Consider the following 83721-nt stretch of genomic DNA (forward strand, 5'->3'; position numbering starts at 1 on the left):
TTCCGGGCGGCGTTTTCTTTTGTGCCGAAAGCTCCCATCCCCGCGCTTATTGCAGCGCGGCAGCGTAGAACTGCTTGGTACGCTCCCAGATACCCCGCGCCCACATGTCATTGTGGCCCGCACCGTCTTCGATCCAGATTTCAAAAGGATTGGGCGCCTCGGCAAACAGGCGCTCGCCATTGCCATGAGTTATGACGACATCGGCCGTGCCATGCGCGATGAAAAGCGGCTCCTCGACATCGCCGATCCATTCGTTCGATGGAAACTGATCCATCATCAGAAAACCGACCGGCGCATAAGGATAGCGCTCTGCTGCCACTGCCACCGCAGAATAGAACGGGGTTTCAAGCACAAGAGCGTCACTATCGCGCTGACTTGCCACCCAGACGGCAGGTGATGACCCCAGCGACCGCCCCCAAATAAGGATCTGGTCTTCACGTTCGGCCAGCCAGTCGAAAGCGGCAAGTGCATCGTCAAGAATGTTCTGTTGCGTGATCTGACCTGGCGATAGAGGGAATCCGCGATAATCGATAGAAAGAAAGCCAAAGCCGTCTTCGGAAAAGGCCTGGAAGCGCGCGTACTCGGAGGTGAAACTGCCGGAATTGCCCTTGAGGTAAAGAATGGTCGGCATACCGGGCGATGGTGCGCCATACCAGCCCGTCACGGTCTCATCATTGGTTGTTGGAATGGATACAAGCTCGGCATCGAGCCCGACATCTGCGATCTCCCACACATCACCATCGGGCACAAAAAAGAAAGCTCGCTGATTGAAATAGAGATAGGCGACAACCCCCATATAGGCCACGGCCAGAACGCCTAGTGTCCCGAAAACAATTCGTCTGATCACGTTCCATGCTCCATTTTGAACACCCCGCCCCTTGATACCAATCCCATAGCAATTGGCAATCGTTCAGGCTGGCAACGCCTCTTCGCCGGTCGCTAACCGGAACGCGCGAGCAAAGACCTCTGGCGGTTGTGCGCCCGAAAGCGCAAACTTGGAATTGAAGATGAAAAACGGCACCCCATTGACGCCTTGCTGGCCAGCAGAATGAGCCATTAATCGTGTAGCGTCATGCTCACGCTCATCGGCCAGCAGCGCCTTTGCATCGTCTTGGGAAAATCCATGCGTCTGCGCAACCTCGAGCAGGATGTCATCGGAAGCAATATTTCTGCCTTCAAGAAAATAGGCCGCAGCAAAGGCCTTGGCCAACGCATACTGTATTTCAGACGGCGCCAGGCGGATGAGTGTATGCGCCTTGATGGTCGGATAACTCATGGGTTGAACGGAAAGGTCGAGATCGACCCCGGCTTGATGTGCTGCCTGTTCGACGCGCGCCTGCATTGCCGCCACATCACCCCCGTATTTGGCTTTGAGCCTTTCCCGCGTATTTTGCCCGTCATCGGGGATGGAAGGATCGAGCAGGAACGGGTGATGGGCGATTGTTACGGTGATGGCTGGGTCAAGTGCCGCCAATGCTGCGTCGAGCCGCGCGGTGCCAATAAGGCACCACGGGCAAATAATGTCGGTAAACAGGTCGATATGAATCGTTTCAGTCATGAACTTTCCTCGTTCTTACCTTCCAAATGGCAAGGCACACCGTCTGCTGCAAGAGCTTACATAGGCGTAATGGTCATACCTGTCGGGTGGACAAACCGAGCCAGATGGCGACACCGACCAGAAGCAGCCCAAATATCGCTCCCAACGTTCGCCGCCGTTCCGGTTGCACAAAAAACGGCTGCAACTGACTGGCCAGCACGACGATCATGGTATGGACAAAGGTGGCGGCAAAAACATAAATCGCCGCCAGAAGAATAAAACTGGCTACTGACGCCTGCGCGGGGAGAAAATTCGGCAAAACGGCCAGATAAAAAACGGCCGCCTTGGGATTGAGCAGATTTGTGATCAATCCCCGTCGGAAATAGATGTGCGAACGGGCAGAGTAATCCTCTTGGCCAACCGGCTTTTGCGCATCGCGCCAGCTATCGTATCCCAGCCAGACGAGATAAAGGATGCCTGCCCATCGGACTGCCTGATAAGCCAATTGGTTCTGCGCGATAATCGCTGCAAGACCCAATGCTGCAAGCAGTCCGATAATTGCAAGACCCAGCGTGACACCCGCCACGGCAAAGAGTCCTGGCCTGCGCCCACGTTCTGCGCTCAACAGCGCCAGATAGGCCATGTTTGGGCCGGGCGTCAGTTCGATGGCCAGCGCAGTTACAAAGAAGGTGGCAAGTGTGGGCAGGGAAAGCATGTCCATCCACCACAATTGCCCAACGGAAATAGAAAGAAAAGCCGGAAAGTTTGTTCCTCGCGCCCTTGCCACAAAGGCAGAGAAGTCGGCAACCGCATGGCCTTAACGGCATACACTTGACCGCACAAAAGATAAAGGATACACTTATATAAGTTTTTTCTTGTATTTATGGAGGAGCTTCATGAGCATCGACTTCCCGTCCCATCTGGGCGCCGTCAGCCGTACAATTATTGCAGACGAACGTGACGGCAAGCCGGTTCGCAACGTCATTCTCGCCAGAAGTTACACGACCGGCATCGACGATCTATGGGATGCCATTACCAATCCCGAGCGATTGCCCCGTTGGTTCCTGCCCGTTAGCGGCGATTTGAAACAGGGCGGGCATTACCAGTTCGAGGGTAATGCCGGGGGTACAATCACCCGTTGCGAACCGCCCCGCCTCGTTGCCGTCACCTGGGAATTTGGCGGCGGGGTTAGCTGGGTCGAGGTGACGCTTGCAGCCGATAGCGAGGAGCAAACCAGATTGTCTCTTACCCATATCTGCCCTCTGGACGAGTTCTGGGAACAATATGGACCGGGGGCGGTTGGTGTGGGCTGGGATCTCGGCTTTCTTGGCCTCGGTCTTTATCTTGCCGGTGCCAGCCGTGACCAGTTCGACGAAAGTGCTTTCGCCGCGTCTCCGGAAGGCGGAAACTTCATAGCCGGTGCAAGCCAGAGCTGGATGCGGGCAGCGATCCAGGCCGGAGAAGATACCGAACAGGCTAAGGCTGCGGCCAAACGCACCACCGACTTTTATACCGGCGCGAACCAATAGGCGTGCCATGGAAGCATTTGACGTTCTCGGCGATCCCGTCCGGCGCCGCATTCTCGAACTGCTCGCCAATGGTGAGCATCGTTCGGGCCAGATTGTCGAAACCATTCAGGCCGAGTTCGGCATCACACAGGCCGCCGTATCCCAGCACTTGAAGGTGCTGCGCGACAGTGGCTTTGCCGATGTCAGGGTCGATGGACAACGCAGGATCTATTCGGTCAATAGCGCTCCATTGCAGCAGGTCGATTCCTGGCTTGAGCGTTTCCGCTTCTTCTGGGAGCCCAAGCTAAGCGCGCTGGATACCGAAATCGCCCGCGGCAAAAAGCAACGGCGCGCGGAGTGACCATCGGCTGGGGCGCAAAAAAGGGAGCCTTCCGGCTCCCTTTTTATTGCAGGTGTTATGACGCTCAGTGATTAAGCGTCTTGACGATGGTTTCGGTCATCTTCTTGGCGTCGCCGAACAGCATCATGGTGTTGTCGCGGAAGAACAACTCGTTCTGCACACCCGCATAGCCTGCCGCCATGCCGCGCTTGATGAACAGAACCGTACCCGCCTTTTCAACATCAAGAATTGGCATGCCGTAGATCGGGGAAGTCTTGTCGGTCTTGGCCGCCGGATTGGTAACGTCATTGGCGCCGATCACAAAGGCCACATCGGCCTGCCCGAATTCGGAGTTAATGTCCTCAAGCTCAAACACTTCATCGTAAGGGACATTGGCTTCAGCCAGCAGCACGTTCATATGCCCCGGCATACGCCCCGCGACCGGATGGATCGCATATTTAACGTCCACCCCGGCTTCCTTGAGCGCATCCGCCATTTCCCGCAGCGCATGCTGGGCCTGTGCAACCGCCATGCCATATCCGGGCACGATGATGACTTTCGAGGCGTTCTGCATGATAAAGGCCGCATCTTCCGCCGACCCCTGCTTGACCGGACGCTCTTCCTCGTCCCCGCTGCCAGCGGCGGCATCGTCGCCACCGAAACCGCCAAGGATCACCGAGATGAAGCTGCGGTTCATTGCCCGGCACATGATGTAGGACAGGATCGCGCCTGACGAACCCACCAGCGCGCCCGTGATGATCAACGCCGTGTTGGAAACGGTAAACCCGATCCCTGCCGCCGCCCAGCCCGAATAGGAGTTGAGCATGGAGACCACAACCGGCATATCCGCCCCCCCGATGGGGATGATCATCAGCACACCGAGCGCAAATGCGATGGCAACAATGATCCAGAACAGGATCGGGTCTGCTGTCACCGAAAATACGGCAACCAGCACCACCATCAGCACGCCTAGGCCGAGATGAATCAAATGGCGCGATGGCAGCAGGATCGGCTTGCCGCTCATGCGGCCATCGAGTTTGGCAAAAGCGATGACCGAACCTGTGAAGGTGAAGGCACCGACCGCCGCGCCGATGCTCATTTCAATAAGCGCCTGCAATTTGATGGCATCGCCATAAAGAATGTCGAAGGAACCCGGCGCGTAAAGCGCGGCAGCGGCAACGAAAACCGCGGCCATGCCCACAAGCGAGTGGAATGCGGCGACAAGCTGGGGCATAGCCGTCATCGGTACGCCGCGTGCGATATAGGCACCGATCGAACCGCCTATGGCGATACCACCAATGATGAGCAGCCACACAAACGGATCGGAGGGCGCAGCAATGGCCAATGTTGTGAGCACCGCGATGCCCATGCCGATCATACCGAACGTGTTGCCCCGGCGCGCCAGCGCCGGATTGGACAACCCACGCAGGGCAAGGATGAATAGCGCGCCCGCTACAAGATAGAGGACGGCGGCAAGATTTGGAGAAATCATCTGCGGTTAGCCCTTTTTCTTGTACATCGACAGCATGCGCTGGGTGACAAGAAAGCCCCCAAAGATATTCACGCTTGCCATGATCAGAGCGAAAAAGCCGAACCAGCGGGCCGGGCCGTTTTCACCAATGCCCACCGCCAGAAGTGCCCCCACAACGATCACCGAAGAAATCGCGTTGGTTACGGCCATTAGCGGGGTGTGAAGGGCCGGGGTAACGCTCCAGACCACATAATAGCCAACGAAAATCGCCAGCACAAAAATCGAAACAAAGAAAAAGAAAGGATCGACTAGGCCACCCATCACTGGTCTCCATCTTTTTTGGCCGCAGGCTTTTTGGCGGCAGGCTTGCGAGCTGCAGGCTTGGCCGTGCCGGATTTTGCTGTACCGGCTTTTGCTGCGCTGGATTTGGCAGCGGCCGGTTTTGCAGCAGACGTTTTGGCAGGCGCGCCGGTTTTTGCAGGCGCTTTCGCCGTTGGTTTTGCAGCCGTCGCCGATTTGGCCGCAGGCGCCTTTGCAGCCGCACCGGTCTTGGCCGGAGCCTTCGGTTCTACCTTGGCCGCAGCAGAGGCGCTTTCAGCCTTGGCCGGAGCTTTTTTTGCAGGCGCCTTCTTGGCTGCAGGCTTTGATGCCGCAGCAGGTTTTGGCACGGCAGCAAGCGCCGGATGAACAATGGCGCCATCGCGGGTCAGAAGCGTTGCGGCAACCAATTCGTCCTCCCAATTGACCGCCAGCGCCTTTTTCTCCTTGTCGATCATGGTCTCAAGGAAGGCCAGAAGGTTCTTGGCATAAAGCTGGGATGCGGTTGCCGCGATCTTGCCCGCCATATTGAGTGTGCCGATCACGGTTACGTCCTTATGCACACTCACAGCGCCCGGCTTTGTCACCTCGACATTGCCGCCACGTTCAGCCGCAAGATCGACAATCACCGAACCGGGCGCCATGGATTCCACCATGGCCTTGGTAACCAGCTTGGGTGCGGGACGTCCCGGAATAAGGGCGGTCGTGATGACGATATCCTGCTTGGCAATATGCCCGGCGACCAGTTCGGCCTGTGCGGCCTGCTCTTTCTTGGTCAGTTCGCGGGCATATCCGCCAGTGCCCGAAGCATCCTTGAGCGCCTCGGTCATGATGAATTTTGCCCCCAGCGACTCCACTTGCTCGCCCGCGGCGGCACGCACATCGGTCGCGGAAACGGCAGCACCAAGACGGCGCGCCGTTGCAATCGCCTGAAGCCCTGCAACCCCGGCGCCCATGACAAAGACCTTCGCTGCGCGAACCGTACCGGCCGCCGTCATCATCATGGGCAGAGCACGGTCAAACGCCGCAGCGGCATCAATGACCGACTGATAACCGGCAAGGTTGGCCTGGCTCGAAAGCACGTCCATAACCTGAGCCCGGGTAATGCGCGGCATGAATTCCATGCCGAAGGCCGAGATTCCCGTCTTGGCCAGCGCAGCAAGATCGGCCTCGTTGCCAAACGGGTCCATCACCGCAAGAACGAGAGCGCCTTTAGCAATGCCGCCAAGCGATTTTGCCTCAGGGCGCCTGACGGCCAGAACGACATTAGCGCCCTTGAGCGTTGCCGCGGCACCGGCTTCGACTTTGGCACCGGCAGCCGCATAAAGCGCATCGGGAATGCGCGAGGCCTCGCCAGCGCCTTTCTCGACGCTCACCTCGGCACCGAGCCCCACGAGCTTGGTTACGCTGTCCGGTGTCGCCGCGACACGGGTTTCGCCGCCTAGGCGCTCACGCAAAATAGCTATTTTCATGAATCCTGCCCTAAATTTGCACCGGCACCACAACAAGCGTGGCCCTGACCGTGCACCCCCGTTTTTCCGCGTTCGACCTCCGACTGTGCGGCCCGCTCACATTACAAATGAAGAGCGGACCAAAAAACGCGAAAAAACTAAAACCAGAATTGCCAAATCCGAACCGCTCGGAAAGGCATCAACTCTAGTGGATAAAGATGAAATATAGCGCGATCAGGATGATACCGATCACGATACAGGACCATTTGGCCATTTCGAGAAAGCCCTTATAGGTGCGGTTATGCTCCTGGAATTCCTCGCTCTTCTGCTTTTCGCTGATGGGCTTGTTGGAGTAGGTTGCAACTTGGTTTTCGGCCATCACTATTCCCTTGGCGTGGTCGTTTCAATCTGTGTGCCCTCCCCCTATTCGGGTTGGGCGGATTCCAGTTCGTCGATAAGCCCTTCGATCATCGAAAGACCCAGCGACCAGAAGCCCGGATCGCGGGCGTCAAGTCCGAAGGGCGCGAGCAGTTCGGAGTGATGCTTCGATCCTCCGGCCCTGAGCAGGCCGAAATACCGCTCGGCAAACCCTTCATTGGCCTTTTCATACTGCGCATAGAGCGAGTTCACAAGGCAATCGCCAAACGCATAGGCATAGACGTAGAACGGCGCGTGTATGAAATGTCCTATATAGGACCATAGCGCCTCATATCCGTCATTGAGTTCAATACCGGAACCCAGACTTTCGGCGGATACCTCCATCCAGAAGGCGTTGATTTCCTCGGTCCGCAACTCGCCTTGCCGCCGCGCGGTATGCACCTTGCGTTCAAACGAATAAAACGAAATCTGCCGCACTACGGTATTGAGCATATCCTCGACTTTCGAGGCGAGCATGGCAAAGCGTTGCTGCTTGTTTTCCGTTGCCGAGAGCATCGCCCGGAAGGTCAGCATTTCACCGAAAACGCTGGCGGTTTCCGCAAGGGTCAGTGGCGTCGGTGCCATCAATTCCCCCTGCTCCGCAGCGAGCCGCTGATGCACGCCGTGCCCGAGTTCGTGCGCCAGCGTCATCACATCGCGTGGCTTGCCCATATAATTAAGCATCAGATAGGGATGCGCTGTCGTGACCGTAGGATGCGCAAAGGCGCCGGGCGCCTTACCTTCGCTTGCCGCTGCATCGATCCAGCCCGAATTGAAGAACGGCTTTGCCAGATCGGCAAGTTCGGGCGAGAAATTGCCATAGGCATCAAGCACAGTACGGGTAGCGGTATCCCAGTCAAACACACGATCATCGCTTGTCGGCAGCGGGGCATTGCGATCCCAGGCATCGAGCTTTGCCTTACCGAACCACTTCGCCTTCATCTTGTAATAGCGATGCGAAAGGCGCGGATAGGCATCGCGCACCGCCGCTTCCAGCGCTTCGACAACTTCACGCTCGACCGAATTGGCAAGATGGCGGCTATCGGCAATATCGCTATAGCCGCGCCAGCGGTCGGCAATCTCCTTGTCCTTGGCCAGAACATTGGTGATGTGGGTAAAGAGCCGCTTGTTTTCCGCCAATGTTCCGGTGAGCCCGCCAAAGGCAGCCTTGCGCTTGGCTTCATTCTTGTCGCTCATCAGCGACAATGTTTGCTCAAGTCCCAGAACAGTGCCGTCGACATCGAATTTGAGCGAGGCCATGGTCTCATCGTAAAGCCGGTTCCATGCAGCATGGCCGGTCACATATTTATCGTGGAACAATTCCTCCACGCGATCTTCAAGCTGATAGGGCCGCGCTTTGCGCAATTCCGCAAACCAAGGCCTGTAGCGCGCCAGTTCGGCGCTCTGTTCAAACGCCTGATCGAGCAGCCCATCCTCGATTCGATTGATCTCGAGGGTGAAAAACAGGGTCCGCGTGGACAGCGTGGTCAGCTTTTCCTGCGTATCGCCGAGAAACTTCACGCGCTCGGCATCCTGCGTGTTTTGCGCGTAATTGAGATAGGCAAACGCCCCCAGGCGCCCGAAAACTTCGCTGAGCTTTTCATAGCGCGTCACCGCGTCCATGAGCCTGCCGTCCAGGGTCAACTGTTCGAGCTTGCCTTTGTAATCGGCTTCAAACGCAACGGTTTCCTTTTCCAGAAACGCCAGATCGGAGGACAGGGCCTCGGACTGGACTCCCGGATAAAGATCGGTGAGATCCCAGACAGGAAGCTGGCCAAATTCATTGCTGGGCGCCGCTGGGCTGGACATGAAAATCGACTCCATAACCGATAGGAAAGCGGCGCACTCTAACGCCGGGCCCTGAAGCTGCCAAGGCCAGCGCAAGCAGCCGCGCCACGGCAACTTGCCGCAGGTTATAACCATTTGGTTACTTATTGTGCAAGGGGGGATTTTTTCGCCCCCTTCTTGAACCGTTTGCAGGCAAAGCGCTCTGGAATATGCGGCAAAACAAGCAAGGCAGAAAAAACAACATGTTATGGCTAATTATTACGTAACGTTAAAACGCTGTTAAGAGCCTGCGCCTAGCCTGACCCAAATCGGCACATATTTGCGATTCGTCAAACCGCCACATTGGCTGCGGCGAACGCGAAACAAGCCGATGCGATCAACAAGCCGCGGGAGAAAGCTGGCGCAATGCACAAGGTTCTTATTGTCGATGATGATCCTATTCAGTGCAGGCTTGCCAGCGAAGTTGTCGCACGGGCCGGACTGACCCCCATCGTCGCGCAATCGGGAGCCGAGGCACTCAGCCTTTTGCAAAAGACCGACGGTATCGGCGCCCTGATTCTCGATCTCGTCATGCCGGAAATGGATGGCATGGCAGTGCTCGAAGCCATGCGCCGCGAAGGCTATTCGGTGCCCGTGATTGTCCAGACAGCGCAATCGTCCCTCGACGCGGTTGTGTCAGCCATGCGCCTTGGCGCGACGGATTTTTTCGTCAAGCCGGTTGCCCCCGAGCGCATGACCATCTCGCTGCGCAACGCGCTCAAGATGGGCACGCTGGAAACCAGCCTGCGGGCCGAACGCGACAAGCGCGCAGGCACCTTGAGTTTCGCCCAGATCATTTCAAAAAGCCCGGCCATGGCCCGCACTTTGTCGCTGGGCAAAAAGGCTGCGGCGAGCACCATTCCGGTTCTGATCGAAGGGGAGTCCGGGGTCGGCAAGGAGCTGCTTGCCCGCGCCATTCAAGGCTCGGGTGAACGGGCGGGCAAACCCTTCATCACCGTCAATTGCGGCGCCATTCCCGCCAATCTTGTGGAATCCACGCTCTTTGGCCATGTCAAAGGTGCCTTTACCGGCGCTATCGCCGACGCGCCGGGCAAGTTCCGGGAAGCCCATAATGGCACCCTATTTCTCGATGAAGTGGGGGAGTTGCCGCTCGATACGCAAGTCAAGCTGTTGCGCGCGATCCAGGAAGGCGAAATCGAACCAGTCGGCGCTTCAAAGCCAGTCAAGGTCAATGTCCGGCTGATCTCTGCCACCAACAGACGGCTGCTCAATCTCGCCAAGGACGGCCATTTCCGCGAAGACCTCTATTACCGGCTCAACGTCTTTCCGATCTATTTGCCGCCCTTGCGCGAGCGTATGGAAGACCTTGCGGCGCTGGTGGACCATTTCATAGCCCGATTTGCCGCCGAGGAAGGCCGCCGGGTCCACTCCATCGCGCCCGAAGCGCTTGAAATGCTCAGGACGCATGACTGGCCGGGCAATATCCGCCAGCTTGAAAACGCGATATTCCGCGCCGTGGTGCTTGCCGAAACCCCGATCCTGCGGCCTGCGGATTTCCCCCAGATCCTGGCGGCGCAAAAAGGGCGCGACGCGCTTTACAGCGAAACGCTGACCGGCTTCGCGCCACATGCGCCCGTCCATATAGACAATGCACCACCGATATTGCCACGCCTGCCTGATTCGGCACCGGCGCAGATTCCTGATCGTTTTATCGACGATCACGGCAATCTCCTGCCACTTGCCGAGATCGAAAAGGAATTGATCGCTTTTGCCATCGATCACCATGCCGGGCGCATGGCGCAGGTCGCAAGACAGTTGGGAATCGGGCGATCCACGCTTTATCGCAAGCTCAAGGAATATGGTCTGGACGACAGCGAAGATGTTGCGTGAAAGCCGCAACATCACCTGAACCTGCATCACATTGCTGACACGTTATTGGCACGTTTGTGCCACCCCGCTTAAACTTTCGATTCACAGCGGGCGTGTAGCATGAGTGCCGCAATGACCCGCGAGGGCTTGGTGCGAAAAGAAAAAACGGTAAGACGGACGATGAAGAAGCTGACTGCGTGTTTGGTCGCGGGGATTTCCCTTTTTGCGCTTGTTGAACGGACTTCGGCCATTGAAACGGTCATTGTCGGCGAGGTCGAAACCCAGCGCATCCTGATCGCGCCGCCGCAAAATCCGCTTGCCAAAACCATCCGTGCCGGTCTGCGCGATTCGATCGCCGCGGCGGGCCAGAACACACGCGCCCAAACCGATGCCCAGCAGCTCTATTACTTCTATGGCAGCCGCAAATTCGAGCCGCTTTGGCTTTCCGAAACCCAGGACGGAACCATTGCCTTCTCGGACAAGGCACAAGGTGTCGTGGCACTTTTCGAGCAAGCCCATTTGCAGGGCCTCAACCCTGACGATTATCTTACCGATGCCCTCGATGTCAGCGCCGCAGCCACAGATCCGCAGGCACTTGCGGCGCTTGAAAGCGCGTTTTCCGCAGCCATGCTGCGCTATGCGCAGGACGCATATTCGGGCCGCCTCGATCCGCGCTCGGTTTCCGGCTATATCGATGTCGACATCAAGCGGGTCAACGAGCGCGAACTTTTAACCGCACTTTCGGCCTCGAACGATCCGGCATCGATCCTGCTCGATTTCCATCCCACGCACCGCGAATTCGTTGCGCTGCGCGAATTGCTGGCAGCCCACTACAATGGCGAAATCAAAGCTCAGGTGACAATCGGCGATGGCGGCTTGTTGCGCGCCGGCATGACCGATCCGCGCGTTCCCGACCTGCGCGAACGTCTGGGCCTCACCGCGCCCGAAGACGAAACGCTTGCCAATCTTTACGATCCCGAACTGGTTGCAGCCATGCGCTCGTTTCAGGGTGACATGAACCTTACAGTCGATGGCGTCGTAGGGCCTGCAACAATTGCCGCGCTCAACGGCGCCAATGGCGCTTCAATTGGCGATATTGTCGCCAATATGGAACGCTGGCGCTGGATGCCCGAGGATTTGGGCGATTTCAACGTGTTTGTAAATGTGCCCGAGTTTGCGCTGGAAGTGAACAAATACGGCAAGACCTTCTGGGATACCAAGGTCATCGTCGGCAGCGAGCGGCGCCAGACCCCGATCTTTTCGGACCGTATCCGCCACGTTGTGACCAATCCCTATTGGAACCTGCCGCCCACCATTTTGCGCGAGGACATCATGCCGCGCGTTGCCGCCAATCCCCATTATCTGGCGAGCCAGAACATGGAACTGCTTTACGGCGGCCGGGTGGTCGACCCCTTGATGGTCGATTGGCAACAGGTCAATCCGGCCCAGTTCCGTGTCCGTCAGCGACCCGGCAGGTCCAACGCGCTTGGGCAGGTCAAGTTCCTGTTCCCCAACAAGCATGACGTCTATCTGCACGACACAAATTCGCCCGGCCTTTTCGCCCGCTCGATGCGCGCACTATCTTCGGGTTGCGTACGTGTCGAGAACCCCTTCGAGTTCGCGGAAGCCTTGCTTGAGTTCGAGCCAAATTTCACCGTTGCCTCGCTCGAAAACTCATTGGGGCCCAATGAGCGCTGGTTCAGCATGGACAATCGCGTGCCGGTCCACCTTGCCTATTTCACGCTCCGCATTTCGGAAGATGGCACCGTACGCTCCTATGGCGACCTTTACGGCCATCATGCAAAAATCGTGTCCATGCTGGGTTTCGAGTAGCATTTTATAGCGCCCGCTCAGCCCCTGTTAAGGATTGGTCAAGAAAGGCGTCACGCTTGTGCCGCCTTTGACCGATACCAACGTCCCAGCAATAAAAATGATGCTTGGGTGGAAATCACCCTTCATTAGCGTTAACAATCTCGCATGGAGTTTATGTTAGCGTTTCGTCAAATTTGACACAAAACCAAGTGGGCGAACCGGGCGTGATTTTTCGGGGATCGACATTATTCAAGCGCGTCGCGCGTACCTTTGTTGCGGCCGCGCTGACGGTAACAAGCATGTTACCGGCAACTGTAACTTCCGCTCAGGCATCCAATGAGCGTTCCTTGTACCTGCACTACACCCATACCAAGGAAACGGCGCGGATCGTTTTCAAGCGCAATGGACGCTATGTGCAGGAAGGCCTGAACCAGCTCAATGTCTTCCTGCGTGACTGGCGACGCAACGAGCCCGCCAAAATGGACCCGGCCCTGTTCGATCTGCTCTGGGAAGTCTATCAGGAAACCGGCTCAAATCAGCCCATCCACGTTGTTTCGGCCTATCGCTCCGCCGCCACCAACGCCATGCTGGCCTCCAATTCATCCGGTGTCGCCAATAATTCCCAGCATATGCAGGGTAAAGCGATCGACTTTTACATCCCCGGCGTTCCCGCTTCCAAATTGCGCGAAATCGGCTTTCGCAAGCATGTCGGCGGCGTCGGTTATTATCCTTCCTCGGGCAGCCCCTTTGTGCATCTCGACACCGGCTCGGTGCGTGCATGGCCGCGCATGACGACAGCCCAACTCCAGCAGATTTTCCCTGACGGCAAAACCATGCACATTCCGTCCAACGGTGTGCCACTGAGCCAGGAAGGCTACAGGCTGGCACAGGCCGAATGGCAGCGTTGCCAGCGCGTTCCCTGCTCGGGCGCAAGCTCGGCTTCGTCAACGCGGGTTGCCGAGAACTCTGCCCCTCGCCGTACGCTGATGGACCTTTTCACCGGCGGAAACAATAACGATTCTTCCGCAAGCCAACCGGCTCCGGCGCAGACGCAGACGCAGACGGCGCAGGCACCAAGCCGCACAGCCGCGAGCCAGCCCACTCCGCAACCGCCGGCACCGGTTGCCGCAACACCGGCAGCGCCGGCGCCAAGCCAACAGGTTGCCGACGTCCCAACGCCGCCCTCGCGGCCGGGCGCACTGATGGGCGAACCGTCCACAAGCGTCGCATCGGCGCCCGAAACGATCCCCTTTGCCATCGTCGATGCTCAAGAAATGGAGCAACAGGTCGCAGCCCTTGCAATCCAGGAATCTAATGCGCCCGTGCCCCCGACAATGTCGCGCTCCCTGTCTGAGCGGCAGGCCAGTACGCCATCTGCCTATGCTCCCAATAATGCAGGCAGCCTTGCCATCGCGGCTCTCGATGACGCACCGGTTCCGCTGCGCCGCCCCGAATTTGAAGCGCCGGTCGTTGCTGCCGCCTATGCCGCCAGCACCGGCAGTTCAGTTCGGATCGAGGAAAACACGATCGCGCCAAGCCCACTACCGCGCCCCCAGGCAATTGCTAGCACGACCGCGGCCGGAGGCACGGCTGCCGCGTTGATCGAAACCGCGGCGCTTTCCGAAAGCGACGATGATCTTGCCGCATTTGCGAGCCTGTTTTCCGGCCCCATAGGACCACGCGACGGCGTGCCCGACGCCGCGACAGCCAATGCTCTGGCCAGCCTCAAGGTCCGCGAAGGCGAACTCCATGCGCCCGATGTCGATCACGTGACAGAAATGTTTTTGACCTCTGAACTGCTCACCAGCGCGCAATTTGGCTATATGATGCAGCCTGACAATGCCGATTTCAGCCCGGCAACCCAGGTCGATTCCGAGACGCATCCCTTTGAATTCAGTCGCACAGCTTCACTCGGGCCTGACACCAACGGGTTTAACAACCAGGGAACGATCCTTGTGACCTTGCGCTGATCGCCAAGGCCAATGGCGGGGCACACAGTCACAGTGTCGCCCCGCAATATTGCCAAACTGGCCTATTCTGACTACACCATCTGCATAAAACTTATGCAGCCAAGCCAGATCGTAAGCCGGGCAGTGTTTCCGGCCATGGTTGCGCGTACAACAGTAAGGTCAGGTTGTGTCCAGCAAACCCCTAACGCCATTACTCGACAAGATGGGCTCCCCGGCCGATCTCAAGGCACTCAAGCGCGATGAACTCGGACAACTGGCCAATGAATTGCGCAACGAAATTATCGACGCTGTATCGGTAACCGGTGGGCATCTGGGCGCCGGACTGGGTGTTGTTGAGTTGACCGTGGCCCTGCACCATGTGTTTGACACGCCTGATGACAAGATTATCTGGGACGTAGGCCATCAGGCTTATCCCCATAAGGTGCTTACCGGTCGGCGCGATCGCATCCGTACGCTACGCAAGAAGGATGGGCTTTCCGGCTTCACCAAACGCGGTGAGAGCGAATATGATCCTTTTGGAGCCGGTCATTCCTCAACCTCGATCTCGGCGGGCCTTGGCATGGCCGTCGCCTCCGAGCTTAAAGGCGAGCAGCGCAATGTGATCGCGGTAATCGGTGACGGCGCCATTTCCGCAGGCATGGCCTATGAGGCCATGAACAATGCCGGCGCCATGGATGCGCGGCTGATCGTTATTCTCAACGACAACGATATGTCCATCGCGCCCCCCACCGGCGCGATGAGCGCCTATCTCGCGCGGCTCGTTTCCGGCCCGACCTATCGCGGATTACGCGATGCTGCCAAACAGGTCAGCCAGATCCTGCCCGACTTTTTCAAGGACAAGGCGCGCAAGACCGAGGAATATGCTCGCGGCTTCTGGACAGGCGGCACGCTGTTTGAAGAACTGGGCTTTTACTATGTCGGCCCCATCGACGGACACAATCTCGATCACCTCCTGCCGGTGCTCAAAAATGTGCGCGATGCCGAAAGCGGCCCCATCCTGATCCATGTGGTGACGCAAAAGGGCAAGGGTTACGCACCCGCCGAGGAGGCCGCAGACAAATATCACGGCGTTTCAAAGTTCAACGTAATCACCGGCGCTCAGGCCAAGGCCCCCTCCAACGCGCCGTCCTATACGTCGGTCTTTGCGCAAAGTCTTATCGACGAGGCCGGACGCGACGAAAAGATCGTGGCGATCACAGCGGCCATGCCCTCGGGCACGGGGCTCGACAAGTTCGCGACGGCCTTTCCCAGCCGCACCTTCGATGTCGGGATTGCCGAACAGCACGCCGTTACCTTTGCAGCCGGCATGGCGACCGAAGGGCTAAAGCCATTCTGCGCGATCTATTCCACCTTCCTGCAGCGCGCTTACGATCAGGTTATCCATGACGTGGCGATCCAGAAATTGCCGGTCCGCTTCCCCATCGATCGCGCAGGTTATGTCGGCGCCGATGGCCCGACCCATGCCGGCGCCTTCGATACCGCCTATCTCGCCACACTTCCCTCAATGGTTGTGATGGCTGCGGGCGATGAGGCGGAATTGCGCCACATGGTTGCAACCGCTGCGGCATACGATGAGGGGCCCATCGCCTTCCGCTATCCGCGCGGAGAAGGTATGGGCGTTGAGATGCCCGAGCACGGCAGTATCCTTGAGATCGGCAAGGGCCGCATTCTCAAGGAAGGATCGACAATAGCGCTGCTGTCGTTCGGCACACGGCTGGCTGAATGTCTTGCCGCCGCCGAAACCCTGCAATCATACGGCTTTTCGACAACGGTTGCAGATGCGCGTTTTGCCAAGCCGCTCGATGAGGATCTGCTGGCCCAACTGGCCCGCAACCATGCGGTGTTGCTCACCGTTGAAGAAGGTGCGATCGGCGGATTCGGCTCCCATGTTGCAACACGGATGGCCCAAAACGGGCTACTCGATGGCAGCCTCAAATTCCGGCCGCTGATGATGCCTGACCGCTATATCGATCATGCGAGCCAGGACGACATGTATGCCCAGGCCGGACTTGATCGCGCCAATATCGTCGCCGCAGCACTTCGCGCGATTGGCGATGAAGCCCATGCCTTGCAGGTTCTCGCTGCAGCAGGCCGCGACGGCATCTGACGAATTTGGCCGGGATGGAACTGCCGCCGGGTATGAGATATGAGCGCTTCGCACCCGCTCACGCGCTTGCTGACTATATCGAGCATCTCTGGATCATCGATGCCGAAGTCGGCCCGATCACCCGGCACGAAATTCTAGTGCCGAACGGCAGGCCGGTCATCCTTGTAAATCTCAAGGACCCCGGCGTGCGCATCGATCCGCAAACCGGAAAAAGTACCATCAATCAAAGCGCGGTTTCCGGAATAGCCACCCGCCCGGTCATAATTGGTCAGGCGAGACACTCCCGCCTTGTCGCGGCCCAGCCAACGCCCTTTGGCTTGCGTGCGCTAGACGCGCCACTCGCAGTGGATAGCACAGTGCCCATTGCCGAATGGCTGGGAGATCACGAAGCCGATACGCTCATCTCGGCGCTTGCCAAAAGCGCCTTCGGAGAGAACGCGGCGCGCCACCTCGAAGCTGCGCTCTTGTCGCGACTTCGCCCATTGCCATCGGTTGCGCTCGCTCGTCTCCAGCACGCCATCGCTCACATCGAAGCCTTAGGGGGCGACATCGAAGTCGCCGCGCTCGCCCGCGAACTCGGTACCGGCTACGATCTGCTCTATCGCGATTTCCGTCGTAATCTTGGCATTTCGCCCAAGACATTTATCGCTATCGTCAGGTATCAGAACCATATCGGCCAACTTCTGTCTGGCGTCGCCGGAGACGGGCTCGCCCAGCTTGCCTTGATGCAGGGCTATTACGACCAGGCCCATGCCAACCGCGATTTCCGCCGCTTCACCGGCGTCTCACCCACCCGCTTCCGCGAGACCTTGAACGGCATCGCAAAAATGATGCATGGATTCTGACCCACCCCAGATTTATCCAATCCCGAACGGCTTCATATTGTTATCCCGCCCTGGTGGCAGCAAAATTGGAGACACCAGATGACAAAGCTCGTTCACTTTGAACTCACCAGCGCCGACGCCGAAATGACGGCCAAATTCTACTCGGACATTCTTGGCTGGACGGCCGAGCCTTCGCCCTTCGTGCCGGACTACCAGCTTCTTACGGGCGAGAACGGTGCAACCGGAGCGGTCATGTCCGACCGCTACCAGTCCCAGCCCGCCATTCTGTGGTTTGAAGTGCCCGATATTGATCTCGCCCTCACAGCTATCGCCGGAAATGGCGGCAAGCAGGCCGGAGACATCAACACCATTCCGGGACAAGGCCGCGTGGTTTACGTAAGCGACCCCAATGGCACCCTTTTCGGACTCAAGCAGCCGCAATAGTCACAAGACGGCCCCTGCCCACCACGGGAAGGGGCCGCATGTTTTTAGCCCGCACAGGAGAATAGGTGGCTTGGCTTATTCTGAAAGCACGCCAGGCTTGCGCCTTATTCTCCGGCTTCCCGATAGTCGTCATTGGCCGGAGCATCGACCATGCCCAGCGCATGAAGGTAGAGATCGAGAATCGCTTCCTGCTCGGCACGCTCATTGCGATCCTGCTTCCGTATCCGGACGATCTGACGCATCACCTTGGCATCAAATCCGGTGCCTTTTGCCTCGGCATAAACTTCCTTGATATCGTCGGAAATGGCCTTTTTCTCTTCTTCAAGCCGCTCGATACGCTCGATGAAGGCGCGAAGCTGGTCGCGTGCAATTCCATGATCGGACATAAAAGGCTCCTTGTTCGATTGCTGCCCTTTCAACCGCAAGCGCTGCCAAGGTGCAAGCCCTTGTGTCGGTTTCGCACAAGAGAGGCAAAAACACTGACCAAATTATGCCAAAACATAAGACTAAAGATTGACATGGCTTGACCCCTTTTGCACAAACACGAGGCCTTCTCTTACTATGCGATTTGTCACCGTGCTGTCATTGCTTCGCAATAGCCTAATAGCCATGCCATTCGCTGTCCTGGGACTGCTCGCAGTCACCGGTACGGCGCAGGCAGATTTGCGCGTGTGCAACCAGACGCAAAACACCGTTTCGGTGGCGTTGGGATATCGCGCCACCTCGGGATGGCAATCTGAAGGCTGGTGGGTCGCAGCGCCAGAGGCTTGCGCTACGATCTATCAGGGTGCATTGAATGCGCGATACTATTATATCTACGCGGTCGATGACATATCGGGGGGTGCATGGGACGGGTCCGTCTTTATGTGTACTCAGGATTCCAGTTTCACCATCTTTGGCGTCGAGGATTGTCTGGCGCGCGGTTACGAGCGCACCGGGTTCTTTGAAATCGACACCGAAGACAGGACCGAGTGGACGGTGGAATTGACACAAGACAATATAACGGGCCTGGAGCAGCAATGAAAAGATCACGTCGCGTCAAAATTCTCGCCACTTTGGGACCAGCTTCCAATGACATCAGCGTCATAGAGGAGCTCGCCCGCGCCGGCGCCGACGTGTTCCGCATCAATATGAGCCACGCCAGCCACGATGTGCTGCGCGAAACAGTCGATAAGATCCGCGCAGTGGAAAAAAAGATCCGCTACCCGATCGGTATTCTGGTGGATCTTCAGGGCCCCAAACTGCGCGTTGGCAAATTTGCCGATGGTTCAGTCATGCTGACCCAAGGCGAGACCTTCACCCTCGACGCCTCCGACACACCGGGTGACAAGAACCGGGTTCATCTGCCACATCCGGAGATCTTCTCGTCTGTAAAGACCGGCGAACGTCTGCTGCTCGATGACGGCAAGCTCGAATTGCGCGTTACTGCCAATTCCGACGAAGCGATCAATTGCGAAGTGGTTTATGGCGGCAAGCTCTCGGATCGCAAGGGCATCTCCCTGCCCGATACGATCCTTACCGTGGGCGTACTCACCGACAAGGATCGCGCCGACCTGCAGGCCGCTCTGGAAGTCGATGCCGATTGGATTGCCCTGTCCTTTGTCCAGCGCCCCGAAGACATCATAGATGTCCGCAAACTGGTGCAGGGTCGCGCAGGCGTCATGGCAAAAATCGAAAAGCCGCAGGCGATCGAAAAGCTCGATGAGATCATCAAGCTTTCAGACGCCATCATGATCGCGCGTGGCGATCTGGGCGTAGAAATGCCGCTCGAAATGGTGCCTGGCCTGCAAAAGCGCATGATTCGCATGTGCCGCCGTCAGGGTAAGCCCGTCATTGTCGCCACCCAGATGCTCGAATCCATGATCACCGCTCCGGTTCCCACCCGCGCGGAAGTCTCGGACGTCTCGATCGCGGTTTTTGAGGGCGCTGACGCGATCATGCTTTCAGCGGAAAGTGCCTCGGGCTCTTATCCCGTGCAGGCCGTCGCAACAATGAACAAGATCGCAGTCGCGGTTGAGCATGACGACAATTTCATGCGCATTATCCGCGCCCAGGCTACCGAGCCCGAAGCGACAGCTTCGGACGCGATTTCAGCAGCGACGCGCCAGGTTGCCGAAACCCTCGATCTGGCTGCCATCGTCACCTACACCTCGTCCGGCTCCACTGGCATTCGCGCCTCCCGCGAGCGGCCGGCAAAGCCGATCATCGCGTTGTCGCCAAAGCTTTCGACGGTGCGGCGTCTCTCTATAGTCTGGGGTCTGCATTGTGTTCAGACCGAGGACGCGATTTCGCTCGATGATATGGTCGACCGCGCCTGCTCGATTGCCTATATCGAAGGATTGGCCCGGCCCGGCGACCGCGTGGCGATCACCGCTGGCGTGCCGCTCGGCACCCCCGGAGCGACCAACATGCTCCGCATCGCCTTTGTAGGGCAGGATGGCGCGGGGGGGTCGTAACCGCCCGCAGCTAATGCGTAGGGCCGTATATCAAAGGTCTTCAGGCGAGATGGCAAAATATGACTCATATGTTATCTGCACGTCTCCTCGGAGCGGCAGCACGCTTTTGTGCGACCTGCTAACGGCGACGGGTATCGCCGGTGTTCCCGATTCTTACTTTCATCGCCCTTCGGTTTCGGACTGGCTGGCCAGTTTTGATCTAACACCGCAGTCAGCAGCTTCCAAACAAGTGATACTGGACGCCATCTTTCAAGCCGCACTCGCACGAGGAAGCGGTGAGACCGGTATCTTTGGCCTAAGACTACAGAGGCATAGTTTCGATTTCTTTGCCCAGGAGTTGGCAATCCTGCACCCAGGGCACACCAGCGATGCTCAGCGCTTCAGAGCCGCCTTCGGACGGACGCTATTTGTGCATCTGACGCGTCGCGACACGGTTGAACAGGCCATCTCATACGTAAAGGCACGGCAAACTGGCCTATGGCACGTAGCGTCGGACGGCACCGAATTGGAACGGCTTAACCCACACGCGGAGCCCATTTACGACGGGGCCGAACTTCGGAACTGCTACGAGACAATGATGGCCTACGGCCGTGACTGGCGGGGCTGGTTCGAGCGAGAAAATATAGACCCGCTTCGCATCTCCTATGATGCGCTATCGGCAGACCCATTGGAGGTATTATGCCAAGTACTGGATCGTTTGGGCGTGGATTGCAATGCCGCAAACGGAATCGAGCCGGGTGTCAAAAAGCTGGCAGATAGCACTAATCAAGATTGGGCGACGCGCTTCCGTTCTGAGTTCGACATCGCCTAGCCATGGCCGTTAAGAGCGAACTTTCTTCCGCCCCTTCCAAAAACAAAAAACCCGCCTCGAAGGCGGGTTTTTCTAAACTTGGGCACAATGCCAACAGCGAAAATCAACCCTGACGGGCCTTGAAGCGCTTGTTGACCTTGTTGATGATATAAACGCGGCCCCGACGACGTACCAGCTTGTTATCCCGGTGACGGGTCATCAGCGCCTTGAGCGAATTGCGGACTTTCATTTCTAACCTCAGACAATAAGAGATCGGGCGGGGCTCAAGGCACCGCTTTAAGTTGGGCGGAACATAGGGGCAAAGCGTGTATCTGTCAACGCGAGTCATGCCCCAGAAAACCGGGGATTTTCAGCTTTTTTACCGCAAAGAGCCCCATCGCGTCAGCCGCCCGTCAACTCGGCTTCGATTTCGCGCCACCGATGACAGGCCACAAGACGTCCCCCCTCAATGTCTTCAAGCGGTGGCACCTGGTCGGCGCAGATCTCCTTTGCATATGGGCAGCGTGTGCGAAACCGGCAACCCGATGGCGGATTGATCGGCGAAGGCACCTCGCCCTTTAGCCCTTCAAGCGTGCGCGCCCGCGCGGTTTTCGGATCGGGGATCGGCGCAGCCAGCAACAAAGCCTGCGAATAGGGATGCTTGGGATCGGTATAAAGTTCATGGCCAGGCGACAACTCGGCGATGCGGCCGAGATAAAGCACCAGAATACGATCAGAAACATGCCGCACCACCGACAGATCGTGGCTGATAAACACAAGCGTCAGGCCGAACTCTTCTTTCAGCTCCGAAAGCAGATTGAGAATTTGAGCCTGAATGGAAACGTCGAGCGCCGAAACCGGCTCATCGCACACGATCAGCTTGGGCTCGGTAATCAGCGCACGCGCGATGCCGATGCGCTGGGCCTGCCCGCCGGAAAACTCGTGCGGATACCGGTTGATCATTTCGGGCAACAGCCCCACCGCTTCCATCATGCGCAGAACGCGCGCGCGCCGCTCGGTCTTGGAAATATCGGGGCGTAGCGTCCGCAAGGGGTCGGCGATGATCTCGCCAACGGTCATACGCGGATTGAGCGAGGCCAGCGGATCCTGGAAAATGATCTGCAGGTCCTGACGCCGCTTGCGCATCTTCTCGGACCCCAGCTTGGTCAGATCTTCACCCAACCACAACACTTTGCCTTCATCGGGCTCGATCAGTTGCAGAATGCAGCGGCCCAGCGTTGATTTTCCACAACCCGATTCCCCGACAATACCAAGCGTTTCCCCCGCCCGTACGGTAAAATTGATGTCCTCGAGCGCGGTCAATGTCAGCGGCTTGCGCAACAGCGATGTGGCAATCGAGAAGGTTTTTTTCAGATTCTCGACTTCAAGCAGCGGAATGCCCGTATCCATCTCGACAGCGCTCATGCCGAACGCTCCTCGGCCAGCAACTGACCTTCATAAAAACATGCTTTTTTCCGCTCCGCTTCCCCGAACGGTTCAAGCGGCGGGCGTTCTTCAAAACATTTCTCGAACCGGAACTTGCACCGCGGATTAAATGCACACCCTTTTGGCAAGTGCTCGAGAGATGGTGGCAGGCCTTCGATCGGCGTTAAGCGCTTGGCCCGTTCCGCCGGGTTGGGCGTCGACGACAAGAGCCCAAGCGTATAGGGATGGCGCGGATCGTAGAAAAGATCGTCCACATGGCCGGTTTCCACAGCCCTGCCCCCATACATCACCATCATCCGATCCGCGACCCCGGCGACAACGCCCAGATTATGCGTAATCATCACGAGCGCCGTACCGAAATCCTTGGTCAGCGAACGAAACAGATCGAGCATCTGAGCCTGAACGGTCACGTCCAGCGCCGTTGTCGGTTCGTCCGCGATCAGAATCTTGGGGCGGCACAGCAGCGCCATTGCAATCATCACGCGCTGTCGCATGCCGCCCGAAAGTTCGTGCGGATAGGCATTCGCGCGACGTTCGGGCGAGGGTATCCCCACCCGCTCAAGCATTTCGATTGCTTCCTTGAGCGCTTTTTTCTCATCGTAGTTCTGGTGTTTGACCAGAACTTCTGACAATTGCCGCTTGATCTTGAGAGACGGATTGAGCGAGGTCATCGGGTCCTGGAAAATCATCGCGATATCCTTGCCGCGATACTTATCCAGTTGCCGCGGCGGCATACCGACAAGTTCGACATCGCCCATTTTCGCCGAGCCGGTGGCCCTGCCGTTGCGCGCCAAAAGCCCCATGATCGAGAGAAAGGACTGACTTTTCCCCGACCCACTTTCCCCAACGACGGCAAGCGTCTCGCCTGCACGAAGGGAGAAATTGAGATCGCGAACGGCGTGGACCTCGCTGTTATGCAAAGCAAAGCTGACATTGAGATCGGAAATTTCGAGAACATTTTCCATGGCTTAGCGATCCTTCGGATCGAGGGCGTCACGCAGGCCGTCGCCGATATAGGAGAGGCACAAAAGCATTGTGACCAGAACGACTGCAGGGAAAACCAGCAACCATGGCATAACCTCCGCCACCGGCGCACCGTTGGAGATCAGCGTGCCGAGTGACGTCATGGGTTCCTGGATGCCCATGCCGATAAAGGAGAGGAAGCTCTCGGTGATGATGATTTCCGGGATCGTCAGGGTCGCATAGATCACAACGGGGCCGGAAAGGTTCGGCACGATATGGCGTATGATGATCGTGAATGGCTTGGCCCCGCTCGCACGCGCTGCTTCCACAAATTCCTTTTCCTTGAGCGCCAGGGTCTGCCCCCGCACGATTCGCGCCATGGTCAACCATTCCACGAGCCCAATGGCGGCAAAAAGCAGCAGGGGATTGCGCCCGAAAATCACCATGAGGATGATGACGAAAAGGATATAGGGCAGCGCATACATCACATCGACGATACGCATCATCACGGCATCCACCTTGCCGCCGAAATATCCGGCGATAGCGCCGTAGATCACCCCGATGAAAACAGAAACCAGCGTTGCAACCAGCGCGACAAGCAGGGACATCTGCGTGCCCTGCAGCAATCGCGCCAGAACATCGCGGCCGTTCTGATCCGTTCCAAGATAATGGCTGGTTTCGAAATTGGGAGGTGAGCGGAAAGCCGTCCAATCGACCTGGGCAAAGCCCCAGGGCACGAAATAGGGGCCGATGAATGCGACAGCCACAATCAGCCCGAACAGGATCAGTGAGACAAGCGCCGCCTTGTTGGCAATCAATCTTCTGAGCGCATCCTGTGTCAGCGAACGCCCCTTGGGCGCATCGAGCGTGGCGAGTTTTTCCGCGTAAGCGGAAAGAACTTCGTCCTTTCGGGTAAGCCCGGCCATCAGCTATACCTCACCTTGGGATCGAGCCAGGCATAGACGAGGTCAACGATCAGATTGAGAACAAGAATGAGCAGCATGTAAAAAAGCGTCGTGCCGAGAACGAGCCCGTAATCGCGATTGAGCGCTGCCGAAATGAAATAGCGTCCGATACCCGGAAGCCCGAAAATCTGCTCGACCACAATCGAGCCGGTGAGAAGATAAGATAGCCCCGGACCCAGATACGATACGACCGGGATCATCGCCGGCTTGATCGCATGCCGAGCGAGTACCAACCGTGACCCAAGCCCCTTTGACTTTGCAGTTCGTACGTAGTTGGTGCCCAAAACTTCGATCATGGAGCCACGCATGAGCCGGGAAATCCGCGCTGCATGGGGCCATGCAAGAACCGTAACCGGCAACACAAGATGGGTGATGGAGCCTGTCACCCACCCACCCGCGGGCAACCATCGCAAATAAACGCCGAACCACAATTGCAGCAGCGCGCCCATAAGGAAGTTGGGAACGACCAGCCCGATCATGACGGCCAGCACGAGTACGTAGTCGGGCCATTTGTTCTGATAGACCGCCGAAACCATGCCCGCCAGAACGCCGACAAACGTCGCAATCACGAAGGCCGAAAAGCCAAGTGTGAGCGTAAAGGGAAGTCCGATCGCCAAAAGCTGACTCACATTGAAGTCATAAAACGCCATCGACGGCCCGAGATTGCCACGCAAAACGCCCCCGATATAGAGCAGGTATTGGGTAAAGAGCGGCTGGTCTAGATTGTAATAGGCCCGGACATTGGCCAGCACATTTGGCGGCAACGGGCGCCCGGTGTCGAATGGGCCGCCTGGCGCGAGGCGCAGGATGAAAAAGCAAACAGTTACGGCGATAAAGGCTATCGGCAATGCCGATAGCACGCGCCTGAAAGCATAGCGCAACATTGGTTACACCCCGATAGCGTGAGGCCAATGCCGCCCTGTTTATAAGGGCGGCATTGGGCCAGGGTAAGCCGGATCAGTCCTCGGACTTGGTCAGCCACCGGGTACGATGGATATCGCTGGCATTGTCCTCAAAACCCGAAATACGAGGCGAGACCACATTGCGCGACACATAGAAGGCCAGCGGCAGAGCCGCATAGTCTTCCATCGCAAGTGCCTCGGCTTCAGCCAGGATCGCCGCACGGGCATCGATATCGGTTTCCGTCGCGGACGCTGCGATCAGCGCGTTATACTCGTCATTGTCATAACGGCCGTAATTGTAGTCGATGCCGGTGCGCAGCAACTCAAGCATGTTGATCGGGTCGTTATAGTCCATTACCCAGCCGGCACGACCGATAGAGTGGAAATCGTTGGCCTGCAACGCATCGTAATGGACGACCACTTCGGAGTTGAACAACTCGGTCTGGACGCCCAGTTGCTCCCACATCGCAGCGATTGCAACCGCAAGGCGCTGGTGGTTATCGGACGTGTTGTAGCGGATTTCAACGCTCAGCGGGTTGTCAGGACCAAAGCCTGCTTCTGCCATCAGAGCCTGCGCTTCGGCAACGCGTTCGCCATAGGGCGTTTCGGCCCAGTCATAGGTGAAGGCACCGTCGATATAGTTGGCCGTTCCCGGTGGAACCCAGGAATAGGCAGCAAGTTCGCCCGTGCCGAAAATATCGGGCCCAATGATCTCGCGATTGATGGCCATCGAGAGCGCCTTGCGGACATTAACGTCGGCCAGATCGGGATTGTTGAGATTGAACACGTAATAGTGCAGCCCAAGGAAGGGCGCCACATGCGCTTCGCCCGGATGCTGGCTGTCGAGCAGCGTAATCTGATCCGCCGGGAAGTCGGTCAGAATGTCGAACTCACCAGCGCGATAGCGGTTGAGCGCAGCGGACAGGTCGTCGAGCGAATAGTAAATCACTTCTTCGATCTGAACGTTGTCAGCATCGTGATAGCTGTCATTCTTGACCGAGCGCAAGTGAGAGCCCGGCAGCCATTCGACCGGCACATACGGGCCGTTGGCAACGATATTGGCCGTGTCGGCCCACGCATCGCCATGTTCTTCGAGAAGATGGCTGGGCACGGGATAGGCGGTATAGTGGGTCAAGGCCTGCAAGAGGAACGGCGCGGGATTTTCCAGCGTGACCTCAAGCGTATAATCGTCAAGCGCAACCGCACCCAGCTCGTTGAGATCTTCGATCTCGCCGCTGTTGATCGCTTCTGCATTCTTGATCGTATATTGCAGATAAGCGTAGCTGGCGGCCGTTTCCGGATTCATCAAACGCTGAAATGCCGTAACGAAATCATGGGCTGTTACTGGCGTACCATCGGACCAGACGGCATCTTGACGCAAGTGAAACGTATAGACCAGGCCATCTTCCGAGATGTCCCAGGACTCGGCTGCGCCCGCGATAGCATCGCCATTTGCCGCCTCAGTCGTCAATCCTTCAAGATAATCGCCAACGATCCGGTTTTCCCAGGTGCCGCTGACCTTGTGCGGGTCGAGGGAGGCAGGTTCGCCCCCATTGTGCATATGCAACGTCACCGCAAATGCGGAACCTGTCATAGCCAAAGCCATAAGGCCGGCCAGAAGGCCGCCTTTTGCTACATGTTTCAACTGCATGATAATCGTCTCCTAAACTATGGACGCGCTTGATGTTTTCCACCTGCCGGCCCACTTGAGCATGGGGCCGTGCATTTTTATTGCCTGGAGAGAATTTCATTCTCCCAAGGCCATGAAAGTGAGATTATGCTTGCTTGGTCAACTTTGACAAGCCTGTTTTTATTCCCTTTCGACAAGCGCCGCCACGCCCATGCCGCCTGCGGTGCAGACAGAGATCAAAGCTCGATTTTTCTCGCGTTGATTCAAGAGCTTGGCAGTAACGCCAAGGATGCGTGCGCCAGTCGCCGCGAAGGGATGCCCATAGGCAAGCGAAGACCCCACGACATTGATTTTGTCGGCAGGGATCGAGCCCAGCGGCGTATCGCGTCCCAAAACGTCGCGATTATAAGCCGGGTCTTCCCAGGCTTTGAGCGTACACAAGACTTGCGCCGCAAACGCCTCATGCAGCTCGAACAGATCGATGTCGTCAAATCCGAGTCCTGCGCGCCGCAGCAGGTCGGATACCGCAATGGTGGGCGCCATAAGCAAACCCTCGCCGCCTGCAAAATCGTTGGCCGAGACGGCCCCCATGGTGAGATAGGCGAGAACCGGCAGGCCACGCTCACGCGCCCAGTCTTCGCTGGCAAGCAGCACCGCGGCGGCACCGTCGGTCAGCGGCGTGGAATTTGCCGCGGTGAGCGTGCCTTTGCCTGACTTGCGGTCGAACGCTGGCTTCATGCTCGCCATCTTGTCGAGCGTTGTATCGGCGCGCACATTGTTGTCTCTGACAATGCCTGCGCAAGGAACAAGAAGATCGTCGTGGAAGCCTTCGTCATAGGCTGCGGCGGCGTTATGATGACTCTTGAGCGCCAAGCCATCCTGCGCCTCGCGGGAGATGTCCCATTCGCGGGCCATCAGCTCGCAATGCTGGCCCATGGAAAGCTCGGTTCGCGACTCCTGGGTTGAAGGCGCAATCGGCGTCAGCTCCCCAAACGAGAAGCCCTTGAACACCCCGAGCTTTTCACCCGTCGTGCGCGCTCTGGAAAGCGCAATCATACGCTTTTGCATCTTGGGACCGAAAACCACCGGACTGTCGCTGACCGTATCCGCACCCGCGGCAATGCCGCTGTCGATTTCCCCGGTCGCGATCTTTGCCCCAAGGGTAAGCGCCGCCTGCAATGAAGTACCACAGGCAATCTGCATGGTCGTGCCCGGCGTTTGCGGGGAAAGCCCTGCATCGAGCAACGCCTCGCGCGCCAGATTGAAATCCTTGGAATGAGAGATAACTGCACCGGCCATCACCTCACCGATCCTCTGACCCTTGAGATCGTATTTTTCGGCCAGCCCGCCAATTGCCGTTGCCAGCATCGAGAGGTTGGATTGATCCACATAGCCCGTATGCGAGCGGCAGAAGGGAATTCGGGCGCTGCCCACAATGGCAACTTTGCGCAAGGTCTGTACCATCTTCAATTAGGCCTTTCCGTCCTGACGGGCTTTAAGCGGGCCACCGAGGAACGGGGCAAAACCGGTGCCGAAAATCATGCCGATATCAGCAAGGTCGGCATTCTCGACAACGCCTTCAGCGACGATCTGTTCTGTTGTATCGACAAGCGGCTGGATAAGGTCGCGCCCCAACCCCGGCAGGTTGGCATGGGCGGGCGGCTTTTGCTTTTGCGCCTTGCCGTCTTCCCAGCGATAAAAGCCCTGCCCGGTTTTCCGGCCCAGCTTGCCTTCGGCAATCAACCGCGAGAACCGGCTGTCCTTGGGGACCTCCTGACCGAGTTCGCGCGCCACAGACGCCCCGACATCGAGCCCCACCGTATCCATGAGTTCAATCGGCCCCATGGGCATACCGAACGCCACCGCCGCTGCGTCGAGTTGCTCGGGGCTTTCGCCCTTTTCGACCCGTTCGATGGCCGCAAGCATGTAGGGCATCAGGGCGCGATTAACGAGGAAACCGGGTGCGGATTTGACCACCACCGGGCTCTTGCCGATTGCCAGAACGAACGAGCAGCCCAGTCGCACGGCGCGCTCATCATTGAGCTTGGACTGGATCACTTCGACCAGCGGCAATTGGGCAACCGGGTTGAAAAAATGCAACCCGATCAGACGCGCAGGATCGGTCAACGCCTCAGCGATGCGTTCAAGCTCAATCGAGGAGGTGTTGGTGGCCATAATGGCGCCAGGCTTGAGCTTTTTCTCCGCGTTGGAAAAAATCTGCTGCTTGACCTCCAGCTTTTCGACAACCGCCTCGATCAGAACGTCGCAACGCGCGATACCCTTGCCATCCACATCCGCTTCAAGCCGCGCCAGTGCTGCGTCCACCGCCTGCTTGGTCTTGAGGCGCTTCTTGAACAGCTTTTTGGCGCGCTCAAGAGCAGGCTTGATGCGCTCCATATCCATGTCCTGAAGCGTAACGGCCATGCCGCGCAAGGCGCAAAAGGCCGCAATGTCGCCCCCCATAACCCCGGCGCCAACAACATGCACGCGCGAAAATGTGGGCTTGGGCTTTTCCTTGACGCCCTGCTTTTTAAGCGCTTCGGAAAGGAAAAATACCCGGCGCAGGTTTTGCGCCGTTGGCGATCCCATCAGCGGCACGAAGGCATCGATCTCGGCATTCATCATGGCCTTGGGATTGTTGCCATGCTTTTCAAACAGGTCGATGAGTTTGAAGGGCGCCGGATAATGCGCTTTGTTGACCTTCTTGCCGGTCTCCTCGCGCATCTTGCCAGCAACGCGACTGCGCAACGGCCCCATCGCCATAAGACGCTTGGAAAACGGAGCGGGCTTGGCCTTGCGGTTCGACAGAATCGCCTTGCGCGCTTCCCAACGCAGCATGTCGCGATGACGTACCAACCTGTCGACAAGGTTGAGCCGCTTGGCCGCGCTGGCCGAAAGCGTACGGCCCGTCAGCATCAACTGCATGGCATCGATCGGTCCGGCCTGCCGGATCGAGCGGCCGGTTCCGGCAAAGCCGGGGAATATCCCGAGTTTGACTTCTGGAAAGCCGAATTTGGTCTTGTCGTCATTGACCGCGATCCGGTAGTGGCACGCCAACGCCAGTTCCAAGCCGCCGCCAACGCAGAAGCCACTGATCCCGGCCACAAAAGGCGCCTTGATTTTTTCGATTCGGGCAAAAAGCGCATGGGTCCGCTTGAGCGCTTCAGGCAAGACCGCCGGATCGCTCATCTCATCGAATTCGGAAATATCGGCACCGGCCACAAAGCCGGACGCCTTGCCCGACAACAGCGCTACCCCGGTCAACTCCCCTGCCCGGTCCATCGCCTCGATTTTGACAACGATCTCTTCGAGTTGGCCGATAACCTCTCGGCTCAAAACGTTGACGCCGCTGCCGACCACATCAAGGGTCAGCCAGCCGATTTTTTCGACATCGATATGAAATGTCCAATGCCGCTTTTTTTCTGTTTCAGCTTGCGCCAAGGCACGCTCCTTCGTTTCCTTAGGTTCTGGCTGTCATGGTGGGACGCGGCTGCCTATTGAGCAGCCACGGTGATATGATCGTCATCCTGTCTTGAAACGCGCACCATATCCTTGGCGTCAAAGTCATCGACCTTGATTACCCTGTCTGTTGCAAGATCGGCCGCGCGCATCAATTCCGCTTCCACCTCCGACAGTACGCCTTCAGCCACGGCGTCGGCGATTGCGTCCCGATCTAGACGCCGGGCAATGATGCCCTTCTTGAGCGCACGGAAGAATTTCTTTTCGATCTCGCTCGCAGCTTCCACCTTGATCAAGGCATCTTCAAGCATGCCGGTCCGGTCCTCGGGATCAAAGCTGACATAGACGCCGCGGGTCAAGCGGTCACGCAACGCAGACTGACCGAGCACCGACCGCGCTAGGCGGAAGTTCTGCCGGTCCGATGACGGACGCGCCCGGCGGCCCAACGGGAAGATCAACAGCCCGAGCATGAACCGCAGGAACGGATTGGGGAAATTGTCGATGACTTCGCCGAGCCCTTTTTCGATACCTGCAATCCTGTCCCGCGCGATAGCGTCGATCAACGCAACGTCTTCGGGCATCCGGCCATCGTCCTCAAAGCGCTTGAGCGCGGTTGACAACAAATAGAGATCGGAAAACACATCCGCCATGCGGCCCGAAAGCATTTGCTTGCGCTTGAGATCACCCCCGAGAAACGCCACGGTCCAGTCGCCGGCAAGAGCAAAGCTCTGGGAGTATCGATGCAATTGCCGGTACCAGCGCTGCATTTCATGGCGCACCGGCGAATTGGCAAAGCGGCCAAACGTCAAGTTATGGAAGAACGAGGCCACGATATTGCGCAGCATGAACCCGATATGACCAGAAAACGCCGCGTCGAACTGATTGAGCCCGGCCTTCTTGTCGGGATTTTGCGCCGCCTGCACTTCCTTGAGCAGGAACGGATGCGCGCGCAGCGCCCCTTGCGCAAAGGTAATCAGCGTGCGGGTCAGAATATTGGCGCCTTCAACCGTGATGGCAACAGGCACATTGGCATAGCCCGAGAACAGATAGTTCGAGGGACCATCCTGAATGGCGCGGCCTCCGTGGATATCCATGGCATCATCGACCCGCTGACGCATTTCTTCGGTCGTGCGATACTTAAGCGCTGCTGAAATGACCGCCGGTTTCTGGCCGTCATCCACGATTGCTGCGGTCATCGCGCGCGAGGCTTCAAACTGATAAGCCGACTTGACCAGTCGCGCCATACCTTCGCCAACGCCCTCCATCATCCCGATCGCAATACCGAACTGACGCCGGATGCGCGCATAGGCCGAAGTTGTGCGTAGCGCCGCCTTGATGGAAACCGTACCGATGGCCGGCAGCGAAATCGCCCGGCCCGTGGCCAGGCATTCCATCAACATGCGCCAGCCTTGCCCGGCGTAATCCGGTCCACCGATAAGGAAGTCGAGCGGCACGAACACATCTTTGCCCGATGTGGGGCCGTTCATGAAGGCCGAACGCGCAGGCATGTGGCGGCGACCGATTTCAACGCCTGGATAATCGGCCGGAACGAGCGCCAGCGTGATGCCGACATCCTCGCCTTTGCCCAAGTGGTTTTCAGGATCGTAAAGGTTGAAAGCCAGCCCCAAAAGCGTGGCAACAGGGGCCAACGTAATGTAGCGCTTGTCCCAGGACAGGTTCACACCAAGCACCTGCCTGCCTTCATATTCGCCATAGGTGACAACACCCACGTCGCGCATGCCAGCCGCATCCGAGCCAGCATGAGGGCCGGTCAATGCAAAGCAGGGGACCTCCTCGCCGCGCGCCAATCGGCCCAGATATTTCTCCTGCTGTTCAGGCGTGCCGTATTTTTCCAGCAATTCACCCGGCCCCAACGAATTGGGCACCATGACGGTGATCCCGGCCGCAACTGAACGCGAGGCAATCTTGGAAACGACCTGGGATTGCGCCTGTGCCGAAAAGCCAAGGCCGCCATGCTCTTTCCCGATCAGCATGCCGAGAAAGCCCTTGTCCTTCAGGAATTGCCAGACCTCGGGCGGCAGGTCCATGCGGTTATGGCGCGTATCCCAATCGTCGATCATCGCGCAGACTTCTTCGCAAGGCCCATCGAGAAATGCCTGCTCTTCGGCGCTCAGATCGGGCTTGCGAATGTCAAGCAACTCGTTCCAGTCGGGACGGCCTGAAAAAATCTGTGCATCCCAGCCCACCGTTCCCGCATCGAGCGCTTCCTGCTCGGTGCGCGAAATGCGCGGAAGAATGGATTTGACCATGCGGTAGGCTGGCCCTGTCAGCGCCGCTTGACGGATCGCTTTGAGTGAAAGCAGACCCAGAATGGCCGCTGGCAGCAGCGCAAAGAACCAGGCTACGGGATTGGTTGAAAGCGCCAGCCCGAAATCGGGACGCACCAGCGCCAGAACGCCGATCGCCAGGGCGGCAAGCGCCCATTGCCAGATCGGCGCCTGCCGCATAGCCAGCACGCAAAAGGCGACCAGAGCCAGAATGAAAACGATCAGACCCATTTCGGCAATCCTCCTCGATTGGCAACGCTCGACCGGACATCTTCCTGCCACGCGATCGTTACCAGATTGAACCTCTTCAAAGGCGTCAAAAGGAAGGACCGCTCCTCATTGACCCCTTTGCCAGCTATCCGCATTCTTGCATATCAGCCGGCGACGCTCCAAGCATACACCTCTATACGTTAACGTCAACCTATTGCCGGGCGCGTCATGTTCGGCCTGCATCATCGGAGCATCAACAATGGCCTTTGCTCGGACAATGCAGCGACAGGGCAGTTCGTTGCATGCAGGTTCGGCTGCTGTGCGGCATGGGCGCGATGGACTACGGGTGCGGCGGATGCAGCCCTCTCATGCGCGTGCAGCATTTGACGCTTACGTAATCCCGTGACATAATTTAAGCAATAATGGGCAAAGCCCGCGAGGAGGAAGACAATGACAGACACCGCCCCTACCCAGGAAACTCGCCCCTGGCTCAAGTCTTACCCTGATGGCATCGACTGGGACGTCAAGATCGATACGACCCCGGTTCACGAACAATTCCTGGCCTCTTGCGCCAAGATGGGTGAAGCCACCGCGTTGGATTTTCTCGGTGCGACAACGAGTTTTCGCGATCTGGGAGAAGCGGTGAACGCCCTCGCCGGGGCCTTGCAAACCGAATTGGGCGTCAAGAAAGGGGATCGGGTTGCGCTTCTGATGCCCAATTGCCCCTTTTATGTGGTTTCCTACTACGCGTTGCTGCGCATCGGCGCGATCGTCGTCAACTGCAACCCGCTCTATTCTTTGTCCGAGCTCAGTCATATCGTCAGCAATTCCGGCGCAACGGTGATGATCACCATCGATTTGAAGGTGACTTTCGACAACGCTGAAAAGCTGGTTGGACAGGGCCATATCAAAAAGCTCATCACTGCCCATTTCCCCGATGCCCTGCCCGGCCTGAAAAAGTTCCTCTTCAAACTGGTCAAGGGCAAGGATCTGGCAAAGCCGGAAAAATCGAACGCGGCCAGAGCGATCATCTCCTATGCGGAACTGATTGCCCATAACCATGCGCCCGAGCCGGTCACGATCGATCCGGAAACGGACGTTGCAGTTCAACAATATACCGGCGGCACGACCGGCACGCCCAAGGGCGCAATGCTCTCCCATGCCAATATCGCTGCCAATCTGAGCCAGATCGATCACTGGGGATGCGGGCTGTTTTACCCACCGACCAAGGTGGCGGCCGTTCTGCCCTTCTTTCATATCTTTGCCATGACGGTCTGCCTCAACGTACCGCTCTGTTCCGGCGCCCAGGTCGTCATGCTGCCGCGCTTTGAGATGAAAGCATTTCTTTCGTTGCTCAAGCGCACAAGGCCCAACGTCCTGCCCGCCGTGCCAACGCTCCTGCATGCCCTGGCCACAAAGCCCGAGGCGACAAGCGAGGCGCTCTCATGCATAGAAGTTGCCATATCGGGTGGCGCGGGACTTCCAGAGGAAACCCGGCAGGCCTTTGCCAAAAAGTCCAAGGCGCTGCTGGCCGAAGGCTACGGGCTTACGGAGGCCTCTCCGGTCGTGGCCTGTGCCGCGTTGCGTGTGCCGTCAAAGCCAGGCTCGATCGGCCTTCCGCTTCCGGCTTCCGACGTCCGCTTCCTCGATCTCGAAGATCCGGAAAAATCCGTCAAGCGAGGGGAAAAGGGCGAGTTGGCCGTCAAGGGCCCACAGGTCATGCTTGGCTACTTCAACAACGAGGAAGCCACCAGAGAAGTCTTTACCTCCGATGGCTATCTGCGGACCGCCGATGTGGGCTATTTCGATGAGGACGGCTACATCTTCCTGGTGGACCGGATCAAGGACCTGATCATCTGCTCGGGTTTCAACATATATCCGCGCGCCATTGAAGACGCGATCTACAAACACCCTGCCGTCGATGAAACCTCGGTTATCGGCGTCAAGGACGAGTATCGCGGCGAGGCGCCAGTCGCCTATATCAAGCTCAAGGAAGGCGAAAGTCTTGACGAAAAGACCATGCTTGGCTTCTTGAAGGATCATCTTTCAAAAATGGAAATGCCGCGCCAGGTCATCTTCCGCGACGAGTTACCGAAAACAATGATCGGCAAGTTGTCGAAAAACGATCTGCGGGATGACTATAAAAAACACCACGGCAAGGGGGAATAAAATCGTGAACAGGCTGGACGCTGAAAAACGCGATCTTTTCGCTATTGCCGATCTGGCCAAGGAATTCGGAATTTCCACCCGCACGATCCGGTTTTACGAATCGAAAGGTTTGCTACAGCCCGATCGCGTGGGCGGCACCCGCGTCTTTCGCCGCCGCGACCGCGCCCGCCTGATTCTGATCCTGCGCGGCAAGCGGCTGGGCTTTTCCCTGCGCGACATTTCAGAATATCTGGCGCTTTATGATGCGGACGAAACCCGCACGGCCCAGGTCGAACTTCTGATCGAGAAGGTCGATGAGCGGCTGGAATTGCTGCGTCAGCAATTGAGCGATCTCGAAATGACGATTGGAGAATTGACCGAAATCCGCCAGCTTGCCGCCGAGCGGATCACAGGCAAATAGCGCCGGTGCGACAACCCTTGCGCCGCAAATACCTAAATACAAGGGGGAAGAAAATGGTGGGCGTAACTGGGATTGAACCAGTGACCCCTACGATGTCAACGTAGTGCTCTCCCGCTGAGCTATACGCCCACTTTCTTTGAGGTGGTGTGGCGCAACCGAAGCTGCAACCAGCACTTGCGCGGATACACCACAAAACCGCTATCGCGGTCAATAGGGTTTAGCCGCTAAATTGTCATATGCTCCCAATCGACCCGATCAGGCGGCCAGAAGGCGCTCGACCTCGCCAACCAGATCCTTGAGATGGAAGGGCTTTGAAAGCACCGACGCCCCTTTTGGCGCCTCGCTGTCCGGGTTCAGCGCCACGGCCGCAAAGCCGGTGATGAACATGACCTTGAGGTCAGGATCGAGTTCTGTTGCCCGGCGGGCCAACTCGATACCATCCATTTCCGGCATCACGATATCGGAAAGCAGGAGCGTGAATGGCTCTTCGCGCAGGCGCTCATAGGCCGAGCGGCCATTATCGAAGGCTACGACGTCATAGCCGGCATTCTTGAGCGCGCGCGTCAGGAAACGGCGCATATCTGCATCATCTTCGGCAAGAAGGATTCGTTCCATTATCGTCTCTTTATTAAGCCATGCGCCCGACCGGACCCGATGATTCGCATTTTTTACATATGCTGGCGTGACGCAACAGCTCAATTGCTCACAATACCGCGCGCAGGGTGCGGCAACTGTGGACAAGCGCCCCGAGCCGAGGCAAACTTCCTATTAAACGATTTAAAAAGTTGAACTTTGAGGACGCAGCTCAGGAAATCTCATCGTGTGAGGTCGAACCCAGGTGCAATCGGACTATTCAGACAGACCCGCTTTTGAAACGATTCGGCCCCGTCGCCAGGTTGCGCCCATTGTTGTCAATTCTCCTCATTCGGGCCGCGACTACCCCAAGCGCTTTCTTGCCCTGTCAAAGCTCGACGAGCGCGCCATAAGGCAGTCCGAAGACGCCTATATCGACGAGATATTCTCCCGCGCGCCCCATCTTGGCGTGCCCATGCTCAGGGCGCATTTCCCGCGCGCCTATCTCGACGTCAATCGCGAGCCTTATGAGCTCGATCCGCGCATGTTCCGCGATCGCCTGCCAGATCACTTCAATACCACCAGCCCGCGCATTGCTGCGGGCCTGGGCACGATAGCCAGAATCGTTTCGGAAAATCGCCCGATTTACCGCAATCTTTTAAGCCTCGATGACGCAGCCATGCGGATTGAAGGTATTTACAAGCCCTATCACAAGACTTTGCAGAGCTTGCTGACCGAAACCCTCAACCGCTTCGGCATGGCCATCCTGATCGATTGCCATTCCATGCCACGGCTATCGCGCGGCAACAACCGATCTGCGCCCGATGTGGTTCTGGGAGATCGCTATGGCGCCGCCTGCTCGCCCGCTCTGGTCGATCTTGTGGAAACCGTTCTTTCGGGCGCCGGATTGAAAGTTGCGCGCAATCGCCCCTATGCGGGCGGGCACACAACCCGCACATATGGGCGCCCGCAATATGGGGTAAACGCGCTCCAGATCGAATTTTCGCGGCATCTTTACATGCACGAAATGACACTGGCAAAGCACGAAGGATTCGCACCCCTGCAATCGCTGGCTACGCAACTGATTTCGGCGCTTATCAACAGCGACAGCATTGCCATCGCACGGACGCAAGCTGCTGCGGAATAAAGACAATTATTGCTAATCGGAAAAGAGTGGGCCGCACCAGGCGGCCCAAGTCAAGGGAGGAAACGTTGGCAGATCACTATTTGGAAGGATCCAGAAAAGAACTGCCAAACCATCATGCAATATTGTGCATGAACCTTTTCTTCTCACCTTGCAAGTATGCACCTTAGAGAGTGCATACAATCGGGGCACGCTGTTGCAAAAAGGAATCACTTTTGTCAACACCTTGTTAATAAGTGTTTACCAAGCCCTAATTTCCGTAATTATTTCCAGTCACTTGAGTTCCAGATCGTGTCCAGCAGCCCCTTGTCCAGCCCTGCCGTCAAACAAACAATGCTCGCAGCCGCTCAGGCCGCGCATAACCATACCTTGTCACGCTTTCGCTCCGGCCTCGCGGTCACAAACAAACTGACGGAGGGCTTCGATCCTGTTACCGAGGCTGACAGGGAAGCCGAAACGGCGGTTCGCGCAGTAATCGAGAGCCATTTTCCCGATCACGCGATCATCGGAGAGGAATGGGACGACAAGCCGTCCCAATCCCCCTATTCTTGGGTCATTGACCCGATCGATGGTACCCGCGCCTTTATTTCCGGCGTGCCGGTCTGGGGCACACTGATCGGCCTGATGAACAACGGCCATGCCTTTGCCGGGCTGATGGCCCAACCCTTCACGGGTGAAATGTGGATCGGCATCGATGGGGCAACAGACTTCATCCACGCCGGGCAAACGGTTCGGGCCCAGACCAGTTCTGTGACAAAACTGAGCCAGGCGCGCGCCAGCACCACCTCCCCCGACCTGTTCGATGGCCTCTATTACGGAAGCTGGAACGCCATACGCGACGCCGTTCTGCAAGTACGCTACGGGCTCGATTGCTATGCCTACTGCCTGCTGGCTTCAGGCCATATCGATCTTGTTGTCGAGGCAGGTCTGAAAAATGTCGATATCGCCCCGCTGGTGCCCATTATTGAAGGCGCGGGCGGGCGCGTTTCGACGTGGGATGGCGGCAGGGCAGAAAAAGGCGGCACCTGCGTCGCTGCCGCAACCCCCCAACTGCATGAAGAAGCGCTCGACCTGTTGCGCCGCGCCATGCTTGACTGACCAAATCAGGATTGATTGGTTACAAAGGCATCAAACGCTGCAAAAACCTGCTCGCGGATCGGGTCTGCTTCCATGAAAAGCTCGTGCTGGGCGCCCCCGATCACTATGTGATGGCCGGTGCGCATCCGCAGCCCTAGCGCCTCGGTTGCGCTTGTATCGACAACCCGGTCACAGGCTGCAGCACAAATGAAGACCGGAATCTTGAGGCTGGCGGGGAAGTGATCCTGACTTACGATTCTGATCGCTTCCAGAGCCGAAGCGATCCACCCAATCGTAGGCGCGCCAACGCCAAGTTCGGGATACTCGTCAAGCACATGCACGGCCCGCATAAACCGCGTTTTATCCGAGGTCAGCGGATTGCCCGCGAATAGCGCCTCGGTCGGGCTGCGGTCGGCTTTACGCCCCAGCGGAACCCGGCCCAACCCTAAAAATCGCGCAAAATTGAGCAGAGCCAACGTAGCCTTTGGCCCGAATGGCAGACCGGGCAGCCCGACAAGGGGAGAAGACAGAAACACCCGGTCAAACATCAGCCTGTCGCGCGAGGCGGCCAAAAGAGCAAGCAATCCCCCCGTCGAGTGACCGACCAGGTGAAAGGGCGGCGGGCAATCGGGCAGCAGGATCTGCGTATGAAAATCACTCAGGTCTGCCCAGTAATCGTCGAATTTTTCCACATGCCCGAGTTTGGGATTTGCAATGATGCGATCCGATCCGCCCTGCCCGCGCAGATCGAATGTCGCAACGGCAAAGCCGCGCTTCTGAAAGTCGGCAATGGTCTCAAAATACTTTTCAATAAACTCGGTCCGCCCCTGCACCAGGCAAATGGTGCCTTTATGCTCGGCCCCGGTGCGCTGAAAAATCGCGTAGCGCAGTTGCACATTGTCGCGGGTCCGGAAGTAGCCCACCCGCGCACCCTCCGGCACCGGATTGGAATGCACCGCGTACAGTTTCGGACCTTCAACGATAACAGGTTGGTTCACATGCTGCTCCGAACGCTCTGCCTGACGCGAGGCTAGAGCATAGTATTGAAAAGGGAAATCCGCTTTTGCAAATCCTGGGGCAAAAGAAAAGGCGCGCTGCCCCGGTTAAGGTGACAGCGCGCCCGGTTCAACAGGTGCCATTGCGGGGGGCGGTGAACGACACCTGCTGTTTTCGTGGCTTTTCGGAAAAAGCACATGGCCCGTTCTAGCTGGCCTCATCTGAACGCAGCCCAATCGGCCCGTTCAGTTTCAATTCATGTGACGACACTTTTTCCGGCCTTGCGCCTCTTGAACGGCGAAAATGCGGCTCCTATCTCATTGTTGTTCGCCGGATGAGCCGGGAACAAATATCTCGAAACGCTTTGCCAAAGATCGGGAAGCCTATCGGGATAGCCCAAAATGTGATTCTTGCTGAACTTAGGAGAAGTCACCATGCAACGTCTTGATTTTACCCCCTTCTACCGTTCAACCGTCGGCTTTGACCGCCTGTTCTCACGGCTGGACAATCTGGTATCGGAAGATGCCAAGAGCTACCCTCCCTATAATATCGAACGCACTGCCGAGGATGCCTATCGCGTGACCATTGCGGTTGCCGGTTTCTCTGCTGGCGATATCGTTATCGAGACCAAGGAAAACAGCCTTCTGGTCAAGGGCGGGCGCAACGGCACAGCCGACGACAAGAACCGGGAATTCCTCCATCGTGGCATTGCCGAGCGCGCTTTTGAGCTGCGCTTCCAGCTTGCCGAATATGTGGAAGTCTCTGGTGCGTCTATGGAAAACGGTTTGCTCCATATCGAACTCAAGCGCGAATTGCCCGAATCCAAGCGGCCTCGCCAGATCGATATTGCGACCTCCGGCACGACCACTATTGAGGACAAAACCGTAAACTAAAACAGGGCCTTATTGCCCTACGAAACTTTGCAGGGGCGCGGCCGGAAACGGTCCGCGCCCAATTTGTATAGGCAAAATCATATAGGCTACTTGCCCCCTGCAGCAAAATCTGCCAATGTCCCACCAAAATTAGGACAGTATTATTGTCCATTCTATGGTTTTATCCTTTGCGCCATGCAGGGAGGAAGGGTAAACCAGATGTAAAACCGCAAGGTAGCCGTCTCCCGGTTATCCATTGCGTTTCTGCCCTTCTAAAAGCCGGCAAAGGCTCGAAAGGCAGATGGGACTTTCAAAGTCCCTTTCGAGCGGCCATTTGGATGCAGTGCCGCTCTTAGTGTAAAGAATTGGGCTGCTCACTCCGAGCCGTACAAAATGTACGACCCGAGACAGTGGCCTGCACGGACAAGTGGCGTACCGGCCGGTTCGGTAACTTTGGCGAGGACTTGAGAATGGGTGAAATGGATAAAAGCTTGATCGACGCATCCCGGCAGATTTCGGATGTGGCGACCACCCTTAAAAATCCGCCCGCACAAGGACTGTACGATCCGCGCAACGAGCACGATGCCTGTGGCATCGGCATGATCGCCAATATCAAGAATAAAAAGAGCCACGAGGTGGTGCAGAAGGGTCTCGAAATCCTTGAGAACCTCGAGCATCGCGGCGCAGTTGGCGCCGACCCTCTCATGGGCGACGGCGCGGGCATTCTGGTTCAAATCCCGCATGCCTTTTTCGATAAGACCACCGATTTCGACCTGCCCGCGGCAGGCCACTACGCCGTAATCATGGTTTTTTATCCCAACCTCACCGCATTGCGCGACAAGTGCGAGACGGTGATGAACGCATGCCTTGAAGGCGAGGGCCTCAAGGTTCTGGGCACGCGGGTTGTCCCGTTCGATAATTCCTGCCTCTCCGAGGGCGTGATCGCCACCCAGCCGATCATCGAACAGGTCTTTGTGGCGCGGCCCGATGGGCTTGCCACGCTCGACGATTTCGAGCGCAAGCTCCTGATCGTGCGCAAGGTTATTTCCAACACCGTCTATGCCGAAATCCCCGAGGCACAGGACGATAATGGTTTTTACATCGTTTCGATGTCGGCCCGCACACTGGTCTATAAGGGCATGTTCCTCGCCGACCAGTTGGGCAAGTTCTATCCAGACTTGCATGACGAGCAGTTCGAGAGCGCCATCGCGCTTGTCCACCAGCGCTTTTCGACCAACACCTTCCCCTCATGGAAGCTGGCCCACCCCTACCGGATGACCATCCATAACGGGGAGATCAACACCATCCGGGGCAACGTCAACTGGATGGCTGCGCGGCAGGCCTCCGTTGCGTCCGACCTGTTCGGCGACGAAATCTCCAAGATCTGGCCCATTTCCTACGAGGGCCAGTCCGATACCGCCTGTTTTGACAACGCGCTCGAATTCCTCGTGCGCGGCGGCTATTCACTGCCCCACGCGGCCATGATGCTAATTCCCGAAGCCTGGGCTGGAAACCCGTTGATGGACGAGGAACGCCGGGCGTTTTACGAGTATCACGCAGCACTGATGGAACCATGGGACGGCCCGGCCGCCATGTCGCTTTCGGATGGACGCTATGTTGTGGCGACGTTGGACCGCAACGGATTGCGCCCGGCGCGTTATCTTGTCACCAAGGAAGGCCATGTGGTTCTGGCGTCAGAATCCGGGGTGCTCGATATTCCCGACGAAGATATTGTGGAGCGCTGGCGCTTGCAGCCCGGCAAGATGCTGCTGCTCGATCTCGAAGAAGGCCGCATCGTCTCGGACGAAGAGATCAAGAAGGCGCTTTCGGGCAAGAACCCTTATGCCAAGTGGCTCGGCAAGACCCAGATCGTTCTGGAAGACCTGCCCAATACCGAACCGAAGGCTCCGCCCACCAGCGAGAGCCTGCTCGACCGCATGCAGGCGTTCGGCTACACGCAGGAAGACGTCAAGCTTTTGATGGCGCCCATGGCCACGACCGGCCAGGAAGCCGTCGGCTCCATGGGCACCGATACCCCGCTCTCGGCGCTCTCGGACAAGCCCAAGCTGCTCTATACCTATTTCAAGCAGAATTTTGCACAGGTCACGAACCCGCCTATCGACCCGATCCGCGAGGAATCGGTGATGAGCCTTGTGTCCTTTATCGGCCCGCGTCCGAACCTTTTCGATCTTGAAGGCCTTTCGACCGTCAAGCGGCTCGAAGTGCGCCAGCCCATTCTCACCAACGAAGATCTCGAAAAGATCCGTGCCATTGGCGAGATGGCTGACAACCAGTTCCAGACCGTTACCCTCGACATCACCTATGGCGTCGAAAAGGGCATAGAAGGCATGGGCGAGGCCATCGAGGCACTGTGCGCCCGCGCCGAAAAGGCTGTTCTTGGCGGCCATAACATCATCATCTTGTCCGACCGTCTCGTGTCGGCCAAGCGCATCGCCATTCCGGCGCTGCTCGCGACCGCGGCTGTCCACCATCACCTGATCCGCAAGGGTCTGCGGACGTCTTCGGGCCTGGTGGTTGAAACCGGCGAAGCGCGCGAAGTTCATCACTATGCCGTTCTGGCCGGCTATGGCGCGGAAGCGATCAACCCCTACCTGGCGTTTGAAACCCTTGCCGCCATGCACGCCGAGGGTGAGTTTCCCCCTGAAGTTTCGGCCGATGAAGTCATCCATCGCTACATCAAGTCGGTAGGCAAGGGGCTTTTGAAGGTGATGTCCAAGATGGGCATCTCCACTTACCAATCCTATTGCGGCGCCCAGATTTTCGATGCCGTCGGTCTTTCGACCGATTTGGTCAGGAAGTTCTTTTTTGGCACCGCAACCTCGATCGAAGGCGTTGGCCTCAATGAAATCGCCGAGGAAACCGTGCGCCGGCACGCGCTCGCCTTTGGTGAGGACGTCGTTTTGCGCAAGGCCCTCGATGTGGGCGGCGAATATGCCTATCGCATCCGCGGCGAAGCCCATGCCTGGGATCCGGGCATCGTTGCCAATCTCCAACATGCGGTACGCTTGAAAGGCAGTTCCAAAGAAACCGCACAGGACCGCTACAACGCGTTCGCATCGGCCGTAAACGGCGAAAATGAGAGCTTTTTGACCATCCGTTCGATGTTCGGGGTCAAGCCGTTTGGCGAGCCTGTCGATATTTCCGAAGTGGAATCTGCTGAATCGATCGTGCGACGCTTTTCAACCGGTGCAATGAGCTTTGGCTCGATCTCGCGCGAGGCCCATACGGCCCTTGCCATCGCCATGAACCAGATCGGCGGCAAGTCCAATACCGGGGAAGGTGGCGAAGAACCCGACCGGTTCAAGCCCATGCCCGATGGGTCGATGAACCCGCAACGCTCGGCCATCAAGCAGATCGCTTCGGGCCGGTTTGGCGTCACGACCGAATATCTGGTCAATGCCGATATGCTCCAGATCAAGGTCGCTCAGGGTGCAAAGCCCGGCGAAGGCGGGCAGTTGCCCGGCCACAAGGTCGATTGGGTGATTGCAAAGACCCGGCATTCGACACCCGGCGTGGGCCTGATTTCGCCCCCGCCGCACCACGATATCTATTCGATCGAGGATCTGGCCCAGCTCATCTACGATCTCAAGAACGTCAATCCCGAAGCTGACATTTCGGTCAAGCTCGTGTCGGAAGTTGGCGTGGGCACGGTCGCGGCTGGCGTTGCAAAGGCGCGCGCCGACCACATCACGATCTCCGGCTATGACGGCGGTACGGGCGCTTCGCCACTGACCTCATTGAAGCACGCTGGCGGTCCTTGGGAGATCGGCCTTGCCGAAACCCACCAGACACTCGTGCTCAACCGGCTGCGCTCGCGCGTCAAATTGCAGGTCGATGGCGGTCTCAAGACTGGTCGCGACGTATTGATCGGTGCGCTCCTGGGTGCGGATGAATTCGGTTTCTCGACGGCGCCGTTGATTGCGGCAGGCTGTATCATGATGCGCAAGTGTCACCTTAACACCTGCCCGGTCGGCATTGCCACACAGGACCCGGTCCTGCGCAAGCGGTTCAAGGGAACGCCCGAACACGTCATCAACTACTTCTTCTTTGTCGCCGAAGAACTGCGCCAGATCATGGCCCAGCTTGGCGTCAAAAAACTTAAGGATCTTGTTGGCCGCTCGGACCTTCTCGATCAGACCCGCTTGGTCAATCACTGGAAGGCCAAGGGGCTCGATTTCTCCAAGCTGTTCTATAAGCCCGAGCCCCTGGGCGGCGATACGATCTATCACTCCGAATTCCAGAACCACCATCTCGAAGCGGTTCTGGATCGCGAATTGATCCAAAAGGCACGCAACGCCATCGACACCAAGGAGCCCGTGCAGATCGACATGCCGATCCGCTCGCTCAACCGTTCCGCAGGCGCCATGCTGTCCGGCGAGGTAGCAAAAGCGCACGGTCATGCCGGGCTGGCCGAGGATACGATCGCGGTCAAGTTTACCGGTACGGCAGGCCAGAGCTTTGGCGCCTTCCTTGCCAAGGGCGTCAGCTTCGATCTTGAAGGCGATGCAAACGACTATGTTGGCAAGGGCCTTTCAGGCGGACGCATTGTCATCCGCCCATCGGCAAAGGCGCAGATCGTGCCCGAGAAGTCGATGATCGTAGGCAATACGGTGCTTTACGGCGCCATCGCCGGGGAATGTTATTTCCGCGGTGTGGCTGGCGAACGGTTCGCCGTGCGCAATTCCGGTGCCATTGCGGTTGTGGAAGGCACAGGCGATCACGGTTGCGAATATATGACGGGTGGGCTTGTCGTTGTGATCGGCCAGACCGGGCGCAACTTTGCTGCTGGCATGTCCGGTGGCGTGGCCTACGTTCTCGATGAGGACGACAGCTTCCGCTCGCGCTGTAACCTGGCCATGGTCGATCTCGAGCCGGTCGAGGAAGAAGAAGAACTCATGCGCAAGCTCCACCACCATGGTGGCGATCTTGAATGGCATGGCCGGGTCGATATTTCGGGCGACATGACCAAGCATGACGACGAACGGCTCTACCAGCTTATCTCGAACCACCTGCATTACACCGGCTCGGATCGCGCCAAGCATATCCTCGACAATTGGGAGGAATACCGGCCCAAATTCGTCAAGGTCATGCCGGTCGAATATCGCCGTGCGATTCAGGAAATGGAAGAAAAGCGCCGGGGCGGCAGAATGCGCCCGACGGCTGCGGAATAAAGGAGGAAAGCATGGGTAAGGTAACAGGCTTTCTCGAAATCGATCGTCAGGAACAGCGCTACGAACCGGCTTCGGATCGTATCCGCCATTTTGGCGAATTCACAATTCCGCTGACCGAGAACGAGGTCAAAAAGCAGGCTGCTCGCTGCATGGATTGTGGCATTCCCTATTGCCACAGCGAGGTAACGGGCTGCCCGGTCAACAACCAGATTCCCGACTGGAACGATCTGGTCTGGAACGATGACTGGCAAGAAGCGGCCCGCAACCTGCACTCCACCAACAACTTCCCCGAATTCACGGGCCGGATTTGCCCTGCCCCGTGTGAGGAAGGCTGCACGCTCAACCTCGAGAACACACCTGTCGCCATCAAGACCGTCGAACAGGCTATTGCCGATCGCGCCATTGGCGACGGCTGGATCAAGCCGCAGATCGCCAAGAAAAAAACGGGCAAGAAAATTGCCATTGTCGGGGCGGGCCCCGCCGGGCTCGCGGCGGCGCAACAATTGGCACGGGTCGGTCACGCCGTTCATGTCTATGAACGCGAACCAAAGCCGGGCGGCCTTCTGCGTTATGGCATTCCCGATTTCAAGATGGAAAAGCACCATATCGACTTCCGGCAGGCACAGCTTGAAGCCGAAGGCGTGATTTTCCACTTTGGCGAAAATATCGGCGTCTCCCGCCCGCTTTCGGACCTGCGCGAGAACCACGACGCCGTATTGCTTTGTGGCGGCTCGGAATTTCCACGTCACCCCGGTTGCGAAGGTACCGAATTTGAAGGTGTGCATTATGCCATGCCCTTCCTCGTCCAGCAGAACCGCCGCAATGGCGGCGAGGATGTCAGCAACGAAGAACAATTGCTCGCATCGGGCAAGCATGTGGTCGTGATCGGTGGCGGCGACACGGCTTCGGACTGCATCGGCACCTCGTTCCGGCAGGGCGCGATTTCAGTCACTCAACTCGATATTCGCCCCCAACCGCCTGAAATCGAAGACAAGCTCACAAACTGGCCGAACTGGGCCATAAAGATGCGCACGTCCTCCTCCCAGGCCGAAGGGGCCGTACGTGAATTCTCCGCAGGAACACTAGCCATTGTCGGCAACGAACAAGGCCATGTAACCGGTGTGAAATGCGCCCGCGTCAGCCAGTCGCGCAAGCCGATCGAAGGCACCGACTTCATTTTGAAGGCCGACCTGGTGCTGATGGCCATCGGCTTCGCCCATCCGATCCATGACGGTATGCTCAACGAGCTTGGCGCCAAGCTCGACAAGCGCGGCAATCTGTTTGCTGATACTTTCAGCTACAAGACGTCTGTTGATGGGGTTTATGCTGCAGGCGACATGCGCCGCGGCCAGTCCCTTGTCGTCTGGGCAATCCGCGAGGGCCGTCAAGCCGCCCGCGCCATAGATTTCGACCTGATGGGCGAAACCAACCTGCCGCGCTGAGCTTGAAAAAAAGAGCGTGTCCAGCAAAAGTGGAAACGGTTTTGCGGTTCGGACACGCGATAAAACAAAGATCTGGAGCCGGGTTTTGATTCAATCAAATCCTGAACGGCTCTAGAACCTGAAAACGGCCGGGCCTTGGTGCCCGGCCTTTTTATCGCCCGTATCGATTTTCGAGGGCCGGTTCGGGTACGGCGCCGAATGCATCCACGCGACCGGCGGGCGCAACCATCATGGTTTCCAGATCGAACCCTGCAAGCGCAGCCGACTGGCCTCCAGCCATGAGCAGATCGTTGGCGCGCCGCGTTTGCCCGCCAATCTGCTGCACCAATCCAGCCATCTCGAAATGCCGTGACTGCCCCAACCCTTGAAAGGGTGGACGCAGCATGTCCGCGGCATCGGTCCCGGCCAGAAGATCGGCCACTTCCGAGCGATTGCCGCCGGGACTGCCCGTATGATGCTGGCGAATGGCCCGATCAATGAAAAAGGCGAGCTTATCCGACCCGGCATTGGACAGGTGAATGCCATCCCCCTTGCGCATGGAAACGATATTGCCACTGAGATCAGGCCCGACAGCGGTGTAATTGCCAGCCTCGCTCATATAGCGTTCAAACGTCTCGACCCATTCGCCACCGGCCGATTGCACAGCCGATCTGTGCAATGCCGAAATCTGGGCCATATCAGAGGAAAACTGCGTACGCTCCATCGGCGGCAATTCGACCCAGACAAAAGGTTTGCCCGCCCGTGCCAGCGTATTGACGAAACGCTCTATACGCGCTGAATAGCTGGCTTTCCATTGCTCGGACAGCGCCGCGGCGCCTCCGAGCACCTGCCGGTCATTGATACCGACCATCACGACAGCAATATCGAAACTGTCATTGGCGATCGCCTGATCGAGCGCGCCTTGCCAATCGAAAAAATCGTTGCGTACAAAGCCCGAAGACCCAACGCCCTGCCCGATGACTCGCGTTGCCCGATCCTCGGCATAAAAACGGTTCATGGCAGCGGCCAGATCTACCGCTAGGGAATCGCCGAAAACCGCGATCCTTGTCGCATCCTCATCCTTGTCCACCGCCGCCGGCGCTGGCGGCAGGCTCGCCTGCGGTGCCGGGCGTGGCGCCTGTTGCTGGGGACGGGGCGACGACTGGGGCTGCGGCATGGTGCGCTGCTGGGTTGTCGCGGGCGGCTGACTGGGCTGATTGTTGGAATTGCCAAACAACACTTCAAACAGCGAACGGCGCGGCGCCTGATCCTGCGCATATGCCGCTGGCGCAGCCAAAGGCAGCGCCAAAAGCGCCAGCATGAATGCCACGATAAGGTGCCGGATCGTCATGGCGGAACTATACCCCAAACACGGTTGCGCGAACATTGCCAAAGCCCTCACTGACCCGCCTGAGCACGCAGAAGTGTAAGACTATTCGCGGTGATGAACCCATCGGCCACATGACCCGCCTGCGCCTGAAAGCGCGCGTAAGCGCTCTGCGTTATCGGCCCCACCATGCCGTCGATGGCGCCGCCATAATGGCCCAGTTGCGTCAGAAGCGTCTGAATTTCAATGCGCTCGGCCCGGTTCGGAAACCGCGTCTGGCGCGGCCAGGACGCGACAATCGGTCCCGACCCTTTGAGCCTGTCGGTCAGATGCCCTACAGAAAGCACGTAAGAATCGGAAAAATTATAGCCCTTTATTGCCAGGAAATTCGCCGTTGCGAGAAATTTCGGCCCATCTTTTCCGGCCGGAACGTAGAGAAATACCTCGGTATCGGGATTGCCGAACTGCCGTCCCGCAACGCGCGTCACACCCCGCTCGGCAAAAAACCGGATCGGGCGCATCTGCTCTCGATCCGCGAGCAGATAATCGAACCCGTCGGGTACCTCCACCTCAAAGCCCCAATCGAGCCCCGGCTGGTAGCCAAGTCCCCGCAGGTAGGCGGCAGAACTTGCCAGCGCATCGGCAAGCGAACCATGCACGTCAATCGTCCCGTTACCATCACCGTCCCGGCCATATTGTAGATAGGCAGTCGGGATGAGCTGCAAATGCCCCAAAGCCCCGGCCCATGAGCCGACAAGTTGGTCCGATGCCATGCCTGACCGCTGCAGGATCGTGAGTGCAGCAAGCAATTCAGCCTCATCTTCTGCCACACGTCCGCGCCGCTGATGGGCCAGACTTGCAAGCGAAGCGATGACCGGCTTTATCATCGCGCTATTGGAAAGCGCTGCGCCATAATCGGTTTCAACGCCCCAGATTGCCGCCAAAAGATAGGGATCGACCCCATAGGCCGCACCGATCTGCTCGAACAGCGCACGGTTCTGGCGATAGACCTGTTGCCCGCGCGAAATGCGCGAGGCGGTCACACGCTGATCGAGATAGTCCCATATCGGGGTGGCAAATTCGGGCTGGCCAGAGATGAGTCGGGCAATCGACTCATCCTGGCGCACCGGCCCCATCACCGCCCGATAAAAATCCAGTCCGATGCCGTGGCTGACAGCCACAGTCTCGAACCGGGTCTTGAAGGCATCGAAACTTTCAATCGGCTGCGCGAACGCTGGCGCCGCGCCCGATAGGACAAGCGCCAGCGCGAAAATGATCGACTTCAGACCGCGGGCCTGTCGTTTCGGGTATTGAGATAACGTTCCCATTTATAGGCCATTTCCACAATTGTTGGCAGGTCGTCAAATTGTGGCTCCCAGTCCATGGAGCGGATCCTGTCGGCCCCCGCAACGATCGATGCGGGGTCCCCGGCCCGGCGCGGACCATGCACGACCGGGAAATCCACCCCGGTTACCTGCTTGACTGTACTGACCACTTCATCAACCGAAAAGCCACGGCCATAGCCGCAATTCATTGTGCGGCTTTCCCCGCCCGCCCGCAAATGATCGAGCAGGATACCGTGCGCAGCGACAAGATCGGAGACATGAATATAATCGCGCACGCAGGTGCCGTCAGGGGTCGGATAATCGTCACCGAAAACGCTCATCGACGCGCGCAGCCCCAACGCAGTCTGCACCGCAACCTTGATGAGATGGGTCGCCCCTGCCGTCGATTGCCCCGAACGCATTTCAGGATCGGCCCCCGCAACGTTGAAATAGCGCAGGACGCCATAGGTCATGGGATGGGCGGCAGCAACGTCGGCCAACATCCATTCGCTCATCAGCTTGGACCGCCCATAGGGCGAAACGGGCGTCAAAACCGCGTCTTCGGCAACCGGTTCAAGCCCGACCATGCCGTAAACCGCGGCAGTGGACGAGAAAATGAAATGCTTGATACCATTTTGCACGCAGGTTTCGATCAGGTCGCGGGTGGCTGCAGTATTATTTCGATAATATTTGAGCGGATTTTCCACAGATTCGGGCACCACGACCGATCCTGCGAAATGGATGACCGCATCGATGCCATGATCCTGGATCAAACGGGAAACCAGCGCGTTATCGGCAATATTGCCCTGAACGAAGTCAACACGATGATCGACCATCCAGTCAAAGCCGGTCACGAGATTGTCCAGCACGACAACCTTTTCGCCCCGGTCGGCAAGATAAAGCACCATATGGCTGCCGATATATCCCGCGCCACCGGTCACAAGTACGCCCATGCTGTCCTCTTTGGTATGGTTCGTATAAAAAAGCGAACCCTCAACGGGTGATTGTGGGTTGCATTAGTGGCAATAAGCCCTTGAAACTCTCTTACGAAATATTCTTGCAAGAAAAAAGGAGGCCCATGTGGCCCAAAGAGTCCGAACTGCAGTCTTCCCCGTCGCCGGTCTTGGCACTCGTTTTCTGCCCGCCACCAAGGCAATGCCCAAGGAGATGCTGACCGTTGTCGATCGCCCCGTCATCCAATACGCATTTGACGAAGCCCGCGAAGCCGGAATCGAACATTTCGTTTTCGTGACCGGGCGCAACAAAGGTGTCATTGAGGATCATTTCGATCGTCAGTTTGAACTCGAGCAGACCCTGGAATCTCGCGGCAAGGCAGCGGCCCTTGAAGAATTGCGTCGCGACCTGCCGCGTGCCGGACAGACAAGTTTCACCCGGCAGCAGGAACCGCTGGGGCTTGGCCATGCGGTCTGGTGCGCACGCGATCTGGTAGGCCGCGAGCCTTTCGCTCTGCTTTTGCCCGATATGATTTTCCGCTCGGAACCCGGTGTGCTCAAGCAGATGATGGAAGCCTATGAGGAGACCGGCGGCAATGTGATCGCGGTCGAAGAAGTCGACCCTGCGGACGTATCGTCTTATGGCGTTGTCGCGCGCGGCGAGGGTCCCGATACCGGCTTTTCCATTACCGGCATGGTCGAAAAGCCAAAAGCCGATGAAGCGCCATCCAATCTCATCATCTCGGGCCGCTACATTCTCCAGCCTGAAATCTTTACGCTGCTGTCCGAACAAACGGTTGGCGCCGGCGGTGAAATTCAGATCACCGACGCCATGCGGCACCTTATGGATATGCAACGTTTCACCGGGGTGAAATATGAAGGCCGTTCATTCGACTGCGGTTCAAAGATCGGCTTTCTGACCGCCAATCTCGTTTTTGCGCTGGATCGGCCCGACATCGCCGATGCCTTTACCGCAGAGCTCAAGGCACTCGCGGACAGCCTGCCCATCAGTATTGAAGAGTAACACCACCGCTGATCCGGTGCTCCTCGCGTGTCGCCGGATCAGCATTTGCTCTCTCGCGCACACCATAGGCATAGTCGAAATTAAGACTACTGTGGCGCCCAAGCATAATATCGGAGCCGATACCGGCGGTCAGTCGGGTCTCACCCCAATTGCCATCCATATCGTACTGCCAGCCCGCGGCCGTGCTTGCCCGCAGAGCGAGCCATGAATTGACCCTATAGCTGCCCTCAAGCGTCAAATCGTAGTCCAATCTGGCCGCATTACCACCTCCGCCTGCCCCGATGGCGCTATCGAAAGCGAGGCGCAATTGCGTCGTGCCATTGGGACGCCAGCCAAGCGCCGCTCCGTAGAGAATGGAATGAGCCGTCTCAAGCGTATCCACGTCAAAAACGCGCCAGCCATAGCCAAGCGAGGCTTCGGTGGTTACGACATCGTTCCAGTTGCCACTTATCCCGCCGCGCAATCGAGGGAGCCAGCTATCCTGTTTTACGCCAAGACCGGGCGCAGCGGTATCGAATGCCTCCCGCGCCACATCGGCTTGCCCAAAGATCGAAATGATTGGAGAAATCTCTTGTGATAGCCGCAAACCGGCCGAAACGCGCGTGCTGCTATCCGCGCTGTTGTCGATGACACTGCCATCATTGAGCAATGTTTCGTCCTTGTATGAACGCGCTAGACCGGTCGAAAAGGTCGCCACCGCGCGGCCAAACTGGTGGGAGGCACGCGTGTTGACCTCACCTGCAAATTCCAGCGGCGCGGTCATCGCACCGCTTGGCGCAAAATCGAGACCGCGCGGATCGTTCTGACGTATTGCAAGAGCACCCTCGGCCGAAAGGCCGGTAAAGGAATCGAGCCTGTGCGCCACATCGAACGACATGCGCGCCTCTTCGATTCGCGCGTCGTTATCCCCCGGCGCCACCACCGACACTTCGCTATTGATCCCCACCTGCGTCCGCGACCCCTCATAGATCCAAGAGGCGCGCGGCGTGGCAATCAGATCGAAGCGCTCATTGTCCTCGCTTATGACGAAACGCCCCCTCAGGCTTACTCCATAGCGAAATTGCCACGGCGAGTGCGAAACGGGCGGAGGCTGATATTCCGGCGCAGGCTGGATCGGCTCATAGGCAACGGGTACTGCCACGTCGGCTCCCGCAGGTTCAGGTGCGGCCACAGGTGCCGGGGCAGCGTGAGTCCTTAGAGGCTGTTCGAGCGCCCGCGCCTGGATTTCAGGATGGCACAACATGGGCCGCTCACAAAACGGTCCGTATGAACCGCGCAGCAGATCGGGGTTGTTCGTGCGCGATCCATCCCCTTGTGCATAAGCGCCAAAGGCAAAACCGATCACCAGCGCAGCGACCACCGCGATCAGCAGCGTCTGTATCTGGTTGGTCTGCGCATTCAAGGTAAGGCACTCCGATAGCGCGGCACGCGCGCGCCCACGATTTCAACTTATGGTTAAAAAAGCCTTATCAAAAAAGGTCCTCAGCACCCTTTGTCGCAAATTGAGATGCTCGCGATTAAGAGGTGATTAGACTCTCTCCCCCTATAGTCCCCCTCAATGAGTATTGCGTACGCGCAGAACGCGCGAGGAGTATCGGCATGGATTTGGCCACAATTATCGGCATCGTCTTCGGGGCAGCGGTTATCGCCTTTGCCATCTTCATGGGGGGCTCATTCGCTGCCTTTGTGGACGCTCCGGCGATCCTCATCGTTCTGGGAGGCGGCTTTGCCGCAACCCTGATCCGCTTTCCGCTCTCAGGTGTCGCAAAAGCGGTCGTAACCGGCGGACGCGAAGCCTTCACGCACAAGAAAGTCGAGCCGCGCGAACTGATCGAAAAGATTGCGCAAATGGGCGACGTCGTACGCAAGCAAGGTCCGCTCGGGCTCGAAGGTGTCGATTTTGACGAGCCGAGCCTGCGCAAGGGCGCTCAATATATCGCCGATGGCTACGATGCTGCCTTCATCCGCGAATCGATGGAACTCGAGCGTGACCGCTATCTGGCGCGTCTTTCCGAGGGCCAGCGTGTTTTCAAATCCCTTGGCGATGCGGCACCGGCATTCGGCATGATCGGAACCATCGTCGGCCTGGTCCAGATGCTGGGCAATATGGATGACCCGTCCGCCATCGGCCCGGCCATGGCGGTTGCGCTTTTGACCACCCTCTACGGCGCTGTGCTGGCCAATCTGGTCTGCTTGCCCATTTCCGACAAGCTGATTGCCAAGCTGGACGTTGAGGAAGTCAACCAGACCCTCATCATCGACGGCGTCATGTCCATTCGCGATGGCAAGAGCCCGACCCTGATCCGCGAAATGCTCGTTGCCTATCTGCCCGAACACCAGCGCGACGGCGAAGTCGGCGCACAAGCTCAGCTCAAGGCAGCCTGATCATGGCAGCGGCAGTCGCAGGAAAGAAAAAAAACCGACGGCAAGCCTTCGTCCCTGAATGGCTTGTGACCTTTGCCGACCTCATGTCGATCCTCGTGGTCTTTTTCGTCCTGATCATTTCCTTTTCGATTCAGGACGAGCGCAAACTGCAGGTGGTTGCGGGCTCCATGCGCGACGCATTCGGCGTCGTGCAGACCTTCTCCAATTCCGCAGTCATGGAACGTGACGGCAATCCCGAGCGCCAGTTCCAGCGCATGCTGACCCATGAAATCAACCCGGCCGAAAGTCAGTTTGCAACCGAAGACCATGATCGTTTTTCCAATCAGGGACCGCGCGCCAACACGTTTGACGATGAGCGCAACGACATTGAAACGCCCAAGCTGTTTTCGCTGGCGGCTGCCAGCGTTCAGCAGGCATGGCGCGAAAATCCCGACATAACGACCATCGCGGACCAGTTGATCGTCGAGGAGACCGAGGAAGGTCTCGATATCCTCATTGTCGATCAGGAGGGCCGCCCGATGTTCCCAGAAGGGTCCAAATATCCTTATGAGGCGACCCGCGCGGCTATCGCGGCCATCGCACCCGTGATCCAGCGCCTACCCAATCAGATTCAGGTTTCCGGCCACACCGCAGCAGGCAATCACTATTCCGACCCGCGCTATGGCGCTTGGGAGCTGTCCTTTGACCGTGCCAATGCTGCCCGGCAGATTCTTGAGGAATTTGGGCTGTCTTCGGGCCGGATCAAGGCGGTTGTCGGCCGGGCCGAAACCGAACCCTATTTCGCCAATGACCCGTATCTGTCGGCAAACCAGCGGGTCAAGATAACGATCCTCAACGAGGAACCGCCGGTCCCCATTACCTGGGAACCATAGGGATCTATCGGGTTGACCGGGGCGCCTACGTACATCGTCCGGGATCCGCGCTTACCCTTGGTTAGCCTTTTGCGATCAGCCTCAGGGCCGAAGACAGATTCGGAGAAACGGGCGTGAACAAGGTCAATCCAGCGCGCAGGAATGGCGGCCAGACATTTGGGCGGCGCAGGGCCAATCCCGCATTGCGCCCGGTTCGGCATCGGCGCCGGTCCGGGTCATTGATCGAAATTGCTCTGGGGCTGCTGATTGTCGTCCTGCTGGCCTATATCGCGCAGGCGCGCGGCCTTGTCGATCTGTCCAGTCTCATCCAGCCGCGTCCGGCAACCACCGCGACAACACCGCTGGCACAAGGCACCACCATCTTCCGGAGCTTTGTCTTGTGCCCCCGTTCCGGCGGCACCTGCGTCATCGATGGCGATACGATCCGCATTGACGGCCAATCGATCCGCATCGCCGATATCGATACGCCCGAAATCCGATCCCATCAGTGCGCGGAAGAACTGGCGCTGGGCCAAAGGGCGACCGACCGGATGCTCGAACTGGTCAATGCAGGCCCATTCACGCTCGAGATGTGGGACCATCGCGATGAGGATCGCTATGGCCGCAAACTGCGCGTTCTCAAGCGTGATGGTCAGTCGCTCGGCATGATTCTGGTTGCCGAAGGTCTCGCCCGTCCCTGGGGCGGCGCCCGCCAACCCTGGTGCTGATACGGCGAGGATCAGGCAGCTTCATGCCCCTCAGTCTTGCCGGACAACCCGTCGATGATTGGGCATTCGGGCCTGGCGTCGCCATGACAGTTCTCGACCAGATGCCCGAGCACGCCGCGCAACTCGGTCAATTCCGCGATCTTTCGGTCGATCTCACCGAGCTTTTCTGTCGCGATTGCCTTTACATCCGCACTGGCGCGACTGCGATCGGCATAAAGCGAGAGCAATTGCCGACACTCTTCGACCGAAAAGCCAAGACTTCTCGCGCGCTGCACAAACCGCAATCGGTGAACATCCTCTTGTGAATAGTCACGATAGCCGTTTGCGGCGCGATCGGCCTTGAGAAGGCCTATATCCTCATAATAGCGAATGGTCTTGGGCGGCAGGCCCGATCGCTCGGCGGCGGCTCCGATATTCATGGCGACATCTCCAAATCTGTTGTTCCCAATATAAGATTCCAGCAACTGGAAGCTCAAGGGGCAACCGATGACGGCCAGACTGGCCGCGCGATGCCCAAAGAACAAGCGTTCGGCTTTCTTAGGAATTTCGTTCAACCCGCTTGACCTTCCATTGACAGGAAGGTCCACAAAGGCACCATTGGGCTTCCAGCAGGATTAGAAAATGACGACCCGCGCAACGATTCATACCGAAATCGAACCGAACACGTCTCACTCACAGCCGAAAATTACACTTCCCGTGCTGGGTATGAGTTGTGCCTCATGCGTTGGCCGCGTCGAAAAGGCGCTGGCGCGGGTGGACGGTGTAAAGAATGCAAATGTCAATCTGGCGACGGAGCGCGCCGAAATCACCCTGGAAAAGCCCATCGACACGGCCTCGCTGGTGCTGGCGATTGAGGATGCAGGCTATGAGGTTCCTGCCCACAAGCTGGAACTGGCCATCGATGGTATGACCTGCGCGTCCTGTGTGGCGCGGGTGGAAAAAGCATTGCTGACAGTGCCGGGCGTAAACGCTGCTTCGGTTAATCTCGCCTCCGAGCGCGCATCGGTGTCGGCGGGCGCCGCGGTCACTGAAGCCGGTCTCGTGGCGGCGATAGCATCCGCGGGCTACCAGGCTCAGGTCGTGCGCGGCACCGGGGATGACGAAGCTCACGCGATCCGCAAACAGGTCGAACAGAACGCGTTGGCCCGTTACGTTGCCATCGCCGCCATCCTGACATTTCCCGTCTTTGTGCTGGAGATGGGTTCGCACCTTGTTCCTGCCATCCACCATTTCGTCATGACCACCATCGGTATGCGCGAGAGCTGGTATCTTCAATTTGCGCTGACGACAGTGGTGCTGTTCTGGCCGGGCCTGCGCTTTTACAGGATAGGTCTGCCGGCCCTTGCCAAAGGCGCGCCAGATATGAATTCGCTGGTCGCGGTCGGCACGCTCGCGGCATGGCTCTATTCGGTGGTTGCGAGCTTTGCCCCGCACTTGCTGCCAGTGGGAACCGTCAATGTCTATTTCGAGGCCGCCGCTGTTATCGTCACCCTGATCCTGCTTGGCCGTTATCTCGAGGCTCGCGCCAAGGGCCGGACCTCGGAAGCCATCAAGCACCTTGTCGGCCTTCAGCCCAAGACCGCGCGCGTGCATCGCGACGGTGAGATAGTTGAACTACCACTCTCCCAGATTGTAACCGGCGATCTCCTCGACCTGCGACCCGGTGAGCGCATCGCGGTCGACGGCGAAGTGGTCGACGGATCGTCCTTTGTCGATGAGTCCATGCTTACGGGCGAGCCGGTGCCGCTGGAAAAAGCGTCCGGCGCCGCCGTGGTGGGCGGTACGATCAACCAGACCGGCGCGCTGACCTTCCGTGCGACCGCCGTTGGCGCTGACACCATGCTGGCGCAGATCGTTCGCATGGTCGAGCAAGCGCAATGGTCCAAGCTTCCCATCCAGGCCCTGGTTGACCGGGTAACGCTGTGGTTCGTGCCCGCCGTCATGCTCGTGGCGGCGCTGACTTTCCTGGTCTGGGCAATCTTTGGACCGGATCCTGCGATCACCTTCGCACTGGTCAATGCCGTGGCGGTGCTGATCATCGCCTGCCCATGTGCCATGGGCCTTGCGACACCGACCTCGATCATGGTCGGCACCGGCAGGGGCGCCGAAATGGGCGTCCTGTTCCGCAAGGGCGAGGCGCTGCAGTCGCTAAAGGACGCCCGCGTCGTAGCGCTCGACAAGACGGGCACGCTGACCGAGGGCAAGCCTGCCCTGACCGACCTCGAAACAGCAGACGGATTTACCCGCGACGCGGTTCTGGCATTGGTCGCAGCGGTTGAAGCCAAGTCCGAACACCCCATCGCGCGCGCCATCGTTGAGGCCGCGCACGCAGAGAACCTGTCACTTCCCGAACTCGCGAACTTCGATAGCGTCACCGGCTATGGTGTACGGGCCGAGGCGGGAGGGCAACGGGTCGAGATCGGAGCGGATCGGTTCATGGCAAAGCTCGGTATCGACATTGCCCCGTTTGCCGCCACCGCTTCGCGTCTGGCAGAAGATGGAAAATCGCCGCTCTATGCCGCAATCGACGGCAAGCTCGCCGCCATTGTCGCGGTTGCCGACCCGATCAAGCCGACCACGCCAGCGGCCATTTCTGCCCTCCATGATCTGGGACTCAAGGTCGCCATGATCACCGGCGACAACCGCCGCACCGCCGAGGCAATCGCACGGCGGCTGGGAATCGATCGGGTGGTGGCCGAAGTCCTGCCTGACGGCAAGGTGGCGGCCATCCGCGATTTGAAGACCGAATATGGCAAGCTCGCCTTTGTTGGCGACGGGATCAACGACGCACCCGCGCTTGCCGAAGCCGATGTGGGCATTGCAATCGGTACGGGCACCGATATTGCCATCGAGGCCGCTGATGTGGTGCTGATGTCGGGCAGCCTCAAGGGCGTGCCCAACGCAATCGCGCTCTCAAAGGCAACAATCCGCAACATTCGGCAGAACCTGTTCTGGGCCTTTGCCTATAACACCGCGCTTATCCCGGTCGCTGCAGGTGTGCTCTATCCTGCCTTTGGGCTGCTGTTATCGCCCGTTCTGGCCGCAGGGGCTATGGCCATGTCGAGCGTCTTTGTGCTCGGCAATGCACTGAGGTTGAAGCGCTTCCGCATACCCATGAGCGATGATCGGCAAGCTCAGATTCAACTTTAGTCGCATATCGATCTTGGCGGCGGCGCTCAACCTGCTATAGAAGCGCCATCACGGCCAGATCACGAGGGGGATGCCATGTTTGTTGTTTCAGGGGAAAGCCTGATCGATCTGGTTTCCAAACCTGATGTCAATGGCGGCGTTCTGGAGATGGGCGCGCATCCGGGCGGTTCGCCGTATAACTGCGCAATTGCGCTATCCAAATTGGGCAACGATACCGGCTTTCTTTGCCCCATCTCCCAAGATACATTCGGCGATCTCCTGCTTGGGCCACTCAATGCGGCAGGGGTTCACCAACTCGTTGCCGGCCGCTCCCCCTGCAACACCACCCTTGCGGTTGTGACCCGCAACGCAAAAGGGCTTCCCGCCTACGCCTTTTATCGGCAGGGCACAGCAGAGCGCGATATTTCCCGCGACAAGCTGGAAAAAGCTCTCCCCCCGGCAATCGATCTGTTCCAGATCGGTGGGTTTCTGCCCATCGAACCCGGCGACGCTGAAATCTGGCTCGATGTGGTCCGCAAAGTCGCTACAAGCGGCGCGGTGCTCTCCATTGATCCCAATGTGCGTCCCAGCCTGATTTCAGACTTTGACGGCTATAAGGACCGCCTCGGCCAGTTTCTCGATCTGGCTCATATCGTCAAGGTCTCCGACGAAGACCTCGCCGCGCTCGATGCCGGCAAGTCCCTTGAGGATCACGCATCGGACCTGCTTGCCCGCCCCAATTGCGAATTGGTCGTTGTAACGAAAGGGGAAGAGGGTTCGCGCGCCTTCACCACCCGCGCCCAGGCCAGCGCGCCGATATACAGCCCGCCGGTCTTTGGCGACACGGTCGGCGCTGGCGATAGTCTGATGGCTGGTCTTTTAACGGCCATTGCCGATCGCAACGCATTGGCGCCGGGCAAGATCGGGGCACTTGACGGCCTCGCGCTCACCGAAATCCTGCGGTTCGGCGCGGTCGTGGCCGGGCTCAATTGCGCCCATATCGGCTGTGTGCCCCCAACCCGCGCCGAAGTCGAATCCATCTTGGCCCAGGGCTAATCGCCAAACCTTTCTCACAAGATGGCGAGCAGGTTGTCTGGCAGCAATGCCTTTGCTCTTATGCTGGCAGTCGGCAATGAGGGGATCGCAGACCATGCCAAGAAAACGATTGATTGCGCTTGGGCTTATCGTTCTGGCGGGCCTTGTAACGACCGCTTTCATGCTGCGCCCGGTAAACGGACCCGTCCGGCAGCTTGATCTTGCAAGCGCCAATCCGGCCCATGGCGACTATCTCATAAGGCTTGGCGGCTGCGTCGCGTGTCATACCGATACGCGCAATGATGGTGCATTTCTCAGCGGCGGCGCACCGCTCGAATCCCCGTTCGGCACTTTCGTCGCCCCCAATATCACCTCCGATCCGGTTCACGGCATCGGCGGCTGGACCCTTGAGCAATTTGCCGCGGCCATGAGCGAAGGGATTGCCCCGGACGGCAGCCATTACTATCCCGCCTTCCCCTATGCCAATTACACACTGATGAGCGATGCCGACATTGCCGATCTCTATGCGGCGCTACAGCTTGTACCTCCGGTTGCCGCATCGGCTGCCGACCATCAGATCGGTTTTCCCTTCAATATGCGCTTTGGTCTTGCTGCCTGGAAAAACCTGTTTTTCGCTCCCGCTCGGTTCGAGCCGGACCCAAACCGTTCCGGCCTTTGGAACCGCGGCGCCTATATCGTCAACGGTCCGGGCCATTGCGGCGCCTGCCACACCCCGCGAAACTTTATCGGGGGCCAGACCGCCGAACCGCTCTCGGGCGGCGACGCGCCAGCGATCACCGCCGAGGCGCTGACCGTCCTGGGCTATGACCGTGAATGGCTCGAGGAGGTTCTTGAAGGCGGCGTCACCCCCTCCTTCGATATTCCCGGTGGCACCATGGCCGAAGTGATCTCGGAAAGCACAACTCACTGGACACAGGATGATATTGCCGCCGTGGCCACTTACATGCTCGACATCGAGGATTGAGATCGATGAATAGCGACACCGAGCGCCCTGCCATTGTTCAGATCGCCTGCAAAGATCAGGCCGAAGCTGACGCCATCGCGCGCCATCTGATCGAGACCCACCTCGCCGCCTGCATTCAGTCCCACGCCATCAAAAGCACCTATGCCTGGCAGGGCAAGATCGAACAGGGCGAAGAGATCATGCTGACGGTCAAGACCCGTACAGCGCTCTTTTCAGCACTCGAAGCAACGGTCGTTGCGCTGCATTCCTATGAGGTACCCGAAATCGTGATGATCGAGATCTCGGCAGGCCACGCGCCCTATCTCGACTGGCTTGCAACCCAAACCGCCAGCCGGACAAAATAATTGCCCGATTTGCGTTTTTTGTCAGGTCCGGGGGTGGACCTGAGCCAAACGCACCCTATTCTTTAATAAGCGCTTTTTATACTCGTCTCTGGCGGCCGGTTCCGGCCGACCGCTTCATTGCCATTTTTACGATCCTATCCTGTGTCAATACAGGGGTAACAATTTCTGGGTGCCGCCAATGGTCGATTGGATTTTCCCGCTGATCCTTATCGGAGCGGGACTAATCGTGATCTCTGTCCTTACAAGCCTTGTGGCTTTTCGTTTTGGCGCCCCGCTGCTTTTGATCTTTCTCGGCATCGGCCTTGTTGCTGGCTCAGACGGTCTTGGCCTGCAATTTGACGATGTGAATACCGCCTATTTCGTCGGCTCTCTCGCGCTTGCCGTTATTCTGTTCGATTCCGGCTTCGGCACCTCGCTCAAGGCCTTCCGGCAAACCGCTGCTCCATCCATCATACTGGCAACGATCGGGGTTGTCCTCACAACGCTTGTCGTTGGCATAGCCGCTCATTTCGTCCTCGGCCTCACGCTGCTTGAGGGCATGTTAATGGGCGCGATTGTCTCTTCGACCGACGCCGCTGCGGTGTTTTTCCTGCTGCGTGTGGGCGGCATCACCATCCGTGAAAAAGTCAGGTCGACCCTTGAGGTGGAGTCGGGATCGAACGACCCGATGGCCATCTTTTTGACCGTCATGTTCGTGGAACTTTTAATATCGGGCACCAGCCTTGGCGAGTTGACCCACGAACTGCTCGCGGGCTTTGCCATTCAGATGGGGCTCGGCGTCGTGGTCGGCATAGGCGGGGGCCTTTTGATCGTTCAGGTCATCAACCGGCTTGAGCTTGAAGGCGCGCTCTATCCCATCATGGTGCTGGGCATGGCCATTTCGATCTTTGCCTTGACCGGCCTGCTCGGTGGCTCGGGAGCCCTTGCTGCCTATATTGCCGGCCTTGTCGCAGGCAATCGCCGCGTGCGCGGGAAATCTTCACTGGTGCGATTTCAAGATGGCATGACCTGGCTTGCCCAGATCGTGATGTTCCTCATCCTCGGACTTCTGGCCAACCCTTCGCAATTCGCATCTGTTGCGCTGCCAGCCATTGCGCTGGCCCTGTTCCTGATGTTTGTTGCCCGTCCCATTGCGGTCTGGCTGTGCCTTCTGCCCTTCCGCTATCAGCGTGACGAAATCGCTTTCGTTTCATGGGTGGGCCTGCGCGGCGCCGTTTCGATCCTTCTGGCCATACTGCCCCTGATTGCCTTCCTGCCCAACGGGACGATGATGTTCAATACGGCCTTCATCATCGTATTGACCTCACTGCTTGTGCAGGGCTGGACCATCAGGCCCATGGCCCAATGGTTGGGACTTATCGTACCGCCGCGCATCGGACCGGTCGAGCGCGTGGGGCTGGAATTGCCCGGCAATGCCCATCACGAACTCATCGTTTATCACGTCGTCCCCGGCAGCCCGGTTGCCGAGGGCGAACGCCTGCCGCGCTGGGCACGGCCCTCGCTTGTCGTCCGCGACGGGCAATCCATGCGCTATCAATATGCGGGCCGGATCAAGCCGGGCGATTACATCTATATGTTCATCGCACCGCGCTATACGCGTCTGCTCGACCGGCTCTTTGCAAGTCCGGCCAAAGTGGAGGCCGACGACAAGGACTTCTTCGGCGCCTTCCCCATCAATCCGGAAAAGCCCATAAGCGCCCTGCGGGAAGCCTATGGCATGAACATTGCACCCAATGTGTCGGCGGACAAGTCCATCTCCGAGTTCATGGTTGAGCGCCTTGGCGGCAGCGCCGAAGAAGGCGATCGGGTCGCGGTTGGCAATCTTGAGTTGATCGTGCGCAGCGTCGATGTAAACGGCAACGTCGCCGATGCCGGCCTGACCATCGATCAGGAACCTCAGCCGGCCCGCGTCAAGTTCTTCCTCAATGGCCGGGAATTGCTCGAATTGGCAACCACGCGAATGCGCCGGCTCAAAAGGCGACGGCAAAAGCCCTTCGCCAAGCCGGTTGCTTCACCGGCCTCGGGTGCAGAACAACCATCGACCGAAACGGACGGACCGACAGAGCCGATCGAAAACGCACGGCAATCCTGACGGCAACCGGGTTAACCGGCCAGATAAGCATACCCACGATTGTGCCAGAGCAGCGGCTTGTGATCGCCAAATTCCGAAGCCATGAAAACGCCTGCGAAAAGGCAATGCGTGTCCAATTCGATCACGCCGGCCAACTGACAATCGATCACCGCCATTGCCCCTGAAAGTTTGGGGCGCCCGGAAGCCCAGGACTGCCATTGCCCCGTATCGAACCGGCCGCCTGAAATCGACTTGCCTGCGAATATGTCGGCAATATCGTTTTGATCGGACGCCAGCATGGCAACAGAAAATCCGCCGGTGCGGACGATCTGCTCGGCCAACGCGCTACCTTTTGTGATTGAGACCACAAGCGAGGGCGGCGTGGCGCTCAAGGACGCCATTGCGGTCACAGTCCGGCCTTCCCACTGGCCCGCTTCCCCGGACGTGACGATACACACACTTGAGGCAAGGTGAGCCATCGTATCGGCAAATTGGCGATGACTTACAGGACCGGCCTCAAGCGGGATTCCATCCAGGGTCAGCGTGCGAACGGAGACTTCCGGAGCACTTTGATCCCCATCTGGTGACAAGGTCGAAGCCAACCCTTTTTGCAACGGCATATTGCCTACTTTCATTCGTATCGTGCGCCTCGCTCCAATTCGGGGAGCCAAAAGCCGCAAACTGCAAATATGGCATTGCCGATTGCCCTTTGTAAGAGCGCCACGTGTTGCCAGATCACGCGGCCCATGACATTTTTGTCATGGCGGCAATGAGGCTACCGCTTGATCTATCGCGGCCAATCCTCTATTTTCCAAGCAAGCACTTTCTAAATAGACTGCAAGAGCCATGTCAAGCACCGTCGCCAATTCGTTACCCGCATGGACCCCGCGCAGCGCAGGCGATCGCATCCTGATGCTGCTCAAGATGCACGGCGATAAATCTGCCGCCGATCTGGGCAAATCCCTGGGCACGTCCGGCGAAGCGGCGCGCCAGCAATTGGCGCGGCTTGCCGAGGAAGGTTACGTCGAAAGCTGGTCTCAGGCCCGCGGTGTCGGTCGTCCGGCCCAGTTCTGGCGCCTGACCGCCAAGGGCCAGAAACGCTTTCCCGATACCCATGCCGCGCTTACCGTGGATCTGCTGGCAACGATCAGTCAAGAGCTGGGTTCGGAAATGCTCGAGCAGATCATCAATGCCCGCGAGGCCAAGACCCGCGCCGCCTATCGCGCCGAACTCGAAACCGCACCCGATCTCGAAACCCGCGTCGCACGGCTTGCCGATATCCGCACACGCGAAGGCTATATGGCCGACTGGGAGCACGACGAAAGCGACGGCTTCCTGCTCTATGAAAACCACTGCCCCATTTGCGCCGCTGCCGCCGCCTGCCAGAATTTCTGCCGCGCCGAACTTGCCGTTTTTCGCGAGGTGCTCGGCCCGGATGCGCAGATCGAGCGCATCGAACATATTATCGTAGGCGCCCGGCGCTGTGCCTATCGCATCACGCCCGCCTGACGCAAAACTGTTCAAGATTATCGAATAATCTATGAACATTTTGACGCCTTCTGATGAAAGATTGCCGGTCTATATTGAGATCACACATTTGGTGCGCGGCCCGATTGGTCGTAAAAGCGCACCCAACCCGGAGTGATCCCATGCTGAATCAGATCAAGGGCCTGCATCACGTTACCGCGATGGCCGGCGATGCCGACGCCAATAACCGCTTTTTCACCGGCACGCTCGGTCTGCGCCGCGTCAAGAAAACCGTCAATTTCGACGAGCCTTCCGTCTATCACCTCTATTATGGCGATGAAGAGGGCACGCCCGGCTCAGTGATGACCTATTTCCCCTTCCCCCACATCATTCGCGGTCGGCCCGGCAGCGGTGAGGTTGGTGAAACCGTCTTTTCCGTGCCCGAGGGCAGCCTTGGTTTCTGGAAGGAACGGCTTGCCAGCAAAAGCGTACAGGCAACGCCTGACGAAAGCTTTGGCCAGAAACGTCTGCGTTTTTCCGGACCCGATGGCGACGCGCTCGTTCTTGTCGAAACCGGCAACGATACCCGCGCACCCTGGACCGGCGGCTCGGTGAAAGACGATGAAGCCATTCGCGGTTTTTTCGGCGCGTCCATGCGCGTCCGCGACAGTGGTGCGACTGAAGAACTGCTCAAGTTCATGGGCTATGAGCCGGTCGACACCTCCAAGGGCATCAAGCGCTTTGCCATTCCCGGTGGCAATGGCGCCGACTATATCGATGTGCAGACTCTGCCCAATATGCCACGCGGCGATCTGGGTGCGGGTTCGGTCCATCATATTGCGTTCGCCGTTGAAAACCGTGCCGCGCAGCTTGAAGTGCGTAACGCCCTCATCGACACCGGTTATCAGGTAACTCCTGTCATCGACCGCGACTACTTCTGGGCGATCTATTTCCGCACCCCTGGCGGCGTCCTGTTCGAGATCGCAACCAACGAACCCGGTTTCGCTCGCGACGAAGACCCCGCTCATCTTGGCGAAGCGCTCAAGCTGCCGACCCAGCATGAGCATCTGCGCAGCTACCTTGAAACCAGCCTGCCTCAAATAAAGGACTGAGCCATGACGCTTTCCGCCTATATCTATCGCGAGCATCAAAACGAGGCACCCGGCGCCCCGCTCCTCGTTCTTCTGCACGGCACTGGTGGGGACGAAAACCAGTTCTTCGAGCTGGGGCGGCAATTGCTGCCCCATGCCCGGCTGGTTGCGCCACGTGGCGATGTGTCGGAAGGTGGCGCCCTGCGCTATTTCCGGCGTACCGGCGAAGGCGTTTACGATATGAAAGACCTCACCATACGCACCGATCAGATGGCTGGTTTTGTAAACGCGCTGGAACACAAGGGACCGATCTATGGCCTTGGTTATTCCAACGGCGCCAATATCCTGGCATCGGTCATGCTCTCCCATCCCGGTATTTTCGATGGCGGGATATTGATGCATCCACTGATCCCCTGGACGCCTGCGGATGCGCCCGGACTTGCCGGCAAACGCATACTGATAACCGCCGGTCGCCGTGACCCGATCGCGCCCGCAGGTCACACCGAACGGCTTGCCGATTATCTGGCCCGCCAGAATGCCGATGTGCAAACCCTTTGGCATGAGGGCGGACACGAAATCCGCCAGGAAGAACTTGTCGGCGCCCGCGATTTTCTCGCCACAGTTTGAAATGCCTTGCCCCTCCGGCGCCCAGCGCCGGAGGGTTAGCAAAACCTAAAGACTTGATGATGTAACTTTCCTGCTCGACAAGGGCTGAGATGTCGCCCTTTGCATTAGGGGGCAGGATGGCGATGATGTCGCTTTCCCGAGGACGACCGCTATTGTCAGGCCTGCGCACGCGGGTCTTTCTTGCTGCGCTCGCCGTTTTCGCCCTACTGGCAGCGCCCGCCTATCTCGTCTATGCACGGATCGCCGAAGATGCCACCCTGCGCATAGCTACTCTGCTGACTGAAAAGCAGGTGCAGTATGACCGCTATCGCGGCCTGGCGACGCTCCAGCGCGAAGTTTCCCTGGCGCAGTCGTTGTCCCGCTCGCCAACAATCATCGCATGGGCACAGGATGAGCATAATCCGGTTCTCAAGCAGCGGGGGCTGGCCGAACTCGAGCACTATCGGGAAGCCTTCGATAACCGCAGCGCCTTCATCGTCATCGATGCCTCGGGCAACTACTATTATAACGACGCTCAGAACGCTTATGCCGACGATCCTTTCCAGTATACGGTGCGCTCAAACAATCCACGCGATGGCTGGTATTTCACCACGCGGCAGCGCCGGGAAGGTTGTTTTCTCAACGTCGATTCCAACGACGTGCTGCGCGTCACCAATGTCTGGATAAACTGCATCGTCTCTCACGAAGGTCAGGTGCAGGCCATCATTGGCACCGGGCTCAATCTTTCCGCCTTTATCCGCGAGGTGATCGATATCCGCCAGCCGGGCATCCAGTCGGTATTCATCGATCAGGCCGGCGCCGTTCAGGCCCATGCCGATGCCTCCCTTATCGATTTTCATTCTCTCACCAAGGATCTGGCGCAGAAAAGCACCGTCTTCTCGCTTTTGGGCGGCCCATCGGATACCGCACGCCTGCGCACCATGATGAATGCCGCAATCAGGGGCGGTGACGACATCCACACCGCCATGATGACCGTTGGGGGCAAGCCCATGCTGGTCGGTGTCGGCTATCTCGATGGCGTCGGCTGGTACAACGTCACGATGACCGATGTCGATGAGATCGTCGACGGCTCGCTTTTTGTCCCGGCGGCAATCCTCTTGGGCATCTTGATGACCCTTCTTGCCCTTGGGCTGACCTTCGCGTTCAAGATCATGGTGCTCGATCGTCTGGCCCGGCTCGAAACTGGTGTTGAAGCTGTCCGCACCGGCAGCAAGCCGACATTAAAAACCGATCCGGGCAAAGATGAAATCGGCAGGCTGTCCCGGACCATGCACGAAATGGTCAATGCGATCACCTATGCGAAGATCGATCTCGAGGGCCAGATCAAGGAACGCACTGAAGAACTGGAATCGCTTGTCAATATCGACGCCCTGACAGGCATTTATAATCGCCGCGGCTTTGCCAATGCCTTTGCCCGCGCTCGTGAATTGGCACTCAAGGGCGATTTTACCAATGGGCTACTGCTGATCGACATCGACCATTTCAAGCACGTCAACGACACCGAGGGTCACGCCGCCGGCGACCGCGTTGCCGCTGAGGTCGCCCGCAGGCTTGCTTCATCCATCGGCACATATGATTTCTGTGGCCGTTGGGGTGGCGATGAATTCATCGTTCTGCTGCGCGAATGCGATAGCGGACGCTTGCATGACACAACCCTCGCAATCGTTGAAATGATACGCAACCAGCCTGTCGTCCTGCCGGACGGACGCACGCTGGCGCTCACCGCTTCAATCGGCGCGACCCTGCTCAAGCCCTCCGATTCGCTTGATATGGGCACGGATATGGCCGACGCCGCGCTCTATAGTGCCAAGGACCAGGGCCGCGACCGCGTTGTATTGTTTGATCCCAAGCTTGGCAAAGCCAGTCTTTCGGGCAGCGAACTCACCTATCTCTGACGGTAACTACGCCGCCAGAACGTCCTTCCACTCCTCGTAGCGCCGGAAAAGCGCCGCCACGAACGGACATTGCGGGACGATCTTGAGCCCCTTCCCGCGCGCGTCGGCCACCCCGCGCCGCACCAGTTCAAGCCCCACCCCTTGCCCCTCATAGGCTGGAGGCACATAGGTATGGTCGATCACGATCACGTCAGGCCCACGATAGTGATAGGTCATCTCCGCCTCGTATCCTGGCGCAATCTGCGCCCAATAGCGGCCTCTATCCCCATGCAAATTGTGAGAGATCTCTATTTCCATTTCGTTTCCCATGACAGCGTTGACCTGGCGCGATGCACAAAGCACAGTGCATAGCACTCCGTGCCAACCGTAAAGTGAGAGCATAGTTCCATGCCCCTGCCCGTCCATCACATGATTACCTCCGGCCCGCGCCCTGTTGCGCCGTTTTCTCACGCGGTCGAGGCCGATGGATGGGTTTTTGTGACGGGCCAGATGCCCACCGATCCCGAAGCGCCCGATGCCCCCTTGCCCGAAGGCATAGAGGCCCAGACGCGCCGGGTGATGGACAATCTCACAATCATTCTGGGCGGCATCGGACTTGCCCTCGAAAATGTCACCATGATCCGCATCTATCTGACCGATTTCGAGCGTGACTATGCGGCAATGAACGAGACTTACGCCTCCTATTTTGAGAAGGGCAAATTGCCGGCCCGCACTACAATCGGAGTTTCCGGGCTGGCTGTCGGGGCACTGGTCGAAATCGACATGATCGCGCGCCGCCCCTGACCGCGATCAGGCCACGATAACCCTGATCGCATTATCCCAGGGATCGGCTGTTTCGATCCCGCCCGCAATGGGATCGACAGGAGCCCCGTCACGGCGCAGGCGATTCACAAGACTGTCGAGCACATCGGCGTTCTCGACCACGATTTCGAGCCAGCGCAGGCCTGCGGCTCCCGCAGGCGGCCGTGGAGCGTCATGTCCTGCCCAGGTATTGAAGGCAAGGATATGCGGCGCATAATCGAGCGTCACATCACCCATGCCATAACGTCGGCTCAGGAGCTGGCCAGCAAACCCCAGCGTATCGCGATAAAAGCCCATCGCCTGGTCGAGATCGCCGACATGGACATGCACGTGCCCGATCCGCGTCCCCTCCGGCATCGGCGCCAAAGGGGTATCGTCGCCATCCAGTTCGGCCATCAGCCCCGGAACGTCTATCGGCTCGCGGCCCGAATGCGGCTCGCCGTCCACGGTTTCCGCGCGTAAATCATCGCCCTCTACAAACCTGCCGCGCCAGGGCGTTTCAAAAGTGATCTCGATGCCATTGCCGTCCAGATCCCACAGATAAAGTGCTTCTGAAACGAGATGGTCGGTAGGCGAAATCCGCACCTGCGCATGCAACGCACGATTGAGCGCACGGGCGAAATCGCGCCGTGTCAGAACGTGTATGGCAACGTGATAAAGACCCGTCGTATGCTGGGCCACCGGCGTTGCGCTATCGAGGTGCAAAACGATAAGCGGCTTGTCGCCAGCGCCAAGCACCAGCTTTTCCGCATCGGCTTCAAAAAGCGTCAACCCAACGACATCGCGCCAGATGGCAAGCGCCTTGGCTGCGTCTGTAATGCCGATATGAACGGCCCCCAGCCTTGTTGAATTTGGCATCAGTGAAGGGGTCGCTACAGTTTGTGTCTGCGTGGACATTGGATAGTCTCCAGAGTGTCTTTGCAATCAATCTAGGCTCGACAACTCGCCACTTAAACCCAAACAATCCCTACAATGCGTTCGTGAAAAACAGACAGTCGCGCGTCACGCAGTGGTGTGGGCCAGTTCGCCATCGGAAAACAGGGCCGGGTTTTGCCGCGCCACCTCGAGGACCGAGGTTACCATACCGTCGAGATGAAGCCGCATCGCCGCAGCCGCACCATCGGCATCACCGCGCCCGATTGCTTCAACAATCGCAACATGCTCATGGAATGCAATGTCGAGCTGCCGGATACGGTTTGACAGATAGCGCGCTCGATCAAGATTGTTGCGCGCGGTATCCACCATTGCCTTCATGCGCTTATAGCCCGCAGCGTTGAGCAGCAATTCGTGGAACTGAAGGTCCTGCGCGTGAAATCCGATGCGGTCGTCGGTTTTTGCGCGATCGCGCTGGGCCTCGATATTGGCCAAAAGCGTATCCATCAGCCCCGCGGGCCGATCTTCTGCCAGCTTGCGCACCGTCTCGCATTCGAGCGCCTTGCGGATAAAGACATACTCGGTCACTGCCGCCAGCGATACCCGCGACACCACAGACCCGCGCTGGGGCAGAATGTCGATCAACCCTTCCCCCTGCAACCGCGCCATGGCCTCGGCCACCGGCGAGCGCGATACGCCCAGCCGGGTGCAGATTTCACTTTTGTCGAGCATTGTGCCGGGCTTGAGCCTGACCGATACAATCGCCGCGCGCAATTGCGCGGTTACATGGCTGGCCAGCGAGCCGCGCGGCATGTGTTCTGGCCGCTCAAGAAAGGCATATGGGCTGTTTTGTTCTGTCATTTGATGTTCTTATACCCAAGCGATTCCAAGCGCTAGCGGCCATTTGCAGCAACCATAGTACAATGAACGCATATGCCGGCAAGAGCAAAGCTCTTGTCAAGGATTGAACCGGCAGCGATTTCAGCGTTCAATTGCATTTCAATGACTTATAACCTTGGGAGCCTCACCATGACCCTCACGTCAGCACTTCTCGACAAACTCAGGGACAAGAGCCTTGTTGTGGCGGGTGGTTTCATCGATGGCAAGTGGAACACGGTTTCCTCGCGCGGCAAGGTCTTTCGTGTTGCCAATCCGGCAACCGGCGAAGTGCTTGCCCAGATTTCCGATCTTTCGACCCACGCCACCCAGGTTGCCATTGATGCTGCGCATAAGGCGCAACCGGGCTGGGCCGGAAAAACGGCGAAGGAACGTGCTGACCTCTTGAAAAAACTCCATCGCATGATGGTGGAAAATGCAGACGATCTGGCCACCATCCTCACTCTGGAAATGGGCAAGCCCTGGGCCGAGGCACGCGGAGAAGTCCTTTACGGCGCAGCCTATATCGAATGGTTCGCCGAAGAGGCAAGGCGCGTCTATGGCGATACGATCCCCGGCCATCAGCCCGACAAGCGCATCATGGTGCTCAAGCAACCTGTGGGCGTTGTCGGCCTCATCACCCCCTGGAATTTTCCCAACGCCATGCTGGCGCGCAAACTCGCGCCGGCTCTGGCCGTAGGATGTACGGTGGTTGCCAAGCCTGCGGCCGAAACGCCGCTTTCAGCCCTCGCCCTTGCCCGGCTGATGGAATGGTGTGGCTTTCCGCCGGGCGTTTTCAACGTCGTTCCCGGCACAGACGCCCCGGCGATCGGTCAGGAGCTTTGCGCCAATCCAAAGGTTGCCAAGATCAGCTTCACCGGCTCGACCAATGTGGGCAAGATCCTGATGCGCCAATGCGCCGATGACGTCAAACGCATGAGCATGGAACTGGGCGGTAATGCCCCGTTCATCGTGTTCGAGGACGCCGATCTCGATGCGGCGGTCGACGGCGCGATGATTTCAAAATTCCGCAATGGCGGGCAAACCTGCGTTTGCGCCAACCGCATCTATGTTCACGCGGACGTCTATGATGCCTTTGCCGAAAAGCTCGCCGCCAGAATGAAGGAACTCAAGCAGGGCAATGGCATGGAAAAGGGTGTCGATATCGGCCCGCTCATCAATGAAAAGGCCATCGAAAAGGTTGTTGAACTGCTTGACGATGCCCGCTCGGGCGGCGGCGAGATCGCGCTTGGCGGCAAGCGCAGTGGGGACAGCCTTATGTTTGAACCGACGCTCTTGAAAAATGCCGACAAGACCATGCGGATCGCGCGCGAGGAAATTTTCGGCCCCGTGGCGCCGCTCTTCAAATTCACCGGCACCGATGAGGTGATCGAATTGGCCAATGCCACCGAATTCGGCCTTGCATCCTATTTCTACGCCAAGGATCTTTCCAAGGTCTTCAAGGTTGCCGAGGCGCTCAAATACGGCATGGTGGGCATCAATACCGGGCTAATCTCAACCGAAACCGCCCCCTTTGGCGGGGTCAAGCAATCCGGCTTTGGCCGCGAAGGTTCCAAATACGGCATCGAGGATTATCTCGACATCAAATATCTCTGCATTTCGGTTTAAGGCTTGTGGGGATTTGAGATTCCCCCAAGGGCCATTGGCCGTTCCAAAGGCATGACGATCGCGGCGCGCTAACGACTTCCACCTATTGCCCGCGCCGCGCGAAGAACCGCGCGACTGCATCGGCTGCCGGCGCGATAAGGGCGGGATCGTCGTAGAAATCGATCTGCCCTTGCGACTGCAGCCACAATTGTTCCTTCTCGACCGCCAGCGCCGCATAGAAGCGGCGGGCAAGATCGGGCATCAGAGCGTTCTCGGAATGCACGATGATCGACGGAACCGTGATCCTTTCCGCAATCTCCTGCACGTCGAACGGCAGGGTGTAGGCCCGCGACTGCACAGCAAAGCCGTTGACATAGTTGTCCACCGCGCCACGCGGCGTGCCGTAATAGGCGAAGGCTTCATCCAACGGCATCGCCACATCGCCATTGCCAGCGGCCACTGCGGGGATCGTCTCGGCCTGCCCTGTTTCACGCCAGCATTTCTCGGCCTCGGCGGCGCGGTCGAGCGCGGCCTGGTAGTTTTCGCCCATCCAGGTGCGGGTCTGTTGCGCGTCGGGATAGACGCCGGCAATACCGGCAAAGGCCGTCACCCGCTTATCGTCAGATACCGCTCGGGCCATGTAGCCGCCGCCCGCGCACACGCCCAGTGCATAGACCGGCAGCCCCGCGGTCCGGGCATCCCGGTCGAGCGCGGTGATCGCCGCAACGATGTCGTCTGCCTTGCCCAGAGGATTTTCGAACTGACGCGGTTCTCCCTCGCTTTCTCCGAATGTGCGATGATCGAAGGCAAGCGCGGCATAACCCCGCTCCGCCATGGCGCGCGCATAGACACCAGCGGCCTGCTCCTTCACCGAGGTCAGCGGACCGGTCGTCACGACCGCGCCCCGTGCATCTCCGTCCGGCCGGTAGAGCACGCCGACGAGCCGCGCGCCGGCATTGTCGAATTCAAACCGTTCTTCTTGCATGGTCCTGCTCCTTTTTCATCGTTCCAAGGAGACAATCGCCCATTTAATTTGTCAAATGGATCATTTGTATATAATATATCCATATGACAAATACTCGAAGCTTCGACCTCAACCTTCTGCCGGTGCTGGAAGCACTGCTGAGCGAAGAGCAGGTGTCGCGTGCCGCGCGCCGGCTCAACCTCAGCCAGCCGGCCACCTCGGCGGCTCTGGCAAGGCTGCGCGACGCCTTTGATGATCCTCTACTCATCCGGGACGGGCGCGGCATGGTTCCGAGCCATCTCGCGCGCCAATTGCAGCCACGGCTTGCCGCGCTGATCGCGGAGATCGAATCGGTCATCACTCCGCAGGCGACATTCGACCCGGCGACGACGAAACGCCGCTTCACGATTGCCGCCAACGACTACGCCGTCAGCGCCGTGCTGTCGCGCGTCGTCGCACGCCTGCACGAGACGGCACCAGCCGCCTCGGTCGAAATCCTGCCGCTGGAAGAGCATTTCAGCGACCGCCTTGCGATCGCCGACTTCGATCTCGCCATTCGCGACGACTGGTCGCTGCGCAGCCTGCGCAACCGCGAGACCCTGTTCCATGAGGCCTATGTCTGCATCGCGCGCAGCGATCACCCACGCCTTTCGCCGACCCCCACCATCGATGAATTCCTTGCCGAAGGCCATGTGCTGATCGCCCCGCGTGCCGACACCTCCGGCCCCGTCGACGCGGCATTGGCGCGCATCGGCGCGCGCCGCACCATTGCCGTCACCACACCGCATTTCCTGGCCGCGCCGGCGATGGTGGCGGAAACCGATTACGTGATGACGATCGCACGCCGCATCGCCGAACAGATGGCCGTCTATCACCGCCTGCGGCTGTTCGAGCCGCCGGTTCCGGTCAGTGGTTTCGACGTTGCCATGGCCTGGCCGGCGCAACGGCAGGGCGATCCCGCCGTTGACTGGCTACGCCAGCAGATTCACGATGTGCTCTAGAGCGTGTCCAGCAAAAGCATGCCCTTGGACTTGATCCGAGGGTGGAAACGGTTTTCCGGTTCGGACACGCGACAAAACAAGAAGTTAGAGCAAGTCTGCGATTCAATGAAAAGCAGATTTGCTCCAGGGTCGAGGATTTGCTTCAATCAAATCCCGCGCCCTAAGCCGGCACAGTATCGCGAAATGAATCTCTGGCGAAAATGATCCCGGCGAACGCCTGCAAATGCGGGTATTGGCCGCGCCAGTCGATTTCGGGATAACGAAAATCCAAATATCCGAGAGCGCAACCCGTCGCGACATCGCCGATATCGAAACGCGCGGCATCCGGGCGAGTGGCCTCCATCGCGTCCAGCGCCCGGTTGACCTTGGCCATCTGCCCTTTGGCCCAGTCGCTCCAGCGTAAGGCCTCAGGCCGAAGGTGGTTTTCGTACCGCGCCAGCAAGGCCGCATCGACCAGCCCGTCAGCCAGCGCCTCACGCGTAACCGCATCCCAATGGGCATCCCCGTCGGGATAGAACGGCGTGCCCTGCCCCAGATAGCGGCAGATCACCTGGCTGCCATAAAGCACCCGGCCCGATGGCAATTGTAATGCGGGAACCTTGCCCAAGGGATTGACGGCCAGAAGATCAGGGTGCGGCTCCGGCGCGACCGGGCTTGCAGCAATCGGCTCAAGCGTCAGTTTGTGGCCCAATTCGGTCGCCATGACGCATACCTTGCGCACAAACGGAGAGGTCGGCGATTAAAACAGATGCCCCATAGACGTCATGGCAATATCTCTCCGGCAGGAACAGAATGACCCCAAGGGTCGGAATAATCGTCAGTAGCGCGAATATGAATGCACGAAAAAAGCTCAGGTGCGAGACACATACGCCTCGCGCCACGTTCCGGCGGTTCTACAGCCACCCCGACAATTCGCGGCGCACAATGGTTTCGATCACTTTCATGCCCTCCGGCGTGTCGTTGAGGCATGGAATATAGGCGTATTTTTCGCCGCCCGCTTCCATGAACTCCTCATGGCCCTCCATTTCGATTTCCTCAAGCGTTTCGATGCAATCGACTGAAAAGGCAGGGGCGAGAATCGCAACCTTCTTGATCCCCTTGCCCGGCAGGCTCTTGAGCGTTTCGTCCGTATAGGGCTGGAGCCATTCGGTCGGCCCGAACCGGCTTTGGAACGTGACCATTATCCTGTCCTTGTCCCAGCCCAGATGCTCACGCACGAGCCGCGTGGTCTTGAAACACTGGCAGTGATAGGGATCGCCCCTGTCGAGATAGGATTTGGGCATGCCGTGATAGGAGGTAATCACAAGGTCCGGCGTAAAATCGAGCTTGGCCAGCCCGTCCGTGATCGACTTGGCCAGCATCTCGATGAAAATCTTGTCCTCGAAATAGGCCGGGACCGTCCGCACCGCCGGCTGCCAGCGAATATCGGCCAGCGCGCGGAATGCCTGATCGTTGGCTGTTGCCGTCGTGGTCGCGGAATATTGCGGATAGAGCGGGAACAACAGGATGCGGTCGCAGCCCTCGTCCTTGAGCTTTTCGATCACCGATTTGGTCGAGGGATTGCCATAACGCATGGCGAAATCGACAACCACGTCTTCCTCCGGCCCGAAAGCCTGCTGCAGCTTTTCCGCCTGCTTGCGCGTGATGACGCGCAGCGGGCTGTCATTGTGCTCCTTGTCCCAGATCTTGGCGTAATTGGCGCCAGCCTTTTGCGGGCGCAGCGACAGAATCACGCCGTTAAGGATCGGCCACCAGATCAGCTTGGGTGTCTCGATGACGCGCGGATCGGACAAAAACTCCTTGAGATAGCGCCGCACGCTCCAATAATCGGTCGCATCGGGCGTCCCCAGATTGAGCAGCAGCACGCCGATCTTGCGCTTTTTGACAGGCGGATGATCGGGAGGCAGGATGTCGGACATGAACATTCTCGCGGGGCAATTGCTGTGAGGCTGACACGCCTCAAGCCATTAACTGCCCGGCGCATCCTTGGAAAAAAAATTTGCCGCACAATAGCGCGATTGCTCTTGCGGGCAACCATCCACGCGCCGAATGCGGCCTTTTGCCCGTTGATACGTACCAAACCGGTGTCTGGACCTATCCAAGCGCCGCAAACAACAGCAAAAGCCCGAATCCCATCACAACCAGCGCCGCTGCCAGTTCCACCCACCACAGCACCCTGTCGGCCATTGCGCCACCGCCGCTGAACCGCGCAGCCAGCCCTTTGGCGCCGACCGCGAGTGACGCGAGGGCCGCTACCGTAATGGCCGTGCCGATCCCCATCATGAAGGTCGCCAAGATGCCTGCAGCCAGAAGGTCTTGCGTCAGGGCAAAAACGAGTACGACCAGCGCTCCGGAACAGGGGCGCAATCCAACCGAAACGATGACCCCCAGTGCGCTGCGCCAGTCGCCTTTGGTTTGCTCGGGCAAAACCACATGGTGGCTGCACGCGCCATCATGGCCATGATGGTGGTCGTGGTGATGGTGATGCCCATGGCCTGCATGGCCGCCAGCACCCGCCGTGGCCGTCGCGAGCGCGGGTTCATGCACATGTCCATGTGCATGTCCGAACCCCAAAATCTTGCGCGCAGCGAGCCATGCCCCCAACAGCGCGACCAACCCGTATGAACCGATCGCCATCCAGTTTGCCGTATCGCTCATAGCCATCGAAGTCAGTCTTAGCGCACCCGCTGCAATGGTAACGAACCCGATCGCAACCAGTGACTGCATCATCGCCGAAAGGAAACTCAAAACGATTCCGCGCCGCAATTGCCGCTCATTGGCCAGAATATATGACGAGATCACGACCTTGCCATGCCCTGGCCCTGCCGCATGGAACACGCCGTAAAGAAAACTCAGACCGCCAAGGACCCAGAAGGCATTATTGTCCTCGTGCAGAGCCGAAAGCGCCGCAGTCAGCGCGCGATAGAAATGCTGTTGCTGTTGGCCGATCCAGCCCAGGAGGCCGCCCGTATTGGGTGCAATCGACGGCTCGACCGGAGGTGCGACAAAGGGCGGACGCACCGGGCCCGAACTTGTCACTTCTTCAATAGCATCGATTGCCGTTGTCGCCGGCCCGACCGGACAGGAAAGCGTAACAAGATTTGCAAGGTCGCGCGCCGCATCGCGCAACTCGTCGGGCAATTCGGTTACTTCGGGTCCGAGCATGAACAACTGCTCTTCGATCTCAGGCGATACCGGGCGTGGCGGGCTGACATTGGCGACGCAGCCGTCCGGCGCCCCGACCAATGTTATCGGATTGTCCTCGTCGAAGGTAAAAGCGGCGTAATACTCGGGATCGCCCACCGAAATATCATACGAGCGCCCGATTGTACGGGGCCGGTCAAGCCTGACAGTAAAAGTCAGCGTAACCTGCCCACCCTCATAGACCATCGAAGGCTCATAAGCGCCGGCAAAGCCCAGCTCTTCCTGATCCCGCCCGGAAAAGGTGTAATATGAATAGTAATCGAGCCCGATGATGTTTTCGTCTGCCAGCGGCTGCAATTCCTCGGGCGTCAATATCCCGTCGCCATCGGCATCCAGGCCCTGGATCGCCCAGGCGCTGAAATAGGGATCGAACGTCCAATGATGCCGGATAGCGGCAAGAGCACCGTCCTCAAACAGGAAGTCGCCGCGCGCATCGATCCAGATATGGGGATGCGCCTTGGCTGGAACTGCCAGCCCTAGCCCGGAAACAAGAACAAGCAGAAGTGCGAGAAAACGGGCAAAAAAGCCTTGGGGCATAAATCTCTCTAACGAATGGGATTTTTTTCAAACCAGGCAACGAGGAAATCGATAAGCGCCCTCACCTTTCCTGAAAGATGCCGCCTGTGCGGATAAACCGCCTGCAGCAAGGGCCGTTGCGGCAAATAGCTTTCAAGAACAGGCACCAGGCTCCCCTCGGCGATGGCAGAATCAGCAAGAAAACTGGGCAATATCGCAAAACCTAGGCCTTTTTGTGCAGCGATCCTGGCGCCCACCGGAGAATTGACCTTTATCGGCCCATCCACGTGGATCGAGACGGTTTTATCATCCTCGATAAAGCGCCAATTGGCCTGCCCGCTCATATTTGTGTCGATGATACAGGGCAACCCACGCAGCGCGTCCGGGGTCTTGGGAATGCCATGGGCCTTGATAAGCGATGGCGAGGCACAGACATAGGCGCAGGTTTCAGCAATCTTGCGGGCGATCAAGGAACTGTCGGCCATGGCCGAAATCCGCAGGGCGACGTCAAACCCTTCATCGACAAGATCGACCATCCGATCTTCCAACTTGAGATCGAGCGTTACGTCCGGGTGCAGCCTCACAAACTCAAACAACGGATCGGCAAGGGTAGATTCGCCGAAATTGCGCGGCGCGGAAACCCGCAATATCCCGCGCGGCGCCGCCGTCTGGTCGGTGATGGTTGCATCAAGATCATCGAGCCGGGTAAGAATCTCGCTCACTTCCCGATAATAGGCTTCCCCGGCTTCGGTAAGGCTGAGTTTGCGGGTTGTGCGATTCATAAGCCGCACGCCGAGATAGTCTTCAAGATCGGTCACATATTTGGACAGAAGCGCCTTGGAGCGCCCGTGTACCCGCGCAGCGGCGGAAAATCCGCCCGCATCGTAAACCTGAACGAACGCCCTGATGCGGGCCAGATCCTGCGTCATGCCTTTTGTTCCCCCAACCATTCGAGATCAAACCGGTCAATATCTTCAAGCAGGTCGACAAAGCCGCCAAGTATATGGCTGGCCGCTGCCGCGCCTTTCGCAGCGCTGGCCGCCGCTGCATTGCCCACCACCCCTGCTGGATGAAGATCGGTGCTTAACCAGCCGAATCGATGCCGCCCATAAGCGGTCAAATGCGCCATCTGCGGCTCAAGCCGTTCCAACCGGGAAACGAAATTTTCGGCCCGCGCCATGTCCACCTTTTCCGGCCAATAGTGCAGCATCAGCGACGTCTCGATATCCCCGCCATGGATACCATAGCGACGTTCGTTTTCGTCAAACAGCCCTTCCGGATAACCAAAGCGCAGCCAACCGGTACCGACCGCCAGCATGTCCAGTTCCGCCCTTGCGCGAAGAATCAGGCTATCGACCACCGCACTATTGCCACCATGGGATGAAACAATCACGAGCTTACGCCCGCCGCTTTCGCGAAAGGCTTTCGCAATGGCAAACCATTCGGCAAGCAGCGAGGCGAAATCCGCACTATGGGTTCCGGCAAGATGGGCATGCTCGAGCGAAGCGCCTATGCGCTGGATGGGCAGCACCAATGCGTCGATTTTTGGGGGCAGATGGCCGGCCAATGCCGTAAGATGGCCTTCGGCAATGTCGCAATCGGTCGAAACCGGCAGGTGCGGGCCATGCGCTTCAGTGGCCCCGACCGGTAAGATGCCGATGGTTTTGTCCGTCAGGCAGTGGCCTGCCAGCGCATCGATAGAGGGTAAACGGGAAAGCGCCACGCCAATGAGTTCCGTTAAACAGATTGAAGACAATTAGGATTAGCTTGTGCGCCCGTTCCGAACAACCATGCGCGGACTGATTAACTGTTCCTTAAATGCTGATTCGACCTCCCCCTCCGCATCCGATAATGCTTTTCCCATGCCCAAGACACCAACAGCATCGACCCTTTACCGGCTGATAGAAGCGGGCCATCTGGCCCGACAGGCCCTGCTTGCCCCGCTTTCCGCGCGCGGGCTGGAACCGGGCGATGATGCGATCCTGCTTGGGCTGGCGCCAGCGGAAGGGGCAACCCTTGCCGATCTGTCCCAGTTCACCGGCCTGATGGACGAACAACTCGATACCATCCTGCGTCGGCTCGAAGACAAGGGCATGTTGCTGCGCCTTGCGGTTGGGCCGGAAATGGAACCCGGCGCGCGCCTTTCCCAGCAGGGCCATCTCACCCGGCAGGCCATCGAAGAACATTGGCGTCAACTCGAAGAAACAATCGCGGCCGATCTCGGCGACAAGCGCGGCAAGCATTTGCGCAAAGGGCTAAAGCGCATCATCACGCTTCTCGATTTCTAGAGCGTGTCCAGAAAAAGCATGCCCTTGGGCTTGATCCTAGGGCGGAAACGGTTTTGCGGTTTGGACACGCGACAAAACTAAAACTTAGAGCCGGGTTTTGATTCCATCAAAACCAGAACGGCTCTAACGTCCGGTCTTAGCCTTTCAGCCCGGCCGCCTCGCGGGCCAAAGCTGTAATGGCGTCAAAATCGCCTGCCTCGATCTTGTCGGCTGGCACCACCCAGGACCCGCCGACGCAGATCACATTGGGCAGTTTGAGATAGGTCTTGGCCTTTTCAAGGTCGATGCCCCCGGTCGGGCAGAAGGTCAGATCGGCCAGAGGCGAGGCAAAAGATTTCAGAACCGGCGCGCCGCCCATGGCTTCAGCAGGGAAGAACTTGAGATAGCTATAGCCCATCAACGCAGCGGCCATCGCCTCGGTCGGCGAGGCGACGCCCGGCAGAAGCGGGATCGAAATATCTTCAGCCGCTTCGAGCAGCGCCACCGGCGCACCGGGCGAGACCATGAACTGACAGCCCGCGTCGCGCGATGCCTTCATGTCCTTTTTCCGCCTTACGGTGCCCGAACCTACCACCGCACCCGTAACCTTGGCCATTTCCGCCATCACCTTGAGCGCGTTGGGGGTGCGCAGCGTCACCTCGAGATTTGTCAGCCCACCGGCGACCAGTGCTTCGGCCAAAGCCCGTGCGGTCGACACATCGTCATGGATGATGACTGGTACAACCGGTGCCGTCGACAGAATGGATCTGAGCTTGCCTGCGTCCTGGGCCATTTTTTCTAAGTCTCCAACCAAAGTCGTACCCTGTTGAGCCTCCTCTAGCACACGCTTTGTTGAAATGGGAACCAAAAGTCCCTAAGTAACAGCCCGGCCGCCAGTGCGGCGAAAGATTTGTCCGGCTCGCGGGTGGAGAGGTTCATGATCCAGCAGATCAACGCGGTCACACCGATTGATGACGCCCGAGCCGTTCTGGCGGAAAATTTCGACCTGAAATTCTCAAAATCGGTCGAGCGTGAAACACGCCCGGTCTTTGAAAAGATCAAGGATCGCATCCCCGAGATCGAATGGCCCTTCTATGCGCCACTGATTTTCGAGATCAACCGCCTCAAGCGCGAAAAGAATGCGGTCATTCTGGCCCACAACTACCAGACCCCGCAAATCTACTATGGCGTTGCCGATATTGTCGGCGACAGCCTGCAGCTTGCCGTGGAAGCAACCAAGGTCGAGGCCGATATCATCGTGCAATGCGGCGTGCATTTCATGGCCGAAACCTCAAAACTGCTCAATCCGTCCAAAACCGTTCTGATCCCCGACAGCCGCGCGGGCTGCTCGCTGGCCTCATCGATTACTGCTGAGGACGTGCTGGCCATGAAGGCGCAATATCCCGGCGTTCCGGTCGTCACCTATGTCAATTCCTCTGCCGCCGTCAAAGCTGTCACCGATGTGTGCTGCACCTCATCGAACGCGCTGGCAATCGTTGAAGCGGTCGATAGCGATACGGTCATCATGATCCCCGATCAGTATCTGGCCCAGAACACGGCGAAAAAAACCAAAAAGAAGATCATTACCTGGGCTGGCGCCTGTGAGGTCCATGAAACCTTCACCGCCGATGATATTGCCGAACTGCGCGCCGCCTATCCCGGTGCCAAGATCATCGCGCATCCCGAATGTCCGCCCGAAGTGATCGATGCAACCGATTTCGCAGGCTCAACCGCGGCCATGATCGATTGGGTGAAAACCGAAAAGCCCGCCAAGGTCGTTATGGTCACAGAATGCTCGATGAGCGATAATGTGGCTGCCGAAACCGAAGGCGTATCCTTCCTGCGCGGCTGCAACATCTGCCCGCATATGAAGCGCATCAATCTCGAAAACATCCTCTGGTCGCTGCACACCATGACCGAGGAAGTCATCGTGCCCGAAGAGTTGATCGCTCCGGCCCGTGCGTCGGTTGAAAAGATGATCGAGATGTCGGTTCGCCCACGTTGATAGCGGCCTTTTCGCTAGAAACCTGGCTGCTTGCCGTTCTGATGGGATTTGGCGCAGCGCTTTATACCAGCGTCGGGCACGCTGGTGCTTCGGCCTATCTCGCGCTGATGGCACTCTTTGGGCTGCCTGCACAGGTGATGCGCCCGACCGCTCTCTCGCTTAACATCCTGGCCGGGTCGGTGGCCGCTTATCGCTATATGCGGGCGGGGCTTTTTTCGGGCCGCACCCTATGGCCGCTCCTTCTCGGAGCCGCACCCATGGCCTTTATGGGCGGCGCAATCCAATTGCCCGGCCATTTCTATCGCCCCCTGGTCGGCATCGTTCTGCTTGCCGCAGCAGTCCGGCTACTTTGGCCCGGCGCATTCAAACCCTGGCGCGATGCCACTCCCATGCCGATTGCCCTCGGCATTTTGGCGGGAGCGAGCATTGGTTTTCTCTCCGGACTGACCGGCACCGGCGGCGGCATTTTTCTTTCGCCGCTGCTGTTGTTCATGGGCTGGTCGGACGCGCGCACGGCATCGGGCATTGCGGCGGCCTTCATTCTTGTCAACTCAATCGCGGGCCTGTCGGGCAATTTGGCTTCGGTGCAATCGCTGCCGGCCGAATTGCCCCTGTTTGCAGCCTTCGTGCTGATCGGCACATTTGTGGGCACACATCTGGGGATCAAACGCTTTGCTGCCGACGCGATCCTCAAGGCGCTGGGGGTCGTGCTGATTGTGGCGGGCCTCAAGATGCTCGGCCTGTTCTGAGGACCTGTTGCCGATCAGGCCAGCACGTCCTGCCATTCCTTGTGACGCGCGATCTGTGCCTTGGCGAACGGGCAAAGCGGCATAATCTTTTTACCCTCCGCCCGCGCATCCTCAACGCCGCGCTGCACCAGCGCCGGGCCCAGACTGCGCCCGCGCAACGCGTCGGGCACGCCGGTATGGTCGATGATGATCTTGCTATCGCCGATCTTTGTGTAAGTCATCTCGGCCTCATGCCCGTCAATGCGGATCACATAACGGCCCTTGGTCGGACCATCTTCGCGCTCGATGACAACTTCTTTTTCCGGTTCCGTCATGTATCGCTCTCCGCTGACGTCCCCAGCCCATCATTTTCGATGCGCTCTGGCAACCGCAAATTTGCCGCCCCATTGCACCCATCCCCTCCACTATCGTCCCCGGGCTTGACCCGGGGATCTCTCTTTGCAGCGCTTGCTTGGGGGCACAGACCCGCGGGTCAAGCCCGCGGGCGAGATCGGATAGGTTGGTGTTGTAGGGCTTCTCGACTAGCGCACCATCGTCTCCCTCCACCATCTCTGCCCCGGACCTGATCCGGGGCATGGTATGCGCGCCGCTATCGGCCTTTCACCACCGCTTGCGCCAGCCTCGGTTTCCCCTCTCCCCTTGAGGGAGAGGGTGGCGCGAATGCGCCGGGTGAGGGGGCAAATGTGAGCCTGCAAAGAGACCCCTAATCCGCCCCTTCGGGGCACCTTCTTCGGTTTCAATCGTGCCACCGGCACGATTGATTGCTGCGCAACCACCTCGAAGTCCCTCAAGGGGAGAAGGATGGAGCTAT

73 protein-coding genes, 1 tRNA gene and 2 pseudogenes are annotated in these 83721 nt (G+C 58.3%); 37 read left to right on the top strand and 39 right to left on the bottom strand.

Going from position 1 to position 83721, the window contains the following annotated elements:
• Nucleotides 1-46: 46 nt before the first annotated feature.
• From EO133_RS16565 to EO133_RS16575, 3 genes are all read right to left on the bottom strand, one after another.
• The gene (locus EO133_RS16565; protein ID WP_127073765.1) at nucleotides 47-847 is read right to left on the bottom strand and encodes an alpha/beta hydrolase; all 801 of its coding nucleotides are present in this window, start codon (nucleotides 845-847) and stop codon (nucleotides 47-49) included.
• A gap of 63 nt (nucleotides 848-910) precedes the next feature.
• Nucleotides 911-1558: a DsbA family oxidoreductase gene (locus tag EO133_RS16570; protein ID WP_127073766.1), complete on the bottom strand. Its 648-nt coding sequence runs from the start codon at nucleotides 1556-1558 to the stop codon at nucleotides 911-913.
• Between the two features lie 73 nt (nucleotides 1559-1631).
• Nucleotides 1632-2252: a LysE family translocator gene (locus tag EO133_RS16575; RefSeq protein WP_127073767.1), complete on the bottom strand. Its 621-nt coding sequence runs from the start codon at nucleotides 2250-2252 to the stop codon at nucleotides 1632-1634.
• Nucleotides 2253-2433: 181 nt separating this feature from the next.
• Between EO133_RS16575 and EO133_RS16580 the strand changes: the two genes are divergently transcribed.
• Together EO133_RS16580 and EO133_RS16585 are read left to right on the top strand one after the other, a co-directional pair.
• Entirely contained in the window at nucleotides 2434-3066 is a 633-nt protein-coding gene (locus tag EO133_RS16580) for an SRPBCC family protein (RefSeq protein WP_127073768.1), read from the top strand.
• A gap of 7 nt (nucleotides 3067-3073) precedes the next feature.
• Nucleotides 3074-3406, top strand: a complete 333-nt coding sequence (locus EO133_RS16585) for an ArsR/SmtB family transcription factor (protein WP_127073769.1) — start codon at nucleotides 3074-3076, stop codon at nucleotides 3404-3406.
• A gap of 64 nt (nucleotides 3407-3470) precedes the next feature.
• On the opposite strand, the gene EO133_RS16590 is transcribed toward EO133_RS16585, so the two are convergent.
• The 5 genes and pseudogenes from EO133_RS16590 to EO133_RS16610 all read right to left on the bottom strand — a co-directional run bounded on the left by EO133_RS16590 (nucleotide 3471) and on the right by EO133_RS16610 (nucleotide 8851).
• Nucleotides 3471-4874, bottom strand: a complete 1404-nt coding sequence (locus EO133_RS16590) for an NAD(P)(+) transhydrogenase (Re/Si-specific) subunit beta (RefSeq protein WP_127073834.1) — start codon at nucleotides 4872-4874, stop codon at nucleotides 3471-3473.
• A 9-nt stretch (nucleotides 4875-4883) separates the two neighbouring features.
• Nucleotides 4884-5174: pseudogene (locus tag EO133_RS16595) on the bottom strand (proton-translocating transhydrogenase family protein); the annotation flags it as partial.
• A 2-nt stretch (nucleotides 5175-5176) separates the two neighbouring features.
• Nucleotides 5177-6646, bottom strand: a complete 1470-nt coding sequence (locus tag EO133_RS16600) for a Re/Si-specific NAD(P)(+) transhydrogenase subunit alpha (RefSeq protein ID WP_127073771.1) — start codon at nucleotides 6644-6646, stop codon at nucleotides 5177-5179.
• 184 nt (nucleotides 6647-6830) lie between these two features.
• Nucleotides 6831-7004, bottom strand: a complete 174-nt coding sequence (locus EO133_RS16605; RefSeq protein ID WP_127073772.1) for an aa3-type cytochrome c oxidase subunit IV — start codon at nucleotides 7002-7004, stop codon at nucleotides 6831-6833.
• A 44-nt stretch (nucleotides 7005-7048) separates the two neighbouring features.
• Complete coding sequence (locus EO133_RS16610; RefSeq protein WP_244640844.1) at nucleotides 7049-8851, bottom strand: M3 family oligoendopeptidase; 1803 nt, start codon at nucleotides 8849-8851, stop codon at nucleotides 7049-7051.
• A gap of 384 nt (nucleotides 8852-9235) precedes the next feature.
• Between EO133_RS16610 and EO133_RS16615 the strand changes: the two genes are divergently transcribed.
• From EO133_RS16615 to EO133_RS16640, 6 genes are all read left to right on the top strand, one after another.
• Nucleotides 9236-10720, top strand: a complete 1485-nt coding sequence (locus EO133_RS16615; RefSeq protein WP_127073774.1) for a sigma-54-dependent transcriptional regulator — start codon at nucleotides 9236-9238, stop codon at nucleotides 10718-10720.
• Between the two features lie 159 nt (nucleotides 10721-10879).
• Nucleotides 10880-12532, top strand: a complete 1653-nt coding sequence (locus tag EO133_RS16620) for a L,D-transpeptidase family protein (protein WP_164735060.1) — start codon at nucleotides 10880-10882, stop codon at nucleotides 12530-12532.
• Nucleotides 12533-12705: 173 nt separating this feature from the next.
• Nucleotides 12706-14481, top strand: coding sequence for a peptidoglycan L,D-endopeptidase MepK (locus EO133_RS16625; RefSeq protein ID WP_244640845.1), 1776 nt, complete (start codon nucleotides 12706-12708; stop codon nucleotides 14479-14481).
• Nucleotides 14482-14647: 166 nt separating this feature from the next.
• Nucleotides 14648-16588 carry a 1-deoxy-D-xylulose-5-phosphate synthase gene (gene dxs / locus EO133_RS16630; RefSeq protein WP_127073776.1) on the top strand — a complete coding sequence of 647 codons (1941 nt, stop codon included), beginning with the start codon at nucleotides 14648-14650 and terminating at the stop codon, nucleotides 16586-16588.
• A 32-nt stretch (nucleotides 16589-16620) separates the two neighbouring features.
• Nucleotides 16621-17433: an AraC family transcriptional regulator gene (locus EO133_RS16635; protein ID WP_164735061.1), complete on the top strand. Its 813-nt coding sequence runs from the start codon at nucleotides 16621-16623 to the stop codon at nucleotides 17431-17433.
• A gap of 78 nt (nucleotides 17434-17511) precedes the next feature.
• Nucleotides 17512-17856, top strand: coding sequence for a VOC family protein (locus tag EO133_RS16640; protein ID WP_127073778.1), 345 nt, complete (start codon nucleotides 17512-17514; stop codon nucleotides 17854-17856).
• A 104-nt stretch (nucleotides 17857-17960) separates the two neighbouring features.
• Here the strand turns inward: EO133_RS16640 and EO133_RS16645 are convergent, their stop codons facing one another.
• Entirely contained in the window at nucleotides 17961-18242 is a 282-nt protein-coding gene (locus tag EO133_RS16645) for a DUF2312 domain-containing protein (RefSeq protein WP_127073779.1), read from the bottom strand.
• 223 nt (nucleotides 18243-18465) lie between these two features.
• Between EO133_RS16645 and EO133_RS16650 the strand changes: the two genes are divergently transcribed.
• Genes EO133_RS16650 through EO133_RS16660 form a run of 3 tightly spaced genes read left to right on the top strand, consistent with a single transcriptional unit; the run spans nucleotide 18466 to nucleotide 21123 of the window.
• A complete protein-coding gene (locus EO133_RS16650; protein ID WP_127073780.1) occupies nucleotides 18466-18879 on the top strand; it encodes a DUF1036 domain-containing protein in 414 nt (137 codons plus the stop codon).
• Nucleotides 18876-20312, top strand: coding sequence for a pyruvate kinase (pyk, locus tag EO133_RS16655; RefSeq protein ID WP_127073781.1), 1437 nt, complete (start codon nucleotides 18876-18878; stop codon nucleotides 20310-20312). The genes EO133_RS16650 and pyk overlap by 4 nt, the downstream gene beginning before the upstream one ends.
• 49 nt (nucleotides 20313-20361) lie before the next feature.
• Entirely contained in the window at nucleotides 20362-21123 is a 762-nt protein-coding gene (locus EO133_RS16660; RefSeq protein ID WP_127073782.1) for a Stf0 family sulfotransferase, read from the top strand.
• Between the two features lie 103 nt (nucleotides 21124-21226).
• Here EO133_RS16660 and ykgO read toward each other — a convergent pair whose 3' ends face one another.
• The 9 genes from ykgO to EO133_RS16705 form a co-directional block, all read right to left on the bottom strand.
• Nucleotides 21227-21352 (bottom strand): type B 50S ribosomal protein L36, encoded by a 126-nt coding sequence (gene ykgO / locus EO133_RS16665; protein WP_127073783.1) that lies wholly within the window; start codon nucleotides 21350-21352, stop codon nucleotides 21227-21229.
• A 152-nt stretch (nucleotides 21353-21504) separates the two neighbouring features.
• The gene (locus tag EO133_RS16670; RefSeq protein ID WP_164735062.1) at nucleotides 21505-22527 is read right to left on the bottom strand and encodes an ABC transporter ATP-binding protein; all 1023 of its coding nucleotides are present in this window, start codon (nucleotides 22525-22527) and stop codon (nucleotides 21505-21507) included.
• Complete coding sequence (locus EO133_RS16675; RefSeq protein WP_127073784.1) at nucleotides 22524-23513, bottom strand: ABC transporter ATP-binding protein; 990 nt, start codon at nucleotides 23511-23513, stop codon at nucleotides 22524-22526. The genes EO133_RS16670 and EO133_RS16675 overlap by 4 nt, the downstream gene beginning before the upstream one ends.
• Before the next feature lie 3 nt (nucleotides 23514-23516).
• Nucleotides 23517-24437 (bottom strand): ABC transporter permease, encoded by a 921-nt coding sequence (locus EO133_RS16680; protein ID WP_127073785.1) that lies wholly within the window; start codon nucleotides 24435-24437, stop codon nucleotides 23517-23519.
• Nucleotides 24437-25360: an ABC transporter permease gene (locus tag EO133_RS16685; protein ID WP_127073786.1), complete on the bottom strand. Its 924-nt coding sequence runs from the start codon at nucleotides 25358-25360 to the stop codon at nucleotides 24437-24439. The genes EO133_RS16680 and EO133_RS16685 overlap by 1 nt, the downstream gene beginning before the upstream one ends.
• 73 nt (nucleotides 25361-25433) lie before the next feature.
• The gene (locus tag EO133_RS16690; RefSeq protein WP_371870936.1) at nucleotides 25434-27023 is read right to left on the bottom strand and encodes a peptide ABC transporter substrate-binding protein; all 1590 of its coding nucleotides are present in this window, start codon (nucleotides 27021-27023) and stop codon (nucleotides 25434-25436) included.
• 165 nt (nucleotides 27024-27188) lie between these two features.
• Nucleotides 27189-28472: an acetyl-CoA C-acetyltransferase gene (locus EO133_RS16695; RefSeq protein ID WP_127073837.1), complete on the bottom strand. Its 1284-nt coding sequence runs from the start codon at nucleotides 28470-28472 to the stop codon at nucleotides 27189-27191.
• Nucleotides 28473-28478: 6 nt separating this feature from the next.
• Complete coding sequence (locus tag EO133_RS16700) at nucleotides 28479-30449, bottom strand: 3-hydroxyacyl-CoA dehydrogenase NAD-binding domain-containing protein (RefSeq protein WP_127073788.1); 1971 nt, start codon at nucleotides 30447-30449, stop codon at nucleotides 28479-28481.
• Between the two features lie 53 nt (nucleotides 30450-30502).
• Nucleotides 30503-32986, bottom strand: coding sequence for an acyl-CoA dehydrogenase (locus EO133_RS16705; protein WP_127073789.1), 2484 nt, complete (start codon nucleotides 32984-32986; stop codon nucleotides 30503-30505).
• A 429-nt stretch (nucleotides 32987-33415) separates the two neighbouring features.
• Here EO133_RS16705 and EO133_RS16710 point away from each other — a divergent pair, with 429 nt between their 5' ends.
• Together EO133_RS16710 and EO133_RS16715 are read left to right on the top strand one after the other, a co-directional pair.
• A complete protein-coding gene (locus EO133_RS16710) occupies nucleotides 33416-35134 on the top strand; it encodes a long-chain-fatty-acid--CoA ligase (protein ID WP_127073790.1) in 1719 nt (572 codons plus the stop codon).
• 4 nt (nucleotides 35135-35138) lie between these two features.
• Entirely contained in the window at nucleotides 35139-35534 is a 396-nt protein-coding gene (locus EO133_RS16715) for a MerR family transcriptional regulator (RefSeq protein WP_127073791.1), read from the top strand.
• A gap of 54 nt (nucleotides 35535-35588) precedes the next feature.
• Here EO133_RS16715 and EO133_RS16720 read toward each other — a convergent pair.
• Nucleotides 35589-35663: transfer RNA gene (locus EO133_RS16720), tRNA-Val, on the bottom strand.
• 126 nt (nucleotides 35664-35789) lie between these two features.
• Nucleotides 35790-36149 (bottom strand): cell cycle two-component system response regulator CpdR, encoded by a 360-nt coding sequence (gene cpdR, locus EO133_RS16725; protein WP_127073792.1) that lies wholly within the window; start codon nucleotides 36147-36149, stop codon nucleotides 35790-35792.
• 223 nt (nucleotides 36150-36372) lie between these two features.
• Between cpdR and EO133_RS16730 the strand changes: the two genes are divergently transcribed.
• The gene (locus tag EO133_RS16730; protein WP_127073793.1) at nucleotides 36373-37254 is read left to right on the top strand and encodes an N-formylglutamate amidohydrolase; all 882 of its coding nucleotides are present in this window, start codon (nucleotides 36373-36375) and stop codon (nucleotides 37252-37254) included.
• A 330-nt stretch (nucleotides 37255-37584) separates the two neighbouring features.
• Entirely contained in the window at nucleotides 37585-38349 is a 765-nt protein-coding gene (gene hisN / locus EO133_RS16735; protein WP_127073838.1) for a histidinol-phosphatase, read from the top strand.
• 5 nt (nucleotides 38350-38354) lie between these two features.
• Here the strand turns inward: hisN and EO133_RS16740 are convergent, their stop codons facing one another.
• Nucleotides 38355-39326, bottom strand: a complete 972-nt coding sequence (locus tag EO133_RS16740) for an alpha/beta hydrolase (RefSeq protein WP_127073794.1) — start codon at nucleotides 39324-39326, stop codon at nucleotides 38355-38357.
• Between the two features lie 432 nt (nucleotides 39327-39758).
• Here EO133_RS16740 and EO133_RS16745 point away from each other — a divergent pair, with 432 nt between their 5' ends.
• The 3 genes from EO133_RS16745 (at nucleotide 39759) to EO133_RS16755 (ending at nucleotide 46830) form a co-directional block, all read left to right on the top strand.
• The gene (locus tag EO133_RS16745; RefSeq protein ID WP_127073795.1) at nucleotides 39759-40217 is read left to right on the top strand and encodes an Hsp20 family protein; all 459 of its coding nucleotides are present in this window, start codon (nucleotides 39759-39761) and stop codon (nucleotides 40215-40217) included.
• Nucleotides 40218-40666: 449 nt separating this feature from the next.
• Complete coding sequence (gene gltB, locus EO133_RS16750) at nucleotides 40667-45388, top strand: glutamate synthase large subunit (RefSeq protein ID WP_164735064.1); 4722 nt, start codon at nucleotides 40667-40669, stop codon at nucleotides 45386-45388.
• 11 nt (nucleotides 45389-45399) lie between these two features.
• Nucleotides 45400-46830 carry a glutamate synthase subunit beta gene (locus EO133_RS16755; protein WP_127073796.1) on the top strand — a complete coding sequence of 477 codons (1431 nt, stop codon included), beginning with the start codon at nucleotides 45400-45402 and terminating at the stop codon, nucleotides 46828-46830.
• Nucleotides 46831-46981: 151 nt separating this feature from the next.
• On the opposite strand, the gene EO133_RS16760 is transcribed toward EO133_RS16755, so the two are convergent.
• Genes EO133_RS16760 through galE form a run of 3 tightly spaced genes read right to left on the bottom strand, consistent with a single transcriptional unit; the run spans nucleotide 46982 to nucleotide 50414 of the window.
• Nucleotides 46982-48160, bottom strand: a complete 1179-nt coding sequence (locus EO133_RS16760; RefSeq protein ID WP_164735065.1) for a DUF459 domain-containing protein — start codon at nucleotides 48158-48160, stop codon at nucleotides 46982-46984.
• A gap of 47 nt (nucleotides 48161-48207) precedes the next feature.
• Complete coding sequence (locus EO133_RS16765) at nucleotides 48208-49464, bottom strand: lytic murein transglycosylase (protein WP_127073798.1); 1257 nt, start codon at nucleotides 49462-49464, stop codon at nucleotides 48208-48210.
• On the bottom strand, nucleotides 49419-50414 hold the full coding sequence (gene galE, locus EO133_RS16770; protein WP_127073799.1) for a UDP-glucose 4-epimerase GalE: 996 nt from the start codon (nucleotides 50412-50414) through the stop codon (nucleotides 49419-49421). Before galE ends, EO133_RS16765 begins: the two co-directional genes overlap by 46 nt.
• Before the next feature lie 127 nt (nucleotides 50415-50541).
• Between galE and galU the strand changes: the two genes are divergently transcribed.
• Nucleotides 50542-51438, top strand: a complete 897-nt coding sequence (gene galU, locus EO133_RS16775) for a UTP--glucose-1-phosphate uridylyltransferase GalU (protein ID WP_127073800.1) — start codon at nucleotides 50542-50544, stop codon at nucleotides 51436-51438.
• Here the strand turns inward: galU and EO133_RS16780 are convergent.
• Nucleotides 51422-52840, bottom strand: a complete 1419-nt coding sequence (locus EO133_RS16780; protein WP_127073801.1) for an outer membrane beta-barrel protein — start codon at nucleotides 52838-52840, stop codon at nucleotides 51422-51424. The genes galU and EO133_RS16780 overlap by 17 nt on opposite strands.
• 197 nt (nucleotides 52841-53037) lie before the next feature.
• Here EO133_RS16780 and EO133_RS16785 point away from each other — a divergent pair, with 197 nt between their 5' ends.
• From EO133_RS16785 to EO133_RS16795, 3 genes are all read left to right on the top strand, one after another.
• Nucleotides 53038-53823 (top strand): motility protein A, encoded by a 786-nt coding sequence (locus tag EO133_RS16785; RefSeq protein ID WP_127073802.1) that lies wholly within the window; start codon nucleotides 53038-53040, stop codon nucleotides 53821-53823.
• Nucleotides 53824-53825: 2 nt separating this feature from the next.
• A complete protein-coding gene (locus EO133_RS16790; RefSeq protein WP_127073803.1) occupies nucleotides 53826-54695 on the top strand; it encodes an OmpA/MotB family protein in 870 nt (289 codons plus the stop codon).
• A gap of 113 nt (nucleotides 54696-54808) precedes the next feature.
• The gene (locus tag EO133_RS16795; protein WP_244640846.1) at nucleotides 54809-55402 is read left to right on the top strand and encodes a thermonuclease family protein; all 594 of its coding nucleotides are present in this window, start codon (nucleotides 54809-54811) and stop codon (nucleotides 55400-55402) included.
• Between the two features lie 11 nt (nucleotides 55403-55413).
• Here the strand turns inward: EO133_RS16795 and cueR are convergent, their stop codons facing one another.
• The gene (gene cueR / locus EO133_RS16800; RefSeq protein ID WP_127073804.1) at nucleotides 55414-55821 is read right to left on the bottom strand and encodes a Cu(I)-responsive transcriptional regulator; all 408 of its coding nucleotides are present in this window, start codon (nucleotides 55819-55821) and stop codon (nucleotides 55414-55416) included.
• A 286-nt stretch (nucleotides 55822-56107) separates the two neighbouring features.
• On the opposite strand from cueR, the gene EO133_RS16805 reads away from it, so the two are divergent.
• The 5 genes from EO133_RS16805 (at nucleotide 56108) to EO133_RS16825 (ending at nucleotide 62987) form a co-directional block, all read left to right on the top strand.
• A complete protein-coding gene (locus EO133_RS16805; RefSeq protein ID WP_244640859.1) occupies nucleotides 56108-58552 on the top strand; it encodes a heavy metal translocating P-type ATPase in 2445 nt (814 codons plus the stop codon).
• A gap of 75 nt (nucleotides 58553-58627) precedes the next feature.
• Nucleotides 58628-59587, top strand: coding sequence for a carbohydrate kinase family protein (locus EO133_RS16810; RefSeq protein ID WP_127073806.1), 960 nt, complete (start codon nucleotides 58628-58630; stop codon nucleotides 59585-59587).
• Nucleotides 59588-59681: 94 nt separating this feature from the next.
• Nucleotides 59682-60551 (top strand): c-type cytochrome, encoded by an 870-nt coding sequence (locus EO133_RS16815; RefSeq protein ID WP_127073807.1) that lies wholly within the window; start codon nucleotides 59682-59684, stop codon nucleotides 60549-60551.
• 5 nt (nucleotides 60552-60556) lie between these two features.
• The gene (gene cutA / locus EO133_RS16820) at nucleotides 60557-60895 is read left to right on the top strand and encodes a divalent-cation tolerance protein CutA (protein WP_127073808.1); all 339 of its coding nucleotides are present in this window, start codon (nucleotides 60557-60559) and stop codon (nucleotides 60893-60895) included.
• Between the two features lie 178 nt (nucleotides 60896-61073).
• A complete protein-coding gene (locus EO133_RS16825) occupies nucleotides 61074-62987 on the top strand; it encodes a potassium/proton antiporter (RefSeq protein ID WP_127073809.1) in 1914 nt (637 codons plus the stop codon).
• Between the two features lie 11 nt (nucleotides 62988-62998).
• On the opposite strand, the gene EO133_RS16830 is transcribed toward EO133_RS16825, so the two are convergent.
• Nucleotides 62999-63601 (bottom strand): flavin reductase family protein, encoded by a 603-nt coding sequence (locus EO133_RS16830; RefSeq protein WP_244640847.1) that lies wholly within the window; start codon nucleotides 63599-63601, stop codon nucleotides 62999-63001.
• A 211-nt stretch (nucleotides 63602-63812) separates the two neighbouring features.
• Between EO133_RS16830 and EO133_RS16835 the strand changes: the two genes are divergently transcribed.
• From EO133_RS16835 to EO133_RS16850, 4 genes are all read left to right on the top strand, one after another.
• Complete coding sequence (locus EO133_RS16835; protein WP_127073810.1) at nucleotides 63813-64475, top strand: helix-turn-helix transcriptional regulator; 663 nt, start codon at nucleotides 63813-63815, stop codon at nucleotides 64473-64475.
• 140 nt (nucleotides 64476-64615) lie between these two features.
• Nucleotides 64616-65545, top strand: a complete 930-nt coding sequence (locus tag EO133_RS16840) for a VOC family protein (RefSeq protein WP_127073811.1) — start codon at nucleotides 64616-64618, stop codon at nucleotides 65543-65545.
• A 3-nt stretch (nucleotides 65546-65548) separates the two neighbouring features.
• Nucleotides 65549-66151 carry an alpha/beta hydrolase gene (locus EO133_RS16845; RefSeq protein ID WP_127073812.1) on the top strand — a complete coding sequence of 201 codons (603 nt, stop codon included), beginning with the start codon at nucleotides 65549-65551 and terminating at the stop codon, nucleotides 66149-66151.
• Between the two features lie 125 nt (nucleotides 66152-66276).
• Nucleotides 66277-68046 (top strand): GGDEF domain-containing protein, encoded by a 1770-nt coding sequence (locus EO133_RS16850; protein WP_164735066.1) that lies wholly within the window; start codon nucleotides 66277-66279, stop codon nucleotides 68044-68046.
• Nucleotides 68047-68052: 6 nt separating this feature from the next.
• Here EO133_RS16850 and EO133_RS16855 read toward each other — a convergent pair whose 3' ends face one another.
• Nucleotides 68053-68343 carry a GNAT family N-acetyltransferase gene (locus EO133_RS16855; RefSeq protein ID WP_127073814.1) on the bottom strand — a complete coding sequence of 97 codons (291 nt, stop codon included), beginning with the start codon at nucleotides 68341-68343 and terminating at the stop codon, nucleotides 68053-68055.
• A gap of 111 nt (nucleotides 68344-68454) precedes the next feature.
• Between EO133_RS16855 and EO133_RS16860 the strand changes: the two genes are divergently transcribed.
• Nucleotides 68455-68829 carry a RidA family protein gene (locus tag EO133_RS16860; RefSeq protein WP_127073842.1) on the top strand — a complete coding sequence of 125 codons (375 nt, stop codon included), beginning with the start codon at nucleotides 68455-68457 and terminating at the stop codon, nucleotides 68827-68829.
• 6 nt (nucleotides 68830-68835) lie between these two features.
• Here the strand turns inward: EO133_RS16860 and EO133_RS16865 are convergent, their stop codons facing one another.
• Together EO133_RS16865 and EO133_RS16870 are read right to left on the bottom strand one after the other, a co-directional pair.
• Nucleotides 68836-69744 carry a VOC family protein gene (locus tag EO133_RS16865; protein ID WP_127073815.1) on the bottom strand — a complete coding sequence of 303 codons (909 nt, stop codon included), beginning with the start codon at nucleotides 69742-69744 and terminating at the stop codon, nucleotides 68836-68838.
• A 105-nt stretch (nucleotides 69745-69849) separates the two neighbouring features.
• Nucleotides 69850-70581, bottom strand: a complete 732-nt coding sequence (locus EO133_RS16870) for a GntR family transcriptional regulator (RefSeq protein ID WP_127073816.1) — start codon at nucleotides 70579-70581, stop codon at nucleotides 69850-69852.
• A gap of 168 nt (nucleotides 70582-70749) precedes the next feature.
• On the opposite strand from EO133_RS16870, the gene EO133_RS16875 reads away from it, so the two are divergent.
• Nucleotides 70750-72225, top strand: coding sequence for an NAD-dependent succinate-semialdehyde dehydrogenase (locus EO133_RS16875; protein WP_127073817.1), 1476 nt, complete (start codon nucleotides 70750-70752; stop codon nucleotides 72223-72225).
• Between the two features lie 82 nt (nucleotides 72226-72307).
• Here EO133_RS16875 and EO133_RS16880 read toward each other — a convergent pair whose 3' ends face one another.
• The gene (locus tag EO133_RS16880) at nucleotides 72308-73189 is read right to left on the bottom strand and encodes an alpha/beta hydrolase (RefSeq protein ID WP_127073818.1); all 882 of its coding nucleotides are present in this window, start codon (nucleotides 73187-73189) and stop codon (nucleotides 72308-72310) included.
• Between the two features lie 83 nt (nucleotides 73190-73272).
• Between EO133_RS16880 and EO133_RS16885 the strand changes: the two genes are divergently transcribed.
• Complete coding sequence (locus tag EO133_RS16885; protein WP_127073819.1) at nucleotides 73273-74169, top strand: LysR family transcriptional regulator; 897 nt, start codon at nucleotides 73273-73275, stop codon at nucleotides 74167-74169.
• 160 nt (nucleotides 74170-74329) lie between these two features.
• Here EO133_RS16885 and EO133_RS16890 read toward each other — a convergent pair whose 3' ends face one another.
• From EO133_RS16890 to EO133_RS16910, 6 genes and pseudogenes are all read right to left on the bottom strand, one after another.
• Complete coding sequence (locus EO133_RS16890; protein ID WP_345842646.1) at nucleotides 74330-74719, bottom strand: glutathione S-transferase C-terminal domain-containing protein; 390 nt, start codon at nucleotides 74717-74719, stop codon at nucleotides 74330-74332.
• A pseudogene (locus tag EO133_RS20760) lies at nucleotides 74708-74893 on the bottom strand (glutathione S-transferase N-terminal domain-containing protein); the annotation flags it as partial. The pseudogene EO133_RS20760 and the gene EO133_RS16890, both read right to left, overlap by 12 nt.
• 169 nt (nucleotides 74894-75062) lie before the next feature.
• The gene (gene hemH / locus EO133_RS16895; RefSeq protein WP_127073820.1) at nucleotides 75063-76088 is read right to left on the bottom strand and encodes a ferrochelatase; all 1026 of its coding nucleotides are present in this window, start codon (nucleotides 76086-76088) and stop codon (nucleotides 75063-75065) included.
• A gap of 175 nt (nucleotides 76089-76263) precedes the next feature.
• Nucleotides 76264-77910, bottom strand: a complete 1647-nt coding sequence (locus tag EO133_RS16900) for a HoxN/HupN/NixA family nickel/cobalt transporter (RefSeq protein ID WP_127073821.1) — start codon at nucleotides 77908-77910, stop codon at nucleotides 76264-76266.
• Nucleotides 77911-77918: 8 nt separating this feature from the next.
• Entirely contained in the window at nucleotides 77919-78818 is a 900-nt protein-coding gene (locus EO133_RS16905) for a LysR family transcriptional regulator (RefSeq protein ID WP_127073822.1), read from the bottom strand.
• Nucleotides 78815-79612, bottom strand: coding sequence for a creatininase family protein (locus EO133_RS16910; RefSeq protein ID WP_244640848.1), 798 nt, complete (start codon nucleotides 79610-79612; stop codon nucleotides 78815-78817). The genes EO133_RS16905 and EO133_RS16910 overlap by 4 nt, the downstream gene beginning before the upstream one ends.
• A 139-nt stretch (nucleotides 79613-79751) precedes the next feature.
• Between EO133_RS16910 and EO133_RS16915 the strand changes: the two genes are divergently transcribed.
• Nucleotides 79752-80177 carry a hypothetical protein gene (locus tag EO133_RS16915; RefSeq protein WP_127073823.1) on the top strand — a complete coding sequence of 142 codons (426 nt, stop codon included), beginning with the start codon at nucleotides 79752-79754 and terminating at the stop codon, nucleotides 80175-80177.
• Nucleotides 80178-80313: 136 nt separating this feature from the next.
• Here EO133_RS16915 and eda read toward each other — a convergent pair whose 3' ends face one another.
• Nucleotides 80314-80949, bottom strand: coding sequence for a bifunctional 4-hydroxy-2-oxoglutarate aldolase/2-dehydro-3-deoxy-phosphogluconate aldolase (gene eda / locus EO133_RS16920; protein ID WP_127073824.1), 636 nt, complete (start codon nucleotides 80947-80949; stop codon nucleotides 80314-80316).
• Nucleotides 80950-81093: 144 nt separating this feature from the next.
• On the opposite strand from eda, the gene nadA reads away from it, so the two are divergent.
• A complete protein-coding gene (gene nadA / locus EO133_RS16925) occupies nucleotides 81094-82161 on the top strand; it encodes a quinolinate synthase NadA (protein ID WP_127073825.1) in 1068 nt (355 codons plus the stop codon).
• Nucleotides 82158-82910: a sulfite exporter TauE/SafE family protein gene (locus tag EO133_RS16930; protein ID WP_206513539.1), complete on the top strand. Its 753-nt coding sequence runs from the start codon at nucleotides 82158-82160 to the stop codon at nucleotides 82908-82910. Before nadA ends, EO133_RS16930 begins: the two co-directional genes overlap by 4 nt.
• Nucleotides 82911-82924: 14 nt before the next feature.
• Here the strand turns inward: EO133_RS16930 and EO133_RS16935 are convergent, their stop codons facing one another.
• The gene (locus EO133_RS16935; protein ID WP_127073826.1) at nucleotides 82925-83224 is read right to left on the bottom strand and encodes a GNAT family N-acetyltransferase; all 300 of its coding nucleotides are present in this window, start codon (nucleotides 83222-83224) and stop codon (nucleotides 82925-82927) included.
• Nucleotides 83225-83721 lie beyond the last annotated feature (497 nt).

Source organism: Pelagibacterium lentulum, from assembly GCF_003992625.1.
Taxonomy (GTDB): domain Bacteria; phylum Pseudomonadota; class Alphaproteobacteria; order Rhizobiales; family Devosiaceae; genus Pelagibacterium; species Pelagibacterium lentulum.

What these genes read in the sequence shown, in the direction of transcription:
- EO133_RS16760 (WP_164735065.1), bottom strand. Translation starts at nt 48,160, where the DNA reads ATGACGATCCGGCACCTTATCGTGGCATTCATGCTGGCGCTTTTGGCG.
- hemH (WP_127073820.1), bottom strand. Translation starts at nt 76,088, where the DNA reads ATGTCCGACATCCTGCCTCCCGATCATCCGCCTGTCAAAAAGCGCAAG.
- EO133_RS16660 (WP_127073782.1), top strand. Translation starts at nt 20,362, where the DNA reads ATGGCAAAATATGACTCATATGTTATCTGCACGTCTCCTCGGAGCGGC.
- EO133_RS16755 (WP_127073796.1), top strand. Translation starts at nt 45,400, where the DNA reads ATGGGTAAGGTAACAGGCTTTCTCGAAATCGATCGTCAGGAACAGCGC.
- EO133_RS16835 (WP_127073810.1), top strand. Translation starts at nt 63,813, where the DNA reads ATGTCAAGCACCGTCGCCAATTCGTTACCCGCATGGACCCCGCGCAGC.
- EO133_RS16645 (WP_127073779.1), bottom strand. Translation starts at nt 18,242, where the DNA reads ATGTCCGATCATGGAATTGCACGCGACCAGCTTCGCGCCTTCATCGAG.
- EO133_RS16580 (WP_127073768.1), top strand. Translation starts at nt 2,434, where the DNA reads ATGAGCATCGACTTCCCGTCCCATCTGGGCGCCGTCAGCCGTACAATT.
- EO133_RS16880 (WP_127073818.1), bottom strand. Translation starts at nt 73,189, where the DNA reads ATGCAAGAAGAACGGTTTGAATTCGACAATGCCGGCGCGCGGCTCGTC.
- EO133_RS16915 (WP_127073823.1), top strand. Translation starts at nt 79,752, where the DNA reads ATGCCCAAGACACCAACAGCATCGACCCTTTACCGGCTGATAGAAGCG.
- EO133_RS16875 (WP_127073817.1), top strand. Translation starts at nt 70,750, where the DNA reads ATGACCCTCACGTCAGCACTTCTCGACAAACTCAGGGACAAGAGCCTT.
- EO133_RS16850 (WP_164735066.1), top strand. Translation starts at nt 66,277, where the DNA reads ATGTCGCTTTCCCGAGGACGACCGCTATTGTCAGGCCTGCGCACGCGG.
- EO133_RS16670 (WP_164735062.1), bottom strand. Translation starts at nt 22,527, where the DNA reads ATGAGCGCTGTCGAGATGGATACGGGCATTCCGCTGCTTGAAGTCGAG.
- EO133_RS16825 (WP_127073809.1), top strand. Translation starts at nt 61,074, where the DNA reads ATGGTCGATTGGATTTTCCCGCTGATCCTTATCGGAGCGGGACTAATC.
- EO133_RS16840 (WP_127073811.1), top strand. Translation starts at nt 64,616, where the DNA reads ATGCTGAATCAGATCAAGGGCCTGCATCACGTTACCGCGATGGCCGGC.
- EO133_RS16745 (WP_127073795.1), top strand. Translation starts at nt 39,759, where the DNA reads ATGCAACGTCTTGATTTTACCCCCTTCTACCGTTCAACCGTCGGCTTT.
- EO133_RS16705 (WP_127073789.1), bottom strand. Translation starts at nt 32,986, where the DNA reads ATGGGTCTGATCGTTTTCATTCTGGCTCTGGTCGCCTTTTGCGTGCTG.
- EO133_RS16585 (WP_127073769.1), top strand. Translation starts at nt 3,074, where the DNA reads ATGGAAGCATTTGACGTTCTCGGCGATCCCGTCCGGCGCCGCATTCTC.
- EO133_RS16575 (WP_127073767.1), bottom strand. Translation starts at nt 2,252, where the DNA reads ATGCTTTCCCTGCCCACACTTGCCACCTTCTTTGTAACTGCGCTGGCC.
- EO133_RS16785 (WP_127073802.1), top strand. Translation starts at nt 53,038, where the DNA reads ATGGATTTGGCCACAATTATCGGCATCGTCTTCGGGGCAGCGGTTATC.
- EO133_RS16790 (WP_127073803.1), top strand. Translation starts at nt 53,826, where the DNA reads ATGGCAGCGGCAGTCGCAGGAAAGAAAAAAAACCGACGGCAAGCCTTC.
- cpdR (WP_127073792.1), bottom strand. Translation starts at nt 36,149, where the DNA reads ATGGAACGAATCCTTCTTGCCGAAGATGATGCAGATATGCGCCGTTTC.
- EO133_RS16935 (WP_127073826.1), bottom strand. Translation starts at nt 83,224, where the DNA reads ATGACGGAACCGGAAAAAGAAGTTGTCATCGAGCGCGAAGATGGTCCG.
- EO133_RS16900 (WP_127073821.1), bottom strand. Translation starts at nt 77,910, where the DNA reads ATGCCCCAAGGCTTTTTTGCCCGTTTTCTCGCACTTCTGCTTGTTCTT.
- EO133_RS16570 (WP_127073766.1), bottom strand. Translation starts at nt 1,558, where the DNA reads ATGACTGAAACGATTCATATCGACCTGTTTACCGACATTATTTGCCCG.
- EO133_RS16860 (WP_127073842.1), top strand. Translation starts at nt 68,455, where the DNA reads ATGATTACCTCCGGCCCGCGCCCTGTTGCGCCGTTTTCTCACGCGGTC.
- pyk (WP_127073781.1), top strand. Translation starts at nt 18,876, where the DNA reads ATGAAAAGATCACGTCGCGTCAAAATTCTCGCCACTTTGGGACCAGCT.
- EO133_RS16905 (WP_127073822.1), bottom strand. Translation starts at nt 78,818, where the DNA reads ATGACGCAGGATCTGGCCCGCATCAGGGCGTTCGTTCAGGTTTACGAT.
- EO133_RS16610 (WP_244640844.1), bottom strand. Translation starts at nt 8,851, where the DNA reads ATGTCCAGCCCAGCGGCGCCCAGCAATGAATTTGGCCAGCTTCCTGTC.
- EO133_RS16805 (WP_244640859.1), top strand. Translation starts at nt 56,108, where the DNA reads ATGAGTTGTGCCTCATGCGTTGGCCGCGTCGAAAAGGCGCTGGCGCGG.
- EO133_RS16605 (WP_127073772.1), bottom strand. Translation starts at nt 7,004, where the DNA reads ATGGCCGAAAACCAAGTTGCAACCTACTCCAACAAGCCCATCAGCGAA.
- EO133_RS16695 (WP_127073837.1), bottom strand. Translation starts at nt 28,472, where the DNA reads ATGGTACAGACCTTGCGCAAAGTTGCCATTGTGGGCAGCGCCCGAATT.
- eda (WP_127073824.1), bottom strand. Translation starts at nt 80,949, where the DNA reads ATGGCCCAGGACGCAGGCAAGCTCAGATCCATTCTGTCGACGGCACCG.
- EO133_RS16865 (WP_127073815.1), bottom strand. Translation starts at nt 69,744, where the DNA reads ATGTCCACGCAGACACAAACTGTAGCGACCCCTTCACTGATGCCAAAT.
- EO133_RS16710 (WP_127073790.1), top strand. Translation starts at nt 33,416, where the DNA reads ATGACAGACACCGCCCCTACCCAGGAAACTCGCCCCTGGCTCAAGTCT.
- EO133_RS16600 (WP_127073771.1), bottom strand. Translation starts at nt 6,646, where the DNA reads ATGAAAATAGCTATTTTGCGTGAGCGCCTAGGCGGCGAAACCCGTGTC.
- EO133_RS16870 (WP_127073816.1), bottom strand. Translation starts at nt 70,581, where the DNA reads ATGACAGAACAAAACAGCCCATATGCCTTTCTTGAGCGGCCAGAACAC.
- EO133_RS16810 (WP_127073806.1), top strand. Translation starts at nt 58,628, where the DNA reads ATGTTTGTTGTTTCAGGGGAAAGCCTGATCGATCTGGTTTCCAAACCT.
- gltB (WP_164735064.1), top strand. Translation starts at nt 40,667, where the DNA reads ATGGGTGAAATGGATAAAAGCTTGATCGACGCATCCCGGCAGATTTCG.
- EO133_RS16855 (WP_127073814.1), bottom strand. Translation starts at nt 68,343, where the DNA reads ATGGAAATAGAGATCTCTCACAATTTGCATGGGGATAGAGGCCGCTAT.
- nadA (WP_127073825.1), top strand. Translation starts at nt 81,094, where the DNA reads ATGATCCAGCAGATCAACGCGGTCACACCGATTGATGACGCCCGAGCC.
- EO133_RS16685 (WP_127073786.1), bottom strand. Translation starts at nt 25,360, where the DNA reads ATGTTGCGCTATGCTTTCAGGCGCGTGCTATCGGCATTGCCGATAGCC.
- EO133_RS16885 (WP_127073819.1), top strand. Translation starts at nt 73,273, where the DNA reads ATGACAAATACTCGAAGCTTCGACCTCAACCTTCTGCCGGTGCTGGAA.
- ykgO (WP_127073783.1), bottom strand. Translation starts at nt 21,352, where the DNA reads ATGAAAGTCCGCAATTCGCTCAAGGCGCTGATGACCCGTCACCGGGAT.
- EO133_RS16845 (WP_127073812.1), top strand. Translation starts at nt 65,549, where the DNA reads ATGACGCTTTCCGCCTATATCTATCGCGAGCATCAAAACGAGGCACCC.
- galE (WP_127073799.1), bottom strand. Translation starts at nt 50,414, where the DNA reads ATGGGCGTACTTGTGACCGGTGGCGCGGGATATATCGGCAGCCATATG.
- EO133_RS16640 (WP_127073778.1), top strand. Translation starts at nt 17,512, where the DNA reads ATGACAAAGCTCGTTCACTTTGAACTCACCAGCGCCGACGCCGAAATG.
- EO133_RS16620 (WP_164735060.1), top strand. Translation starts at nt 10,880, where the DNA reads ATGAAGAAGCTGACTGCGTGTTTGGTCGCGGGGATTTCCCTTTTTGCG.
- cueR (WP_127073804.1), bottom strand. Translation starts at nt 55,821, where the DNA reads ATGAATATCGGAGCCGCCGCCGAGCGATCGGGCCTGCCGCCCAAGACC.
- cutA (WP_127073808.1), top strand. Translation starts at nt 60,557, where the DNA reads ATGAATAGCGACACCGAGCGCCCTGCCATTGTTCAGATCGCCTGCAAA.
- EO133_RS16615 (WP_127073774.1), top strand. Translation starts at nt 9,236, where the DNA reads ATGCACAAGGTTCTTATTGTCGATGATGATCCTATTCAGTGCAGGCTT.
- hisN (WP_127073838.1), top strand. Translation starts at nt 37,585, where the DNA reads ATGCTCGCAGCCGCTCAGGCCGCGCATAACCATACCTTGTCACGCTTT.
- EO133_RS16675 (WP_127073784.1), bottom strand. Translation starts at nt 23,513, where the DNA reads ATGGAAAATGTTCTCGAAATTTCCGATCTCAATGTCAGCTTTGCTTTG.
- EO133_RS16650 (WP_127073780.1), top strand. Translation starts at nt 18,466, where the DNA reads ATGCCATTCGCTGTCCTGGGACTGCTCGCAGTCACCGGTACGGCGCAG.
- EO133_RS16830 (WP_244640847.1), bottom strand. Translation starts at nt 63,601, where the DNA reads ATGAAAGTAGGCAATATGCCGTTGCAAAAAGGGTTGGCTTCGACCTTG.
- EO133_RS16815 (WP_127073807.1), top strand. Translation starts at nt 59,682, where the DNA reads ATGCCAAGAAAACGATTGATTGCGCTTGGGCTTATCGTTCTGGCGGGC.
- EO133_RS16765 (WP_127073798.1), bottom strand. Translation starts at nt 49,464, where the DNA reads ATGGGAACGTTATCTCAATACCCGAAACGACAGGCCCGCGGTCTGAAG.
- EO133_RS16635 (WP_164735061.1), top strand. Translation starts at nt 16,621, where the DNA reads ATGAGATATGAGCGCTTCGCACCCGCTCACGCGCTTGCTGACTATATC.
- EO133_RS16680 (WP_127073785.1), bottom strand. Translation starts at nt 24,437, where the DNA reads ATGGCCGGGCTTACCCGAAAGGACGAAGTTCTTTCCGCTTACGCGGAA.